The following is a 111,852-nucleotide window of genomic DNA, read 5'->3' on the forward strand; positions in this document are numbered from 1 at the left end:
AGGAGGGGATCGATGCGCCGACGATGAAGGAAGCAGGCATCGATGTCGAGCTGTTCAACTGGCGTGGCGTCTTCGCACCGCCCGGCGTCTCGGACGCCGACAAGGCAGCAATGATCAAGCTGATCGAGACCATGGCCAAGAGCGACGCCTGGGCCACCGAATGCAAGAACCGCAACTGGACGCAGATCCTGCTTACCGGTGACGATTATGCGAAATTCGTCGCAGAAGACACGGCCCGCATCGGGACGATCCTCAAGGACCTCGGTCTAGCGTGATGCTCTCGGCAAGGGGTGGCAGCCTGCGCCAACCCTTGCCGACTTTCGCTAGCCGCATGGACATACGCGGCGCCGGAGGTGAAACTACGCCAAGATCGGCCGGGTGAGACCGGTCCAAGGAGAACCGGCCCCAAGGGACCGACATTGGGAGGACGATGATGAGCACCAGCGACCAGCCGGCGCCGCCGCGCCTTGCAGTGCCCGAACTGCTGATCGGCGTCGGGCTCCTCGCCTGTGCGAGTGCGGTTGCCTGGCAGACGCTGGCAATCCCGGTGTCGCCGCTCTATTCCAAGGTCGGTCCGACCGTCTTTCCCTACATCACCATGACCGGCATGGTGATCCTGTCGCTGCTGCTCATCATTGCCGCCTTGCGGGGCGGCTGGCAGCCGGAGGACGAAAAGGCGACGCCGACCGACTGGAAGGCGATGGGCATCGTCGCCCTCGGACTGATCGCCAACCTCGTGCTGATCCAGCCGCTCGGCTTTACCGCGGCATCTGTCATCATGTTCGTTCTCATCTGCCACGGTTTCGGCAGCCGGCGCCCGCTGCGTGACGTGCTGCTCGGGCTGATCCTGGCGCTTGCCGCCTATTTCGGCTTTGCCAGGGCGCTCGGCGTCAATATCGGCGCCGGCTTCATCGAAAACCAGCTGAACGCGATCGTCGATTCGCTCGTCACCATGCTGAGGGGCTGACGCCATGGAAACGCTCGGCCATCTCGCGCACGGATTTTCGGTCGCCTTCTCGCCGATCAATCTCATATGGTGCCTGGTCGGCACCACGCTTGGGACTGCGATCGGCGTGCTGCCCGGCCTCGGACCGGCACTGACCATAGCGCTGCTGTTGCCGATCACCTATCAAGTGGCGCCGGAGGCGTCCTTCATCCTGTTTGCCGGTATCTATTACGGCGCCATGTATGGCGGCTCGACGACATCGATCCTGCTCAACACGCCTGGCGAAAGCGCCACCATCGTCACCGCGCTCGAGGGCAACAGGATGGCCCGCTCCGGCCGTGGCGGTGCGGCCCTGGCGACCTCGGCGATCGGTTCCTTCGTCGCCGGCACGCTGGGCACGATCGGCGTTGCCTTTCTGGCGCCGATCGTCGTCAAATTTGCGCTGGCCTTCGGCCCGGCCGAATATTTCTCGCTGATGGTGCTGGCCTTCATCACGGTTTCGGCGGTGCTCGGCTCGTCGTCGGTACGCGGCCTGACCAGCCTGTTCGCCGGCTTCGTCGTCGGCATGATAGGCGTCGACCTGCAGACGGGGCAGCCGCGCTTCACCTTCGGCATGAGCGAATTGCTGGATGGCGTCGACGTCATCGTCGTCGCCGTTGGCCTGTTCGCCGTTGGCGAGACGCTTTACATGGCCTCGCGCCGCTATGCCGGCAAGGACGACATCGTGCCGTTGAAAGGGTCGCTCTACATGACCGCGGCCGAATGGTCGCGCTCGTGGAGGCCATGGCTGCGCGGCTCCCTGATCGGCTTCCCGATCGGCGCCATGCCGGCCGGCGGTGCCGAAATCCCGACCTTCCTCTCCTATGCCATCGAGAAGAAACTCTCCAGACACAAGGACGAGTTCGGCACCGTCGGTGCCATCGAGGGCGTTGCCGGACCGGAAGCAGCCAACAATGCATCCGCGGCCGGCGTGCTGGTGCCGATGCTGACGCTCGGCCTGCCGACCTCGGCGACGGCCGCAATCATGCTGTCGGCATTCCAGAGCTACGGTATCAATCCGGGGCCGCTGCTGCTGACGACGCAGGCCGACCTAGTGTGGGGGCTGATCGCCAGCCTGTTCATCGCCAACGTCATCCTCGTCGTCCTTAACCTGCCGCTAATCGGGCTTTGGGTGCGATTGCTGAAGATCCCGGCGCCGCAGCTGTATGCCGGCATCCTGGTGTTCGCAACAGTCGGCACCTACGGCATCTCGCAATCGCCGATCGACCTCGTCATCCTCTATCTGCTCGGTGCCGCCGGTTTCCTGATGCGGCGTTTCGATTTTCCGACCGCGCCGGTTATCATCGGCATGATTCTCGGGCCGCTTGCCGAAACGCAGTTCCGCCGCGCGATGACCATCTCGAACGGCGATTGGACGGTGTTCTACAAGCATCCGCTGTCGCTGACGTTGCTGACGCTGGCCTTCATCGGGCTGGTTGGACCGCATATCTGGGCCTACATCGAGCACAGACGCATGCGGGGACCGGAGCACGTGCCGGGCGATGCCTGAGCTGTTCGTGACGTCATGACAGACCTGCTTTCCGGCATCCGCATCCTTGACCTGACCAATGTGTTGGCCGGCCCCTATTGCGCCTACCAGCTGGCATTGCTCGGGGCCGACGTCATCAAGGTTGAGACGCCGCAAGGCGGCGATCTGGCGCGCCAGCTCGGCGCCTCTCCGGAGCTCAACCGGGCGGGCATGGGCGCTTCGTTCCTGGCGCAGAATGCCGGCAAACGCTCGGTGGCGCTCGATCTCAAGCAGCACGCCGACCGCGAACGCTTCCTCGATCTGGTCGCTTCGGCCGACGCGCTGGTCGAGAATTTCCGTCCCGGCGTAATGGGCCGGCTGGGGCTTGGCCATGCCAGGCTGAAAGAAGTCCGGCCAAGCCTTGTCTATTGTGCGATATCGGGCTTCGGCCAGACCGGGCCGATGCGCGACAATCCAGCCTACGACCAGATCATCCAGGGTCTTTCCGGGATTATGAGCATCACCGGTACACCGGAAACCGCGCCGCTGCGTGTTGGCTATCCGGTCGCCGATACGCTTGGCGGGCTGGTCGGGGCGTTCGCCATTACCGCCGCGCTGGTCAAGCAGAAGACGACAGGCGAGGGCGCGTTCCTCGACGTCTCGATGCTCGAATGCACGCTTTCTGCGCTCGGCTGGCCGGTGTCGAACTATCTGACGGCGGACGTCGAGCCGCAGCCGATGGGCAATGAAAATATGACGGCCGCACCGTCTGGCGCGTTTCGCACCGGCGACGGCTTGCTCAACATCGCAGCCAACAAGCAGGAGCAGTTCGTCACACTGTGCCGGTTGATCGGTCGGCCGGAGTTGGCGTCGGATGTCCGCTTTGCCGAGCGAGAAACGCGCAAGCAGAACCGCATTGCATTGAAAGCGCTGATCGAGGATGCCTTGACGAGCGGCTCGGCCGCCGCCTGGGAGGAGACGTTCAATCGCGCCGGCGTGCCGGCAGGCCGGGTGCTGACAATCCCGCAGATACTGCAGGAGCGACAGGTGATCGAGCGCGGCATGACGGCGCGGTTCCCGGCTGTGTCCGGGATGGACCAGCCGCTGACCGTGGTGCGCTGCGGCTTCATGGTCGATGGCGAGGCACCTTTGCCGAGCAGGCCGCCGCCGGCGCTCGGCGAGCATATGGGCGAGGTTTTTGCCGGCCTGCCGCCGCGTGCCAGGAAAAGAGCGAAGGCATGAGCGGAACGCAAAACAAGACTGGTCGCGCACGCGGCGAGGAATGGTGGCAGACCGGCATCATCGAGATGCGCCCCGGCGTCATCCGGCTGCGCGGCTATGAAATCCAGGATCTGATCGGCCGCGTCAGCTTTCCGGCAATGATCTGGCTGATGCTGCGCGGCGAACTGCCAGGCGAGGAGCAGGCGGCGCTGCTTGGCATCGCGCTGGGTGCTGCCGTCGACCATGGGCCGCAGGCGCCGTCGATCGCCATCGCCCGTATGGCGATCACCTGCGGCGTCGGCATCAACAGCGCCATGGCATCAGCCGTCAACGTGCTTGGCGATGTGCATGGCGGCGCCGGCGAACAGGCGCTTTCCTTCTACGGAGACATCGCTGCCGAACTGGACGCCGGCATGCCGCTTGCGGACGCCGTGTCGGCGCGGCTCGATCGTTTCCTTGCCGGGGAAAACGGCTATGTGCCCGGGCTCGGCCATCGTTTCCATCCGGTCGACCCGCGGGCGCCCCGCCTCATCGAGTTAACCCGCGACTTTGCCGCGCGCGGCATCGTCAGCGGGCGCTTCGCCGACATTGCCGAGGCGATCGAGGCCGAGGTGGCGCGGCGCAAGGGCAAAAAAATCCCGCTCAACATCGACGGCGCCACGGCCGTCATCTACGGCGAGCTCGGCTTCCCGCCGCCGCTGACGCGCGGCCTTTTCGTGCTGTCGCGCTCGGTCGGCATCCTCGCCCATGCATGGGAACAGTCGCAGGAAAGCGACCGCAACAAGGGGCCGCTGCCGCGCGAATGGCTGTGGGCCTATTCCGGCACGCCGGTGCGGTCTTTGCCCGAGGGCGACGGCGGCAAGTGAGATTTCGGTTCAAGTGTGACGGCGGCAGGCGCTGGGGCCAATTCCATCCCGATCCAGTCGGGCTAGCCTCGATCTTTTATTGAGCGTGATCTTTTCCGAAAGCCGGATTCTGTTTTTTGGAATTATACTCCAGCTCGGGAATCCTGATGTTCCTCACCAGCGTCGAGAGATCCGGCTCGTCGATGAGCACCGCCGCGTCGGCCGGCGCCAGCCACGCGCGCTGACGCCTCTTGGATTCTTCCCAGTCGGCAAGTTCCTCGGTTACCTCCAGCAAATAGACGACGACGTCGACACGGACGAAGCGGTTCGCCAGCCGCTTCCAGTAGCAATAGGTGCCGGCCGGCTGTTTCAGTGTCTTGCCGAGAACGCCGGCTTCTTCCTGTGCTTCGATGGTGGCCGCCTTGCGGCTGCTCTTGCCCTTCATCGGCCAGCCCTTCGGTACGATGAAGCGCTTCGTCGTTCGCGATGTGACCAGCATCACCTCGACGTCGCCATGCTCGTTCAGCCGAAACGGAATCGCCGCGACCTGGCGAATCCGGTCGCCCTTCCTTGCCTTGCGTACGACCTTCTTCTTGCTGGCTGCCATTCGATAATCCAGTCGAGGCGGTGCCCAAACGGCAAGGGCAGCGTTGCAAAGTCGGCCGCGTTCAATGGGGCGCAAGCGGAGCGGTTTCCACAATATATAAGTCGGCTAAATAAATGAAAGGGCCGTCGTTAGCGGCAGGTGCTGACAAAGCCGCTCCCCGACGGCAGCAACTGGCAAGTTGGTCTCATCTGCGGCACCTCCTGCCGTTGCGGGGTTGGGATTTGGCGATCCTGGGCACGGTACTGCTGTTGCTGCTGCTGGTATTGCTGGCGCCGCAGCCTGTTCTCCAACATCTGCAACTGGTCCTGCTGGATCAACACGTTGCGGTCGGCGGGACTGACGACCTGTGCCGATGCAGCAGGATTTACGCCCGGCAGCATCGCCGCAGTCAGCATTGCCGACCCTAAAAACGTCAATAGACGAAGCCGTGGCATTCGTTCATTCCCGCACAAAACCGATCTTTCCGTAATATAGGGCTTTTGTCCGGCGACACCATGGCCGCCGCTGGTTTGAAGCGGATTGGAAGAGGCATTCGGCTTCGGATGCTCGTCGCGTCAATCGACTTCGCGCAGCCGGTATCCAACGCCGGTCTCGGTGGTGATATAGCGGGGCTGGTCGGGCGTTTTTTCGATCTTTTGCCTGATCTGCCGGACGTAGACTCTGAGATATTGAACGTCGGTGGAATCGCCCCAGACCTGCTTCAGCAGGAATTGGTGGGTGAGAACCTTACCGGCATGCTGTACGAGGATGCGGAGGATGTCGTATTCCTTCGGCGAGAGCTTTATCTCCTTGTCCTCGACCTTGACGATGCGCTTCACCAGATCGACGGAGAGGTCGCCGGTCTGGAACACCGGTCTCTCACCCTGCTGCTGGAACTTGTGGCGAAGCGCGACGCGGATGCGTGCGACAAGCTCGTTCATACCGAATGGCTTGGTTACATAATCGTCGGCGCCGAGTTCGAGGGCCGAGACGATGCCGGCCTCATCAGTGCGGCTGGAAAGAATAACCACGGGAATGTCCAGGCCATCATCCCGCCATTTGCGGAGCAGCTCATGCCCGCTCATGCCGGGCAGACCGAGATCGAGCAGCACAAGGTCTGGCTTTTCCGTCTCGATGAGTTCAATCGCCGCCCTGGCGTTCGGCGCCTCGCTGATCGCATAGCCTTGGCTGCCAAGCCCGACGCGAAGCAGTTTCCGGATCGGCGGTTCGTCGTCGACCACCAATATCCTGACGTCCAGGCTCGTCATGGCAGATCGTCCATATTTTGATGGCCCGCCTCGGGTTCGCCGAGATTGGGCAGTTCCGCCGGCACCAGCTGCATCTTGATCGTGAAAACCGCCCCCGAGCGGTCGGACCTGTTTGCCGCCGAGAGCGTCCCGCCCATCGCTTCGATGAAGCCGCGGCAAATCGACAGGCCGAGCCCGGTGCCGGCACGCACCTGGTCACCCTTGCGCACACGGTAGAAAGTGTCGAAAACGCGCTCCAGGTCCGCTGGCGGAATGCCTGGTCCCTCGTCCATGATCTGCAGGATGATGAAGCCGTTATCGGCCCAGGCCTGCAGGCGGATCGTCGAACCTGGCGGCGCGTATTTTGCAGCATTATCAAGGAGGTTGAACAGCACCTGTTCGAACAGAACGGGGTCGACCCGCAACATCGGCAGATCCGATGGGATGTCGATCTCGGTCTTATGCTGGCGGACGATTTTGCGGGCCCGATGCAGAGCTGAGCCGACAATGTCGCCGAGATAGTGAAAGGCGTAGTTCGGCTCCATCGTGCCGGATTCGATCTTGGTCATATCGAGCAGATTGGCAATAAAGCGGTTAAGCCTCTCCGCCTCATCGAGCACGGTCGACAGCAGTTCCGTCCGGTCCTGCTCGGGAAGCGCGGCCTCGAAGTCCCTGAGTGTTCCGGCCGCGCCCATGATGGCGGCAAGCGGCGTTTTCAAATCGTGGGAAATGGAGGTGAGCAAGGCCGAGCGCAGACGGTCTGCCTCGGCCGCAAGCTTGGCCCGGTCAACGTCGGCGACGAGCTGGATGCGCTCGATGGCGACCGCCGCCTGGTCGGCGAGCGCATCGAGCAGACGCTGCTGCTCGGGTGTCAGCAGCGGACCTTGCTTATCGTTGTCGAGGCCGACGACGCCCACCGCCGTGCGTCCGGTTCGCAAGGGCAGATAGAGGCGTTTTGCTCCGGGCAGCGTGTCGGCGCCGCGCCCCGCGGCGCGGTTATGCTCCCAGGCCCAGCGGGCTGCTGCAATGTCGGCCTCGGCCAGCGTGTCGTCGGGTGGGTAGCCGGCTTTGACCGCAATTGTACCGTCCTCCGGCAGAAGCAGCACCACGCGCAGCTTCAGCATCGAGGCGATCTGGAAGGCAGTCGCCCAGAGAACGTCGTCGAGCGTGCCAGCACCGGCGAGCTTCTTTGAGAAGAGATAAATATCTTCAGTGGCGCGTGCCCGCGAGCGCGCAGCGACCGCCTGACGCTGCACGCGCGCTGTTAGATTGCTGGCAATGACCGCAACAACTAGGAAGACAGCCAGCGCAACGATGCTCTCCGGATCCTCGATCGTCAGCGTGTAGCGTGGTTCCAGGAAGAAATAGTTGAAGGCAATGGCGCTGATGAGGCAGGCATACAAAGCCGGCCAGAGACCGCCGGTCACAGCCGACGTCAGGACCCCAATGAGAAAGATGACCGCCAGGTTGCGGACGTCGAGAAACTGGTCGAGAAGGACGGCGAAGGCGAGCGAGCCAACAACATAGGCCGTGGCCCTGAGATAGGGCCAGATCTCGAACTGCCACTGCTCGTCCGCCGCCTTGACGGTCCTCGACGTCGCCTCGGCGTTGCGTTCGTTTCCCGAAATGACATGGACGCTGATGTCGCCGGCATTGCGGATGAGATCGTAAGTGAGCGAGCCTTCGATCAATTCCCGCCAGCGCGATCGGGTCGGCCTGCCGATCACGATATGCGTGAAGTTGTTCGCCGTCGCATGCCGAACGATGTCTTGCGCGACGTTCTGACCCGGAATGGTCGTCACCTCGGCACCGAGCTGCTCGGCAAGGCGCAGCTGCGTCGCCAGCCGATCCTTGTCCTCCTCGGGCATGGCAGCTGAACGAGGGGTATCGACATGAAGCGCCGTCCAAGGGGCGCGGAGCCGGTCGGCCAACCTCCGCGCATAACGTACACGGGCCGCCCCGCCCGGACGCGCATCGACGCAGACGAGAACCCTTTCCCCCGCCGCCCAGGGCCCGGGTATCGCGTGGGCCTGCATATGGGTCAGCAACTGCTCGTCGACCCGCTGGGCAGTGCGGCGGAGCGCCAATTCCCGGAGCGCCGTCAGATTGCCCGGCGAGAAATAGTTCTCGATGGCGCGCTGGGCGGTGCTGGGGATGTAGACCTTGCCTTCCTCAAGCCGCTTGATCAGATCGTCGGGGGTGAGGTCGATGATCTCGATGTCGTCGGCCTGGTCGATTATGGAGTCGGGGACAGTTTCCCGCACCCTGACGCGGGTGATCTGCGCCACGACATCGTTCAGGCTCTCGACGTGCTGGATATTCAGGGTCGTATAGACATCGATGCCGTGCGTCAGGATTTCCTGGACGTCGAGGTAGCGCTTGGGGTGACGGCTGCCGGCGACGTTGGTGTGGGCGAGTTCGTCGACCAGAACCAGCGCCGGGTGCCGGGCGAGGATGGCGTCGAGATCCATCTCCTCAAGGATCCGCCCCTTGTAATCGATCTCAAGGCGAGGAATGACCTCGTAGCCTTCGACCAGCGTCTGGGTTTCTTTGCGGCCGTGCGTCTCGACGATGCCGATTACTACGTCGACCCCGTCGGCCAGCCTGGCGCGGCCCGACATCAGCATCTCGTAGGTCTTGCCGACACCGGGGGCGGCGCCGAGAAATATCCTCAGGCGACCGCGCTCCTCTCGCTCGGCATGCTCGAGCAGCGCGTCGGGAGAGGGCCTGGTTTCGGCGGTGCGGCTGTCGTCTGGCATAAGGGTCAATCATGAACGGCGCCGGCTTCGGTGTCGATCCCGGCGCCGGTTCCTTTACCGTTTCATCGCATCGTCCAGCGCAAGGTTGAGGGCCAGCACATTGACTACCGGCTCGCCGATGAATCCCAATTCGCGATCCTCGACATGGCTGTCGACAAGCGATTTGATCCTGGATTCATCGACGCCCCTGGCCTTGGCCACCCTGGCGACCTGAAAATAGGCCGCGTCGGGGCTGATATGCGGATCGAGGCCGCTGCCGGACGTGGTGACCAGATCTATCGGTACCGGCTGGTTCGGGTTTTCCGTCCTCAGCCTTTCGGCGTCAACCTTGATGCGGTCGATCAGCTTGGGATTGGTCGGGCCGAGATTCGAGCCGCCCGAGGCGGCGGCATTGTAGCCGTCGCCGGCAGCCGAGAGACGGCCATGGAAGTAGCGGTCGCTTTCGAAAGCCTGGCCGATCAGCTCGGAACCGACGAGCTTGCCGTCCTTCTCGATCAGGCTGCCATTGGCCTGGCGCGAAAACAGCGCCTGGGCAATGCCGGTCATGCCGATCGGATAGACCAAACCCGTCAGAATGGTGAAGAAGACGATCATGACGATTGCGGGCCTGATTTGATTGAGCATCGACGTGGTTCCTTAGGCGAGACCGAGAGCGGTGATGGCCATGTCGATCACCTTGATGCCGACGAAGGGGACGACGACGCCGCCGAGGCCATAGACAATGAGATTGCGGCTGAGCAGCGCACTGGCGCCGACCGCGCGGTATTTGACACCCCTCAGCGACAGCGGGATCAGCGCGATGATGATCAGCGCGTTGAAGATGATGGCCGAGAGGATAGCGCTCTGCGGCGTCGCCAGATGCATGACGTTGAGCGCTTGCAGCGGCCCGGTAGTTTGGCCCGGGGCGATGTAGAAGACGGCGAATATTGCCGGGATGATGGCAAAATACTTGGCTACGTCGTTGGCGATGGAGAAGGTGGTCAGCGAGCCACGCGTCATCAGCAGCGCCTTGCCGATTTCGACGATCTCGATCAGCTTGGTCGGATCGCTGTCGAGATCGACCATGTTGCCGGCCTCGCGCGCCGCGACCGTGCCGGTGTTCATGGCAACGCCGACATCGGCCTGCGCGAGGGCCGGCGCATCGTTAGTGCCATCGCCGCACATCGCGACAAGTTTGCCTTTGGCCTGCTCGTCGCGGATCAGCTTCAACTTGTCCTCGGGCGTCGCTTGGGCAAGGAAGTCGTCGACGCCGGCTTCCGCCGCGATCGCCGCCGCGGTCATCGGATTATCGCCGGTGATCATCACCGTGCGGATGCCCATGCGGCGCAATTCGGCAAAGCGTTCTGCGATGCCGCCCTTGACGACGTCCTTCAGATGGACGACGCCGAGGAGGCGCCCGTCGCGCTCGACCGCGAGTGGAGTGCCACCCGATTTGGCAATCTCGTCGGCGATCGCCTGAAGGTCGCGGACGGTGTCGTTGCGCGTACGGCCTGTGGCAACCGTCGAGAGGTTGACGTGGGCAAGTACCGCATCGACTGCGCCCTTGCGGACCGAGGAGCCTTCCAGATCGACGCCGCTCATGCGGGTTTGCGCGGTGAAGGGCACGAAAGTCGCGTGCAGGCTTGCCATGTCGCGGGCGCGGATGGCGTATTTTTCCTTCGCCAGGACGACGATCGAGCGGCCTTCCGGCGTTTCGTCGGCAAGCGAGGCAAGCTGGGCCGCGTCGGCCAGTTCCTGTTCGGTGACGCCCTTGACCGGACGGAATGCCGTCGCCTGGCGGTTGCCCAGCGTGATGGTTCCGGTCTTGTCGAGCAGCAGCGTGTCGACATCGCCGGCCGCCTCGACGGCGCGGCCCGACATGGCCAGCACGTTGAAGCGCACCAGGCGGTCCATGCCGGCAATGCCGATCGCCGACAGCAGGGCGCCAATTGTGGTCGGGATCAGGGTAACGAACAGGGCGACCAGCACCGTCACCGAGATATAACCGCCCGAATACGAGGCGAAGCTCGGGATCGTCGCCGTGGCCAGCACGAAGATCAGCGTCATGCCGACGAGCAGGATATTGAGCGCGATCTCGTTGGGTGTCTTCTGGCGCTCGGCGCCCTCGACCAACGAGATCATGCGGTCGAGGAACGTATGGCCGGCAGCCGCGGTGATGCGCACGCGGATCCAGTCGGACAAGACCTGGGTGCCGCCGGTCACCGCCGAACGGTCGCCGCCGGATTCGCGGATGACCGGTGCGGATTCGCCGGTGATGGCCGCCTCGTTGACCGACGCCACGCCTTCGACCACCTCGCCGTCCGAGGGGATGATGTCGCCGGCTTCGACAAGCACGATGTCGCCGACCTTCAGGCTGGTGCCGGGCACCAGTTTGAACTTGCTGCGGTCGCCATCGTTCAACAGCTTGGCCTGCGTCTCGGTTCGCGCCCGGCGCAGCGAGTCTGCCTGCGCCTTGCCGCGACCTTCGGCCACCGCTTCGGCGAAATTGGCGAAGAGCACGGTGAACCACAGCCAAATGATGATCTGCAGCGTGAAGCCAAGATCGCCGCCGCTGGTAGCGAGATCCTTGACGAACAGCACGGTGGTGAGCGCCGAGACGACGGCGACGACAAACATCACCGGGTTTCGCATCAAGGTGCGCGGGTTCAGTTTTCTGAAGGAACCGCCGATAGCGGGCCACAGAATGCGGGTATCCATGATGCTCACGGATTTCGACGGGCTCATTTGGTAGCTCCAGTGTCGATTTTGTTGACCGGTCGATCGTGTGCCGAACGAAGGTGCGGCGGCCCGTAAGCCAGCAGCCAGATCATGATCAAGGCTGCCGCAATAGCGAGGAATGTGGACAGCGTCGGGAAAGGAGGGGGCGTTTTCTCCCCCTCCGGCTCGGGGCGATGCCGGACCTTCCGAGGTATGATCTTGAACCAGGGCATGGCCGTTTCAGAATGTCTGACCGTGAATCATCGCCAGGTGCTCGACGATCGGTCCGACCGCCAGGGCCGGGAAGAAGGTCAGGCCGCCGACGATCAGGATGACACCGGCCAGCAGGCCGACGAACAGCGGACCGTCCGTCGGGAAGGTGCCGGCGGAGGCAGGGACGGTCTTCTTCGCAACTAGCGAGCCAGCAATCGCCAACGCCGGAATAATGACCAGGAACCGGCCCATCAGCATGCCGATGCCGAGCGTTACGTTGTACCAGGGCGTGTTGCCGCTGAGGCCGCCAAAGGCGGAGCCATTGTTCGCCGCGGCCGAGGTGTAGGCATAGAGAACCTCGGAGAAGCCGTGCGGGCCGGCATTGGCGATGGAAGCAACGCCGGTCGGCAGCACCACCGCGATAGCGGTGAAGATCAGCATTGCAAGCGGCAGGCAGAGCACGGCCAGCATAGCCATCTTGACCTCCTTGGCCTCGATCTTCTTGCCGAGATATTCGGGCGTGCGTCCGACCATCAGCCCGGCGACGAAAACGGCAATGACGATGAACATCAGGATACCGTAGAAGCCCGCGCCGACGCCGCCGACAATGACCTCGCCGAGCTGCATATTGATGATGGGGATCATGCCGCCGAGTGCGGTGAAGCTGTCATGCATGGCGTTGACCGCGCCGCAGGACGCGGCGGTGGTGATGACGGCAAACAGCGCCGACAGAGCGATGCCGAAACGGCTCTCCTTGCCCTCCATGTTGCCGCCGTCGACGCCCAGCGCATGGACCAGCGGATTGCCTGCGGCTTCCGCCCAGTAGCAGACGGCAACGCCGGCGATGAACAGCACGCCCATAGCCGACAGAATTGCCCAGCCCTGGCGCTGGTTGCCTACCATGCGGCCGAAGACATTGGTCAACGCCGCGCCGAGGGCGAAGATCGTCACCATCTGGATCAGGTTGGAAATTGCATCGGGATTTTCGAAGGGATGCGCTGCATTGGCGTTGAAGAAGCCGCCGCCATTGGTGCCAAGCATTTTGATAGCGATCTGCGAAGCGACAGGCCCGACTGCGATGGTCTGCTGCGCACCTTCGAGCGTCGTCGCGTTGACGTAGGCAGCGAGCGTCTGCGGCATGCCGAGATAGACATAGACCAGAGTCAGGACGATGCAGAACGGCAAAAGCAGATAGAGCGTGCAGCGGGTCATATCGACCCAGAAATTGCCGATCGATTTGCCTGAGGCCCTGGCAAAGCCGCGGATCAATGCGACCGCAATGGCGATGCCGGTCGCCGCCGACAGAAAATTCTGCACGGTCAAGCCGGCCATCTGCACGAGATAGGACATCGTGCTTTCGCCGCCGTAGTTCTGCCAGTTGGTGTTGGTCATGAAGCTGGCGGCGGTGTTGAAGGCCAGCCCAGGTTCGACGGCGGTCATGCCGGCCGGATTGTAGGGCAGGCCGCCTTGCAGCCGTTGCAGCACATAGAGCACCAGGAAGCCGGCCAGGTTAAAGAACAGCAGGGCCGCCGCATAGGAGGTCCAGTGCTGCTCCTCGCGCTCGCTGGTCCCTGATATGCGGTAGAGTCCGCGCTCGAGCGGGGCCAGAATTGACGACAGGAATATGCGCTCGCCGCTGAAAACGCGATACATGTAGCCGCCGAGCGGCTTGGCCAGCAGAGCGACGATCCCGCAATAGACGAGGATCTGCAGCCATCCGTTGATCGTCATGGGTTGGCTCCTTGCCAGCGGAGATCAGAAGCGTTCCGGGCGAACGAGGGCGTATGTCAGGTAGGCGAGAAGAAACAAGGTCACGGCGCCGCCGAGGATATAGTCGAAAAGCATGTTGCGATCCCCTAAACTTACAGCTTGTCGCAGGCTTTGATGTAGCCAAAGCATAGAGCAAAGAACGTGATTCCAATCGCGACAACAACTATGTCCACCGCGCATTTTCCTTATGTTGTATTTATTGTTTACTTTACCAAACTACCAAAATCGGTCGCCGCATCATATCAGCGGCCGGAAACATCGCTTCGGCGAATATGGATCAAAGTGCCATAAAGGGTCGAGACGGGACGCGGAGCAAAGAAATCAAAATCCCATAAGGATTTCGCCGCCTCGGCGCTGGCCACAGCTCAGGAGGGATGTGCACACCGGCGCGCGAAGCTGCCGGGGCTCAGTCCGCGCGGGTGTAGATCACCGCGTAATCGTCCGCATAGGCCCGCTTCCAGCCCAGTTCGTCGAAGAACGGAATGCGGCTGTCGTCGGCAGTCAACAATGCCCAGCCTATCGTATATTTCTCGAGTTGGGCTTTCAGGATCGGCTTGCCCCGGCTGTGCCCAGTCTGCTCATCCGTTTCCGTAAAGCCATTCAGGAAGAGCTGATCCGCGCGGCCGTCGATAAACGTCCTGATGCCATGGAAGATCAGCGTACCGCCGAAATCGTAGGAGTTCAGCAGATTGCCCGACAGATTATGGGATTGGGCGAAGGCCAGTGCGTCCCTGGCCGAGGTCTTCTGGCTCGGCGCGACCGGATAGGTCGTGAAGGCGGCAGCCGCCAAAACCAGCAAAACGGCAAGTCCAGCGCAAATCCTGGAAAATTGCCGTGCGAAAAATTGTTCAAGTCCGTCGCGCTTTTCCGCCGCCCATTTCTCGGTTGAAAGCGCTGGATATTGTTGCGCGACCTCCACGGCAAGGACCACCGGGACAAGAAGAAAGAACAAGTACATGAACCGTATGTGGGTGAGATAGGCGTGCAGCGTGAAGACAAGGAACAGCGCCTTGGCCCAGCCAATGCGCAATCTCGACACGAGCAGCCCGAAAAACGCCACCAGCAGGGCCACCTCCTGGAGGGTGTGCCGCGAGGCGTCGAAGGGTTGCCACTCCGCAATGTAAGGCACCGCCTCATTGCCATAGGCCACCGTGAACGTGGCGAGTATGGCCTTGACGCCATAGGGATTGAACAGGCTGACCAGCGGGCAAAGCAGCCCGAAAGCGATCCACTTGGCCAGCAGCCGGGGGTTCGACAAGCGCGTGCGCATGACGAGATCGAGGCCGGCGAAGGCGGCGATGACGAAACCGAAGGTGAAGGTGGCATGGAGATTGGTCCACAGGCAAAGCAGCGTCAGCAGCCACAAAGGCGGCGCTTTCTCGTTGCGTGCGGCCTGGAAAAGACCGGCGGTCCAGATGACGATGATGGGCAAGGTAAAGATGTGCGGCCGGGCGACATAGATTGGCCCGATCAAAAGCGCGAGAACCAGCGTCAGTCCTATCGCCAGCGTCGGCTTCAACCACGCGCTGAGATACCACGACGTCAAGAAGATCGTGAGCGCGATTACTGCAGTCGCCAGCAGCACCACGCCGTTCCAGCCGCCGGCTTCAAAGGCAATTGCAAGGAGAAGCTGACTAAGCCATTCCTTAGCGATCCATGGCTGGCCGGCAAAAGTGTAGGAGTAGACGTCGACGGTGGGGAATGTGCGGCTTGCCAGCATATCCATGCCGACCTTGATGTGCCACCAGCTATCAGGATCCTGCAGGAGGGACGTGGCAAAGGCGAGGAGCGCCGCCGCTATCACGACCGCCGCCAGCAGGCAAAATACCAACCTCACATGCCGTATATCGCCTATCGACGGCTTCGCCTCACCAGATATCCCGCGCATATGGCATCCCTGAGCCGCGATAGCGGAAGGGATAGGCCGAATTTGTTAGAAAACCGATAAGCTGCAGGATTGCAGCCACACCCCTGTACCGCCCGTCCGACCGACTCGGCGGCTCAGCCCTCGGCCTTGAAGTTCTTGGCTTCCTTCTCGACCTTCTGGCTGTCCTTGCCGTGCTTGCGCATCAGATCCTTCGCCTGCTTCGGCGAAACGTCGGTGGTTTCGGCCAGGCGCAGCGCTTCCTTTTCATCCGCATCGCGCGTCTTGCGGTCGGCCATTGCGGTTTTCTTGTCAGCCATTACGACGCTCTTATGCTTTCGGCGATTTCGTTCAGCACCTTGCGGTCGGTGCCGTGGCGCTTGATCAGCGTGCGTGCCTGATCCGGGGTGATGCCCGCTTCCTCGGCGAAGTGACGTACCTCGTAGTCTTCGCCGCCCGCCACTCGTGAGCGGTCGCGACTGTCGGTCTTGGTTTTGTCGTCGGCCATGGCAGCTCTCCTCATCTCGACGAGAGCATAACGGGCAAGATTTCAGCGAGTTCCTTCGAGCGTGTCGCTCAATTACCGCCTTCGGGCATGACCCGGCATGAGCAGCGGTTTTGTTCAAAGCAAGGGCTTGGTGCCAGGACGGCCTTCATGCACAAACAGGCTGGCCTCTTTGGCGCTGCCAACCGCCCGCCACTGCTCCTGGCGCAGCCTGATGTTCGTTCCAGATTATTTTATTGGGACCGATGGTCGAACACGACGCCCATGGTCCTACCAACGGCCGTCATGACGATAAGCTCGACCAGATCGTCGTCACTGTTGCCGCAGGCCGGGGCCGTCCTGCGAACGATGTCCAGCATCGCCCTCGTCGATATGGTGTCGCCGGCACCGAACCGTGAAAGCGCAGATGAAACAAGCTCTTGGGCCGTCAAGTCGGCGACAGTCACCCTCTGCACCACGTTCATTGGCTTCCTCCCACCATGAACTCTCTCCGGGGAGAATGATACGCCGAACGTCGCGTTTCGCCAGCAAAATGGTGGTCCTACCAGCGCGTGGGCAGCGACCGAAATCGGCGCTTTGCGTGAGGCAATCCGGGTGCGAGGCGGCAAGCGCTTTTTGTGGCATGCCACCTCGCCAAACACCGATCCTGACGGTCGGGACGGGTCTCAATTTTATTTACCTGGCGGTCTGACGCTTGGCATCGTGGTCTGCTCGGTTGCGGCCGAAGTTGGCGCAGCAAGAACCACGGTGCGGGCAGGACCAGGACGGTTCGTCGTTTCACGGAAACGCCGAGCCGGTCTGTCTTTTTTTGTTTGACGCAATTCCGGACGGAAAACCGTTCACACGTTTTCCTGGAATTGCTTGTCTTGTGACTCTAGGCGGCTAGGTCGCTCGGAAGCTTGCCGCCATTCTCGGCCAGCTTTTTCATCAGTGCGTCGTGCAGCCACAGATTCATCGTTACAGTGTCGTTCATATCGCCGGTGTAGTTCAGCTCGTGGGCCAGCTCCTTGCGCTGCCGGAGCCAGGGTTGCAGCCGGCCGGATCGGGTAGGCGCCGTCGACGCGCAATGGGCGAGGGAACGGTCAGCAGCCAGTTTTGCTGACGCGGACCAGAAAAATCATCTAGATTCGTGTTCGCAATTCGCTGAGAGGAACGAAGCCATGACAGCAGTCTCGCATCCGACAGGCTCGAACGTTCGCCGGTTTGGGCAGAGGACGATCCGTCGGTCAAATGGCCGGCGCTTTCGCGGTTTGCGGCGGGCAGGGCACTACCCAGTCCTCGGTCATTGTCTACGAGATCGAGCCCGGCAAGCGGCTCGGCTGGCAACACCCACGCCACCGAAGAGACGCTTTCTTTGCGGCGGCGATGTTCACGCAGACATTCGATAACGTCATGCTGCCGCCGAAACGAGAATCACCAGGCCTGCGGATTGCGGACTCGGAGCTGAGATGAGCGCGCGCGCGGCCGGCAAGCGGTTTGGCGTCGTTACGCGCTCGCGTCATGGGCGGACCAGCTGATGGCGCCCGTGAAGGTCGACCCCGCCAATGTGCGCGAGTTCAGGGATGCCGAAAGCTTCCATGCCTGGCTTGGCGAGCATCACGACAGCGAGGACGAAGTCTGGATCAAGATCCATAAGCTCGATTCGGGGCTGCCGTCGATCACGCCGAAGCAAGCCATCGACGTGGCGTTGTGCTGGGGCTGGATCGACGCGGTGCGCAAGGCGTTCGACGGCAAAAGCTATCTGCAGCGCTACACCCCCCGCGGCAAGAAGAGCACCTGGAGCCAGATCAATGTCGACAATGTCGCCCGGCTGATCGAGGAGGGCCGGATGACCGAGCACGGGCTGAGGCAGGTCGATGCGGCCAAGGCCGACGGCCGCTGGGCGCGCGCCTACAAGAGCGGCAAGGAGATGAAGATCCCCGACGACCTCCAGGCGGCAATAGACGCCGAGCCCAGGGCGAAAGAGATGCTGGCAAAGCTCAGCGGGCAAAACCGCTTCGCGCTCGCCTTCCGCATCCACAACATGAAGACCGAAGCCGGGCGCAAGAAGAAGATCGCGGCGTTCGTGGCGATGCTGAAGCGCGGCGAGACCATCTATCCGCAACGAAATCGCGATTCTGGATAAACATTTGGCCGCGTTTGTGTGCTGCGTCTTGTGCTTGTCCCTTGCGGCGACTCCCAAAATGCGGCCGGCTCAGGCCCATCTCCGATCCTGGCGATGTCGCAGACGATTGTTTTCGACGAGCGTCGCCCGGCACTTCGACACCATCTCTCATTCGTTTAGTGGATGCAGGAAAAAGTCTCGTCCTCACAGTCGGCATAGTATATTAGCAGGCGCTGTTATGAGGTTTTTGCCCGTTCAGGAGCCGACTGGCACGTGGGCCGTGTTTGATGCGACCGTGGACGTGCCTGCGGATTTCGCTGGCAGTTGCCTTATCGGCTTGCCGCGGCAGCGGGCGGAGTGGCTCGCAGCAAGAGCCAATCGAGATGCTGCAAAAGGCACTTCGATTTGCCGGTTGCCAGTTGCCGGACCGGCACAAGCCGCGGTTCTTAGACTTAGACCGATCGGAGAGATTCGATGATGCACGAAAGGGCAATGGCGGCTGCGTTGGCAGCCAGGAACCAGGAAGCAGACATTCGTGGTGTCTTCGACATCACCAACAAAACCGATGCGCCAATGGGCTCTCGCCGATTGGGCGAGGCTATCCACTTTGTCGCCAATGCACCCATCGTTGGCTATGATGTTCACGCCGCCGTCATCAGATATGGCCCACTCGGAACCCCCGGCCTCAGAGCTACAGATTGCGCACAGCTGTGGGAGAAGTTCGGCGAGGCCTTGCTGGAACACTGACGGGCAGGCCTTTGGCGCGTATGGCACCACGATTGTGCAGGACTTCCTTAGGGAGAACGACATGGAAGCCTGGCGGGTGATATTGCAATTAAATTAGGGTGAGCGCATATTTTTTGCCGGCTGGACTCGCAACCGGCCAGGCCCGGCGGCCGGCTGCCGACGGGCCGTCAAGCCGGCGACAAATGGTGCCGCAGGCCCGACGGTCCCCTTGGCAAGATCGCCGGAACCAGGGCATGATGCGGCGGCAAAACGGGTTTGGGGGAATGATATGCCTAAGGTTTCGGAGCTTTTTTTCAAGACAGCCATCGTCTTTCTTATTCTGGGAATTGCAGCTGGCCTGCAGATGGCAATTTCAGGCGATCACGGCGCGTTTCCGGCTCACGCGCACATCAACCTGCTGGGATGGGTCACCAGTGCAATATTCGGCGGCTATTATGCGCTGAACCCGGCGAAGGCTGCCCGCAGGACGGCGATGATCCACTACGGCGTGTACAATCTCGGCCTGGTCGTGATGCTGCCGGCGCTTTACCTGATGCTGCAGGGAAATCCGGCGCTCGAGCCGATCGTCGCCACCGGCTCAATGATTGTCGCTGCCGCCGTGCTGATCTTTGCCTTCGTGGTTTTCTCCGGCGAAACAGAGCGCTCAGTCTCGGGAATACCAGCGGTCCCGCGGTAGACGGGGCGGCGATAGTGCCGAGCCTATCAATGCCCGTGCTTCTGGTGAAGCGCGGGCCGATTGGTTGTAGGCTGATCTGAGGCAAGAGTGCGGGGAGATGAAAGCCGCTCAGTAGCCTTCGCGCGCCCCTCTGCCTGCCATGCTGCTTATCGCGGCCTTCATTTTGGCGTTGTGCCTGCGTCCCCAGGAAGGTGAAAATATCGACACTTCTTGGATCTTCGCCGAAACGACTGCCTTGTGCTTTTGGGGCGCGACGCCCAGCGAGCGCAGGTGCGACGTTGATGCAGCCTTGTTGTTGGCGACGCAGCATGACGGGGTCATCGTCAAACGACGGTAGAGCGCGCGGACCTACTGTTGCGCGAGCCGGTCCCCGAGCGTGTTTGCTTCGGCCAATCTTGCCAGCGATTGTTCGACTTTCTGCGCCGAGGCGTCTGTGCGCTTGATGTGCCGTATCATTTGCTGCCTCAGCAGCGCGAGCCTTGCGACGCGATATTCGTCGCCGTATCTCGCAGTTTCAAGGTGGAGGGTCGCGAGCATCATGGGTCAATTCTTCCGATCGATCTTCGTCATGCGTTCCCGGGCCTCAATCACGCGTTTTTGCTCAGACCGTATGCGGTCGCACAACGCGAGATTGACGGCGACACAGCCATCGTTCAACAACAGTTCATTCGCACGCTTCAGCGAGCGCTCGGCCCGTTTAACGCGCAGCCTGGCATTGGCCAGTTCGAAGCTAAAAATATCAATCATCATCATACCGCTTCGTTTGCGGTCCCTTCGATTGTTAACCGGCGTCGATCCCATTTGTTCCGACTGCACGCGGCGCAGCGCCAGGAAGGAGCTTGTCTTTCGCCCGTGCTGGGCCGTTCGCGATGGCGGGGCATGCTAGGTGGGCGGGCTGGTGCAAGGCGAAGGTGTGAAGGCCTGGCCCGTAATCACGTTCTGTTCACTCTGGCTAATGTAAGCTGGCCGCCTAGAATTCGCCGCGAAGCTGTTTGACGCGGAGCTTCACGCCAGGCTTGACCCACTGCGCCGCGAGCACAGCCATGTGGTCACCGTGGCTCGAGTGTCAGCAGATGTGGTAAGGGTGAGTGTCGGCGAGTAGCAGAGGTCCAGCAACAATGACTTTGAGGCGAACCAGAGCTTACGGCACATCCGGCTTGGTTCTAGCGGTTTGCACTGTGTTTGCTTGGCAGAACGCCGCTGCCGCTCAAAATTGCGACGCCGCCGCGACGCCTGGCGTCAATTGGCAAGAGTGTGACAAGAAGCTTCTCATCCTAGACGGACAGGACCTGAGCGGGGCGAACCTGTTCGGTGTTGATTTCACTTCGACCGACCTCAGGAACACCAATCTCCGTGCGGCAAATCTTGAGAAGGCAACGCTTGTGCGTGCTTCCCTGGCCGACTCGACCGCCAAAGGCGCCCGGTTCGACAGAATCGAGGGCTACAGGACCGACTTCAGCCGTATGGACGCGCAGGGCGCTGTGTTTGCGAGCGCGGAAATGCAGCGCTCGAATTTCCAGGACGCCAATCTGACCAATGTTGATTTCACAAAGGCAGAACTGGGGCGTGCGCAGTTCCATGACGCCGATATCAGCGGCAGCCGCTTCTCGTTTGCCAATCTCGCACGGGCGGACTTCCGAGGAGCGAGGTTCACCGCGCCGATAGACTTTGACCGCGCCTTTTTCTTTCTGACCCGTATCGAGGGCCTCGACCTTTCCAATTCGGTGGGTCTGTCCCAGTGGCAGCTCAACATGGCTTGCGGAGACGCCCGGACCGAGTTGCCTTCTGGCTTGACGAGGCCTGAAGATTGGCCCTGTCAATTCCAGCAGGAATAGTTGTCGGCAAGCGAACCGCGGCAATGCTGCACCCGACAGGATTCGAACCGGTAACTTTGTGCCGCGGGCATGCCCATTAAGGTCGAAGCCACCACCCGAGACGGCGAACTCCGGATATCCCTGTCTAATGCCGGAGAGCCCATTCCGCACGAGACAATGCAGGGGATCAGCATTAAGGAATATAATCCTCCCGTTGCGGCGAGCCCCTTCAACGGAGAATCGCCATGACTCGAAAGACCCTCGCCGACACTCTGTCCGCCCGCGAACCCATCTAAGTCAATTGTGCGCACCCGATGTGCTGCAAATCGACGAAACTTGACATCCAGGCGCTGATTGACAGGCTCGGCCATGACCACGGCTCGATGCATGACGACTTGGTCGGGCTCTTTGTCTGCTCAAATTGCAAGGCTGCCGGCCGTGACCGACCTTCTTCGCATGCATTCCTGACTACGAAGGCCATCAGCGGGCGCGCAATCGCGACTGGAAGCCAACTTTCGAACGAAGGGGCTGAAAGTGGCCGGCGCCGCTTGGGGGGCGTTGGGGTAGATTGCCTGTAGGCGCCGGCGGGGCGGATTGGGGTCCGCAGACGCGAATCCTGCGGGCTGCCCTGCGGTTTTTTCCGGACACTCCGATTCCCAAGCAAAGTCAACAAAGGGGCGGCGGCATGGTGGCCGAGCTTCATCGTTTGCGGACGTTAGGAACGGAAAGGCCGCAACTCACAAAGCGAAACAATAACAGACGCTTAAGTGGGTATCTGGCGGAGAGAGCGGGATTCGAACCCGCGTTACGGTTTCCCGTAAACACACTTTCCAGGCGTGCGCCTTCAACCACTCGGCCACCTCTCCGTCTTTAGCATTTTCGACGCGGCCGGTTTCGCCGCGCGGGTTGGGGAGATGCATCTCCTTTGGGATTCCGGACCGGAATTCCGGCCGTGGGCGCCGTCGACCAGCGGATACCCTTTCCCCACACCTGAGCCGTCAAAGCAACAGGCGCGGGGCTCATCTAGTCGATCCGGTGCCGAATGCCAAGACATAACGATAGTCTATTCGCTTTGCCGGATACGGATGCTCACCCCATGTTACCGGAGCACCCGTAGGGAGCCTATCGAAAGGGGCGGCCGAGGTGTGCTCGCCGTCCGGCGCGCCGCCGGTTCCAGCGAACCGGCGGTCGCCGGTTCAACTTCGCGTGTCGCGATTGCAGGCGAAGCAAGTAGATCCTATCTAACAGTCCGATACGACATTCTGATAATCTCCTGGGGAGGAAGGGTCTGGATGTTCCGCTTCATCTTTCGTCTCGCTGCAATGGTCGCGCTGTCGGTTTCGGTCATCATGGCCGTGCTCGATGCGACACGGTCGGTGGCGGCTTCGGCGCTGGTGATGACACCGCTTAATTCCAGCTGGCTCGCGGTCTCGCCGGATACGCGCAGCGCCTTCGAAAGCTTCGTCCGCGACAAGGTCAATCCGCTGCTGTGGGATGGCGCCATCGCCTGGGTGCTCAGCCAGCCCGGCTTCGCCGTGTTCGCGGTGCTGGCGTTCATTCTTTACGCCATCGGCTACAGGCGGCCGCGCCCCAGCGGGCGGTTCGCCGCGACCTGACATTTCCAGCCTGACCCGGTGTTCCCGTGCCGGGGAAGGCTCAACCAAGAAGAAAAGGAAACCGCACTATGTTTCTCAGCGACATGCTGAACAAGAAGCTCAACCTGCCGAAGCCCTCCGAGGCGCTGCCCGGCCGCGACCGGCCGATCCCGACTGCATCGAAGCACTTCGTCTCGAACAGGCCGCTCAAGGGTCCTTATCCCGAAGGGCTGGAAACGGCGATGTTCGGGCTGGGTTGCTTCTGGGGCGCCGAGCGCCTGTTCTGGCAGGTCGAGGGCGTCTGGGTCACGGCGGCCGGCTATGCCGGCGGCGTCACGCCCAACCCGACCTATCAGGAAACCTGCACCGGGCTCACAGGCCATGCCGAAGTCGTGCTCGTCGTCTACGATCCCAAGATCGTGTCCTATGCCGAGCTTTTGAAGCTGTTCTGGGAAAGTCACGACCCGACGCAAGGCATGCGCCAGGGCAATGATGTCGGCACCACCTACCGCTCGGCGATCTATACGTTCAACGACGCGCAGTACCAGGCGGCGCTCGCCTCGCGCGATGCCTACGAGGCTTCGCTGCGCGGTGCCGGACGCGGCAAGATCACCACCGAGATCGCACCGGCGCCGGAATTCTACTTCGCCGAGGAAGACCACCAGCAATATCTGGCGAAGAACCCCTACGGCTATTGCGGCCTGCGGGGAACCGGCGTCTCCTGCGCCATTCCGGCCGCCGTCTCCGCCTGATTATGCCCCTGACGCAAGGAATATGCTGTGGCGCCGCGATGCGGCGCCATGCTTTTCCAAAGGGTCAAAATTCCACGTGAATTTTGTTTCGGGCCGTGCCAGATTGACCCGAAGCGGGAGGAAGACACTCCTGCCTGACGCTGCATGCCTGCCGGAGAACCGGGCCGGCATGCGGTGCATAATGGACAAATAACCGACAGGGGTGTGGATCACATGAAACGTATCGTTCTCGGCCTTATGGCCGCAGCTGCAATGGTTCTCCCGGCCTTCGCCGCGGACATTCAACCCGCGATCCTCTATGATCTCGGCGGCAAGTTCGACAAGTCGTTCAACGAAGCGTCCTTCAACGGCGCCGAAAAGTTCAAGACCGAGACCGGCATCCCCTATGTGGAATTCGAGGTCAGCAACGCCACCCAGCGCGAGCAGGCGCTGCGCCGCTTCGCCGAGGACGGCCGCAATCCGATCGTCATGGCTGGCTTCTCCTGGGCCGACGCGCTTGACAAGATCGCCACCGAGTTCCCCGACACCAAATTCGCCATCATCGATATGGTCGTCGACAAGCCCAATGTCCGCTCCCTGGTCTATAAGGAGCAGGAAGGCTCGTACCTCGTCGGCGTGATGGCGGCGATGGCTTCCAAGACCAAGAAGGTCGGCTTCGTCGGCGGCATGGATATTCCGCTGATCCGCAGGTTCGGCTGCGGCTATGTAGGCGGCGCCAAGGCGGCCGGCGCCACCGACGTCATCCAGAACATGACCGGCGATACGCCGGCAGCCTGGAACGATCCGGCCAAGGGCGGCGAGATCGCCAAGACGCAGATCGACCAGGGCGCCGACGTAATCTACGCGGCGGCAGGCGGCACCGGTGTCGGCGTGCTGCAGGCAGCGGCCGACGCCGGCAAGCTCGGCATCGGCGTCGATTCCAACCAGAACGGCCTGCAACCCGGCAAGGTGTTGACCTCCATGGTCAAGCGCGTCGACGTTGCCGTCTACAACACCTTCATGGATGCCAAGAACGGCAAGTTCACGGCCGGCGTCAACGATCTCGGCCTCAAGGAAGGCGGCGTCGACTACGCCATGGACGACAACAACAAGGCGCTTGTCGACGACGCGATGAAGGCAGCGGTCGAAAAGGCCAAGGCCGACATCATCGCCGGCACCATCAAGGTGCACGACTACATGTCGGACAATGCCTGCCCGTATTGATTGATCGACATTGAAGACTGACGAGCCGCCGGGTGAAAGCCCGGCGGTTTTGCATTGTCAGCCGCTCACCAGTGCGGCGGCTTGGTCACCGGCACGTCGGGTGCGGCCTGTTCCTCCAGCGCCAGGAAGCGCTCGGCCAGCGCGTCGAGCTTGCGCTGCATGCGCTCGATCACCTTCCACTGCTCGGCGATCTGGCCTGACAGTTCCTCGATTGTCTTCTCCTGCTCGGCGGCGCGGATTTCCAGCGTCGTCAGCCGGTGGTCGGGCATGTGGGCGGGCATGGTCATCTCAAATCCTCGATCAGGCGATTGTGCAGGCTGCGGCCACGTTGGAAATTGACAAGCATGGCGGGATTTGTCGAGAGTGAACCCTGCTCCGGGCAATTGACATAGACCCAATTGGCATAGACTGGGCGTCATGCTAGGCGTTTGACCAAGCGGTAAAAAAATAACAGTGGGAACAGGCTGCATGGCGCAAGCCGCAATCGAGCTGATCGGCATCGACAAGAGCTTTGGCGCCGTGCGCGCCAACCGCGACATCAATCTGGAGATTATGCGGGGCACCATCCATGGCATCGTCGGTGAGAACGGCGCCGGCAAGTCGACGCTGATGTCGATCCTCTATGGTTTCTACCAGGCCGATTCCGGCGAAATCCGTGTCGGCGGCCAGCCGGCATCGATCAAGACACCGAATGATGCGATCGCGCTCGGCATCGGCATGGTCCATCAGCATTTCATGCTGGTCGACAATTTCTCGGTCCTGGAAAACGTCATTCTCGGCGCCGAAAGCGATGCACTGCTGAAGAAGAGCATCGCCAAGGCGCGTTCCGAGCTGGAGCGGCTCGAGCGCGAATACGGGCTCGAAGTCGATCCCGACGCCATCATCGAGGAGTTGCCGGTCGGCCTGCAACAACGCGTCGAAATCCTCAAGGCGCTCTATCGCGGCGCCGAAATCCTGATCCTCGACGAGCCAACGGGCGTGCTGACGCCGGCCGAGGCCGACCATCTGTTCCGCATCCTCAGGCAGCTGAAGGAGCAGGGCAAGACGATCGTGCTGATCACCCACAAGCTGCGCGAGATCATGGCGATCACCGACACCGTCTCGGTGATGCGCCAGGGCACGATGGTGGCGACACGCGAAACTAGGAAGACCACGGTCGAGGAACTGGCGGAGCTGATGGTCGGCCGGCGCGTGCTGCTGCGCGTCGAGAAGGGCGAGGCGAAGGCCGGCGGCGTCAAGCTCGCGGTCAAGAACCTGACGGTCAAGGATTCCCGCGGCGTCACCATGGTCGACGACGTCTCCTTCGACGTCCATGCCGGCGAGATCGTCGGCATTGCCGGCGTCGCCGGCAACGGGCAGTCCGAATTGCTCGAGGCGATTTCCGGCATCAGGCATGCCGTTTCGGGCTCGGTCATGCTCGACGGCAAGCCGATCGACCTCACCGGCGCCGCCGACCCTGGCGAGCTGCGCGAGCGCGGCCTTGCTCATGTGCCGGAGGACCGCCATCACGTCGGGCTGGTGCTGGCCTTCGAGGAGAACGAGAATTCGATCCTCGGCTACCAGGACGATGAGCGCTATCTGAAGGGGCCGTTTCTCGACATCGACGCCATCCGTGACGATGCCCGGGACAAGATCGTCAAATATGACATCCGCCCGGCGGACTGCCGCCTCAAGACCGCCAATTTCTCCGGCGGCAACCAGCAGAAGATCGTGCTGGCGCGGGAAATGGAACAAGATCCCGGCGTGTTGATCGTCGGCCAGCCGACGCGCGGCGTCGATGTCGGCGCCATCGAATTCATCCACAAGCGCCTCATCGCCATGCGCGACCAGGGCAAGGCGGTGCTGGTGGTTTCGGTCGAACTCGACGAGATCCGCTCGCTGTCCGACCGCATCCTGGTGATGTTTGCCGGCCGCATCGTCGGCGAACGCGGCCCCGACGCGACCGAGGGCGAGCTCGGCCTGCTGATGGCCGGCGTCGAGCAGCGCGAGGCGGCGGAATGAGCACTCCCTATGCCAAGCTCCCGGCCTGGGCCGACTACGTGCTGATCCCGCTGATCAATCTGTTCGTCGCCTTCGTCGTTGCCGGCTTCGTCGTCATATTGGTCGGTGAGAACCCGTTGCGCGCGGCTGTCATCCTGGTCGAGGGCGCCTTCGGTCGCGGCCAAGGCATCGCGTTTACACTTTTCTATGCTACCACCTTCATCTTCAGCGGGCTTTCGGTGGCGGTTGCGGCGCATTGCGGCCTGTTCAACATCGGTGGCGAGGGCCAGGGCTATATCGCCGGTCTCGGTATCGGCATCGTTTGCCTGGCCTTCGACAGCGTGCTGCCCTGGTGGCTGACCTTCCCGATTGCCATTATCGCCGCCGCGGCGATGGGCGCGCTGTGGGCGCTGATCCCGGCCTATCTGCAGGCCAAGCGCGGCTCGCACATCGTCATAACCACCATCATGTTCAACTTCATCGCCGCCAGCGTCATGGTCTATGCGCTGGTGGGGATGCTGAAGCCGCCCGGCTCGATGGCGCCGCAGACGCGCACCTTCCTCGAAGGCGCGCAATTGCCGAAGCTCAACTGGGTCATCGAATTGTTCGGCGCCAAAATCCGTTCGGCGCCATTCAACGTCAGTTCCCTGCTGGCGCTAGCCATGGCCTTTCTGGTGTGGGTGCTGATCTGGCGCACGAAGCTCGGCTACGAGATGCGCACCTATGGCCACAGCCCGAAAGCGGCGCGTTATGCCGGGATTTCGGAGATACGCATCATCATCATTGCGATGATGATCTCGGGCGCGTTGGCCGGCATGATGGCGCTCAACCCGACGATGGGCGACCAGCACAATGTCGCGCTCGAATTCGTTTCGGGCGCCGGTTTCGTCGGCATCGCGGTGGCGCTGATGGGTCGCCTGCACCCGGTCGGCATCGTGCTGGCGGCGATCCTGTTCGGCATGCTCTACCAGGGCGGCGCCGAGCTCGCCTTCGAGATGCCGGCGATCAGCCGCGACATGATCGTCATCATCCAGGGCCTCGTGATCCTGTTCGCCGGCGCGCTCGAGCATATGTTCCGGCCCTATGTCCAGGCGTTGTTCGCCTCGCTCAGCCCGAAATCGGTCGGCATGGAAGCGGTCAAAGGGAAGGGCGCCTGAGATGGATTTCTTCAACGCCATCGTACAGGTCCTGGACTCGACCATCCGCCTTTCGGTCCCCTTGCTGCTCGCCTGCCTCGCCGGCCTCTATTCGGAGCGGGCCGGCGTCTTCGACATCGGGCTCGAGGGCAAGATGCTTGTCGGCGCCTTCGCCGGTGCGGCCGCCGCCTCGGTCTTCCACTCGGCCTATCTCGGCCTCGGCATGGCCATCCTCATCTCGGTTGCCTTCGCGCTGATCCACGGCTTTGCCTCGATCACCCATCGCGGCAACCAGATCGTTTCCGGCGTCGCGATCAATTTCATTGCCGCCGGATCGACGATCATGCTCGGCCAGGCCTGGTTCCAGCAAGGCGGGCGCACGCCGGCGCTGGCTGCCGGCGAGCGCTTCGAAGCAATCATCTGGCCGGGCGCGGATGCGCTCAGGGGCGTTCCGATTCTCGGGCCGATCTATTCGGAACTCATCTCCGGCCACTCCGTGCTGGTCTATCTCGCCTTCCTGGCCGTGCCGTTCACCTGGTGGGTGCTGTTTCGCACCCGCTTTGGGCTCCGCCTGCGCGCTGTCGGCGAGAACCCGGCTGCGGTCGACACCGCCGGCATCTCGGTCGCCTGGCTGCGCTACCGGGCGCTGATTTGCACCGGCGTGCTCACCGGCATTGCCGGCGCCTATCTGTCGATGGTGCAGAATGGCGGCTTCGTGAAGGACATGACCGCCGGCAAGGGCTACATCGCGCTGGCCGCGCTGATCTTCGCCAAATGGAAACCGGTCAACGCCATGTTCGCCTGCCTGCTGTTCGGCTTCCTCGACGCCGCGTCGATCCGCCTGCAAGGCACGCCGCTGCCGCTGATCGGCAAGGTGCCGGTGCAATTCATGCAGGCGCTGCCCTATGTGCTGACCGTCATCCTGCTTGCCGGCTTCATCGGCAAGGCAATCCCGCCGCGCGCCGGCGGCGTGCCTTATGTCAAGGAACGCTGATCTATCATGACTCATGATCTGTTCGAAGCGGCGAAAGCCGCCATGGCCAAGGCCTATGCGCCCTATTCGAAATTTCCGGTCGGCGCGGCGTTGCGCACCGAGGACGGGCGTGTCTTCACCGGCGCCAATGTCGAGATCGCGTCCTATCCTGAGGGCTGGTGCGCCGAAACCACCGCGCTCGGCCACTACGTCATGGGCGGCGGCGGCAAGATCACGGAAATCGCCGTGATCGCCGAACGCGTGGCAAAATGCTCGCCCTGCGGCGGCTGCCGGCAGCGGCTGGCCGAATTCTGCCGGCCGGAAACGAAGTTCTATCTCTGCGATGACAGCGGCGTGGTCGAGACCGTGACCATGGGCGAGTTGTTGCCATACGGGTTTGAAGGCGATGTGCTGAAATGAAGGAAGCGCTCGATCACCTCGTCGAAAGGCTGGATGGGCTGGCGCCGACCACGGCCTTGGTGCTGGGGTCAGGGCTTGGCGGGCTCGTCGACCAGGTCGAGGATGCGGTGCGCATCTCCTACGCCGACTTGCCGGGGTTTCCCCGAAGCGGTGTCAGCGGCCATGCCGGCGAGGTGGTGGCGGGGCTCTTTGCCGGCACGCCGGTGCTGATGCTGTCCGGCCGCGCACACTATTACGAGCACGGCAACGCAGCGGCGATGCGGCCGGCGTTGGAAGTGCTCGCCGGCATCGGCATCTCCCGGCTGATCCTCACCAACGCCGCCGGTTCGGTCGATCCCGGGATGGGGCCGGGCTCGGTAATGCTGATCACCGACCACATCAATTTCTCGGGGTCCAACCCGCTGATCGGCGAACCGAGCGACCGCCGTTTCGTCGGCCTGACCGAAGCCTATGACGCCGATCTCCGCTCCGCCATCGAGCGGGCGGCGAAGGCGACCGGTACCATGCTGCACAAGGGCGTCTATATGTGGTTCTCCGGCCCATGCTTCGAGACGCCCGCCGAGATCCGCATGGCGCGCGTCATGGGCGCCAACGCGGTCGGCATGTCGACGGTGCCGGAGGTCATTCTCGCGCGCTTCCTCGGGCTGCGCGTCGCCGCCTGTTCGGTCGTGACCAACCTTGCCGCTGGCATGACCGGAGCCGAGCTGTCGCACCAGGAGACCAAGGACATGGCGCCGGTCGGCGGTGCGCGGCTGGCGACCATCCTGCAGCGTGTTTTTCAGGACGGGCTTCCGGAGCACAGGGTCGACGCCTGATGCTTCCCCAGGAAATCATCCGCCGCAAGCGCGACGGGCAGAAGCTCTCGGCTGAGGAGATCGCGTTCTTCATCGAGGGCTTGGCCGCCGGCACCGTTACCGACGCACAGGTCGGTGCCCTCGCCATGGCAGTATTCTTCAACGGCATGAGCCGCGACGAGGCGGTGGCGCTGACTATGGCGATGCGCGATTCCGGCGATGTGCTCGACTGGTCGGATCTGCCCGGCCCGGTCACCGACAAGCATTCGACGGGCGGCGTCGGCGACAATGTCTCCTTGATGCTGGCGCCGATCGTCGCTGCCTGCGGCGCCTATGTGCCGATGATTTCCGGCAGGGGTCTGGGCCATACCGGCGGCACGCTGGACAAAATGGATGCCATCCCCGGCTATATCAGCCAGCCGGATGTTGCGCGCTTCCGCAAGACCGTGCTTGAAACCGGCTGCGCCATCATCGGCCAGACCGCAGACCTCGCACCCGCCGACGCCAGGCTCTACGCGATCCGCGATGTGACGGGAACGGTCGAATCCGTGCCGCTGATCACCGCCTCGATCCTGTCGAAGAAGCTGGCGGCCGGCCTTGGTTCGCTGGTGCTCGACGTCAAGGTCGGCAACGGCGCCTTCATGGAGAAATCGCGCGACGCAACCGCGCTGGCCAACAGCCTGGTCGAGGTCGCCAATGGCGCCGGCCTGAAGGCATCGGCGCTGGTCACCGGCATGAACGAGCCGCTGGCCTCCGCCGCCGGCAATGCGGTCGAGATGCGCAACGCCGTCGATTTTCTCACCGGCCGCTTTCGCGACCGGCGGCTGGAGGACTTGACGCTGGCGCTGGCCGCCGAGATGCTGCAATCGGCAGGCCTGGTGTCGTCCAACCAGGACGGCCTGCGCCGCGCCGCCGAGACGCTGGCCGGCGGCCGCGCCGCTTCCATCTTCGCGCGCATGGTGGCGGCACTGGGTGGTCCCGCCGACTTTGTCGACAATCCGGAAAAATATCTGCCGAAAGCGGCAACGGAATTCGCGGTCAAGGCGAGCGCGAACGGCTTTGTCTCCGGCATCGCGACGCGCGAGATCGGGCTTGCCGTGGTCGGGCTTGGCGGCGGGCGGACGCGGCCCGACGACAGGATCGATCACGCCGTCGGCATCACCAGGCTGTTGCCGGTCGGCGCCGAAGTGCGGGCCGGCGAAGCGCTGGCACTAGTCCATGCCCGAAATACCGGGGATGCCGAAGCGGCCGCGGCCGTCGTGCTTTCGGCCTATACGATCGGCCCTTCCAGACCGGCCACGGAGAAAACCGTCATCCGGCGGATCCTGCCGCGCGGATAGAGCCCATTCCGATGGTATCGAATGGGCTCTATCTTTCTTGGACCATGATCTTGTCCGACGACCGGTCCCCTTTTCGCTGGCGTGGACCTGCGGTTCGGGATCACTGCCTACTGAACCAGCAGCAGCGTGCCGTCTTCGACCTGGTATTTTTCGAGCCGCTGCAGAAAGCTCATGCCGATCAGGTTGGTGTGCAGCGCCCTGTCGTCGAGCACGACGGCCTCGACGCCCTCGACGGTGATCCTGCCGATCTGCAGCCGATCAATCGTCACCACGGCGGCCTTGATCGCACCGTTGGCGGTGTTGACCTGATGGCTGAAGTCCGTCGGATTGAGCGAGATGCCGATCCTGCGCGCGGTCGAACTGTTGATGGCGACGAGCGTCGCGCCGGTATCGATCATGCCGTCGATCTGTCGGCCGTTCAACTTGAAGACCGACATGAAATGCCCGCGCGCGTCCGCGGTGACGACGACCTTGCGGCCGAGCGGCTGCGGCGTCGCCGGCCTGTCCCGAACGGCGGCGAGATTCAGGTCGGTTTGGGTGTCGGCCGGCCTGGCCCCGATGGCGGATTTCAACAGCCGCTCGATTACCTGTGAATTGGACTGATATACGATCGGCAGCGATGCCGACGTTCCGGCAAACACGCCAAGGATGAGAAGCTTGCGCAGCATGGACCGGCCTTTGTGGTTGCCGATCCTTAGTCCGACATGGTGTTTGCCGCTTTAACGAATGCGGAAACCAGCCGTTTGCGTAAACAGTCGGTAAACGGATCTATTTGGTGCCGTACATGCGGTCGCCGGCATCGCCAAGGCCGGGCATGATGTAGCCCTTCTCGTTGAGCTGGCGGTCGATGGAAGCGGTGAAGACGGGAACATCGGGATGCGCGTGGGTGAACCGCTCAAGGCCCTCTGGTGCCGCCAACAAGCAGAGGAAGCGGATGTTGGTGGCACCGCGGCCTTTCAGCTTGTCGATCGCCGCGATCGCCGAATTGGCGGTCGCCAGCATCGGGTCGACGACGATCACCAGCCGGTCGGCGAGGTCGCCCGGCGCCTTGAAGAAATACTCGACCGCTTCCAGCGTCTCATGGTCGCGGTAGAGGCCGATATGGGCGACACGCGCCGCCGGCACCAGATCGAGCAGGCCTTCGAGCAAGCCGTTGCCGGCGCGCAACACCGAGGCGAAAACCAGTTTCTTGCCCTCCAGCGTCGGCGCCTCCATCGTCTCGATCGGCGTCTCGATCGTCGTCGTCGTCAGTTCCAGGTTGCGGGTGACCTCGTAGCCGAGCAGCAGCGAGATCTCGCGCAGCAGCCGCCGGAAGCCGGCCGTCGAAGTCTCTTTCTTGCGCATGATGGTCAGCTTGTGCTGGACAAGCGGATGGTCGACGACGGTGACGCCCTTCATGGTGTTCTCCAACTGCGCAAGTGAATGGTGAATGGTGAATAGTGAATAGTGAACTGGTTTGCGAGTCCTTGGTGCGCGGCAAAGCCCGCAGTTGACGGACCGAAGCGCCGGGTGAGCCATTCACCATTCACCTGCCCTTGGCGCCGAGCCTGCCCAGCAGCGCCGCCCTGGTCTTCCTGTCGACGAAGGCTGCCTCGATGGCCGTCCTGGTGACGGCGGTGAGCGCCTTGTCGTCCATCGCAAAATGCTCGGCGGCGATGTCGTATTCGCGTTTCAGCGAGGTCCAGAAATAGGGCGGGTCATCTGAGTTGAGCGTCACCTTGCAGCCCGCCGCCTTCAAGGCGGGAAAGGGATGGTCGGCGAAACTGTCAAAGATTTTCAGCGCGATGTTGGAGCCGGGGCAGCATTCGAGCACGACGCCTTCGTCGGCGATGCGCCGCACGAGATCGGGGTTCTCGATGGCGCGCACGCCATGGCCGATGCGAGACGGGCGGATGTGGTCGAGTGCCGCCTCGACGCTCTCCCAGCCCATCAATTCGCCGGCATGCACGGTGATGCCGAGGCCGGCCTCGCGGGCGATCTCGAAGGCCCTGACATAATCTTCCAGATCACCTATCCGCTCGTCGCCGGCGACGCCGAAACCGGTGACCAGCGGATGCCCACACCGGGCGGCGAAACGTGCCGCCCGTTCGATCGATTCGACACCGAAATTGCGCACGCCGGTGACGATCATGCGGCCTTCGATGCCGGTCTTCGCCTTGGCGCGGGCCATGCCTTCGCCGAGCGCGTCGGTATAGGCCTTCGGCGACAGCCCAGCCTTGCTTGCATGGTCGGGCGAGGTGAAAACCTCGGAATAGATGGCGCCGTCGCGGGCGAGGCTGGTCAGGTAGTGATCGGCCAGCCGCGCATAGTCTTCTTCGGTGCGGAACAGGTCCGACGAGAAGTCGTAGGCGGCGAGGAAAGAGGTGAAGTCGTGCCACACGAAGGAGCCGTCCTGGATGTAGGGCGAGGCATCCTTGCCGTATTTCTCAGCCTGGCGGAGGACGAGTTCAGGCGCCGCTGCCCCTTCGATGTGGCAGTGCAGTTCTGCTTTCAAAGGCATTCAATTATCCCGTCAGGCTTTTTTTCTTATGACGCAAGTTCCTGTCGGAACCGTGTGACACTTTTCCGGAACCTGCTTCGAAGCGCGGCCGAACACCGCGCCTTAAACAATAGCGCCCGCACCATCGATCGGCTATGGTCCCGCCGATTTTATGGCGGATCAAAACGATGTCGGTTGAAAGAACCACTGCTGCGGGCGGCATGGAAACCTCCTATGGTTTCAAGCGGGTAGGACCAGGCGACAAGCAGTCCCTGGTCAATGATGTTTTCCACAAGGTGGCGAACCGCTACGACCTGATGAACGACCTGATGTCGGCGGGGTTGCATCGGTTGTGGAAGGACGCCTTGGTCGCCTGGCTCAATCCACCGAAGCGGCCGGGCTGGAGCGTTCTCGACGTTGCCGGCGGCACCGGCGATGTCGCCTTCCGCATCGTCGAGGCGAGCGGCAGGCACGCTCATGCAACGGTTCTCGACATCAACGGCTCGATGCTCGCGGTCGGCCGCGACCGGGCCGAGAAAAAGGGCCTGTCGGCAAATACCGATTTCGTCGAAGCCAATGCCGAGGAACTGCCTTTTGCCGACGCTACTTTCGACGCCTACACCATCGCTTTCGGCATCCGCAACGTGCCGCGCATCGATGTGGCGCTCGCCGAAGCCTATCGCGTGCTGAAGCCCGGCGGGCGCTTTCTCTGCCTTGAATTCTCCGAGGTCGAGATGCCGCTGCTCGACAAAGTCTACGAAGCATGGTCGTTCAACGCCATCCCGCGGATCGGCAAGATGGTGACCGGCGATGGCGAGCCATATTCCTATCTGGTCGAATCGATCCGCAAATTTCCCAATCAGCAGAATTTCGCGACGATGATTTCGCGCGCGGGCTTCGAGCGCGTCTCATTCCGCAACTACTCCGGCGGCATCGCCGCGCTCCACTCGGGCTGGAAGCTTTGAAGCTGGCCCGTATCCTTCGTACTCAATGTGCTCTTCGCCGGTCTAGGAAATCGGCGGGGCAAAGCCAGCCATGAGCAGCATCGGCGCTGGTTTCAGGCTCGTGCGGGCCGGCTGGGTGCTGGTCCGCGAGGGTGTCATCGCGGCTTTGCCCGGTGACGAGCTCTTCGGCTTGCCGAAATTCGGCTGGCGCATGGCCCGGCTGTTCACCCGCCGTCACGCGCTTGCCTATGAGCGTGGCGACAGGCTGGCCAAGGCGGTCGTGCGGCTCGGCCCGTCTTACGTCAAGCTCGGCCAGTTCCTGGCGACACGGCCGGATGTCGTCGGAAACGATATCGCGCTTGATCTTGCCATGCTGCAGGACAAGATGCAGACGTTTCCGAAGGCCGAGGCTGTCGCCGCGATAGAGGCCTCGCTCGGACGCAGGGTCGACGAGCTCTATGTCAGTTTTGGCGAGGCCGTGGCCGCCGCCTCGATCGCCCAGGTCCATACCGCCGAAATCCTGCAGAACGGCGTCGTTACCCGGGTGGCGGTGAAGGTCATCCGGCCGGGCGTGCGCCGCCGCTTCTTTCGCGATCTCGAGAGCTATTTTCTCGCCGCCCGGCTGCAGGAAAAATACATCCCGTCGTCGCGCCGGCTGCGGCCGGTCGAGGTGACCGAGACACTGGCCCAGACGACCAAAATCGAAATGGACCTGAGGCTGGAGGCGGCGGCTTTTTCGGAGCTTGGCGAGAATACCAAGGACGATCCCGGCTTCCGTGTGCCGTCGGTCGACTGGGAGCGCACCGGTCGTGACGTGCTGACCATGGAATGGGTCGACGGCATCAAGATGAACGACATTGCCGGCCTAGCCGCCGCCGGCCACGACCTGAAGGCGATTGCCGCCAACCTCGTTCAGTCGTTTCTGCGCCATACGCTGCGTGACGGTTTCTTCCACGCCGACATGCACCCGGGCAACCTGTTTATCGAAGCCGACGGCACCATCGTCGCCGTCGATCTCGGCATTGCCGGCCGGCTCGGCAGGAAGGAGCGCCGGTTCCTCGCCGAAATCCTCTACGGCTTCATTACGCGCGATTACCAGCGCGTCGCCGAAGTGCATTTCGAGGCCGGCTACGTGCCGCGCCAGCACAATGTTGCGGCTTTCGCCCAGGCGATCCGGGCGATCGGCGAACCGATCCACGGCCAGCCGGCCGAGACCATCTCGATGGCCAAGCTGTTGACGCTGCTGTTCGAGGTGACCGACCTGTTCGACATGGCGACGCGATCCGAACTGGTGCTGCTGCAGAAGACCATGGTCGTTGTCGAAGGCGTCGCCCGCACCCTCGACCCGGCCTTCAACATGTGGAAGACGTCGGAGCCGGTGGTCAGCGGCTGGATTGCCCGCAATCTCGGCCCGCGCGCGCTGCTGGCCGATGCGCGCGACGGTGCCAGCGCGCTGCTGGCGCTGGCGCGTCAGGCGCCGGACCTCGCTGCCCGTACCGAGCGGCTGTCGCGTGAGATCGACCTGATGGCCGAAAACGGCCTGCGCTTCGACGAGGGGACGGCGGACGCGATCGGCAAAGCCGAGGCGCGCCACACCCGCTCCGGCCGGCTGGCGCTGTGGGTGATCGCGCTGACGCTGGTGTATATCGCCTGGAAGCTGCTCTGATTGCAATGACAGCAGTGCTGTCATTGCAATCACGCCGCTTGTCGCTTATGTAACGGCGAGGAGCTACGCTATGAGCACTATCACAATCCGTAATCTTGATGACGAAGTGAAGCAGGTGCTGCGCGAACGCGCTGCCGCGCGCGGCGTTTCGATGGAGCAGGAAGCGCGGGATGCCTTGCGCAAAGTGACGATCCCCGAGAGCAAGCTCCAGAACGGGGAGTGGCGGCTGAAAGCGTCACGTGACGAGATCTTGGCGCTCGGACGGAAATCAGAACACCCCATTGACCTCAAAGCGCTTACTGATCACATGTGGGATGAGGGACTTCTGTGACCGTTGCAGTTGATACGTCTGCGTTAATCGCAATCATCGGCGCAGAGCCGGATGCGGCTGCATTCGTCGATGTTTTCGGCACCTCATCTGCTGTACTGATAAGCACTGCAACACTTCTGGAGGCACATTGTGTGGCGAACCGGTCCAGCGGTGGCATCAACCCCGCCGAACTTCAGGTGCTCATCGACCGCCTCGAACTGACGGTCGTTCCTTTTGATCTGGCTCAGCTCGAGGTCGCACGACTTGCCTACTCTCGGTACGGTCGCGGATCCCGCCATCGTGCTGACCTCAACATGGGCGACTGTTTCGCCTATGCCCTGGCCAAGACCCGAAACCTGCCGCTACTTTTCAAGGGTGACGATTTCATCCATACCGACATCGAATCGGCGCTGAAGCCGGCATGACATTGGACAAGAACTGGCCTCGGGCATGACCCTCTCCGGCAAGCGCATCCTGCTCATCATCGGCGGAGGCATTGCTGCCTACAAGGCGCTCGACCTGATCCGTCGGCTGCGCGAGCGCGGTGCGGCAGTGCGGGTGGTGATGACCGCCGCGGCGCAGGAATTCGTCACCACGCTGTCGGCCGGGGCGCTGTCCGCCGACCATGTTTTCACCGAACTGTTCGACCGGCAGGACGAGCACGATATCGGCCATATCAGGCTGTCGCGCGAGGCCGACCTTGTGGTCGTGGCGCCGGCCACCGCCGACCTGATGGCAAAGCTCGCCAATGGCCATGCCAACGACCTTGCCTCGACCGTGCTCATCGCCACCGACAAGCGAGTTTTGATGGCGCCGGCGATGAACCCGAAAATGTGGGCGCATCCGGCGGTCCGCCGCAACCGTGCGGCGCTGAGCAAGGACGGCGTCGCATTCGTCGGCCCGGCGAAGGGCGAGATGGCCGAGAGCAACGAGGTGGGCGAGGGCCGCATGGCCGAGCCGCTGGAGATCGTCGCCGCGATCGAGGCGCTGCTCGACGGCCGGCCAAAGCCGCTGGCAGGCAGGAAGATCATTGTCACCTCCGGGCCGACGCATGAGCCGATCGACCCGGTCCGCTACATCGCCAACCGGTCGTCGGGCAAGCAGGGCCACGCCATTGCGGCGGCGCTGGCCAGGCTCGGCGCCGATGTGCGTCTCGTCTCCGGTCCGGTTGGCATCGCCGATCCGGCCGGCGTCGCCACGCTGCATGTCGAAACGGCCGTCGAGATGAAGGACGCTGTCGAGCAGCTGCTGCCGGCCGACGCGGCAGTGTTCGTCGCGGCTGTCGCCGACTGGCGCACTCAAAGTTCGGCCGGGGAAAAGATCAAGAAGGTGGCGGGCGAGGGGCCGCCGGCGCTGCAGATGGTGGAAAATCCCGATATTCTTGCCGGTGTCGGGCATCACAAAAAGCGGCCGATGCTGGTGGTCGGTTTCGCTGCGGAGACGCAGGATCTGGTCAGGAATGCCGAGGCCAAGCTTGCAAAAAAGGGGGCCGATCTTATCGTCGCCAATGATGTCTCGCATGAAGATGGTGCTCCGGGCGTGATGGGCGGCGACCGCAACAAGGTGCGGATCGTCTCAAAGGCCGGCGTCGAGGAATGGCCGGAGATGAGCAAGGATGAGGTGGCGACGCGGCTCGCGGCACTGATCGCCGAGCGGCTGAAGACGGTCGTCGTCTAAAGCGCGTCGCGTTCGACCGGCCTCATGTGACGCGCTTTAGGTTCTTGTTTTGATGCATGTCGTTACCGCAAAACCGCTGCACACCTTTGCGCGACATGCATTGGTCAATCTTCCCTGCGAAGGGGGAGATCGGCAGCTTCGCTGGCGGCGCCCCCGAAATCCGCAAGGCGGCAAGGCATCCCAGGATCCCGAGCGGGATAAACGCCAGGAACAGCCAGGCAGCGACGTTTGCCGCGGCCTCGCGGTTCAGGCCCTCTGAAAAGCCGCTGGCGTTGGCTACGATGCCGGTCAATGCCGCACCCACCGCATAGCCGATGCGCTGCATGGTCGGCACGGCGGCCGAGGCGATCGTCTGCTCGCCTTCCTTGGCCGATACCACGATGACACGCGTGACGAACGGCCAGGCTATGCCGAAGCCGCCGCCTTGCAACAAAGCACAAAACAGGATCAGCGGGATCGAGCCGGCCGGCACCGTATAGGCGAAACCGGCGACGCCCGTGGCGACCATCAGCGCCCCGCCGACGATGATCAGCCGCTCGCGCTCCGGTGGCGCATTGGCGACGAGGATCGACAGGATCGACCAGGCGATCGATTCGGCGGCGATGATGTAGCCGGTGGTCAGGATCGGAATGCCGTGAAGGCTGGTCAGAAGCAGTGGTCCGTAGACCGCGAACGAGCAGGTCGCCACCGAAAACGCCGCGACCATGGTCATGCCCGCGCCGACCGACGAGCGCCATGAGAACAGCCGCGACGGGAACAGGCGCGAGCGCGGCTTCAGTGCGTCGATATAGATAAACAGCGCCAGGCCGATCAGGCCGAGGGTGAGCAGCAGCGACGAGCGCAGCAGGGCGATGTCGACGCCGGCAGTGGCAATCAGCACGACGCTGCCGGCGAGGCAGCCAAGTGCCGCAAAGGGGAAGGGCGGCGCCGAGCCGCCCGTCGCCTGCGGCCTCGTTGCTTCAGGCGTATCGAGCACGAGGAAGCTTGCCAGCGCCATGGCCGTGCCTCCCAGGGTGAAGACGCCGAAGGCCCAGCGCCAGGACGAGAATTCGGTCATGACCGCGCCGAGCACCGGCCCGCTGAAAGCGGCGACACCCCAGATCGCCGACATGACGCCGAAAAGCTGCGGCCAGATCGCGCGGGCAAACAGCCGCTCGACCGAGACGAAGGCCAGCGACACCAGCGCGCCGCCACCGAGCCCTTCGATCAGGCGGCCGCAGAGGAACAGCGGCATCGAAGGCGCGGTGGCGCAGACCAGCGCGCCGGCGGCATAGAGTATTGCGGCGACCATCATGTTGGTACGCAGCGCGACATAGCTCACCAGCCGTCCGGCGGCCGCACCGGCAACGATGGCGCCGAGCTCGTAGATCGCCAGCGACCAGCCGACCAGTTGCACGCCGGCAAGTTCGCCGACCATGGCCGGCATGACCGTTGCTACCATGGTTTCGTTGGTGGCGTGCAGCAGAATGCCGAGGCTGATGAAGCAGAAGCGCGCCAGATCGCCGCTCGCCCACAGCGCGCGCCAATCGACCCCGTTTGTGCTTGTTTTGGTCATCCAGTCCCCCAGGCTTTCTCAGACGCTGGTCTAAAGTATTGGAGCGTTCTTCACGTCCAAATGAGTACATGCCGCAGTATGGGAGGACTTCTAGAACCTCAACCGGAGTTGAGATCAAGCGGTTTTGATCGCCGTTGACGTGGCGGATTTCAAATTGCGCGATGGGGGACGATCACGAGGCGTTGAGATTCTGGTCAGACCGAAGACAAGCAATATTGGATCGCCGCAATCTTCGGTCACGGTAACGGCATGAACACAGTTGCCATGCCGTGATCTTCGAGCGCCGCAACTTTGAACATCAGGGCGGCCCATCCTCTGCGGAGTGGGCCTGCCGGAATCTATGAACCTTCGGCAGCTATTCGCAGGCCGACACCTACGCTCCCCGCCGCTCGGGAGCCATGCCGCGCCGCTATTTGAACGAATGGATCAGGTCCAGCGAGGTGACGGCGACCGCCAGGTTGACGCCCGTCTGTGCCTGGACACTGAGCGGCTGCAGCGAAAAGGCGCTGTCGAGGCCGCCGACCAGGAGATTGGCGCCGCCACCGGTGACCACGCTGGCCTCGGCGTTCACGCCATAGTAGCTGCCGGCAAGGTCGCCTTCATCGTGATTGCGGGTCGCCGCCAGAACCGCCCATACCAGCTGGCCCTGATGCGTCCGGCCGACATCGACGCCGAGCTTGGAAATCACCCCGGTATAGACTTCGGAGGGGCCGCCACGATGTGGACGAAAGACACAGGAAACACCCTTGTTGGAGGTGACGAGATAGGCCGTGCCGCCGTCGATGGTGCAGTCGAGCACGCCGAGCTGGAGCTTGCTGGCGCTGGCGGGAGCGGCAACGACGGTCGTCGCGAAAGCGGCGGCACAAGCGAGTTTCTTGATCATGGCAGGGTCCTTTCGAAATTGCCTTGTACAAACGGCTGAGCACGCCGAGCGTTCCGCCGACAACTTGGCGCCAGCAAGGCAAGGGTAAACGCAGGGTTGTCGGGGCGCGGAAAGGGCCGCCCGATTAACCGGCCGCTCAGCCGGTGCTGGTGCGGGCCAGGCCGTCCTTGGCCGGCTGGTAGGTCGGATTGAGGTGCACGGCCTCGCGGTATGATTTCGCGGCCCTGACCTTGTCGCCGCGCCGCTCGTAGATCAGCGCCTGGTTGGACCACGCCTCGGCGTTCTTACCGTCGAGCTTGATGGCCATATTGAAGTCGGCGAAGGCATTGTCCTCGTCGTTCATGGCCAGGTAGGAGAGGCCGCGTCCATTGTAGGGCTCGGAGGCGTCCGGCGCCAGCGAAATGGCGGTCGAGAAATCCTCGATGGCAAAGGCGTGCTGGCCCTGGCTCTGGTAGATCAGGCCGCGATTGTGATAGGCGCGCGCGTCGGTCGTGTCGAGCTGGATGGCCTTCTGGAAATCGTTGAAGGCTTCCTGCACCCGGCCCGCCCTGCGGTAGAGATTGCCGCGGCCGATATAGGCGGCGTCATAGTTGGGATTGATCTGGATCGAGCGGTTGTAGTCGGCAAGCGCGCTCGCCTGGTCGCCGAGGAAGCGCTGGATGAGCGCGCGGTTCGAATAGGCCTGGTAAAAATTCGGATTGAGCTGGATGGCGGTGTTGAAGTCCTTCAGCGCCGCCTGGTACTGGCCGCCGCGGCCATAGGCCGAGCCGCGCACATTGTAGGCTTCCGGATCCTGGGGGTTGCGCTGGATCACCGCCGACAGCGAGGAGATGTTCTCGCTCGAGGCTTGCGCCTTGTCGATGTTGTTGAACTCGCCGGTCGGAACGCTCTGGCAGCTGGCAAGCGCCATCCCGGAAAGCAGGGCTGCCGTCAGGGCGAGGCCGCGCCACGCGGTTCTGCGCTCTACGGTAATTGCGTCCATGTCTGCCCTGTCCTTACTGCGCCGTCTGGTCCGTTCCCCCTCCGAACCGGCATCTCTCCCAACCGGTCCTTTCGAACCGGGTCTACATCACAACAAAAAGGTGGCGGCGATTCCGCATCGCGCCACCCTGGATATCCTTGGAAAAGGACGAAAAATTGGCGTCAGAACCGCGGCGGACGCGGGGCACCGGCACCGGCAGCACCGGCCGCGACCGGACGCGGCGTCATCGGCAGCAGGCCTTCGCGCTGGGCACGCTTGCGGGCCAGCTTGCGGGCACGGCGCACGGCTTCCGCCTTTTCACGGGCGCGCTTCTCGGAGGGCTTCTCGTAATGTCCGCGCATCTTCATTTCGCGGAAGATGCCTTCGCGCTGCATCTTTTTCTTGAGCGCGCGAAGCGCCTGATCAACATTGTTGTCGCGGACGAGTACCTGCACGGGCAATCCTGTCTTTCGGGTTTGAAATCAATAGGCAAGCGGCCATAGCCACAAGCCTCCGCGGCGCGTTACACCACGAATTGGGGCGGCTGATAGCAGAATCAAGGCGCTCTGTCCACTGCCGATTGAGAGGCGGTGCCGACCTCGAAACGAAAAAACCCGCCTCAGCGGCGGGTCGTTGGTGTGAATCAGCACCATATTGAGATTAGTAGCATAGCTGCCGGCACAAAGCAAGAACAAAATTCGCCGTGGGCCAGATAGGCGTCGCTACACCGTGGCCAGGTGGAGCTGCTCGAAACCTTCGAAGAACTCGCCGTAGTCGCAGGTTATCTCCTCGCCGGCGGCGATGTCGCGGGTCGCAGTGGCCCCGCCATATTGCGAAAAGTCGGTGTTCGGCTTGTCGGCGTGGTTCATGAAACGGCCATTGTCGACCTCATAGACCATGAAGCCCGGCCGGTCCGGACTGGGATAGGCATATCTGTCGAGCAATTCCTTGAGGTGCGGCGGCGCCGTCTCGTATCTTTCCACCGGGATCAGCCGGTCGAAGTCCGGATCGAGCCGCCAGATCTGCGCCCCTTTCCGGATCGGCTCGGCGGCGAACACACCGACGCCTTCGATTGCGCTTGCAGCGATATAGGTCCTGATCAGCAGCATGTTTCCAACCCGTTTTCGAGGAGAAGACGGAATCGTCAAATCGCCGGGAAAAGCAAGACCGGTTTTCAGGCATTGCGGCTTGCGGGCCTAGGCCGACCGCGAAACGCTTCACGTGCGGGTGATCGAGACGCCGCCGTCGGCGAACAACGCCGTGCCGGTGGTGAAGCTCGATGCATCGGAAGCCAGATAGAGCGCCGAGCGGGCGATCTCGTCAGGCTCGGCGACGCGCTTCAAGGCATGCAGGTTTTCGACGAAGGCTCGCGATTCAGGTGTCTTGAACGTTGCCGAGGGCGTGTCGGTGCCGCCCGGCAGCAGCGCGTTGACCCGCACGCCCCTAGCGCCATATTCGGCGGCCAGCACCTGCGTCAATCCGATCAGTCCGGCCTTGCTCGCGGCATAGCTGGTCATGCCGGGCATGCGACCGTGTGGCCGACAAAGGTGGAGGTGAAGATCAGCGATCCGCCGCCGCGGTCGACCATCGCCGGCACCTGATATTTTGCGCCGAGAAAGGCGCTGGTCAGGTTGGTGTCGAGCGTCTCGCGCCAGCCCTCCAGCGACAGCTCCGAAACCGGCCCGGTCTTGCCGACCGAACCGGCATTGTTGAAGGCGATGTCCAGCCCGCCGAATTTCTCGACCGCCAGGTCGACCAGGGCCTTCGCGTAGGCTTCGTCGCGGACATCGCCGGCAAGGGCGATGGCGGTGCCGTCGGCGTCTTCGATTTCGGCAACGAGCGCGTCAAGCTCCGCCTTGCGGCGGGCAGCGACGACCACCTTGGCGCCTTCCTCCGCAAACAGCTTGGCCGTGGCGCGGCCTATGCCGGAACTGGCGCCAGTGACGATGGCGATCTTGTTGGCAAGTGCGAGCATTTTTTTTTGCATCCTTTTTTCGCGCCGGCATTTTGCCGGCAATTGGATGCTTGGTCGCAAATGGGGTTGGTCGGAGCCACCCGATACGTGCAAGGTGCTTCAGATGTGGTTTGATCGCTCCATCACGTCGCATGCCTCTTTTTCATCACGGCGCAAAACGGCAAGCGCCGTCGCAAACAGTGCAAGGCTGGCAGCGCCGTTTCGCTAGTGATACAAGCTCGCGCGCCGGGGTTGGCTGATCTGCCCGGCCGTCATTTGCGAGGCCTGCGACGTTGAAGAAATACTCGGTATTCGCCATCGCCCGCGAGGCCATGCGCGGCCACAAGGGTTGGGAGGAACAGTGGTCCTCGCCGGAGCCGAAGAAGGAGTACGACGTCATCATCGTCGGCGCCGGCGGCCACGGCCTGGCCACCGCCTATTATCTCGCCACCGTGCACGGCATCACCAACGTCGCGGTATTGGAAAAAGGCTGGCTCGGCGGCGGCAATACCGGCCGCAACACCACCATTATCCGCTCGAACTATCTCTACGACGAGAGCGCCGGAATCTACGATCACGCGCTGAAGCTGTGGGACGGGCTCAGCCAGGAGCTCAACTACAACGTCATGTATTCGCCGCGCGGCGTCATGATGCTGGCCCATAACATCCACGACATCCAGGTGCTGCAGCGCCACGTCCATGCCAACCGGCTGAACGGCATCGACAACGAATGGCTGACGCCGGAGCAGGCCAAGGAATTCTGCCCGCCGCTCAACATTTCGCGCAATGCGCGCTATCCGGTGATGGGCGCCTCCCTGCAGCGCCGCGGCGGCACGGCGCGTCACGATGCGGTCGCCTGGGGCTATGCGCGCGGCGCCTCGGCGCGCGGCGTCCACATCATCCAGAATTGCGAGGTCACCGGCGTCAAACGGGCGCCGAACGGCGCGGTCACGGGCGTCGAGACGACGCGCGGCTTCATCGGCGCCAGGAAGATCGGCGTGGTCGCCGCCGGCCACTCCTCGGTGATCATGAACATGGCCGGCGTGCGTATGCCGCTGGAAAGCTATCCGCTGCAGGCGCTGGTGTCGGAGCCGGTCAAGCCGGTGGTGCCCTGCGTAGTCATGTCGAACACGGTGCATGCCTATATCTCGCAGTCCGACAAGGGCGAACTGGTCATCGGCGCCGGCACCGACCAGTATGTCTCCTATTCGCAGACCGGCGGGCTGCACATTTTGCAACATACGCTCGATGCGATCTGCGAGATGTTCCCGATCTTCACCCGTATGAAGATGCTGCGCTCATGGGGCGGCATCGTCGACGTGACGCCGGACCGTTCGCCGATCCTGGCCAAGACGCCAGTGCCCGGCCTCTATGTCAATTGCGGTTGGGGCACGGGCGGTTTCAAGGCGACGCCGGGTTCGGGCCATGTCTTTGCCCATACCATCGCCAGGGACGATCCGCACCCGATCAACGCGCCCTTCACCATCGAGCGCTTCCGCACCGGCCGCCTCATCGACGAGGCGGCGGCGGCAGCGGTGGCGCACTGATGATGACCGAGATGGCCGTCGCCATGCCGCTGATGCTCGCCGGCGAGCAAGGCCTGTTCCATTTTCCGTCGCCGGACGAGGTGCGCACGCAGCCGATCAGCCGCGCCGAAAACGAGACCGAATGGCCGTTTTCCGTCGACGACGGCATTCTGGCCTGCGTCTGGAGCGGCGGACAAAGGGTCGTCTCGTTTCTTGAAGGCCGGCCGGCGGATCTGGACGACGACGAGCCGTTCGAACCGCGCGTCGTCATCGTCACGGTCGATCCGGTCCTGCTGACGATCGGCAACATGGCCAACCGCGACCTCTTCAGCCCTGCGGCAAGCATCGAGGAGCGCATCCGGCTCGTCGCGCCCTTCGTGACCTTGGGCCAGAGGCTTTGCGACCAACCGGCCGGCGCCCGCCTCGGCCACGGCGAATTGTAGGACCAACCATGCTTCTCATCCGCTGCCCCTATTGCGAGGAAGAGCGTCCGGAGCTCGAGTTCCGCAACGCCGGCGAGGCGCATATTGCGCGTTCCCCTAATGTCGCCGGCGAGAGCGACGACGATTTCGAAAAGTTCTTCTTCATCCGCTCAAATACCAAAGGCATCATCTATGAGCGCTGGCGGCACATGCATGGCTGCGCGCGGTTCTTCAACGCCGTGCGCGACACCGTCAGCGACAGGTTCCTGATGACCTACAAGGCCGGCGAGCCGAAGCCCGTAAAGCTGCCGGGAGCCGCAAAATGAGCGCGACATTCCGCATTGCCGGCGCCGGACGGCTCAAACAGGCAAAGATAGCTGGCTTCAGCTTCGATGGCCGTCCCTATACCGGTATCGAGGGCGACACGCTGGCCTCGGCGCTGCTTGCCAATGGCGTCCATCTTGTCGGCCGGTCGTTCAAGTACCACCGGCCGCGCGGCTTTCTGTCGGCCGGCGCCGAAGAGCCGAACGCGCTGGTCGAGATCAAACGCGACGCGGCACGCAAGACGCCGAACGTCCGAGCTACGGTGCAAGAGCTCTATGACGGGCTGACCGCACAGTCACAGAACCGCTGGCCGTCGCTCGCCTTCGACGTCGGCGCCGTCAGCAGTATCGCCTCGCCGATGCTTTCGGCCGGCTTCTACTACAAGACGTTCATGTGGCCGAAGACTGCATGGAAAAACCTCTACGAACCCAAGATTAGGGCCGCCGCCGGCCTTGGCGTCGCTCCCGACCAGCCGGACCCCGACCATTATTCGGCGCGCTTCGCCCACTGCGATGTGCTGGTGCTGGGCGGCGGTGCCGCGGGTATCGCCGCGGCATTGGCCGCGGCTGAAACCGGGGCGCGTGTCATCCTTGCCGACGAGCAGGCGGAATTCGGCGGCAGCCTTCATTTCGAGAGCGGCGCCAGTATCGATGGCCAGGACGGTTTTGCCTGGGCGCAGTCCGCCGTCGCCAAGTTGAAGTCGATGGACAATGTCCGCGTGCTGCCGCGCACCACGGCGTTCGGCTATTACGCGCAGAATTTCGTCGGGCTGGTCGAGCGCGTCAGCGACCATCTACAGAACCCCGGCCGCGACCTGCCGCGCGAGCGGCTGTGGCAGGTTCGTGCCAAACGGGTGGTGCTGGCGACCGGCGCCATCGAGCGGCACATGGTGTTTGCCGAAAACGACCGCCCCGGCATCATGCTGGCGTCGGCGGCGCGCACCTATCTCAACCATTACGGCGTCGCCGTCGGCAGGAATGTCGGCGTCTATACGGCAAACGATTCCGCCTACGCGGCGGCGATCGACCTGAAAAAGGCCGGCATCAACGTGGCGGCGATCATCGATCTGCGCGACAACCCGACCGGGCCGGTGATCGACGAGGCGAGGGCGCTCGGCATCGAGGTCAATTTCGGCCGCGCGGTGATACGCGCCGGCGGCAAATTGCGGGTGTCGTCGATGACCGTGCAGCCGAAGAATGGCGGCGGCGAACGCACCATTCCGGTCGACGCGATCCTGATGTCGGCCGGCTGGACGCCGTCGGTGCACCTGTTCTCGCAATCACGCGGCAAGGTCGCCTTCAACGACGAGACCAAGCGCTTCGTGCCCGGAACCTATGCGCAGGACTGCGTCTCGGTCGGCGCCTGCAACGGCACCGACGGGCTGTCGGCCACCATCGACGAAGCTTACGCCGCCGGCGCCAAGGCGGCCAAAGACGCCGGCAGCAGGCCGGCCAAGGGCACCAAGCCGAAGATCGACGCCGGCGAAAGCTGGTCGCGCGGCATGCTGGGTGCCGCACCCGGTGCCGGCGCCGACACGACGGTGAAGGCGTTCGTCGACTTCCAGAACGACGTCACCGCCAAGGACATCCGCCAGGCAGTGCATGAGGGCATGCGCTCGATCGAGCACGTCAAACGCTTCACCACCAATGGCATGGCGACCGACCAGGGCAAGACCTCCAATATGCACGGCCTGGCGATTGCCGCCGAGACGTTGGGCAAGCCGATCCCGCAGGTCGGGCTGACAACATTCCGCGCGCCCTATACGCCGGTGACATTCGGCTCGATCGTCGGGCATGCGCGGGGTCCCCTGTTCGACCCGACCCGCAAGACGGCGATCCATCCCTGGGCCGAGCGCCAGGGCGCTGTATTCGAGGATGTCGGTCAGTGGAAGCGCGCCTGGTATTTCCCGAAGCCGGGCGAGGACATACATGCCGCCGTCGACCGCGAATGCGTCACGGTGCGCAAGACAGCCGGCCTGTTTGACGCCTCGACGCTGGGCAAGATCGAGGTGGTCGGGCCGGATGCGGCCAAATTCATGGAACTGCTATACACCAATCCATGGGAAAAGCTTGAGCCCGGCCGCTGCCGCTACGGCATCATGCTGCGTGAGGACGGCTTCATCTATGACGACGGTGTCGTCGGCAGGCTTGCCCCCGACCGTTTCCATGTGACGACGACGACCGGCGGTGCGCCGCGGGTCATGAACCATATGGAAGACTATCTCCAGACCGAGTTCCCGCATCTCAACGTCTGGCTGACCTCGATCACCGAGCAATGGGCGGTGATTGCCGTGCAGGGACCGAAGTCTCGCGACATCATTGCGCCGCTGGTCGAGGGCATCGACATGTCGGATGAGGCGCTGCCGCATATGTCGGTGCGCGAAGGCCGGATTTGCGGCGTGCCGACCAGGCTGTTTCGCATGTCGTTCAGCGGTGAGCGCGGCTTCGAGGTCAACGTGCCGGCCGACTACGGCGAAGCGGTCTGGGAAGCGTTGTGGGCCGAGGGCCAGAAGCATGGCGCCTGTGCCTATGGCACAGAGTCTATGCATGTGCTGCGCGCCGAAAAGGGCTACATCATCGTCGGCCAGGATACCGACGGCACGGTGACGCCGAACGACGCCGGGCTCGACTGGGCGGTCGGCAAGAAGAAGACCGACTTCGTCGGCATTCGCGGCATGGCGCGGCCGGATCTGGTCGCCAAGGGCCGCAAGCAGCTTGTCGGCCTGAAGACCAGGGATCCCAAGGTGGTGCTGGAGGAGGGCGCACAGATCGTCGCGAACCCGAAGCAGGCAATCCCGATGAAGATGATTGGCCATGTCACGTCGAGCTATTGGTCGCAAAATTGCGGCCGCTCGATCGCGCTGGGGCTGGTCGCCGGCGGCCGCGATCGCACGGGCGAGACGCTCTATGTGCCGATGCCGAACGGGGTGATCGAGGTGGAGGTCACCGGCATGGTGTCCTTCGACGAGAAGGGGGAGCGCCTCAATGGCTAAGGCCGCCGTGAAAACCAACGCCGCCGGACCCTCAGTCGAACGCCGTCCGGCTCTCGCCGGCCAGTCGCTTTCCGCCGCCGGCGTTACACTTGCCGTGCTGCCGCCGGCCGAGCGCATATCGCTGCGCGCGCCGGAAGCCTCGATTGCGGCACTTTCGAAAGCGCTCGGCGTCGTCCTGCCGCAAAGGCCGAAAACCTCGGCGGCAAAGGCCGGACGCACGGCCTTGTGGCTCGGGCCGGACGAATGGCTGGTCATCGACGAGAACGGAAAAGATCCGCTCGCCGACTGCGCCAGCATTTCCGTACTGCATTCGGCGGTCGGCATCTCGCACCGCAACGTCGCCATATCGGTTACCGGTCCGGCTGCCGCGGCGACGATCAATGCCGGCTGCCCGCAGGATCTGTCGCTCGACGCCTTTCCGGTCGGGTCGGCGTCGCGTAGCATTCTCGGCAAGGTCGAAATCGTGCTGTTGCGCACGGCGGCCGACGCGTTCCGCGTCGAATGCTGGCGTTCCTTTTCCGATTATGTCTTTACTTTTCTGTCGGAGGCAACGCGCGACGCGGCAGCATAGGCATGTTCGCCGCGCCCGACCGTTCTGCGACAGCGAGCCGAGGGAGAATGCAAATGCCGCCGAGCTCCGCGCCGAAGTCGCCGGTCAAGACTCCGGCCGTGCGCTCTTTCGAAGACGAGCAGCGCACTGGGACAGATATCGAAGAGGAACTCGAGGAAGGCCTCGAGGATACATTCCCGGCCAGCGATCCGGTGTCGATCACCGGAACGGCCATTCCCGGCGCACCGGCAAGACCCGGCAAGCGTAAAAACGTGGCGGGACAGAAGCGTAAGAAGTGATCTGCACGCCGCGATAAAGCAGGGCTGAAGCAGACAAGATCGGCGGCCGGAAAGTCCTGTCGCCCTTTCGGTTCATCACCGCGTATTGTCGCCGGGCCGGCTCAGAAGCTGCTTGGCACGATCCACGGATCGATGCCGATGCCGAGTCTCGGGCCCTTGCTGCCGGCCTTGTGTGTCGGGGCATCGGCGTTTTCAAGCGATCCGGTCGGCGCGCAATCGAGCTTAGCACCGGCCTTGGTGTCGATGCAGGCCGCTTCTTGCTTGGCTGGCTGACTGCTGCCGGCAAATGCGGCGCCAGAGAGCGCCAGCAGGGCGGCGAGCGTGAGGACTGCCTTCTTCATCGTCGGTCTCCGGTTCAGTTATTGAATTTCTCGTACGTGTACGGAACTGCGTACAGATACGCCCTGGACTCCCGGTGTTCAAGCAAAATCGCACGCGTACGGAGAATTGCCGAACGCTCGGCGCCGCAGCGCAGAACGTTCGGAGAAGATCCTGCAGATCGGGAGGAGCGCCGCTCTTCAGCAGTTGACCGACGGCGTGAGCGGCGCAATCTCGTGCGCGGCGATGGCTTCGAGCATGATGTCGCCGATCCGTGTGATGAACGTCGTCTGGTCGCCGAACGGGTAGAACGGGAAGGTGATCAGCAGCGAGATGGCGCCGTGGCCGACCGCCCACAGCATGGTAGCGATGGCGCGTGGATCGCCTTTGAGCCTGCCGGCGGCAACGCAGGCTTCGACCCTCGCGATCAGCACTTTCATCGCCGGGTTGCCGCTCTCCATTTCGGCGAAGGTCTTTCCGGCTGGCGGCCCGACTTTTTCGGTCATGAAGACGGTGCGGTATTCGTTGGGATTTTCCAGCCCAAAGGCGGCGTATTCGACAAGCACCGCCTTGAGCGCCTCGATCGGGTCGTCGGCCGTATGATTTGCGATGCGCCTGGCCAAGGTCTCGAAGGCATCCTCGGCCAGCGCGAACAGGATGTCCTGCTTGTCGGCGAAATAGGAATAGACCGACATCGGCGCATAGCCAACGCGCTCTGCGAGCTTGCGGATGGTGAGGCCGTCATAGCCTTCTTCCTGGACAAGCTTGTGCGCGGCGTCGACAAGTTCGGAACGCAGTTCGGCCTTTTGTTTTTCGCGGCGCTCCTGGACGCTCAGCTGCAACTTTCTACTGCCTTATGACTGATGGCTGGATGCAGCATATATACGCTGTACGGCGTCGGGCAAGGGTGGCACGAAGCAGAAGGCTGACTGTCGCAATACCCATGTAACCCGGCAATAAAGCCGGCAACATCGGACTGTTACAGACAAAGACTAATTCGCGGCTCTGCAAGAATTTCGTTTCGGGAGGCCGTTATGACCGGAACTGAGCTTTCGTCCGGCGTGCCGGACGTGGACCCGCTTTCCCATCGCGCCAGGATGGCGCTCAGGCGCGTCGTCATGGTCGCATGGCTGGCGATCGCGCTCGGCTTTGCCATGGAAGCTCTCATTCTGACCGTCAGATTTGCGGCTGGTGCCTACCCGGCGACGACGCAGGTTCTGATCGAACTGGCGCAAGGCGTGACCTGGTCGTTCTTCGTCTGCGCCGGCGTCAGCCTCGGCACGGCGCTCGCCAAGGTGCGAGCCTCGCTCGGCGGCTTGATCAGCGCGATTTCAGCGCCACTGGCGATGGGCATCGCCAAAGGGACGCAAAAGGTCATGGTCAGCGCGCTGGACGCGGCGGCAAAGCCGGCCATCCTGTCGCTCACGACCCTGGGTGTGCTGCGGGCGATCGAATACGGGCTGCTCGGCTGGACACTGGCGTCGCTGGCATCGAAGGAAGAACCGCGTCCGCTCCATTTCGCGCTGGCGGGCGCCCTGATAGGCGCGGTATTCGGCGGCGGGATCACGGTGCTGACCATCGAGACGGCCGCGGCAAACGACGCTGCTCTCGCACTGCCGCAGGCTATCGCAACCGGCCTCAACGAGATCGTGTTTCCAATCGGTTGCTCACTGGTCGTCTACATTGCGCTGCAGGTCAGCCGCCATATGAAGTATGTCGCGGCCGAAGCCAAACAGATTTAGGTCCCCAGGCGTTGGATACCTCAAACCGCTTCCGGTTGGCGTTCGATCAGCGTCAGCGTCAGCCAGCGCGCGGTCAGCGCCGGTTTTTTCGAGCCCTCGATCTCGATCGTCACGTCGTGCGCCGTCTGCACCCAGCCGGACGGCCTGACCTTGACGTCGGCCAGCACGAAACGGGTGCGGATGCGCGAGCCGGTCTTCACCGGCGCCAGGAAGCGCAGCGAATCGAAGCCATGATTGACGCCCATCTTGCTGTTTTCCAGCGGCGGCATGGTTTCGAAGGTCATCGCCGACAACAGCGAAAGCGACAGGAAGCCATGCGCGATGGTGCCGCCGAACGGCGTTTCGCGGCTGGCGCGTTCCGGATCGCAATGGATGAACTGATGATCGTCGGTGGCATCGGCGAACTGGTCGATCATGCGCTGGGTGACGACCCGCCATGGCGACACGCCGACTTCCTTGCCGACGTTGGCCAGAAGCACATCGAGACTGATCGGTTCCACGCTGATGTCCTCCATCTTCACCCCCGGCATTTCACTCGCCGGATGGCGTGCGTCTCATTCCTTGAATAATGTCAGCCCGTGTTGCACCGACTGCCCGCCATCGATCGGCAGGATAGCGCCGGTGACATAGCTGCCGGCACGGCTGCACAAATAGAGCGTTGCGCCGGCAATGTCATCCGGTGCGCCGATGCGGCCGATCGGAACATGGTTGCCGACATGTCTTGCCTGGTCTTCGGTGCCGGTGGCGAAGGCCGTCATCCGGCTCCGGAAAGGGCCAGGCGCAAAGGCGTTGACGGTGATGCGGCGGCCGGCGAATTCGATCGCCAGGATGCGCGTCAGGTGGTGAACCGCGGCCTTCGAGGCCGAGTAGGAGTAGGCATCTTCGGCCAAAGGCTGCGTGCCCATCACCGATCCGAGGTTGATCACCCGGGCCGGGTCGGCATCGCTGGCGGCGGCCTCGAGCAGTGGCAGCAACTCGCGCGTCAGGTGGAAGACCGCGGTCACATTGACGCCGAACACCTTGGCCCAGGCATGGTAGGGAAAGCTTTCCAGCGGCGCCCCCCAGGAGATGCCGGCATTGTTGACCAGGATATGCAGCCGCTCGGTCCGCGCCCTGACCTCGGCCACAAGCGCCGCAATGCCGGCCTCGCTGGAGACGTCGCCGGCAAAACCTTCCGCCCTGCCGGGCGCGCCAAGGCCGTTCAACTCGCCGGCTACCCCGACGCAATCCTCGCCCTTGCGCGAGGCGATCATCACGGTGGCGCCGGCCTTGACCAGAGCGGTCGCCGCCATGCGGCCGATGCCAGTCGCGGCGCCGGTGACCAGCGCCGTCTTGCCGGCGACTGAGAACAGCTCGTCCAGATAGCTCATCGATTTCCTCCGCGCAGTTCACCGCTGTTTGACTGATGGTTCAAGGAGCGGCTTCGCATCGACAAGGCTAGCCGAACTACGATTATCCTTGCCACGCCAAAAGTATCCGGACTGCGGCGATGGCACGGTTTGCGGCTGAAATGGTTAAGCCCGAACGGCAAGGTGGTCATTCGGCCGTGACATGGTTCGGATGAATGATGCAGCCGTCCCTCCAAGCGAGCACCTTGGCCCCAGCGGTTCATTTCGCGCGTGAAGCAAGTCGTCATTACTCCTCCGCCAAGCCGCAGGCGGGTCTTGATGACGTGGGACGGTGGTTGAGCGATAGGGCAGGACTGACATTCGTCGTCGTGGACGGGAGCTATGCTTCCCCGGGGGAGCTGTGGGTAAGAAACAACGCATCGTCCTGCTGGCAGCTGTTTTGGCGTCTGCCTTTGGCGTTTTGTTGCTGATCCTGATCCTGCAGATGGTCAGTTTTTTGGTTGACTAGGCGCGGCCAGGAGCGTGCTTTTCCAAAAGCCTGCGCTACCGCAGGCTTTCCAGCTCGCGGATGCGTTTGGCGCCGTCGGCCTCGAGCTGCCTTGTGACGGCGCCGATCAGCGCTTCGGCAACGACGAAAAGGGCGGCGGATGAGTCCCAGGCCGAAGGCACGGCGGTGCGCCCGGCGATGACATGGCGGGCAAAGCGGGCGATCGGCGACAGCCACTGGTCGGTAAACAGCACGATCTGCACGCCGCGCTGGTTGGCGGTCTCGGCAAAGCGGACGAGGCTGTCCTGATAGCGCCTGATGTCGAAGATCACCAGCACGTCGCGCTTGCCCATGTCGATCAGCCGGTCGCGCCAGACGCTTTCCTGGCCGGCGAGATGGAAGACGTTGGGTTTGATGATAGCAAGGTGGGCCGCCATGTAGCGCGCCAGCGGGTCGGTGAAGCGGCCGCCGATCAGGAATGTCTTGCCGCGCCGGTCGGCAAGCTTGGCGACGATGTCGGCAAGCTGCTTGTCCGAGAGATGCCGGAATGTCTCGCGCATATTGTCGAGCGTCGCCTCCAGCATCGGCGAGACGGCGCTGCCCTGCGATGGCGGATTGAGCGTGCGCGAGGCCGGCGACTGCAATTGCGCCGCCAGTTCGTCTTGCAGCGCCGACTGGAATTCCGGATAGTTCTGGAAGCCGAGCCGGGCGACGAAACGCAGGATCGTCGGCGACGATACGCCGGCGGCAGCCGAGAATTCGGCGACCGTCTTCAGCCCGATCAGCGGATAGCTGGCGATCAGCGTTTGCGCTGCGCGCCGCTCGCCGGCCGGCATGGTGCCGATGCGGTCGGAGATCAGTTCGGCAATGCTGGAAACCATGTTTTTCCCCACCCTGGCCGGGCCGTTACCGCATTATCGAAATCGCGTTTGACAAAGCCGGCCAAACTGTATGAAATCATCCATAGGGACGCAATGAGGCAAAATACGTAACATACGGTACAGCGCTCCCCGGGGACGGCAGACAATGGAGACAGCACGGCCCGCCAGCCTTGCATCGCCTGAAACCGTAAGGGTGACGAACCCCGGCGGATTGAGCCCTTTCGTGCTGACCTGCGACCACGCCTCCAATTTCCTGCCGCCGGAATTCGGAACGCTCGGACTTGCCGCCGAGGAGCTTTCCCGCCACATCGCCTGGGATCCCGGCGCCTTGCCGGTGGCGCGCCGCATGGCCGAGGCACTCGATGCGACGCTGGTCGAGACCTGCATTTCGCGGCTCGTCATCGACTGCAACCGCCCGCTCGATGCACCGGACCTGATAGTGACGGTCAGCGCCAGCGAAAAAACCGTGGTCCCGGCCAATCAGGGGCTTTCGGCCGATCAGCGGGAGGCGCGCATCGCGCTCGCTTGGCGGCCGTTCCACGACCGGATCGCGACGATCATCGACGAGCGCCTGGCGGCCGGACGGGAGACGCGGCTGGTCTCGGTCCATTCTTTCACCCCGGTCTACAAGGGCAGCAGCCGGCCCTGGCATATCGGCGTTATCCACGACGAGGACCGCCGGCTGGCGGCGCCGCTGATCGCGGCGCTGCAGCGGGTCGCCGGCGTCACCGTCGGCGTCAACGAACCCTATTCGCCGGCCGACCGCGTCTATTTCACGCTGGAACGCCATGCCCGCTCGCGCGGGCTGCCCTGCGCAATGATCGAAATCCGCAACGACGAGATCTCCGGCGCAGCCGGGCAGCGGAAATGGGCGGATCTGCTCGCGAGTATTTTTCTCAATCTGGAGCCCGAGGCGGCCAAGGCCTCCAGACCAAGCGCAGTCGGAAAGTCAGTTCAATCGGCCAGCTAAGAAACCAAAAGGGGACTAAAAATGGCAGCATCGGGCTACACTGAAGTTGACAAGGCGGAGGACGTAAAGGTCCTCCACAATATGGGCTATGCCCAGGAACTGGAGCGGCGCCTCAGTCGCTTTTCAAATTTCGCGGTCTCCTTTTCGATCATCTGCATCCTGTCCGGCGGCATCAACTCGCTGGCGCAGGCAACCTCCGGCTCCGGCGGTATCGGCATCGGCATTGGCTGGCTGGTCGGCTGTTTCGTTTCGCTGACCTTCGCTGTAGCGATGTCGCAGATCAGCTCGGCCTATCCGACCGCCGGCGGCCTCTATCATTGGGGCTCGATCCTCGGCAATCGCGGCACCGGCTGGGTGACGGCCTGGCTCAACCTGCTCGGGCTGATCACCGTGCTCGGCGCCATCAATGTCGGCACTTGGACGTTTTTCCTCGGCGCCTTCGGACCGGCGCTCGGCATCGAGGGTACGCTGACCAACCAGATGATCTTCCTGGTCATCATCACGGGCGCCCAGGCACTGATCAACCACCTCGGCATCAAGCTGACGGCCAAGCTGACCGACTTCTCGGGCTATCTGATCTTCTTCGGCTCGATCCTCATCGCGGTCGTCTGCCTGATCTCGGCCGAAACCTGGGATTTCAGCCGGCTGTTCACCTTCCACAATTATTCCGGCGATGCCGGCGCCGGTGTGTGGCCGTCGGTATCCAATGCCTGGGTGTTCGCGCTTGGCCTGCTGCTGCCGATCTATACGATCACCGGCTACGATGCGTCGGCGCATACTTCCGAGGAGACCATCAAGGCGGCGAGCTCCGTGCCGCGCGCCATGGTCATGTCGGTGATCTGGTCGGCCGTCTTCGGTTATCTGTTCCTCGCAGCCTTCGTGCTGATGATCCCGAACATGGACGATGCGGCCAAGCAGGGCTGGAACGTGTTCTTCTGGGCCTTCGACCAGCGCGTCAGCCCGGGCGTCAAGGAGTTCGTCTACCTCGTCGTCTTCCTGGCACAGCTGCTTTGCGGCCTCGCCACCGTCACCTCCGCTTCGCGTATGATCTTTGCCTTCTCGCGGGACGGCGGCCTGCCGGGTTCCTCGGCACTGGCCAAGGTCAGCCCGACCTACCGCACGCCGGTGGCGGCGATCTGGACGGCGTCGATCCTGTCCGTCCTGTTCGTCTGGGGCTCGACGCTGGTTTCAGTCGCAGGCACCTCGGCCTACACCATCGTCGTGTCGTGCACCGTCATCTTCCTGTTCCTCTCCTTCACCGTGCCGATCGTGCTCGGCATGCTGGCCTGGGGAACGCCGAAATGGGACAAGATGGGGCCGTGGAACATGGGGCGCGCCATTTTCATGCTGTTCGGCGTGCTTTCGATCCTGTCGATGCTCCTGATCTTCGTCATCGGCATCCAGCCGCCGAACGACTGGGCGCTCTACATCACCGTCGGCTTCTTCATCCTGACGGCGATCGTCTGGTTTGCCTTCGAGCGCAACCGCTTCCAGGGCCCGCCGCTCGGCGACATCATCGCGGCGCGCCAGGCAGCGATCAAGGCTGCGGAACAGGCCGTCGGCGAAACCGGCCACTGAGGCAAGTCCTCCAACTATGGCCGGCGCTTTGCCGGCCATAGCTTCCCACATCTTCAAAGTGGCCTTTACAGGCCCGAAACGACAAGCGCTGGAGTGCCAAAGGAATGGCCGGAAATTTCTCCTTCGATCAGTTGAAGCAAGCGGTCTCCAGCGGAGAGGTCGACACCGTGCTGGCCTGCATCGTCGACATGCAGGGGCGGCTTGCGGGAAAGCGGTTCCTGGCCCGGTATTTCGTCGATTCCGCGCATGACGAGACGCATGGCTGCAACTACCTGCTGGCCGCCGACATCGATATGGAACCGGTGCCGGGCTACAAGGCGGCGAGCTGGTCGAAGGGCTATGGCGATTTCGTCATGAAGCCGGACCTTGCGACGCTGCGGCGCGTTCCGTGGCTGGAAAAGACGGCGCTGGTGATCTGCGACGTGCTCGACCACCATACCCATGACGACCTGGCGCATTCGCCGCGCGCCATGCTGAAGAAGCAGGTCAAGCGGCTGCAGGATCGCGGCTATATCGGCTATTTCGCTTCCGAGCTCGAATTCTATCTGTTCAGTGAAACCTACGATTCGGCCCGCAAGAAGCACTGGCAGGGCCTCGAGACGGCATCGCCCTATATCGGCGATTACCAGATCGGCATCACCACCAAGGAAGAAGGCGTCATGCGCCGGCTTCGCAACGAGATGGAAGCGGCCGGCATCCCGATCGAGAATTCGAAGGGCGAGTGGGGGCCAGGCCAGGAAGAGATCAATGTCCGCTACGCCGAGGCGCTCGACATGGCCGACCGCCACGTGATCCTGAAGAACGGCGCCAAGGAAATCGCCGAGTCCGAAGGCAAGGCGATCTCGTTCATGGCCAAGTACAATTACGGGCTGGCCGGCAATTCCAGCCACATCCATAATTCGCTGTGGAGCGCCGACGGCAAGACACCATTGTTCTACGACAAAAATGCCGAGTGGACGCTGTCGACACTCGGCCAGCAATGGGCGGCCGGCCAGCTCAAATATGCCAAGGAATTCACCTGGTTCCTGGCGCCCTACATCAACTCGTACAAGCGCTTCCAGGCCGGCACGTTTGCGCCGACCAAGATCATGTGGAGCGAGGACAACCGCACCGCCGGTTTCCGTCTTTGCGGCGAGGGCACCAAGGGCATCCGCATGGAATGCCGCATCGGCGGCGCCGACCTCAATCCTTATCTCGCCTTCGCGGCACTGATCGCAGCGGGCCTTGCCGGCATCGATGAAAAGCTTGAACTGCAGAAGCCCTTCGTCGGCGACGCCTACCAGGCCTCGCAGCTGCCGGAAATTCCAAAGACACTGCGCGACGCCACCGCAACGCTGGCGGAATCGAAGATGCTGAGGCACGCGCTCGGCGACGATGTGCTGGAGCATTACATCCACACGGCACACTGGGAACAGTTCGAGTACGACCGCCGGATTACGGACTGGGAACTGCACAGGGGGTTCGAGCGGTATTGAATGGCTGGCAATGTCGGCGCCGCCCGCCCCTCACCTTTACCCTCTTGTGAAGAACGGGGAGAGGGGGTCGCCAGCGCTGGAGCTTGTCCCTTCTCCGTCACTATAGGCGGAAAGGTGCCGGCAGGCGGATGAGGGCGGCGTGACCAACGATAATTATTGTAGAATGCGAGGACCCAAGGCATGACCGAAACGGTCAAGATAAAATCCCCTGTCGACGGTTCGATCTATGCCGAACGGCCTCTTGCCACCGACCAGGCGATCGGTGCCGCGGTCGAACGTGCCAAGGCGGCGCAAGAGAAGTGGGCTGAGACGCCGGTCGTCGAGCGCGGCAAATACATGCTTGCCATGCTGGAAGCGCTGGTCGCCATGACCGGCGAGATCGTGCCGGAGATCGCCTGGCAGATGGGCAGGCCGGTGCGCTATGGCGGCGAGTTCGGCGGCGTCAGGGAACGTGTCAGCTACATGGTCGAGATCGCCGAGGCGGCCTTGAAGCCGGTCATGGCCTCCAACCCGAAGGACGGCTTTCGCCGTTATGTGAAGAAGGTGCCACTCGGCGTGGTCATGGTGATCGCGCCTTGGAACTATCCCTATCTCACCGCCGTCAACACCATCGTCCCGGCGCTGATGGCCGGAAGCGCCGTCATCCTCAAGCACGCGGCGCAGACGCTGCTGGTCGGCGAACGTTTTCAGCAGGCGTTTGACACAGCAGGCCTGCCCAAGGGCCTGTTCCAGAACCTTGTCATGAACCACGCGCAGACCGAAAGGCTGCTCGGCTCCGGCAAGATCGACCATGTCAACTTCACCGGCTCGGTCGCCGGCGGCCGCGCCATTGAAAAGGCCGCCGCGGGCACCTTCATGACGCTCGGCCTCGAACTCGGCGGCAAGGATCCGGCCTATGTGCTGCCGGACGCCAAGATGGACCATGCGGTTGCCAATCTGGTCGACGGCGCCTTCTACAATTCCGGCCAGTGCTGCTGCGGCATCGAGCGCGTCTATGTCCACGAGAAGGTCTACGATGAATTCGTCGAGGGCTTCATTGCCGAGACCAGGAACTACGTCGTCGGCAATCCGCTCGACCAGGCGACCACCATGGGGCCGATGGCGCAGGCGCGCTTCGCCGACCTGATCCGCGAGCAGAAGGCCGAGGCGTTGCGCAAGGGCGCCAGGGCACACATCAACATGAAGGTGGCCAACGACAGGCAAGGTTCGCCCTATCTGGCGCCGGAAGTGCTGACCCAGGTCGACCACCAGATGAGCGTCATGCGCGAGGAAAGCTTTGGCCCAATCGTCGGCATCATGAAGGTGCGCAACGACGAGGAAGCGATCGCGCTGATGAACGACAGCCCCTATGGGCTGACGGCCTCTATCTGGACGCGCGACATTGAGCATGCGGCGGCGATCGGCGATCGTGTCGAGACCGGCACCGTGTTCATGAACCGCTGCGACTATCTCGACCCGGCGCTGGTCTGGACCGGTGTCAAGGACACCGGCAAGGGCGCGGCACTGTCGGCCATCGGCTACGACAATCTGACCAGGCCGAAATCATACCATCTGCGCGAAGCCATCTGACTTTTCGAAAGACAAAAATGACAAAACTCGTTTCCAAATGGAATTACCCGACGACCGTCCGCTTCGGCGCCGGACGCATCAAGGAGCTGCCGGAGGTGCTGGCGGCGACCGGCATCAAGCGGCCGCTGTTCGTTACCGACCCGGGACTGGCCAAACTGCCGGTGGTGGCTTCGACGCTGAAAATACTGGACGATGCCAAGGTGCCGTATGGCGTGTTTTCCGAGGTCAAGCCGAACCCGGTCGATTCCAACCTGACCGCCGGCATCGCTGTGTTCAAGCAGGGCAAGCATGACGGCGTCATCGCCTTTGGCGGCGGCTCGGCGCTCGACCTCGGCAAGCTCATCGCCTTTCAGGCCGGCCAGACCCGGCCGGTCTGGGATTTCGAGGATGTCGGCGACTGGTGGACGCGCGCCGATGCCGATGCGATCGCGCCGATCATCGCGGTGCCGACCACCGCCGGCACCGGCTCGGAGGTCGGGCGCGCCGGCGTCATCACCAATGAGGCGACCCACACCAAAAAGGTCATCTTCCATCCCAAACTCTTGCCGGCGATCGTCATTGCCGATCCGGAGCTGTCGGTGGGCATGCCCGGTTTCATCACCGCCGGCACCGGCATGGATGCGCTTGCCCATTGCCTCGAAGCCTATTGTGCGCCGGGCTATCACCCGATGGCCGACGGCATCGCGGTGGAAGGCATCAGGCTGGTCTTCGAAAACCTGCCGAAAGCCTATGCCAACGGCAAGGATCTAGTCGCCCGCGCCAACATGATGAGCGCGGCCGCCATGGGGGCCGCCGCCTTCCAGAAAGGGCTTGGCGCGATTCATTCGCTGTCGCATCCGATCGGCGCGCTCTACGACACCCACCACGGCATGACCAACGCCGTGTTCATGCCTTATGTGCTGGCCTTCAACCGCGAGGCGATTGAGCCGCGCATAGCCCGGCTCGCCGCCTATTGCGGCATCAAGGGCGGCTTCGACGGTTTTGCGAAGGCGATCATCAAGCTGCGCAAGGAGCTCAAGGTGCCGCACGCGCTGCCCGGCCTGATCAAGGGGCTCGACATGGACAAGAAGCGCAAGGGCCTGATCGCCGACATGGCGATGGTCGACCCGACCGCCGGCGGCAACCCGGTCAAGCTGACCAAGAAGGCGGCGCTGACGCTGCTGGAAAATGCCATCGCCGGCGCCGTCTGAGACAACTTCCGCATTGGAAATCCACTTTGGAAAAGAGGCGAAGAAAGGGGGAAAGGATGAACGGCAAGGTCGAAACTAGTTAGCCGGAAAAATAGCCGCGTAGCGATTGCTACAGCCGGTTAAAAAGAGTTTACTTTTTCGTACTGCAGGGCATCGCTTTCACAAAGCTTTCATCTGGCTGTCACACGAAAACGATACCGCATCGCAGGCGTCCAACGGCGTCAGTTCAACGGAGAGAACACATGTTCAAATTCACGGGAAAACTGCTTTCCCTTACGGCCGTCGCCCTGATGGCGACCTCTGCCATCTCGTCGGCCCAGTCCATGGATGAACTGGTCGCCGCAGCCAAGGCTGAAGGCCAGCTCACCACCATCGCGCTGCCGCATGACTGGTGCGGCTACGGCGCGGTCATCGACGGCTTCAAGGCAAAATATCCGGGCATCACCGTCAACGAGCTCAATCCCGATGCCGGCTCCGGCGACGAGGTCGAAGCGATCAAGGCCAACAAGGACAACAAGGGCCCGCAGGCGCCTGACGTCATCGACGTCGGCCTGAGCTTCGGCCCGACCGCAAAGAAGGATGGCCTGATCCAGGCTTATAAAGTATCGACCTGGGACTCGATCCCGGACAGCGCCAAGGATGCCGAAGGCTTTTGGACCGGCGACTACTACGGCGTGCTTTCGTTTCTGGTGAACAAGGACCTGGTCAAGGAAGCGCCGGCCGACTGGGCCGACCTGCTGAAGCCGGAATTTGCCAATACCGTGGCGCTCGCCGGTGACCCGCGTGCTTCGAATCAGGCCATCCAGGCCGTCTATGCCGCCGGCCTTTCCAGCGGTGCGGCCGCCGGCGAAGCCGCCGGCACGGCTGGTCTCGACTTCTTCAAGAAGCTCAATGCCGCCGGCAATTTCGTGCCGGTCATTGGCAAGCCCGCGACGCTTGCCCAAGGCCAGACGCCAATCCTGGTGACCTGGGATTATAACGCGCTTGCCGGCCGCGACACGCTGAAGGGCAATCCGCCGGTCGACGTCGTCGTGCCGAAGACCGGTGTCGTCGCCGGCGTCTATGTTCAGGCGATCAGCGCCTACGCGCCGCATCCCAATGCTGCCAAGCTATGGCTGGAATATCTCTATTCCGACGAAGGCCAGATCGGCTGGCTGAAGGGCTATTGTCACCCGATCCGCTTCAACGACCTCGCCAAGAATGGCAAGCTCCCGGCTGACGTGATGGCCAAGCTGCCGCCGGCCGAGTCCTATGCAGCCGCGGTGTTCCCGACGCTCGACGAGCAGGGCAAGGCCAAGGAAGCCATCACCAAGAACTGGGATGCCGTCGTCGGCGCCAACGTCAAGTAAGACTTGAGATCAGCCGGGCGGCTTAGATCGCCGCCCGGCATACCTCCAGGACGGTAGCCGGCGCATGACCGATATCTCGTTGTCCGATCACGCTGTTGCCGGGAAGACCGCGCCTCCTGCCGACGCCCGCAGTATGAGGCTGCCGACACAATGGCTTGGCGTTGCGCCTTTCTTCATCTTCGCCATCATGTTCCTGATCCTGCCCACGCTCTATCTGATGCTGGGCGCATTCCGGAACGATGCCGGCGAATTCACTTTCGAAAACATAGCGGCCTTGGCGCAGCCGTCGATCGTTGCCGCCTACTGGATCTCAATCAAGGTCAGCCTCGCCTCGTCGCTGATCGGTGCTTTCGCGGGGCTTGCCATTGCCATCGCCATCGTGCGCGGCGGACTGCCGGAATGGATACGCTCGGCGACACTGACCTTCTCCGGCGTGGCCTCCAATTTTGCCGGCGTGCCGCTGGCCTTCGCCTTTCTCGCGACGCTCGGCCGGCTCGGGCTCGCCACGGTGCTGCTCAACGTCTTGGTCGGCTTCAACATTTATGCCCATGGTTTCAACATTCTGTCGTTCTGGGGCCTGACACTGACCTATGTCTATTTCCAGATCCCGCTGATGGTGGTGATCATCGTGCCAGCGATCGACGGGCTGAAGAAGGAATGGGGCGAAGCGGCAGCAACGCTTGGCGCGACCCAGGCGCAGTTCTGGCGTATGGTCGTCATTCCGGTGATCTGGCCAAGCTTCCTCGGCACCGTCATCCTCTTGTTCGCCAACGCCTTCGGTGCCATCGCCACCGCTTACGCTCTGACCGGCTCCTCGCTTAACATCGTCCCTATCCTGCTCTACGCGCAGATCCGCGGTGACGTGCTGCACAATGCCCATCTCGGCTATGCCATTGCCTTCGGTATGATCGTCATCACCGGGCTTGCCAATGTCTTCTACATCTGGTTCCGGACGCGCTCGGAAAGGTGGCTTAAATGAAGAGCGGACGTTTCTGGGCCTGGGTCGTCTTCGCGCTGGGCGCTGCCTACTTCTTCATTCCGCTTATCGCGACGGTGGAATTTTCCATGCGCATGCGGCGCGGCGCCTATTCCTTCGATGCGTACAAAGTCGTGTTTGGCGACCCCCGTTTCCAGGCGACCTTCGGCTATTCCGTACTCGCTGCTGTTTTCACCATCATTCTCGGCGTGCTGATCGTGGTGCCTACCGCTTATTGGATCCGCCTGCGGATGCCGCAGCTCAGGCCCGTCGTCGAGTTCATCACGCTGCTGCCGCTGGTCATTCCCGCCATCGTCATCGTCTTCGGCTACATTAGAATGTACGGGTCGAACTCACCGCTGCCGTTCCTGGGCAGCGAGACAGGAGCCAATGCCTTGCTGGTCATCGGTTATGCGACACTAGCACTGCCCTACATGTATCGCGCCGTCGACACCGGACTTCGCACGATCGACGTGCGGACACTGACCGAGGCGGCGCAGATTCTCGGCGCCGGCTGGGGCACGATCATCACCCGGGTCATCCTGCCCAATGTGCTGATCGCGGTGCTGTCGGGCGCCTTCCTGACCTTCGCCATCGTGATAGGCGAATTCACCATGGCTAGCCTGCTCAACCGGCCTGCCTTCGGACCCTATCTGCAGAACGTCGGCGCTAACCGAGCCTACGAGCCGGCGGCGCTTGCCATCATCGCCTTCGCCATCACCTGGGGCTGCATGTCGCTGATCCAGATCCTGTCGCGTTTCGCGCCGCGATCGGCGAACCGTCCGAACTGACCCGAAGGAAAAAGCCATGACCGAGCCCTTCCTCTCAATCCAGCATGTGCGAAAATCCTTCGGCCCCATCATCGTGGTGCAGGATTTCAACCTCGACGTCGAGCCGGGCGAATTCGTCTCTTTCCTTGGGCCATCGGGCTGCGGCAAGACGACGGTGCTGCGCATGGTCGCTGGTTTCGAAGAGCCGTCCGCCGGCAAGATCGTCGTGGCCGGCAAGGACATCACCCGGCTGAAGCCCAATCAGCGCAATGTCGGCATGGTGTTCCAGGCCTATGCGCTGTTTCCGAACCTCACCGTGGCGCAGAATATCGGCTTCGGGCTGAAGGTCGCCGGCATGCCAAAGGCCGATGCCGACAGGCGCATTGCCGAAATGCTCGATATCATCAAGCTGCCGCAGATGGGCGACCGCTATCCCTACCAGCTTTCCGGCGGCCAGCAGCAGCGCATCGCGCTGGCGCGGGCGATTGCGCCGAAGCCGAAGCTGTTGCTGCTCGACGAGCCGCTGTCGGCGCTCGACGCGAAGGTGCGCGTGTCGCTGCGCGAGGAAATCCGTTCGATCCAGAAGAAGCTCGGCATCACCACCATCTTCGTCACCCACGACCAGGAAGAGGCGCTGTCGATCTCCGACCGCATTGCTGTCATGTATGGCGGCAAGGCCGAGCAAGTAGGCACGCCGTTCGAGATCTACAACCGACCGGCAACCAAATTCGTTGCCAATTTCGTCGGCACGCTGAACGTGCTTGAAGGCACGGTCACCGACGCGGCTTCGGGCAAGGTGCGCGTCAATTCGCAAGAGGTTTCGCTCAAGGGCAAGCTCAACGGCTCGAAATCCGGCGACACGCTGTCGTTGGCACTGCGTCCGGAAGCGATTTCGCTGGGGCGCCACCCCGGCCGCGACTCCAGCCTTTCGGGCGAAATCGCCGAAGTGCATTTCCTCGGCTCGGTCATCCGCGTGCGCGTCGGCATCGGCGGCGCCACGGTCTCGCTCGACACGTTCAACAGCCCGGCCACGCCGCCGCCGGCCGTCGGCGAAAAGGCCGAAATTTCGTTCTCGTCGGGCGACATGCTGGTGCTGCATTAGGGGAAGAGGGAATAGTGAATAGTGAGAATGCGCTTTACGCGCCAAATTCCTCTACACGCAGCCATTCACCATTCACCATTCACCACTCACCATTCACCAGCAGCCAAAGGCGCGGCCGTTTTTGCAGTGCCAATCGCCCGGCTTCACCGCTACGATAAGGCATGGCGCTTTTTGAACTCACCCTTGTCCTGCTTCTCATCGCGGTCGCCCTGACCGCGCTGTCGCGGCACCTGCAGATTCCCTATCCTTCATTGTTGGCGCTGGCCGGCGCTGGCATCGCCTTCTTGCCATTTGCACCGACTATCGAGATCGACCCGGAGTTGGCGCTTGCTTTGTTCATCGCACCGGTGCTGCTCGACGCGGCCTACGACACGTCGCTGCGCGATCTCAATCGCTACAAGGTTTCGCTCATCCTGCTGGCGCTTGGCGCCGTCATCTTCACCACGGTGGCGGTCGCTCTGGTCGGCTGGACGATGGCACGCCTGCCCGTCGCCGCCGCCATAGCGCTTGGCGCGATTGTGGCGCCGCCCGATGCGGTGGCAGCGGCGGCCGTGCTCGGGCAGTTCAAGGTACCGCACCGCATCACCGCCATCCTGGAAGGCGAGAGCCTTCTCAATGACGCGACGGCACTGCTGATCTACCGAATGTCGGTTTCCGCAGCCGCCGGCTCTATCCTGTTGAGCAGTGCCATACCAATGATCCTGCTGTCGACGGTCGGCAGCCTTGCCGCAGGCTATGTGCTAGGCCGGTTGTCTCTCGCCATACTCGGCCGTATCGACGACCCGGCGAGCGGCACCGTGGTGCAATTCGCCTCAACCTTTGGCGTCTGGATCCTGGCCGACAGGATAGGGCTGTCCGCCATCATCACGATCGTCGTCTATGCCATGACGATCGCACGTACATCGCCGCGCCGCATGCCGGCAAGGAATCGTGTCAGTTCCTACTCGGTCTGGGAGACGGCGGTGTTCGTGCTCAACGTCCTGGCCTTCGTCCTGATGGGCCTGCAAGCGCGATCGATTGTCGGTCGACTTGCCGAGCAAGGACAAAGCGAGGCGTTCGTCTTTGCCCTGGCGGTGCTGGCCATTGTCATCGTATCGCGGCTCGTCTGGGTGCTGGGCTGCGGCGCGATCCTCAGAGCGCTGGCACGTCTGGGCGACGAGGACAGGCGGAAGGACGCACCGACATTTCGCGGCGGCATGCTTATCGGCTGGTGCGGCATGCGCGGCCTGGTGACGCTTGCGGCAGCCTTCGCCTTGCCGGCCGACTTTCCGGGCCGTGATCCGATCGTGCTCGCCGCTTTCACGGTCGTGCTCGGCACGCTGGTGCTGCAAGGCGTCAGCCTGAAGCCGTTGCTGAGTGTGCTCAATCTCAAGCCCGACCAGACGGTCGACCGGGAGGTGGCGCAGGCGCGCGTCGCCATCATGCAGGCTGCGCTCGACGTGCTCAGCGGCAAGACGTCGAGCGCCGCAGGGGCGGTGCGCGAGCAATATGCCGCCCAGCGCGCCATCGCCGAGAACCCGGAGGATGCCCAGGCGGCGACCGAGTATGACAGGTTGCGTCTTTATGCCATCAAGAGCCAGCGCGATGCACTGGAGCGCCTGCGCATCGACGGAACGATCGGCGACGAGGCCTACCACCGCCTCGAGGAAGAGATCGACTGGTCGGAACTGGCGGCATCCCCGCCCGGGCGGTTCCAGCCACTGACGACTTAGCATCTGGCCCAAGCTCCCTCCGTCCGGCTGCACATTGCAACCAATCCACCGAACGGCTACTGCCAGCAGGAAACTGAGCCGGATAAGCAATGAAGCTGGTCAGCTATAACATCCAGTACGGCTTCGGCGGCGATGGCCGCTACGATCTGGCGCGTTGCGCCAAGGTCGTCGCCGGTGCCGACATCATCGCCTTGCAGGAAGTCGAGCGGCACTGGTTACGCAGCAACGAGGACGACCAGCCGGAACTTCTTTCGCGATTGCTGCCCGACTACCATTGGGTCTACGGCCCGGCATTCGACATGGATGCCAGCCACAGGCGTGACGGCCGCATCGTCAACCGGCGGCGGCAATTCGGCACCATGGTTCTGTCGAAGCTGCCGATCGTCTGGTCGCGGCTGCACACGCTGCCGCTCAGGCGCACGCTGCGTCCGCTCAACACCCGCAACGCCGCACTTGAATGCATGATCCGCACCCCTGCCGGCCCGGTGCGGTTCTTTTCGCTGCATCTGGCGCATATCGCGGCCGAGGAGCGGCTGGAGCAGATCGAGTATTTGCTGGCCGAGCATCGCCGCGCGCCGTCCGAGGGCGGCCCATGGAGCGGCGCCGACGACGAGCCGGCGCGCAACTGGAGCAATGGCGAACAGGAGCCAGAAAACCCCGTAGCGGCGATCTGGTTGGGCGACTTCAACATGGAGCCGGATAGCGCCGAGTACCGCTGCATCGTCGGCAGCGCGCCCTATCATCGCGGTGCCGCCTATCTCGATGGTTTTGTCGACGCCGCCGCCGTCGCCAGCGAACCGACGTCGGACTTTCACACCCATGTGAAGACCATCGACGGCAGGATCGCAAAGCGCCGGCTCGACCATTGCTTCGTCGGCGGTATGTTTGCGGGGCGCGTGCGCTCGGTCAGCGCCGAAATCGGCCAAATCGCCTCCGATCATTTTCCGCTCTGGGTCGATATCGACCTGGAGACGCCTATCGCCATAGGGACGGGCGGCGGATGAACCGCCGATGAGCCTGTTTGTCTTTTTCGCGGTGCTCGCCGCCGCTTCCATGCATGCGATCTGGAATGCGCTGGTCAAGGTCCATCTCGACCGTTTCCTGTCGATAACGCTGATGACGCTCGGCATGGGTGCCGCCGCGCTGGTGACGTTGCCCTTCGTCGAGGTGCCGAAGCCGGAAGTGTGGCCATACATCCTCGCCTCGGTTGTCTTCCACATGGGCTACAGGACGTTCCTGATCGGCGCCTACAAGGCCGGCGATTTCGCCCAGACCTATCCGCTGGCGCGCGGCACCGCGCCCTTGCTGGCCGCTTTGGGGGGCGTTGTGGTGGTTGCCGAGATGCCGGCGCCGCTCGCCATTCTCGGCATTCTCTTGTTGTCGGCGGGCACGCTGGTGCTGTCGTTTCGCGGCGGCGCGCATCTGGAGAAATTGAACTTGCGCGCTGTCGGTTTCGCGTTGGGCACATCGATCTTCATCGCCAGCTATACGCTGTCGGACGGCAGCGGCGCGCGGCTGGCCGCCACCGCATCGAGCTATGCGGCCTGGCTGTTCGTCTGCGATGCGCTGTGGGCGCTGGTGCTTTGCGTCGTCTTTCGCGGCCCACAGGCGCTGCCGGTGCTGGCCCGCGACTGGAAGGCAGGAATCTATACCGGCGTGCTCAGCGGCGGCGCCTACTGGATCGTGATGTGGGCGATGACCAAGGCGCCGATCGCCTCGGTGGCGTCGTTGCGCGAAACATCGATCCTCTTCGCCATGATGATCTCGGTGTTCGCGCTCGGCGAGAAGATGACGGCATGGCGGGGTGCCGCGGTGCTTAGCATCGTTGCCGGTGTGGTTGCGCTGAGAATGGGATAATCACGCGATCTCCAGGTCGAACACCATCAGCCCGTCCGTGCCGCCTTCGAGCGCCGCCACCAGCCGGGCGCCGGCTCGCCGATGCGCTTCATGCTCCAGATAGGCATCGCGTGCGGCGGCATCGCGAAAGTCGATGGTGAAGCCGTGCGTGAAGCCGCGGGCGAAGGGTTCGGGGCTGGTGTTGGCGCTGAATTCGACCTTGCCCATACCGTCGATCATCGACCGCAACGCTTCGAGTTCGGCATGGATCGCCGCCCGCTCGGCGTTAGCGACATCGTTGCGGACTCTGACGAAAACACAGTGCCGGATCATTCCTTGTCCCTCATGCCGCTCGGTTGGTGGAAAACACTGCCGGCGGCAGCGGCTCGCGATCAAGGATCAGATCGGCGCCCTTTTCACCAACCATGACCGTCGGGGCATTGGTGTTGGAGGAGGGGATGCGCGGCATCACCGAGGCGTCGCAGACGCGCAGGCCCTCGATGCCACGTAACCTGAGCTCCGGCGTCACCACGCTCATCGCATCGTAACCCATGCGGCAGGTGCCGACCGGGTGGTGGTCGGTCTTGGAACTGCGGCAGGCGTAGTCGAACAGCTCGTCGCCGCTCTGCAGGTCGGGTCCCGGCAGTACCTCGCGCAGCACATAGGGCTGCAGCGCTTTCTGCCGCATGATCTCGCGCGCCAGCCTCAGCCCTTTGATCGACATGTCGCGGTCATAGGGATCGGACCAATAGTTCGGATCGATCAGCGGGCGGTCTGCCGGGTCGGCACTGTTCAGCCGCACCGTGCCGCGCGAGCGCGGGCGCAGGAAGGCCGAATTCAGTGTCACGCCCGGATTGTTCAACTTCTCGACGCCGGCCTCGATGCCGGAGCCGAGGCCGAGATGCAGCTGGATATCGGGAGAGGCGGCGGTCGGATCGGCGTACCAGAAGCCGCCGGTCTCGAACAGGCTGGAGGCCACCGGGCCTTTCTTCAGGAGCAGGTACTGAAGGCCGGCCCACGCCATCCAGTGCAGCTTGGCGTAGTTGTCGTAAGTGTGATCGCCGGTGCATTCGGCGATGACGAACAGGTCGAGATGATCCTGCAGATTGGAGCCGACGCCTGGCAGGTCGTGCACAGGCGTCACGCCGACCGCCTTCAAATGGTCGGCCGGGCCGATGCCCGACTGCATTAGAAGCTTCGGCGAGCCGATGGCGCCGGACGAGACGATCACCTCGCGTTCGGCGTGCAGGATCGTTGGCTGGCCGCCCGGCTTGTCGACGATCTCGACGCCGACAGCGCGGCCCTTGTCGACGACGATGCGCGTCACCAGAACGCCGGTCCTGATGGTAAGATTCTTGCGCTCGCGGATCGGCCGGAGATAGGCGACCGATGCCGAAGAGCGTTTTGCGTCCTTCTGCGTCAATTGGTAATAGCCGACGCCCTCCTGGCTGGCGCCGTTGAAGTCGGGATTGAAGGGGATGCCCATCTCCTGCCCGGCGCGGAAATAGGCCTCGCAGATCGGCAGCGGCGCGATCGGGTTCGACACGCCGAGCAGGCCCTGGTCCCCGTGAAAATCGTTGGCATAACGTTGATTGTTCTCGGCGCGTTTAAAATAGGGCAGCACGTCGCGATAGCCCCAGCCGGCAAGACCTTCTTCCTTCTCCCAGGCGTCGTAGTCGCGGGCGTTGCCGCGCGTGTAGATCTGGGCGTTGATCGACGAGCCGCCACCGATCACCTTGGCCTGCGTGTATCGGAAGACGCGGTCGTTCATGTGCTTTTGCGGCACAGTCGACCAGCCCCAGGCGGCGATGCCCTTGGTCATCTTGGCAAAACCGGCCGGCATGTGGATCAGCGGATGCCAGTCCTTGCCGCCGGCTTCGAGCAGCAGCACCTGATGCGACGGATCTTCGCTCAGCCGGTTGGCGAGTACGCAGCCGGCCGGGCCGGCGCCGACGATTATGAAGTCAGTCATGGCATCACCTGTTCATAGCCTCGGCACCGACAGCGCGCCGTCGACATTGATGACCGAGCCGGTCGAAAAGCCGAGCTTACCGCCGGCGAGCGCCGCCACGGCGGCACCGATATCCTGGCCCTTGCCCCAGCGCATCGCCGGCACCAGCCCGCTCTCGATCAGCGCGTCATATTTGGCGGTGACACCCGCGGTCATCTCGGTGCGGATGATGCCCGGCCGCACCTCGAACACGGCGATGTTTTCGGTGGCAAGCCGCAGCGCCAGGTTCTTCACCCACATCGAAAGCCCGGCCTTGGAAATGCAGTAGTCGGAACGTTCCGGCGAGGCCATGGCGGCACTGACCGAGGTGACGGTGATGATCGATCTCGCACCATCGCCCGGCAGGCCTAGCATCGCTTTGGCGACGGCCTGGCTGAGGAACACCGTGCCGCGCAGATTGATGCCGAGCACCCGGTCGAAATTTTCCGGCTTGAGCTCGAGCAGATCGCCGCGCAGGACAGTGCCGATGCCAGCATTGTTGACCAGGCAGTCGATGCGGCCGAAGGCGCTTGTCGCGACATCGATCAGCGCTGCATGGCCGTCGAGGTCAGCGATGTCGCTGCTGGCATAGGCAAATTTCGCGCCGCGCCCGGTGATGTCGGCGGCGAGCCCGTCGGCGGCTTCGTCAGCAAGGTCGGCGACGAGGATGTCGAAGCCTGCATCGGCCAGCGCCTCGGCGCAAGCAAGGCCGATGCCGCGCGCGCCGCCGGTGACGATGGCTGCCGGGCGGCTCATGTTGCAAGCTCCGTCTTGCAGATGTGGTCGGCGACGCGCAGCGCCTGTGCGGCGATCGACAGCGCCGGATTGACGGCGGCCGAATTCGGCAGGAAGCCGGCATCGACGACAAACAAATTGCTGTGGTCGAAGGAGCGGCAGAACGGATCCAGCGGCGAGGTCGCTGGATCGTTGCCCATCTTTACCGTGCCGCACTGATGCGAGGGCGTGCGCTTGTCAAACGGCCGCGACAGCACGATCGGATAGCCGCAGGCGCGGAAATTCTCGCGCATCACCTTGGTCAGTCCGTCGAGCGACTGCATGTTGGAGCGCCGCCACTGCATGACGATGTCCTTGCCGTCGACCATGATGCGGCTCTCGGGATCGGGCAGGTCTTCGCACATCAGATACCAGTCGACGGCGTGGCCGGCCATGAAATCGAGCGCGAATTTGGGCGCGCGCCTGACATTGGCCTTGAGGATGTTGCCGTCGATCTTGCCGAGGAGCTGGACATTGCCGAGCGGCTTGCCGCCCCTGCCGTCGGACAGATAATAATCGTTCAGCATCAGCGTCTTCTGGTAGACGGATTTGTTCCGCCGGCGTGGATCGATCGCCAGCATGGCGCTCGAATTGTGGTTCATGAAGTTGCGGCCGACCTGGTCGGAGCGGTTGGCCAGGCCTTTGCCACCGCCTCTGCTCTGAGGGGTGGGCGAGCGCAGCAAGATGGCGGCGGAATTGACTGCGCCGGCCGATAGGATGACCAACTTCGGCGCGACTTTCTTCAGCGTACCGTTCTGTCGATAATGGACGGCAGCGATTGTCCTCGCATCCGGCGATGCCTCGAGATGTTCGACGTGGGCGCCGGTCTCGAGCTTGATGTTCTGGTCGGCAAGGGCGGCGGTCAGCGGCCCCGTTTGGGCGTCGACCTTGCCGGCGCCGGTGTTGGGAAAAGCGTCCCACGGCGTGCTGCCGTCTTTCAGCCAGGCTTCGATGTCGACGCCGAGCGGCAGCGATGCCGGGTGCAGGCCTAGGTTCCTGAGCTCGGCGCGGGCACGCGCGATCGGCGGCTCGTCCGGCACCGGCCCGAAAGGGTAGGGCATCGAGTGGAACGGCTCGGTCGGGTCTTCGCCGAGTGCACCGCGCACGCGGAAAAGCTGCTCGGCCCTGGAATACCAGGGTTCGAATTCCTCGTAGGAAAACGGCCAGGCCGGCGAGATGCCGCCATAGTGCTCCATCTCCGAAAAGTCTTCCCTGCGGTAGCGGATCAGCACCGCGCCGTAGAATTTCGAATTGCCGCCGACATAGTAGTAATTGCCCGGGTTGAAAGGCGCTGCGCCGGCCTCGAGCCACATCTCCTTCGGCCTATAGTGGCCATCGACGAAGATTGCGCGGGTGTCGCGTGCGTGCGGGGTTGCCGGCAGGGCTTCACCGCGCTCCAGCATCAGGATCGAGACGCCACTGCCGGCAAGGCCGGACGCGATCGTGGCGCCGCCGATGCCGGAGCCGATGATGACGATGTCTGGATTTGTCATGGCGGTCAGACGATGCGTTTCTCGGTCGCCGGATCGAAGAACACCGCCTTGGTCAGATTGAAGGCGAGCGGCGTGACCGTGCCGGGCTGGATGTTGGCATCGGCGCGCAGCCGCGCCACCACCGCCTTGCCGCCGAGATTGGTGACCGCGAACGTATCCGAGCCGGCCGGCTCGATGACCTCGATGTGACAGTCGGCGCGGGCGATGTTCGAGGCGTTGCGTTCGGCCCCTTCGGGATCGGTCAGTGCTTCCGGGCGGACGCCGAAGATGATCGGTTTTCCGTGGAATGCCGACAGGCCGGCCGGCGCATTGGCCAGCGGCAGCGAGATCGGCTGGCGCGCCTCGCGCTCCATGACGACCGAGAAGCCGGATCCGTTGCTGCCGATCGTCGCCGGGATCAGGTTCATCGCCGGCGAGCCCATGAAGTCGGCAACAAACAGGTTGACCGGATTGTTATAGATCTCGGCCGGCGTACCGAACTGCTGCACCTCGCCGTCGCGCATCACCGCGATCTTGGTGGCCAGCGTCATAGCCTCGATCTGGTCGTGGGTGACGTAGACGATGGTGGTGCCGGTGGTGGCGTGCAGGCGCTTGATCTCGATGCGCATGTCGACGCGCAGCTTGGCGTCGAGATTGGACAAAGGCTCGTCGAACAGGAACAGCTTTGGATCGCGCACCAGCGCCCGACCCATGGCGACCCGCTGGCGCTGGCCGCCGGAAAGCTGGCTTGGCTTGCGCTTCAGCAAATGGCCGATCTGCAGGACCTTTGCCACCTTGTCGATCGCTTTCTGGCGCTCATCGGCCGGCACGCCGCGCATCTCCATACCGAAGGCAATATTCCCGGCCACCGTCATGTTCGGATAGAGCGCGTAGCTCTGGAACACCATGGCGATGTCGCGCTTGGAGGGGTGAAGATCGTTGATCGTGCGGCCGTCGACGCGGATTTCCCCTTCGGTGATGGTTTCCAGGCCGGCAATGGTGTTGAGCAGCGTGGACTTGCCGCAACCGGAAGGCCCGACCAGCACGAGGAAGCCGCCCTTTTCCAGGTCGAGGTCGATGCCTTTCAGGATCTCGACCGCTCCGAAACGCTTCTTCAGCCCGTCAATTTCCAGAAAAGCCATGCGATTATCCTTTGACGGCGCCGGCCATAAGGCCGCGCACGAAATAGCGGCCGGCGAGCACATAGACGAGGAGCGTCGGCAGCGCGGCGATCATCGCAGCCGCCATGTTGACGTTGTATTCGACGACGCCGGTCGAGGTGTTAACGACGTTGTTCAGCGCCACCGTCATCGGCATCACGTCGCCTGAGCCGGCATAGGCGGAGGCGAAGAGGAAGTCGTTCCAGATGTTGGTGAACTGGTAGATCACCGTCACCACGATGATCGGCAGCGAGTTGGGCAGCATGATGCGCCGGAAGATCTGGAAGAAGCTGGCGCCGTCGATCTGCGCCGCCTTCACCAGCTCGTTCGGAAACGCTTCGTAATAATTGCGGAAGAACAGGGTGGTGAAGCCGATGCCGTAGACGACGTGAACGAACACCAGGTTCACGGTTGGATTGCCGAAGCCGAAGGTGAGGCCAGTCGCGTTCTGCAGCTTGACGCCGAACCGGCCGAGGCTGCCGAGGATCGTTGCCATCGGCAAGAGGACGGACTGGAACGGGATGAAGCAGGCAAACAGCATCAGCCCGAACACCAGCGTCGCCCCGCGAAAGCGCCACTTCGTCAGCACATAGCCGTTGAGCGCGCCGAGCAGGGTCGAGATGATGACGGCCGGAACCACCATCTTGATCGAGTTCCAGAAATAGCCCTTCATGCCGACGCAGGTGAGGCCCGAGCAGACTTCGCTCCACGCCCTTATCCAGGGTGCGAAGGTCGGCGCCTGCGGCAGCGCCAGCATGTTGCCGTTCTGGATCTCGTCCATGGTCTTGAACGAGGTCACCAGCATGACGAACAGCGGCATCAGATAGAATAGCGCAAACAGCGCCAGCAGCCCGTAGATGACGATACGGTTGACCGTCCTGGCGCTGATACCGCCTGTGCTCTGGCGAGCAGGAGTGGCTATGGCGCTCATCGCGGCTTCTCCCGAAGCTCGGAATAGAGATAGGGAACGATGATCGCGGTGATAGTCATCAGCATGATCACGGCGCTGGCCGAGCCGACGGCCATTTCGTTGCGCTTGAAGGTGTACTCATACATGAAATTCGACGGCAGCCAGGCCGAGCCGCCCGGCCCGCCGCTGGTCAGCGCGACGACCAGATCGTAAGACTTGATGGCGAGATGCGCGAGCACGATCAAGGCGGACAGGAAGATCGGCCGCAGCAGCGGGATGACGATGCGGCGGTAAAGCTGGAACGTGGTGGCGCCGTCGATCTGCGCCGCCTTCAGGATCTCGCCGTCGATGCCGCGCAGGCCGGCCAGGAACATCGCCATGATGAAGCCCGACGCCTGCCAGACGCCGGCGATGACCACCGTGTAGATGACGAAATCCTTGTTCTTGATCCAGTCGAAATGGAAGCTCGTCCAGCCCCATTGGTGCAGCGTCTGCTCGAGGCCGAGGCCGGGGTCGAGAAACCATTTCCAGGCAACGCCGGTGACGATGAACGACAAAGCCATCGGGTAGAGGTAGATCGGCCGCAGCAGGCCTTCGCCGCGGATCTTCTGGTCAAGCAGGATCGCCAGGAACAGCCCGAGCGCCAGGCAGATGGAAATATAGAGGAAGCCGAAAATCCCCATATTGGTGATCGAGGTGTACCAGGAGGACGGCGGATCGCTTTCGAAAGTCCAGCGCCACAGCCGCTGATAGGCGCGTGGCCCGGTGATCGCATAGGAGGGAAAGGTCTTGGAATTGGTGAAGGACAGATAGATCGTCCACAGGATGAAGCCGTAGACGAAGACGATGGTGGCGGCGAAGCTCGGCGCCAGCACGAGCTTCGGCAGCGCATCCTGCAGGCGCGAGCGCACCGAAGCGCCCGGACGGGCACCGTGCTCCGGCGTCAGCGTGATACTGGTTTCAGCAACTATGCTCATCGATCCATTCCGTATCGCGGGTCCGGAATTCTGTCCTCGCGGCCTCTGCGGCACGAAGCGTGCCGGTCAGCGCAACCGCAAAACCCCTCCGCAGGGAATCTCCCCGGCTTGCGCCGGGGAGATCGTTCACATGGGCGCGTGCTTACTTGGCGTCTTCGATCGCACTGACCAGTTGGGTCACCGCCTCGTCCGAGGTCTTGATCTGGCCGTGGACGAACTTCGAGACGACATCCTTGTAGGCGTTGGCAACCGCCGGAGGGGCGCCGTAGCCTTGCGCCAGCGAGCCGAACAGCGTGCCGCCTTCATTGGCGGCCTTCAAATCGGCCATGCCCTTCTTGCCGCATGCGTCGAAGTCGGTGTCCGGCACGTCGGTGCGGGCCGGGACCGAGCCCTTGACGACGTTGAAGGCCGACTGGAAGCTCTTCGACAGAGTTGCGGTGGCCAGAGCGATCTGGGCGGCCTTGCGGTCTTCCGGAACCTTGAACATGCCGAACATGTCGGAGTTGTAGATCACGCTGCCGTCGGTGCCCGGGAAGCGATAGCAGAGAAAGTCGGTGCCCGGGACCTTTTTGGCGGCGTTGAATTCGCCCTTGGCCCAGTCACCCATCACCTGCACCAGCGCATCACCCTTGATGACCATGGCGGTGGCGAGGTTCCAGTCGCGGCCCGAGAAGTTCGGGTCGACATAGGTGACGAGCTTGGCGAGGTTGTCGAACGACTTCTTCATCGTGTCGGACTTGAGGGATTCCTCGTCGAGGTCGTTGAAGGCCTTCTTGTAGAACTCAGGCCCGCCGGTCGACAGCACAACCGAGTCGAACATTGTCGCTTCCTGCCAGTTCTGGCCGCCCAGTGCGAGCGGGATGACGCCCGCCGCCTTGGCTTTGTCGAGCAGCGCGATGAAGTCGTCGAAAGTCTTGGGCTCGGTGCCGCCGATCTTGTCCATCACCGCCTTGTTGATCCACAGCCAGTTGACAGAGTGGACGTTGACCGGAGCCGCGACCCACTTGCCGTCATAGACCGAGAATTTCTGCAGGGCGGCGGGAACGGACTTGTCCCAGCCTTCCTTTATCGCGGTCTCGGTCAGGTCGCCCATGACGCCGGCCGCGGCGTAGTCGAGCACGGTATAGCCAAGCATCTGCGAGGCGGTCGGGTAGTTGCCGGCCGCCACCATCGCCTTCAGCGCGGTCATGGCGGCGTCGCCGCCACCGCCGGCCACCGGCACGTCCTTCCAGGCAAAGCCTTCCTTGGCCAGATCCTGCTTGAGCACGTTCAGAGCGGCAGCTTCGCCGCCCGACGTCCACCAATGCAGCATCTGGACTTCCTTGACGTCCTCGGCATGGGCCGCGAACGCAACGCCCGCTGCGAGAGCCGTCCCGATAAGCAGTTGTCGCAACATGTACTTCCTCCCTTGTTGAACTTACAACGACCGGCGGATAGCCACCGGGTTCTTCCCAACTCAGCCGACCCACCATCCGGTGCGCTGGCCGCGATGAAACTGGATTGTCTTTTCCTCGGTATAATCCTCGACGGCGCGCTTGCCGAGTTCGCGTCCCAGACCGGACTGCTTGTAGCCGCCGAAAGGCAGTTCGGGATAACCCTCCATGAACGTGTTAACCCAAACGGTTCCCGAACGCACATTCCGCGCCACCGACATGCAGGTATCGATGCTGGCGCTCCACACGCCCGCCGACAGACCATAGGGCGTGTTGTTGGCGATGCGCAACGCCCTTTCAATCGATTCAAAAGTCAGCACCGAGAGCACCGGCCCGAACACTTCCTCGCGCGCAATGGCCATGTCTTCGGTGACGTCGCGAACGATTGTCGGATCAAGATACTGGCCGGCGCTCGCAGCAAGCTGCTTGCCGCCGCAATAGATCCGGCCGCCGTCGTTTTCCGCTGCCGTCACGTAGCCGGTGACCTTGGCCACATGGTCGGCGGAGATCATCGCGCCCACCATGGTGCGGTCGTCGAGCGGATCGCCGACAACCACCTTGGCGGTGAGTGCTTTGACGGCGCCGAGGAAGTCGTCGGCGATCGCCTCATGGACGATCAGCCGGCTGCCGGCATTGCAGCATTCGCCGGCATTGAAAAAGCCGCCGAATACCGCCGCGTCGGCAGCGGCTTCGAGGTCGGCATCGGGAAAGACGAGCTGGCCGTTCTTGCCGCCGAGTTCCATCGAGACTTTCTTCAGCGAGTTGGCAGCAGAGGCCATGGTCATCTTACCGACCCGGGTAGAGCCGGTGAACGACACCATCTCGACCAGCGGGTGGCTGACCATCGGTGCGCCGACATCGGCGCCCAGACCGGCAAGGATGTTGACGACGCCATCCGGCAGGCCGGCCTGCATCAGGATCTCGCCGAGCACGAAGGTCGAGGCCGAGGTCATCTCGCTCGGCTTGACCACCGCGGTGCAGCCGGCGGCGAGCGCGAAGGGCAGTTTCTGGCCGACGATAAGGAATGGGAAATTCCACGGCGTGATGATCGAGACGACGCCGACCGGTTCGCGCAGCACGACGCCGAGCATGGTGTCGCCGAGATTGGCATAGCTTTCGCCGTGAAGGGTCCGCGCAAGTGCCGCGGCATAGCGCCAGATGTCGACGGCGCCGCCGATCTCGCCGCGCGCCTGGGCAATCGGCTTGCCGGATTCCAGCGCGTCGAGCCGGGCAATCTCGTCCAGCCGCGCCTCGATCAGGTCAGCAGCCTTGAGCAGGATCGCGGCGCGCTCGGCGGCCTTCATGCGCGGCCACGGGCCGGTCTCGAAGGCCCTGTGCGCGGCCTGTACCGCAGCCTCGACGTCCGCCGCGCCGGCCTGTGCATAGCGCGAGACGGTGAAGCCGTGGCCGGGGCTGCTGCGCTCCAGCGTGCGGCCGTCCCGAGCGTCGACGAACTTGCCGTCGATCAGCAGCCGGTAGCTTTTCGGCGCTGCGGCTGCCTCGGCGGGCATGGCGATGTTGAGAGGTGCGTTCATGTGCGTTTCAGGTCCTAAGATCTTGAGAACGCCGGTTTCTGCTTGGCGTTGAAAGCATCGACGCCGGTCCTGAGATCGCTTGTCAGCGCGATGAAGCCGCTGGCCAGCGCTTCGGTCGCGGCAGCACTCTCTTCGCCCTCCGCGATGGCAATCATCAGCTTGGCGGCTTCGGTCGCGAGCGGGCCGCGCTCGGCGATCTTGCCGGCCCAGGCCTTGGCTTCAGCGAACGCCTTACCGGTCTCGACCACCCGGTCGACAATCCCCAGAGCAAGAGCCTCGGTAGCCAGAAACACTTCGCCGCCGAGCGCCATCCGCCGCACTGCCTGTGCGCCGAAGCGGCGCACGGCGCGCTGGGTGCCGGACCAGCCGGGAACGACGCCGATCGAGGTTTCGGGGAACCCCAGCTTCACCTGTGTTTCCGCCACGCGGAAGTCCGCAGCCGCCGCCAGTTCCAGCCCGCCGCCCAGCGCATGGCCGGCAAGCACGGCGATCGTCGGCTGCCGCAGCCGCGCCAGCCGATCAAAGACGCGATGGCCGTAGCGCACCCATTGCACCTGGAAATCGGCGGCGCTCATTTCTGCCCAAGCCTCGACATCGCCGCCGGCGCAAAAGCCCTTGCCTTCGCCGCAGATCAGCACGACGCGGACGGTCTGCGCCGCCTCGGCTTCGTCGAGCGCTGCTTCCAACCCCCGCAGCATCGGAATATCGAGCGCGTTGAATTTCTCCGGCCGGCGCAGCGTGACAATGCATATGGCGCCGTCGGTTTCAAAGGTTACCAGACGCTCAGCCATGTGCGCCTCCAAGCGACGCGCCGCCATTGAGCGACAGGCCGATCGGCCGGTCCCGGTAGAGCGCATCCGGCGTCACTTGCAGCTCGTTGGCGACGGCGAGCGGGATCTCGGCCTGCGCCAGCACATCGCGCTCGAGATCGATGCCCGGCGCCAACTCGGTCACCATCAGCCCCGCCGGCGTCAGCTTCATCACGCAACGCTCGGTGACATAGGTGATATCCTGTCCCTGCGCGACGGCACGCTTGCCCGAGAAGGAGATATGCTCGACCTCGTCGACGACTTTCTTGACCTTGCCCTCCTGGTCGATGCGGATGCCGTCACCGGCAAGCGACAGCTTGGCGCCGGCGTTGAAGAAACCGGAAAAGACGATCTTCTTCGCTCGCGCGGTGATGTCGACGAAGCCGCCGGCGCCGGCGGTGACGTGGGGCCGCGCCGAAAGCTTCGAGACGTTGACAGAGCCATGGCGGTCGATCTGCAGGAAGGACAGCAGCGAGGCGTCGAAGCCGCCGGCCTGGAAATAGATGAACTGGTGCGGAGAGGGCATGAAGGCGTCGGCATTCGACGAGCAGCCGAACTTGAAGTCGAGCAGCGGCACGCCGCCGACCGCACCCTGCTCGATGACCCAGGTGACCTTGCCGTGCTGGCCTTCCTCGATCAGGATGCGCGGCACATTGGCCGAGATGCCGAAGCCGATATTGACCGCCATGCCGTCGGCAAGCTCCATGGCGACGCGGCGGGCGATGACCTTCTGGACGTTCATCTCGGCGTTGCGGAAGCTCGACAGCGGCCGGAAAATCTCGCCGGAGATGGCCGGATCGTAGGGCGTCAGCGTCGTCTGCAACTGGTCGGGCGCCACGACGATATGATCGACCAGCACGCCGGGCACTCGTACATCGTGTGGCTTCAGCGTGCCGTTCTCGACGACGCGCTTGACCTGCGCGATGACGATGCCGCCATTGTTGCGGGCGGCCAGCGCCTGTTCAAGGCCGCCGAGATAAGCACCTTCATGCTCATAGGTGAGGTTGCCGCGCTCATCGGCGGTGGTGGCGCGGATGATCGCCACCTGCGGCACGATCGAGCGGAAATAGAGCCACTCCTCGCCATCGAACTGCTGCACCGAAACGATCGGCTCGCTGGCGGCAGCATTCATGGCGCAGCCCTGGTGGCGCGGGTCGGCGAAGGTGTCGAGCCCGACCTTGGTCAGCACGCCGGGACGCTTGGCGGCGGCTTCGCGATGCATGTCGAACAGGATGCCGGACGGCACGTTGTAAGCAGCGACCGAATTGTCGCCGATCATCTTCCAGATCTGCGGTGGTTCGGAAGATGACGGCCCGGATGGATAGGAGCCGCACAAAGTGCGCTTCAACAGGCCGGGCTTGGCTAAGTGATCGATGCCCTTGATGCCGTACATGTCACCGGCGGCGATCGGGTGCAGTGTCGTGATGTCCTTGGGATGGCCTTCGGCGTCGAAGCGCTCGCCGATCGCGGCAAGCACCGCATCCGGGCAGCCGAGGCCGCTCGACGACGACACGGAAACGACCACGCCATCCCTGATCAGGCCGGCAGCCTCAGCCGCGGAAACGAGCTTGCTCATCCAGCACTCCCGAGCTTCGGGTCGATGGCAACGGCCTTGCCGGACCTGGCCGACTGCAATGCCGCTTCGGCTGATGTCAGCGACCAGACGCCGTCTTCGCCGGTGGCGGAAGGCTGGCCCTCGCCACGGATTGCGGCGTGGAATTGGTGCAGCGAACGGGCATAGAGATCTTCGCGGTCGAAGCTCAATTCCTCCTCGCCCTGTGCCGTGCGCAGCAACACCGAGCCGACCGGCTTCTGCGTCATCACATCCCTGGCGATCAGCGAGCCTTCGCTGCCATGCACCTCGAAGCCGGTGCCGGCGAATCTGGTGGTGAAGCCCTCATGCGACTGGGCGATGACGCCCGATGCGAAACGCCAGAGGCACATGGCGCCGTCTTCCAGCCCGCCGGCGGCCATGCCGGCCGATTGCGTGAACGCCGAGATCTCGACCGGATCGTCGCCGAGCACGAAGCGCAGCGTGTCGGCATCGTGGACGGTGATATCGAGCACCACGCCGCCGCCCGCGTCCGGCCTGGTGATGCGCCAGCCCTGCAGGTTTTCCGGCAGATAGACGGAGTGGAAGACGCGCGCGGCGATCGGCCTGCCGATGCGGCCGGCAGCGATCGCTTCGCGCATCGCCCGGTGCGAGCCCGCATTGCGCAGATGGTGATTGGTGCCGAGCACGACGCCGGCGGCCCTGGCCGCTGTGACCATCTTGCGGGCGTCGGCGCTGGTCAGCGCCAGCGGCTTTTCGCAAAGCACATGCTTTCCCGCCTCGATGGCGGCGAGTGTCTGTTCGAGATGCAATTCGTTGGTGGTCGAGATGTAGACGGCGTCGATGTCAGAGCCGAGCAATTCATCAAGCGTCGAGACCGCCGCCGGAATGCGGTTTTCCCGAGCATAGGTGGTAGCCCGCTCCGGGCTGGAGCTCATCACTGCGGCGATCTCGCCGTCCGGCTGCGCGCGGATGGCGCCGATCATGAACTGTCTTGCGATCGTGCTGGCGCCGATCAGCCCCCAACTGACGGTCATGCCGCGTCTCCCATTCCTGCGCAGCCATGCTCCTTGCGATCGGGGCCGCAGCTTTCCCTGACCACGAGGTTGACGGCGCCGATATGATCCTCGGCGCGCGTGGTGCGCGATTGGATCATCTTCAGCACGACATGGGCGGCGCGCTCGCCGAGGCCGGCGGTGTTCACCGCGACGCTGGTCAGCGCCGGCATGTAGTGCTCGGCCTCGGCGACGTCGTCGAAGCCGACGACGGCAAAGTCCGCGCCGGGTTCAAGGCCGCGCTTGCGCAGCGCCAGCAAGACGCCGAAGGCGACCGCATCGTTGAAGCAAAGGGCCGCGGTCGGCGGTGAGGCCATGGCAAGGGCGGTTTCCAGGCAGGCAATGCCGCCCTTGCGGCTGGTTTCGCCCTCGAAGACCAGCCTGTCGGCTGGTGCGATGCCGAGCGCTTCACAGGCCTCGCGAAAGCCGCCCAGCCGCTCGTGATAGACGACGAGATCGGACGAACCGCCGAAGAAGGCCAGCCGGCGGTGGCCCTTGCCGATCAGATGGGCGGTGGCAAGATAGGCGCCGCGATGATTGTCGGGCGTGATCACCGGGATGCGGCTTTCGGGGAGGCGGCGCATGACGAAGACGACCGGAACGCCTGCGGTCTCAAGGCGGCGGAACGCGCCCGGCGTGGTGCCGCGCGCCGGCGACACGACGAGCCCGGCGACACCCTGCTCCATCAGCGATTTCAGAACCTCTTCCTGGCGCACCGGGCTCTCCGCCGTGTTGGCGATGAAAGGCACGATCCCGGCCGACTGGAAGACGCGCTCCATGCCGACCGCCATCTCGGCGAAAAACGGATTGGTAAGATCGTTGATGACCATGCCGATGACGTTGGAGTGGGCCTTGCGCAGATTGGCGGCGCCGCGGTTGTAGACATACCCGACATCCTCGATCGCCTTGCGCACCTTGAGCGCGGTCTCAGGCCGGATCAGCCGGCTGCCTTGCAACACCAGCGATACCGTCGATTTGGACACGCCCGCCTCACGGGCGATGTCGAGTATCGTTGCCTTGGCCCGGCTGGCCATCCAGATCTGTCCTCCCGGAGGTTTCTTATGCGATTTTATTGGAACGATCTAATCTCTGCGAGGCATTTGAGTCAATCGTGTTTTTGCGAACCCGAGAAAAATGCGGCTCAGTGGGCGCAATCCTCTGGCAGGCATGGCTTTCGCCTGCTGCGATGCAGCAATTTTGAGCTGCACGAGGCAGGCGGTCAAAATATCTTGATTTATTGGAACGTTCCATTTAATAGGCGCGGGCAAGGGAGAGAGCCATGGACATCACCTTGCCCGGGGAAGGCGGCGGCCGTATCCGCTACAGGCTTGTCGGCCAGCCGGTGCAGCCTGTGGCCGGCGCGCGGTTCTCGCGCATCGCCTACGCCGCCGCCCATGTCGTTGCCGATCCCCTCGCCATGACCGATCCGTGGTCGAGGCCCGCGGTCGACTGGGAGAAGACGATGGCGTTTCGCCGTCACCTTTGGCGGCTTGGCTTCCGTGTCGCCGAAGCGATGGACACCTCGCAGCGCAGTATGGGTTTCGATTGGGCAAACGCCAGGGAATTGATCCGCCGCTCGATCGCTGAGGCGCGCAGCGTCGACGGCGCCGATCTTGCGTCGGGCGCCGGCACCGACCATCTGGCGCCGGGGGCCGCCAGCACGCTCGACGATGTCATCGCGGCCTATGAAGAACAGCTCGGCTTCATCGAAGGGCTTGGCGGCAAGGCGATCATGATGGCCAGCCGCACGCTGGCGGCGATCGCCAAAGGCCCCGACGATTATGTCGGCGTCTACGACCGCATCCTGTCCCAGGCGTCCGGCAAGGTCATCCTGCACTGGCTGGGCGACATGTTCGACCCGACGCTGAAAGGCTACTGGGGCAGCAGCGATTTCGAAACCGCGCTGGAGACGGTGATCGCGATCATCGAACGCCATGCCGGCAAGGTCGAGGGCATAAAGATCTCGCTGCTCGATGCCGGCAAGGAGATTGCCCTCAGGGACCGGCTGCCCGAGGGCGTGGTGATGTTCACCGGCGACGACTTCAATTACCCCGAGCTGATCGCCGGCGACGGCGACAGACATTCGCACGCGCTGCTCGGCATCTTCGATGCGATCGCGCCGGTCGCCAATGCAGCGCTGGCAAAGCTGGCCGCCGGCGACCGCGCCGGCTATGACGCGCTGATGGCCCCGACAGTGCCGCTGTCGCGCAAAATCTTCGAGGTGCCGACCGAATATTACAAGGCCGGCATCGTCTTCATGGCATGGCTGAACGGCCACCAGGAGCATTTTTCGATGATCGGCGGCATGCAATCGGCGCGCGGCATCCGCCACTATTCCGATGTCTTTCGCCTTGCCGACCAGGCAGGGTTGCTGGCCGACCCCAAGCTTGCCATTGCCAGAATGACAAGCCTCTGCGCGGTAGCGGGCGTCTGATCGCGAGCGCTACAGCGTCCGATCCAAAGGTTGCTTCGCGTGGCTTTGCGATTTGCCTTGTCTGGGCAAATCTGTATGCGGTATGCGTCCGGCAACAGAGAAGCCGATCCGGCGCTCCGCCGGCCAACTGGCATAGCTGCCGTTCTGCATTGGGGTAAGCTGATGACCTTCGACCTTCAGGGCAAGCGCGTTTTCGTGGCCGGACATCGCGGCATGGTCGGCTCGGCCATCCTGCGCCGATTGGCCGACGAGGATTGCGAGCTCCTGACCGCCTCGCGCGCCGAGCTCGATCTTCTCGACCAGTCCGGCGTGCGGCACTGGATGGCCGACCGCAAGCCGGATGCAGTGGTGATGGCGGCGGCCAAGGTTGGCGGTATCCTGGCCAACAACAGGCTTCCGGTCGATTTTCTGCAGGACAATCTCGTCATGCAGAACAATGTCATCGACAGCGCCTTCCGCAACGAGGTGCAGAAGCTGCTGTTTCTCGGTTCATCCTGCATCTATCCCAAATTCGCGGCGCAGCCGATCTCCGAGGACGCCTTGCTGACCGGGCCGCTCGAGCCCACCAACGAATGGTATGCGATCGCCAAGATCGCCGGGCTGAAACTGTGTCAGGCCTATCGGCGCCAGTACGGCGTCGACTACATCTCGGCGATGCCGACCAATCTCTACGGTCCGGGCGACAATTTCGACCTCAATTCCAGCCATGTCGTGCCCGCTCTGATGCGCAAGGCGCACGAGGCCAGGCGCGCCGGGCGCAAGAGCCTGGAGGTGTGGGGATCAGGCACGCCTATGCGTGAATTCCTGCATGTCGACGACGCCGCTGACGCGCTGGTCTGGCTGCTGAAGAATTATTCGGGCGACAGCCACATCAATGTCGGCTCGGGGGAAGACATCACCATTGCCGACCTTGCCCGCACCATCGTGTCGGTCGCCGGCGCCGATGCCGCAATAACATTCGATGCGACGAAGCCGGACGGCACGCCGCGCAAGCTGATGGACGTATCGCGTCTGTTCGCCACCGGCTGGCGCCCGCGCTACTCGCTGCGCAGCGGATTGGAACAGACCTATTCGTGGTTTCTCCAGCACGTCGAGACCGGCGATCTCCGCCTCGGCGCGGCCTGAAGCTGAATTGGCGAGCTCGGCATCAGGATTGGATGAGGCTGAGAACGACAGCCGATGAAAATACCGACGGCCAATCGAGGGATTGTCTGGATGGTGGGCGTGACAGGGATTGAACCTGTGACCCCTGCAATGTCAATGCAGTGCTCTCCCGCTGAGCTACACGCCCATCCGAAGCCGCGCATACACCATTTTTGGTTCGGCACGTCAATAGCGGGAAAGGGGAAAGAATGGCTGGCTTGCGGCGTCGGTCAAGACGCGACAAAAGCGCGTCAGGCGGCCTGCAGCATCTTTTCGACTTCGTTGACGAGGTCGCGCAGGTGGAACGGCTTCGATAGCACCTTGGCGTCTTTCGGCGCCTTGGAGTCAGGGTTCAGGGCGACGGCGGCGAAGCCGGTGATGAACATCACCTTGAGGTCAGGATCGATCTCGGTGGCGCGACGGGCGAGCTCGATGCCATCCATCTCGGGCATGACGATGTCGGTCAAAAGCAGCGAAAAAGGCTCCTCGCGCAGCCGCTCATAGGCACTGGCGCCATTGTCGAAATCGCTGACCTGATAACCGGCGCGCTCCAGCGCCTTGACGAGGAACCGGCGCATGTCGTCGTCGTCTTCCGCCAGCAGAATGCGTGCCATCTTGTCCCGTCCGAATCACCCAACCGACAATGCCGTGCGGCAAGCCCGTTAACCATGCTGTATATGAGGAGGTGACGGTAAACATCAAGTGAACGTTGGGCGCACAATCCTGATTTGGCTGGCGCTTCGGCGGCTGGACATGCGAGCGGCGAGGTGGCACTTTCCTATCATGATGCATTGGTATTCCCGGGTTCGTTCAAATTGAAAACGGCAGCCGAGGATTTTTCGGTCGTTCCACCCTTCGAAATCCGATCGGGCGCCGAACAGCGCGTTCCCTTCCTCTTCAACTCGCCGCATAGCGGCCGCTACTATCCGGACCGGTTCATGGCGATGGCCAAGCTGGACCGCAACGCGATCCGTCGCTCCGAGGACTGCTATGTCGAGGAATTGTTCGGCGGTGCCGTCGCGCTAGGGGCGCCGATGCTGGCGGCAAACTTCCCGCGTGCCTATCTCGACGTCAACCGGGAGCCGTGGGAACTCGACCCGCGCATGTTCGCCGAACCGGTGCCGTCATTCTGCAACATCCGCTCAGCGCGGGTGGCCGGCGGACTCGGCACCGTGCCCAAGCTTGTAGGCGAGGGGCTCGACATCTATTCCGGCCGCTTGCCGCTGGCGGAAGCCGTGGCGCGCATCGAAGCGGTCTACAAGCCCTATCACGAGACGCTGAAACGGCTCTTGACCAGAACCCATGCGCGCTTCGGCTATGCCGTGCTGATTGACTGCCACTCGATGCCGGCAAGCATAAGGGTCGGCGACAGCGGATTGCGGCCGGATTTCATCGTCGGCGACCGTTTCGGCATCTCGGCCGCGGCGGCGTTGACCGAAACCGCGATCGGCCTGCTCACCGGCATGGGCTACAGCGTCGCCCACAACAAGCCCTATGCCGGAGGCTTCATCACGGAGCACTATGGCCGCCCAGTGCGCCATCTGCATGCGCTGCAGATCGAGGTCAATCGGGGGCTCTACATGAATGAGCGGACGTTCCAGAGATCATCTGGTTTCGACGCCCTGGCGGACGATCTGGCGCGGTTTTCAGCCGAACTGATGGCGATGCCCGATCACAATTTCATGGATCTGCCTCTGGCCGCAGAATAGCGCCGGAATCGCGGCACTCGCCGCTCATGCGGCGGCACAAAAAAAGACCGCATCGTTTGCACGACACGGTCGAAGTCTAGGGAGGAAACGCCCAAGGAGGGCATGGACAGGAACCCTGTCCGAGAACAAACGTATTGTGCGCTGCACAAATGTCAAGGCGCGTTCCGGGTTTTTTAATTCACTGTGAAGTGGAAATTGCATTTCCACGATGATTGCGTTGCATTCGAGCAACAGTTAGCGTCCAGCGAAAGGCTCCGAACGCCCTTGTTTCGGCATAAAACCGAGGGCTAACGGGCATCTCAAACATGCTGGAGCGGGAGAATCAGTTGGACGTCAGCATCGAGTTCATGCGGCGCGTTGCGCATGCCGCCGCAGCCGAGACCTTGCCGCGCTTCCGCAATCAGGGCGCGGTCACCAACAAGGAGCGCGGCAGCTTCGACCCCGTCACCGAGGCCGACCGCGAGGCCGAGCGGGCCATCCGGGCGCTGATCAACGCGCAATACCCCGATCACGGCATCCTCGGCGAGGAGCATGGCAGCGAAAACATCTCCAGCCGGCATGTCTGGGTGATCGATCCGATCGATGGAACACGCGCCTTCATCTCCGGCCTGCCGGTATGGGGAACACTGGTCGGGCTGACGGTCGACGGCGATGCCGTCGCCGGCATGATGTCGCAGCCCTTCACCGGCGAGCTGTTCTACGCCAATGCCTCCGGCTCGCATTATGAAGGTCCGGGTGGCCCGCGAAAACTCGCGACGCGCAAGACGACGAATCTCGCCGAGGCGACGCTGTTCACTACCACGCCGGCGCTGTTCAAGGGAGACGCGCGCCTGCGCTACGACCTGTTCGAGCAACAGGTCCAGCTCGCCCGTTACGGCACCGACTGCTATGCCTTCGCCATGGTGGCGGCGGGCAGCGTCGATATCGTTGCCGATCCCGGATTGAAACCTTACGACATCGTCGCGCTGATCCCGATCATCGAGAAGGCAGGCGGCGTTGTCACCACCTTCGAAGGCGGGCCGGCGGAAAACGGCGGCGACATCCTGGCGGCGGCGACACCGGAACTGCACGCGGCGGCGATGGCGGCGCTGCGCGGCTAGGCATCCGGTGCACCCACGCGTCTGGTTTTGCGCAAATCCGACGGAAACCGCGGTACAGTTCCAAAGTGCGTCGCGTTTGAATGGGGCGCGCTCGCATTTTTGTATGTCGTTATCGCACAACCGCTGCGCACTTTTGCGCGACATGCATTAGCTATCGGCAGGCCAAGCGTCCGAGAGACGCAGGCCCCACAAAATGAGCACGAAAGAGATGAGGCCGGTCGGCGCGGACGAATACGCCACACCTTTGATCACTGCTTCCTGAAGGGCACTTCCGTGGAAGGCTCCGGCCGCTAACGGCATAGTCTCGTTGCCGGCCGCCCAGGCGCTGGCGATCACGTAGGCGGCCAAGATCGCCAAAGCCGAATAGATCAGCAGCCAGAATGCAATCCGCGACGTCGCCGCGCCGAGATTGAGCCTAGACCATGTGAGGCCTAGCGCCAGCAAGAGAACGCCCTCCAGGGCGCTGAGCGTGTGCGCGGACAGTCCGAGCCGCGGTGCGGCGAGATACGGTATTGCAAACCCTTCGAATGACGAAAACAGCAGCAGCGCGACGCCAATCTGCAGTAGCCGATGCCCCTGACGTAACAGCGTGTTCGATGCGTTCATGGTCGTTTTTCTCCCGGCGAATGGCCTCCAACCTCTTTGGCAGCAAGCTAGCGCTCGATGCCTGAACGGGAATGAGGGGGCACGCTGCGCCGGACAAGCGACCCGTGCGGGCCTTGTCGGCGGGCGCCGCGAAGCGGTCAAACAGCGTCGCCGGTTCCGGGGATGAAGGCATCGAATGCCGCAAGCAACTGCTCGCGATAGAGGTCGGCTTCCTGGAGGATCTCATGGCGGGCGCCGTCGATCATCACTAGCGAGCCGACGCGCAGACGTCTCGCATAGGCTTCGACTGCCCTGGTCGAGACGACTTGGTCGGCGCCGGCGGCGATCATCAGCAAGGGCACCTGGATCTTGGCCATGAAATCCGGGTCGCTGACGATCAAGGATGCCTCCGTGGCCGCCTTCAGCCAGCGGATCGTCGGTCCGCCGAGCGCCAGCTGCGGATAGGTTTCGTAGATCAGCGTATTGCGTCGATAGCGCGCCGGGTCGCTGGTCAGCTTGTTCATGGCGAAGGCCACCGATTCCTTCGGCCGCGGCCCCCATGCGGCATAGAGCCGGCCGAGGCCGAGAAGGCAGAACAGCGAACAGATGCGGCGAACGGTTTTTACCGAAACCGGCAGGTCGGGCACTGTGAAGAACGGTGCGATCAGCACCATGCGGCGCACGCGGTTCGCCATTGAGGGCGCGGCAAGCAGCGCAATCACCGCGCCAGCCGAATGGGCCAGTATGTAGTAGGGCCCTCGGCAATCGGGCAGCACGATCTCTTCGAAGAACTGCTCCAGATCACCGGTATAGTCGAAGAAGCTCTGGACGTGGCCGCGCTGTCGGCCGATCATCCGGTCGGAAGCGCCCTGACCGCGCCAGTCGAGGGTTGCCACGCCAAAGCCCCGGTCGGCAAGGTTGCGAATGGTCTCGAAATACTTCTCGATGCACTCGTTGCGGCCGGTCAGGACGACCACGGTGCCCTTCATGGGGCGGGCAACAGCGGCAAACAGCCCATAGCGGATCTTCTTGCCGTCGCGCGTGGTGAAGAAGCCACCGGCTGCGTTTTCCGGCAGCGGATTGTCCGGAGTTTCGTGGAAGACGGGGGTCTGGTGGAAAAGATCGGTCATACGGTGTTTGGCTGGTGTCGGTGCCGACGGGCGCAAGTCAGGCATAAACGCCCATGCGCCAAAAGCAAAGGAATTCGGGATGCCGGGGAGGTCGACAGGCAGCGAAGAAATAAGGCCGGAAGCAGCCTTGGGCGTACTTCCGGCCTCTGTCGACCCGGGAGGAAGGGACGTTGCACCCGGTTCGGCCTCGTCGTGTCGCCTTTTTCGCGACCTGTTCGTTATCTCGAGAACAGTTTTAATGCCGCCTGGCTGAACGCTCGCCGAAGCCACGGTTCATCTGCCGTTCATCGGCATCGGGACGTCGGCCGCGACCGGTCCCGTTTGGACGCGGGAAATCTTGAAATGCCGTCGTCCGCTTCCCAAATTTGTCATGCGGTCGCCAATGTCGGGGCCGCTGGCCCATCCGAAACGCTGCTACGGGTTTCGCACCGGCCATACGCAACCTTGTTGCTCAACAGGAGAACACATCATGCGTCACGTTGATTTTTCCCCGCTCTACCGTTCGACCGTCGGTTTCGACCGGTTGTTCACCATGCTCGATTCGCTTGCGCAGCCAGAAGGCCAGACGTATCCGCCTTACAACATCGAGCGCACGGGCGAGGATGCCTATCGCATCTCGATGGCTGTGGCCGGCTTCTCGGAAGATGAGATTTCGATCGAAGCTCACCGCAATGTGCTGACCGTCAAGGGTGAGCGCAAGGAGGAAGGCAATGGCGAAGGCTCCGAACTGCTCTATCGCGGTATCGCCAGCCGAGCCTTCGAGCGCCGCTTCCAGCTTGCCGATCACGTCGAGGTTGTCGGCGCCGCGCTGAAGAACGGGCTGCTCTCCGTCGACCTCAAGCGCAACATCCCCGAAGAGCTGAAGCCGCGCAAGATCGCGATCACCTCGGCTCCGGCCAAGGCCAAGCAGATCGAGGCCAAGACTGCCGCCTAAGCCAGGCAGCTACGTTCTCCGGGGACGCCAACTCCCCGGGAAGAAAGGGCGGTGCAGCAATGCGCCGCTCTTTTTGCTGGGTAAGGCTTGCTATCCGGCGAGCAGGTAGCGGAAACGGTCGACCTCGTCGGGCGTGGTCGCGAAGCTGGTGACGAAGCGGTAGAGCGCTTCGTCCTCGCCGATGTGGCCGTCGTAGCCGAGCGGCCTGTGCCAGTCATGGAAGGCCGCGCCTGCCGCTTGCATGCTTTCGGCCTCGGCCTTTTTCATGACCGCGAAGACCTCGTTCGCCTGCGGCAGCCAGGCCAGCCGGGCGGAAGGGGAATCTTCTATCGCCGCGGCAAGCCGTGCCGCCATCGCATTGGCGTGCCGTGCCGTATCGAGCCATAGCCCACCCCTGAAATAAGCATCGAATTGCGCGGCGATGAAACGCGATTTCGAGAACAGCTGGGCCGCGCGCTTGCGCAAAAAGGCCAATTCCTTGGCTCGCTCGAGGTCGAACAGCACGATCGCCTCGGCGCACCAACAGCCATTCTTGGTGCCGCCGAAGGAGAGGATGTCGATACCGTGCTTCCAGGTCATTTCGGCCGGCGTCGTTTCCAGCGCGACGAGCGCATTGGCAAAGCGGGCCCCGTCCATGTGCAGCGGCAGTCCATGCTGCTTTGCGATCGCCGAAATCCTGGCGATTTCGTTCAGCGTGTAGACGGTTCCGACCTCGGTCGACTGAGTGATCGAAACGGCAACCGGCCGCCCGGAATGGACGTTTTCGGGTGCGAAACGGTCCACCGCCCGTTCCAGATTGCCGGCATCGATCTTGCCGAGCGCGCCTTCGACTGTATAAAGCCGCGAACCGCCGGTGAAATATTCCGGTGCACCGCATTCGTCCTCGATGACGTGCGATTCGCGATGGCAGAAGGAAATGCCGCCTGGCTTGTTATAGGTAGTCAGCGACAGCGAATTGGCAGCGGTGCCGGTGGCGACGAAAAACACCGCGACTTCGCATTCGAAGATCTCATTGAAGCGCTGGTAAACTGCCTTGTCGAGGACGCCGTCGCCATAAGCGGTGGAGAAGCCCTCGGCATGGGCCGAGAGGCCGGCAGCGATACGGGGATGGGCGCCTGCCCAATTGTCGGAAGCGAAAATCATGCGTCTGCCTATGTTGGGGAAATCGGTGCGAGCTTGGCCGCTTTCGCATGCCGGCCGCAAGGGGCAGATACCGAAAATCCGCTAAAGCCAGCGAAACGCATGAGCGTACATGCAGCGACGGAAGGTTACGCTGGCACCGGGTTTCCGCGCAATTTTCTGTCGCGAAAGCTTCAAGAATTTTGTGAATCGGTCTTGTGTGCATCCAAAATTTCTGTCATAAAAATTTAGGACAGTAGTGCTGTCTTATTTTGTCGCACAAAACTGGCCGCATAGGCATATGATTGCGCCTCTGCGGCCGTTTACCGCGAGCGACAGCTAGACAGCCTGACTCTGGCCTGTACGAATACCATATGCGAGCGATGCGGAAAGCCGCACCGTCGGCAAGAATTTCGCAAGACGTGCCGCAAGATTGAAAGGGGAGCCACGCGCTTCCCGACGGAAACCAGCGCCCGAAGGGGACGGAACGGAGGACAGGACGATGACGGACATGACGCCATCTGCGACGAAGGCCGCGCAGACGAAAGCGGCAGCCGTCAAAAATCCGTCCCTGACCAATATTCGGCGAACCAACACCGGCTATGCCGCGCGCGGCCTCTACGATCCGCGCAACGAGCATGATGCCTGCGGCGTCGGCTTCATCGTCAACATGAAGGGCGTGAAGTCGCACCAGATCGTCGAGGACGGCCTTGCCGTGCTCGAAAACCTGACGCATCGCGGCGCGGTCGGCGCCGATCCGCTGATGGGCGACGGCGCCGGCGTGCTGGTGCAACTGCCGGACCGCTTCTTCCGCGAGGAGATGGCCAAGCAAGGGGTCGAACTGCCGAAGCCCGGCCACTATGCCGTCGGCCAGGTGTTCATGCCGCGCGACCCGGAGCTGCAGGCGCATATCGAAGGCATCATCGCCGAGGTGGCGCAACTCGAGGGCCAGCCGCTGCTCGGCTTTCGCGACGTGCCGGTCGACAATTCGTCGCTGTCCAAGGCGCCCGACATCGCCGCTTCCGAGCCGGTGCACCGGCAGGTGTTCCTGGGCCGCGGCGCCGAGATCGAGAACGACGACGATTACGAGCGGCGGCTCTACATCCTGCGCAAGGTCATTTCCGGACGTATCCACGAGGAGACCAAAGGCGTCGACAACGGCTTCTATGTCGTCTCGATGTCGTCGCGGACCATCGTCTACAAGGGCATGTTCCTGGCCTATCAGGTCGGAGCCTACTACAAGGACCTCACCGACCCGCGTTTCGAGACGGCGCTGATCCTGGTCCACCAGCGCTTCTCGACCAACACGTTCCCGTCGTGGAAGCTGGCGCATCCCTACCGAATGGTCGCCCACAATGGCGAGATCAACACGCTGCGCGGCAACGTCAACTGGATGGCGGCGCGCCAAGCTTCGGTCGATTCCGAACTGTTCGGCAACGACATCTCGAAACTGTGGCCGATCTCCTACGAAGGGCAGTCGGACACCGCCTGCTTCGACAATGCGCTCGAATTCCTGACGCAGGGCGGCTATTCGCTCGCCCACGCCATGATGATGCTGATCCCGGAAGCCTGGGCCGGCAACAAGCTGATGGGTCAGGACCGCAAGGCCTTCTACGAATATCACGCAGCCCTGATGGAGCCGTGGGACGGGCCGGCGGCGGTTGCCTTCACCGACGGCCGCCAGATCGGTGCCACGCTCGACCGCAACGGGCTGCGGCCGGCGCGCTACATCGTCACCGACGACGACCGCGTCATCATGGCCTCGGAAGCCGGCGTGCTGCCGGTGCCGGAGGAAAGGATCGTCAAGAAGTGGCGGCTGCAGCCCGGCCGCATGCTGCTGATCGACCTGGACAAGGGCCGCATCGTTTCCGACGAGGAGATCAAGTCGGAGATCGCGACCAGGCACCCCTACAAGAGCTGGCTCGCCAACACCCAGCTCATCCTCGAAGATTTGAAGCCGGTCGAGCCGCGCGCCCTGCGCAGGGACGTCAGCCTGCTCGACCGCCAGCAGGCGTTCGGCTACACCCAGGAAGATACCAAGCTGCTGATGTCGCCGATGGCGACCACCGGCCAAGAAGCAGTCGGCTCGATGGGCACCGACACGCCGATTTCGGCGATGTCGGACAGATCGAAGCTGCTCTATACCTATTTCAAGCAGAATTTCGCCCAGGTCACCAACCCGCCGATCGATCCGATCCGCGAGGAACTGGTGATGAGCCTGGTGTCCTTTATCGGGCCGCGGCCCAACATCTTCGACCTGGTCGGCAATTCGCGCCGCAAGCGGCTCGAAGTGCGCCAGCCAATCCTGACCAATGGCGATCTCGAAAAGATCCGCTCCATCGGTCACACCGAGGACCGTTTCGACACCAAGACGATCGACATCACCTATGCTTCGAATGAAGGCGCGGCCGGCATGCAGGGCGCTATAGACCGGCTATGCGAGCGCGCCGAGGCGGCGGTCGCCGGCGGCTACAACATCATCATACTGTCGGACCGTCAGCTCGGCCCGGACCGCATCGCCATTCCGGCGCTGCTGGCAACGGCGGCCGTGCATCATCATTTGATCCGCAAGGGATTGCGCACCTCGGTCGGGCTCGTCGTGGAATCCGGCGAGCCGCGCGAGGTGCATCATTTCTGCTGTCTCGCCGGCTACGGCGCCGAGGCGATCAATCCCTATCTCGCTTTCGACACGCTGCTCGACATGCACAAGCGTGGCGAATTGCCGGCGGAGGTCGATGCCTACGAGGTCGTCTCCCGCTACATCAAGTCGATCGGCAAGGGCATCCTGAAGGTGATGTCCAAGATGGGCATCTCGACCTATCAGTCCTATTGCGGCGCGCAGATCTTCGATGCCATCGGGCTGAAGTCGGAGTTCGTGCACAAGTACTTCACCGGTACGGCGACGCTGATCGAAGGCGTCGGGCTGGACGAGATCGCCGCCGAAACGGTCAGCCGCCACACCGACGGCTTCGGCAACGACCCGGTGCTGCGCAACAGCCTCGAGGTCGGCGGCGAATACATGTTCCGCATGCGCGGCGAGGCCCATATCTGGTCGCCCGATGCAGTGGCGACCTTGCAGCACGCTGTGCGCCAGGGCTCGTGGGAGACGTTCAAGGACTATTCCGCCCAGATCGACAGCGAGACGGCGCAGGCGCAGACCATTCGCGGCATGTTCAAGATCAAGCTTGCGCAAGAGACCGGGCGCAAGAAGGTCGAACTCGACGAGGTGATGCCCGCGGCCGATATCGTCAAGCGCTTCTCGACCGGGGCGATGTCCTTCGGCTCGATCTCCAGGGAAGCGCATACGACGCTGGCGCGCGCCATGAACGCCATCGGCGGCAAGTCGAATACCGGCGAGGGCGGCGAAGAGGCCGACCGCTATCTGCCACTGCCGGGCGGCGGCAAGAACCCCGAACGCTCGGCGATCAAGCAGGTCGCTTCGGGACGCTTTGGCGTCACTGCCGAATATCTGGTCAATTCCGACATGATGCAGATCAAGGTCGCGCAAGGGGCAAAGCCCGGCGAGGGCGGCCAGCTGCCGGGCCACAAGGTCGACGCAACCATAGCCAAGGTCAGGCATTCGACGCCGGGCGTCGGCCTGATCTCGCCGCCGCCGCATCATGACATCTATTCGATCGAGGATCTGGCGCAGCTCATCTACGACCTGAAGAACGTCAATCCGGCGGCCGACGTATCGGTCAAGCTGGTCTCGGAAGTCGGCGTCGGCACGGTTGCGGCCGGCGTCGCCAAGGCGCGTGCCGACCACATCACCATATCAGGCTATGACGGCGGCACCGGCGCTTCGCCGCTGACCTCGCTCAAGCATGCCGGCAGCCCGTGGGAGATGGGCCTTGCCGAGACGCACCAGACGCTGGTGCTCAACGGCCTCAGGTCGCGCGTCGCGCTGCAGGTCGATGGCGGCCTGCGCACAGGGCGTGACGTCATCATCGGCGCGCTGCTCGGCGCCGACGAGTTCGGCTTCTCGACCGCGCCACTGATCGCGGCCGGCTGCATCATGATGCGCAAGTGCCATCTCAACACCTGCCCGGTCGGCGTCGCAACGCAGGATCCGGTGCTGCGCAAGCGCTTCAAGGGCACGCCCGAGCACGTCATCAACTTCTTCTTCTATGTGGCGGAAGAGGTGCGGGCGCTGCTTGCCGAGATGGGCTACACCCATCTCGACCAGATCATCGGCGACACCGACCTTCTGGAAAAGCGCGAGCTGATCCAGCACTGGAAGGCGCGCGGACTCGACTTCAGCAAGATGTTCTACAAGCCCGATGCGCCACACGCGGCGGTGCACTGGACCGAGCGGCAGAAGCATCCGATCGACGACGTGCTCGACCGTAAGCTGATAGAACTGGCAAAGCCGGCGCTCGAAGCCAGGCAGCCGGTCAGCGTCGAACTGCCGATCCGCAACGTCGACCGTTCGACGGGCGCCATGCTGTCGGGTGAAGTGGCAAAGCGCTTCAAGCACAAGGGCCTGCGCGAGGACACGATCTCGGTGAAGCTCACCGGCACGGCCGGCCAATCCTTTGGCGCCTTTCTGGCGCGCGGGATTTCGTTCGAACTGGTGGGCGCTGCCAATGACTATGTCGGCAAGGGTCTGTCGGGCGGCCGCATCGTCATCCGCCCGCCGGAGAACACGAAAATCGTTGCTGCCGAGTCCATTATTGTCGGCAATACCGTGCTCTACGGCGCAACCGAGGGCGAGGCCTATTTCTGCGGCGTTGCCGGCGAGCGTTTTGCTGTGCGCAATTCGGGTGTCGCCGCGGTCGTTGAAGGGGTCGGCGACCATGGTTGCGAATACATGACTGGCGGTATCGTCGTCGTCATCGGCCAGACCGGCCGCAACTTCGCCGCCGGCATGTCGGGCGGCGTCGCCTATGTGCTCGACGAGGCGGGCGATTTCGCCGAACGCTGCAACATGGCGATGGTCGAGCTGGAGCCGGTTCCGGAAGAGGACGACCTTATGGAAAAGCTGCTCCACCATGGCGGCGATCTCGACCATAAGGGCCGTGTCGACGTATCGGGCGATATGACCAGCCACGACGAGGAGCGGCTCTATCAGCTGATCTCCAACCACGTCCACTACACGGGCTCGGTACGAGGTCGCGAAATCCTCGACGATTGGGCGACTTTCCGGCCGAAATTCCGGAAGATCATGCCGGTCGAATACCGCCGCGCGCTGATCGAGATGGAGCGGATGCGCATGAACGTGGCGGCGGAATAGATTTGGAAATTGCCGGGAGGCCATGCGTCCTGGCAACCATCTTCATCAACAATCCTGACCTCGGACTGAAGGTTGCCACGGCTGCCTTATGAGGTTAACGGGTGCGTCGCCAGGCGTGCCTTCCGGACAGCAGGGACTGGACTATGGGCAAGGTAACAGGGTTTCTCGAGATCGACCGGCAGGTGCACAAGTACCAGCCGGCTTCCGACCGCATCCGGCATTTCCGTGAGTTCACGCTGCCGATGTCGGACAAGGAGGTCGAGAAACAGGCCGCGCGCTGCATGGATTGCGGCATTCCGTATTGCCATGGACCGACCGGCTGCCCGATCCACAACCAGATCCCGGACTGGAACGACCTCGTCTACAATGGCGACTGGGAAAACGCGATCCGCAACCTGCATTCGACCAACAATTTTCCGGAATTTACCGGCCGCATCTGCCCCGCACCTTGCGAGGAAGCCTGCACGCTGAACCTCGAGGATATTCCGGTCGCCATAAAGACGATCGAGCAGGCGATTGCCGACAAAGCCTATGAAACCGGCCATATTCGGCCCTATCCGCCGGAACGGAAGACCGGCAAGCGCGTCGCGATCATCGGCTCGGGGCCGGCGGGAATGGCGGCTGCCCAGCAACTCGGCCGCGCCGGCCATGACGTTCACGTCTATGAGCGCGAGAGCCGGCCGGGCGGGCTGATGCGCTACGGTATCCCCGACTTCAAGATCGAGAAGCATTATATCGACCGGCGCATCGAGCAGATGCAGGGCGAAGGTGTCAGCTTCCATTGTGGCGTCAATGTCGGCGTCGACAAGCCGGTCGCCGAACTGCTCGCCGAATATGACGCGGTCCTCTATTGCGGCGGTTCCGAAACACCGCGTCCGGCCAACATCCCTGGCGACGATCTCGACGGCGTGCACGACGCGATGCCGTATCTGGTTCAGCAGAACAAGCGTATCGGCGGCGAGCCGATCCAGTCGGTGGCATGGCCGTCGCGCCCGATCGTCGCCGGCGGCCAGCACGTCGTCGTCGTCGGCGGCGGCGACACCGCCTCCGACTGCGTTGGTACCGCCTTCCGCCAGGGCGCGGTGCGCGTCACCCAGCTCGACATCCGGCCGCAGCCGCCGGAAAAGGAGGACAAGCTGTCGGTCTGGCCCTACTGGGCGACCAAGATGCGCACGTCATCCTCGCAGGCCGAAGGCGCCGAGCGCGAATTCCAGGTGGCGACGCTTGAATTCATTGGCGAAGACGGCCAGCTGACCGGGGTAAAATGCTGCGAAGTCGACGAAAAGCGCAAGCCGATCGCGGGCACGGAATTCGTCATCCGCGCCGATCTCGCGTTCATCGCCATCGGCTTTGCCGGGCCAGCCGCTCGCGGGCCGGTCTCGGAACTCGACGGGCAGATGAAGATCGTCACCGACAGCCGCCGCTCGAAGAATGTCGAGGCCAATGACCGGGACTACAGGACCAGCGTCGAAAAGCTCTATGCGGCGGGCGACGTGCGGCGCGGCCAGTCGCTGGTCGTCTGGGCGATCCGCGAGGGCCGCCAGGCGGCGCGTGCCATCGACGAGGCGCTGATGGGATCGAGCGTGCTGCCGCGCTGAGCCCGTTCCGAAACTCTACAGAAACAGGCGCCAGCTTTACTGCCGGATCGCCGTCGTCGTATCGGATGCGGCCGCCGTCGCAGGCTGTGTCTTGGGTGGCCAGGAGAAATCGTCGGCGCGGCCCGGTGAGGCGTCGGGCGCCTTGCCCTCGACGATCAGCCTTTCGCCCGGCGAATTCTTGTCAGCTTTTGCCGGCGGGGCGGCGCCGAGAAGTTCCGAACCGCCGTCCAGCGCCGGATCGCTGAGCAGCATCGGCACTGTGCGATCGACAGCTATCGGCGCGGCAGCAGGTGCCGGCGCCTCGACGGGAGCGCCGGCCGGGGCAGAAGCCGTCACCACGCTTCCCGGCGCGGCCAGCCCCAGGATCTTCATCAGCGGCTTTTCGGTATAGAAGGCGAGCTTGCGCTTGCCGGCCTTCGACATGTTGATGCCGTCGTCGGAGCGCAGGCGCACCGATTGGCCGTTGATGTCCGGTCCGCTGGTGATGAAGGCGCCGTTCTCGTCGACAAACCCGTCCCAGACGTCGACGAATTCGCCGCCGTGGCTTTCGGCGGACGAGCGGAAGATATCGTTGAAGGCCAGCATGTCAGAGGTCATTTTCGAGACCCGGAAGGCCGGCATGCCAACCCACAAATACGGCACCTTGGTTGCGGCGATGGCCTTGCCGAACGCATCGGTCCGGCGCTCGTATTCCTTGGTCCAGTTCTCGGATCGCGGCTGCTCGCGCACATCGCCGACGCGCATCTGCTGCCGGTCGTTGGATCCGAGCATGACGACGACGGCTGCCGGTTTTTCGGCAGCGATCAGGGACTTGATCTGTCCTGGCCAGTTGTAGACATCGTCACGCACGAAGCCGGACGATCCGTTGGCACGGACGACGATCCTGACGCCGGTGTTTTCGGCAAAGGCGGCGTCGAGCCCCTCAGCCAGCCCAGACGCCATGAAATCGCCGACCACCAGAACGACGCGTGCATCCGGCGCCTTCTCGGCCACTGGGCTTGTCGGCTCGGCCGGCGGCGGCCGGCGAACTGACCGGGGCTTTCTCAGCTTGGGCCTAGGCTTTGTTCTCTGGAATTCTCTCTGGAATTCGGGCGGCGGCTGCTCAAACCGCTCGCTTCTGCGCGGAAACAACAGGTCGCGCAGCGACCAGCCACGACTTTCCGGCTCCTGCGCCATGGCCGAGGTATGAAAGGCACTGGCGGCGCCGACTGCCAGAACAGCGATCGCCAGAACCAGAATCGGCACGCGACGAACGATTAACCGGATGCCCGCAGCCGAAACCAATCACCCTCTCCATCCCGTAACTGGCTCTAGTTCTGCCTGAGCCATTTGAGCACTTCCTTGCTCGGATACCCGTCCTGGGTCAAGCCGGCCTTTGCCTGGAAGGCCATGATGGCGGTTTTCGATCCGTCACCGATCTTGCCGTCGAACTTGCCGTCGTAAAAGCCGTGCTCGGAAAGTCGCTTCTGAAGCTCCTGCCTTTCCTCGAAGGAGAGCTTGGTAAACGGTCGCTTCCAGTCCTGCACAAGCCCGCCATAGCCGGCGATTTCGTCGGCAAGAAGGCCCACGGCGAGCGCATATTTGTCGGCATTGTTGTAACGCTTGATGACCGAGAAATTCGTGATCATCAGGAAAGCCGGCCCACCGCGGCCGCCGGGCAGCTTCAACGTCGCCTTGTCGGCACCGTTCTTGAACGGCTTGCCGTTGGCACGGGTGACGCCCAGCGCCTGCCATTGCGACAGCGACTTCGAGCCTCCGGGCAGCTTCTTGCCGTCCGGAAGGCTGACTTCATAGCCCCAGGTCTTGCCTGCCTGCCAGCCGTTCTTCCGCAGCAAATTGGCGGCTGTCGCCAGTGCGTCGGGAATCGAATTCCAGATGTCGCGCTTGCCGTTGCCGTCCATATCGACCGCATAGGACAGGTAGCTGGTAGGGATGAACTGGGTATGGCCCATCGCGCCGGCCCATGAGCCGCTGAGATGGCTTTCGTCGATGTCGCCGGTCTGCAGGATCTTCAGCGCCGCGATCAGCTGGGTGCGGGCAAATTTCGCTCGCTTGGGGTCCGCATAACCAAGCGTCGCCAGCGAGCGCACGACATTGCGCATGATATCATCGCGCTTGAGGGTTTCGCCGTAGTTCGATTCCATCGACCAGATGGCCAGCAGGATGTAGCGGTCGACGCCGTATCTTGCCTCGATCCTGTCCAGCCAAGGCTTCCATTTCCTTGCCATTTGCTGGCCGACGGCGACCGACTGGTCATGGACGCGGTTGTCGAAATAATCCCAGGCGGGTGCGGTGAATTCGGGCTGAGTACGAGCCTTTTCCAGCACCACCGGGTCAGCATCGTTGATGCCCTTGAATGCCTGGTCGTAGACGGAGCCGGAAACGCCGCTCGCCACGGCGGTAGCACGGAAGCTGGCGACCCATTGGCGGAAGCCGGCATCGGCAAAAGCCGGCCCGCTGGGCATGAGCAAAGCAAGCGAGAGGCTGGCGGCCGTCAGGACGCTGGTGAAGCGCCTTGCGGCGTTGCGAACGGACATCTTTTCCTCCTTCTTCATCTCAGGAAGACTATTCATCGCCGAACCCGGTTAGCATTTGGTTTACCATAGGTGCCGTGCGGGGTGAAAAGATGCGTCAATGCTTTATCAGCTGAGATTTATGACCCGCATCAGCTGAGATTTATGACCCGCCGTTCAGTAATCCTCGATTTCGGCATGAAAATGTCTCGAATCGGGATTGCCGAACAGGCATGCAAATGGATAATTGGCACATGAAGAGAGTTCGCAAGGCAGTGTTCCCGGTTGCCGGTCTCGGCACGCGCTTTCTCCCTGCTACCAAGGCCATTCCCAAGGAAATGCTGACGGTCGTCGACAGGCCGGTCATCCAGTATGTGGTCGATGAGGCGCGCGATGCCGGAATCGAGCATTTCATCTTCGTGACCGGCCGCAACAAGGCGGTCATCGAGGATCACTTCGATGTCCAGTTCGAGCTCTACGACACGCTTGCGCAGCGCGGCAAGGACGACCAGCTCGCCCGCCTGCAGCGGCTGCAGCCGGCGCCGGGGCAGACCAGCTTCACCCGCCAGCAGGTACCGCTCGGCCTTGGTCACGCCGTCTGGTGCGCGCGCGAGCTTGTCGGCGACGAGCCCTTTGCGCTGCTGTTACCCGACATGATCATGCAGTCGGAAAAAAGCTGCATGAAGGATATGGTCGAGCTTTACGCCGAGACCGGCAACAACATCGTCGCCGTGCAGGAATGCGATCCGGCCGAGGCGCACAAATACGGCATTGTCGGCCGCGGCGATGACGCACATCACGGTTTCCGCATCACCGGCATGGTGGAAAAGCCGAAGACCGGCACGGCGCCGTCGAACCTCTACATCAACGGACGCTACATCCTGCAGCCTGAGATATTCAAGATACTCGAAGGCCAGGAAAAAGGCGCCGGCAACGAGATCCAGCTCACTGATGCAATGCTGAAACTGCAGAAACAACAGCCCTTCTACGGCTATCATTATCGCGGGCGCACGTTCGACTGCGGCTCGCCCGAAGGCTTCGTCGAGGCCAACGTTGCCTTCGCGCTGTGGCGCAGCGACATGAATGGAAGCATGGCAGGTGTCATTCGCACACTTCTCGACGAACTCGCGCCGTCAGAGCGCCGCGGCCTAGCCTTATAGTGTCAGCACCGGTTGCCGCGCTGGTCGGCGAAAGCGCGCCGCGTTCGACGGGCCTCATGCGACGCACCTAGGTTCTTGTTTTTATGCAAGTCGTTATCGCAAAACCGCTGCACACTTTTGCGCGATATGCATTTAGCGCTGCAACTTCAAGCCAACGAAGATACTGTTGGCCGTGTAGTCGCGCCCAACCAGGTTGCTGGTCAGTTTTTCAGTCCTGGCGCGGGTGGTGAGCCCGGTGTAGCGGTTCAGCCACCACGTCAGCCCAGCCTCGGCGCTCAGCGTCAAATCATGATCGTCGGAGCCGGTATAGTCGCGCCATTCAAGGCCGAGCGCGGCATTTCCGGTCAGGTTGGCGCGGATCTGCCGCTCGCCCGTGAGGCTGCCGGAATAGAGCATGGAGCCGCTTTCGCCCGCATTCGTCGTGTTCTCGGCGGTCGTCTGTGCGGTGAGCCCGATCGTGGTGCCGCGTTCCGGCGACCATTTGAGATCGGCATTGACCGTCGCGCCCGAAATAGCCGGCAGGGCGTCGTCGTCGATAGCTTCGCGCAGCCAGCCGACCGAGAACTCGCCGGTAAGCTTCTCGCGGAGATCGAGCTCGACGCCGGCCCGTGCGCCAAGCCTGGTCGAGGAGCGCTGGAAGCCGTTTGGATCGACGCGCAAATCATAAGCGCGCCGGCCGATCTCGATTTCGGTGAACGGCGTGATGGCAGGCGAGATCTCGTAACCGGTGCGCAAAATGGCCGTGTAGAGCGTCGAGTCGCGGCCCTTCTGCGACAGTGATCCGCCCGACGAAAGCTTAGCGTCGCCAAAGATGTCGTGCTCGACCGCGCCGGTCAGCGCGAAGCGCATCTTGCCGGCATCCTTCTCGACGGCGAGACTGCCGTTCACTGTCTGGCGCACCGGCTGGCCAACGGCGCCGACGACTGCGTCCGGCGCCGAGGCCGATTCGGGCACGGCCTCATAGCCCAGCTTGGCGATGGCGCGCAGATCATTGTCGAGATCGATGTTGAGTGTGCCGTCGACGTGGCCTTGCGCCTCGTGAATGTCATAGCCGGACAAGGTTTCGCGGAAGATGCCATAGCCCTCAACCGTCGCCGAATTCTCCCGCCAATCGGAGACGGCGTTGAAGCGCAGCGTCGTTTCCGACAGCAGGGCCGGCTTGCCGAGGCTGCTCGAATCGGCGTTTGTCGAAGACGTCAGGCCTTGCTCGAGCGTCGGCCGGATCACGAACGAGCCGAGCTTGATGCCGGTGGCGGCGAACGGGTCGTCCTCGTTCTTTTTGTTCTGGCCTTCGATGGCTTCGGTGCGCTCGGCGCCGGGGTCGAGCCTGAGCCTTTCGGCGGAATCGATGGTCACCGCACGGCGGTTGGCCGTATCCTGCTCGTCTATGGCGGCGGTATCGGTGTCCTTGGTCGTCGCTGCAGTCGCTGTTCTCTTGCTCGTATGGCTGTCCGCGGTCTCGGCTTCGACGTTGGCCGCATTGGCGGCGCGCGTTGCGCTTGGCCGCCGTCGCGGCGGCGGAGCGGGGTTGTCGGGAAATGGGTCGCCGCTGGCCGCCGGCGGATCGAAAGTGCCGCCGGTTGCGGCCGCTTCGCCCGTGCCGTCGTCAGGCAACGCCCCCTGGCTGGCCGGGCGATAGGTAGGCAGCGGCGTATTGTCGTTGGGGGTTGCAGCAGCCTGGGCGGCTTGGGTTCCAGCCATGCTCGTTTGCCTGATCTTGTACTGCTGGTCGTCCAGGATTGTCGATTCCGAAACCTCGCCGCGCAGCTCGGTTTCCTGGGCGCAAAGCAGTGTCGGGCGCGACAACGCAAAGACATTGGTTGCCAGCAGCAATGCGCAGACCGCCTTGCCCTTTCGTCCCATTTTGTTTTGAGGCTGAAACCCGGACATCGGCACCACTGCTTGCGCGGCGCACGCGCGCCATACTTACGAAACCGTAAATGGGGATGGTTAACGGAGCGTTGAGGGATGGCCCGTCAGGGTGTTCGGAGCGGCAATTCCGTTGGACAGGCGCGTGCCGAAGCGCTAATCGCATCGTCCATGGACGTGAAATCCCCAGACAGGAAGCGGCACGACGGGCAGGCCGCGATTGCCTCGGCGCTGAGAACGGTGGCGACAGAGCAGGCCGGCGTCGCGGCATTGGCCGACGCGCTCGAAAACGGGCTGGCCGAGCCGTTCGCACGGGCCGTCGACATGGTGTCGCAGATCGATGGCCGCGTCATCGTCACCGGGGTCGGCAAAAGCGGCCATATCGGCTCGAAGATTGCCGCAACGCTCGCCTCGACCGGCACGCCGGCCTTCTTCGTTCACCCTGCCGAAGCCAATCACGGCGACCTCGGCATGATCGCCAGGAACGACGCCATCATCGCCCTGTCGTGGTCGGGGGAAAGCCTCGAGCTCAAGGGCATCATCGCCTATTCGAGGCGCTTCTCGATCCCGCTGGTCGCGGTCACCGCGGGCGAAAAATCGGCGCTGGCGCGTGCGGCCGACGTGGTGCTTCTGCTGCCGCGAGCACCGGAAGCCTGCCCGCACGGCCTTGCGCCGACGACCTCGACGCTGCTGCAAATGGTGATGGGCGATGCGCTGGCCATCGCGCTGCTCGAGGCACGCGGCTTCACCCCGGACCATTTCCGCACGTTCCATCCCGGCGGCCAGCTCGGAGCCAACCTGACTCAGATCCGCGAGATCATGCATGTCGGTGACAGGCTGCCGCTGGTGTCGTCCGGCACCGGCATGCGCGAGGCAATCCTCGAATTGTCGCGCAAGGGGTTTGGCTGCGTGGCGGTGACTGCGGCGGACGGCAAGCTGATCGGCATCATCACCGATGGCGACATCAGGCGCCATATCGGCAGCGATCTCTTGGCCATGAGCGTCGATCAGGTGATGACCAGAGAGCCAAAAATGGCCGCGCCCGACACGCTGGTGGCGACGGCGCTGCAGACGATCAACGACTCGGCCATTACCAGCCTGATGGTGGTCGAAGGCAGGCGGCCGATCGGGCTCGTCCATCTGCACGACCTGCTGCGTATCGGTGCTGCCTAGTCTGGCGAGTTTTCTAGACCGCCTCGACCGTCAGTTCCAGATCGGTATCAGCGGCACCCGTCACGCGCACCTGCGTGCCGGCCGGGAGGTCGGGGCCGGAGACACGCCACAACGTGTCGCCCAGCTTGATGCGGCCGCGCCCATTCTTGATCGGCTCGGCAAGGGTCGCCGTCCGGCCGACCATCTGTGCGCCGCGGCGGTTGAGCAGAGGCTGGTCGGTCTCATCGTGGCGTCCGCCCACCAGCCGCTTGCCGACATAAGCCGAGACCAGCGACAGCACGAGGAAGGCGACGACCTGGACCTGCCAGGTCCAGAAACCGGCGTCCCAGATGAGCAGCGAGACGACGCCGATCAACAGCGCGGCAATGCCGATCCACAGCATGAAAATGCCGGGCGCGATGACCTCCATCACCAGCAGGATGAGGCCGAGGACCATCCAGCTCCACGGGCCGAGTTCGGAAACAATGCGGTCGAACATGGCCTCAGGTCTCGCTGGGACGAACCACGGGCGGGCGGGCCTGTCGTGCTGGACCGGCGGTGCCTTCGCCCTTGAAAACTTCCCTGGCGATTTCGCCAATGCCGCCAAGCGTGCCGATCAGTGAGGAAGCCTCTATCGGCATCAGCACGAGTTTACTGTTTGTCGCGGAGCCGATCCTGGTCAGCGCTTCCGTGTATTTCAGCGCGACGAAGTAGTTGAGCGCCTGCACGTCACCCTTGGAAATCGCCTCCGACACCACCTGCGTGGCGCGTGCTTCAGCCTCGGCCGATCGCTCGCGCGCCTCGGCGTCGCGGAAGGCGGCTTCCTTGCGCCCCTCGGCCTCCAGAATCTGCGACTGCTTGAGGCCCTCGGCGGCGAGGATCTGGGCGCGCTTATTGCGCTCGGCCATCATCTGGCGGCCCATCGATTCGACGAGATTGGCCGGCGGGTTGATGTCCTTGATCTCGACACGGGTGATCTTGATGCCCCAGGGATGCGCGGCCTCGTCGACGACGCGCAGCAGGCGCTCGTTGATGGCGTCCCGGTTCGACAACAGCTCGTCGAGGTCCATCGAGCCCATGACGGTGCGGATGTTGGTCATCGTCAAATTGAGGATAGCGTTCTGCAGGCCGGCGACCTGGTAGGCGGCCTGCGCCGCGTTGAGCACCTGATAAAAGGCGACGCCGTCGACGGCAACGGTGGCGTTGTCGCGCGTGATGATCTCCTGCGTCGGGACGTCGAGCACCTGCTCCATCATGTTCATCTTGGCGCCGATACGATCGACGAAGGGCACGATGAGGTTGAGGCCCGGGCTCAATGTCTTGGTGTAACGGCCGAAGCGTTCGACGGTATAATTATAGCCTTGCGGAATTGTCCGGATGCCTTTGAAAAGCACCAGCACGACAAGGGCGACAAGAACAAGAAGCGCGATATCGAAACCACTGAAACCCATTTGGCTCTCCCCTCAAAGGCCGGCCATGCCGGACAGTTCCACGCGGCCGGCTTGATCAAACACTTAAGTGTGTTTCAGCAACGTTACAATCAGGTGATTATGGATTGCCGGTGAATAGACGGGTGATCTGTTCAGGCCCAGCCGGACAGCTCGCGCCGTACCATTGCCTCGATCACCGCCATGCCCTCGGCACTGTCGTTGAGGCAAGGGATGTGTGTGAACTTTTCACCGCCGGCATGGTGGAAGGTCTCGGCCGCTTCCCTGCCGATCTCGTCCAGCGTCTCGATGCAGTCGACGGAAAAGCCCGGGTTGACGATGGCGATCGATTTCACGCCTTCGCGCCCTAGTCTTTCGACCGTCTTGTCGGTGTAGGGCTGCAGCCATTCCTGCGCGCCGAAGCGCGACTGAAAGGTGGTGATCAGCTTGTTTTCATCCCAGCCGAGCTTTTCGCGCAGCAGCCGCGTCGTCTCGAGGCAATGGGCTTGGTAGGGATCGCCCTTGTCGGAATAGGGTTTCGGAATGCCGTGATAGGAAGCGATGACAATTTCCGGTTCGAAGTCGAGGTTCGCCAGATGCTTTTCGATCGAACGGGCGAGCGCCTCGATATAGGCCGGCTCGTTGTAATAGGGCGGCACGCAGCGAATGGCTGGAGCGCGGCGCATCTTCATCAGCGCGCGAAACAACTGGTCGTTGGCAGTCGCAGTCGTCGTCGCCGAATATTGCGGATAGAGCGGGAAAGACAGGATGCGGTCGCAGCCTTGCTCGACCAGTCTCTCGGCCACGCTCGCGGTCGAAGGGTTGCCGTAGCGCATCGCCCAGTCGACAACGACATTGGGGAGGTCGCCGAGCGCGAGCCCGAGCTTCTCGGCCTGGGCGCGGGTGTAGGTGCGCAGCGGCGACTCGTTGCGCTCCCGGTTCCATATCCTGGCATAGTTGGCGCCCGACTTCCTCGGCCGGGTGGTGAGGACCAGGCCGTAGAGGATCGGATACCAGATCGCCTTGTTTAGCTCGATGACGCGTGGATCGGACAGGAACTCCCGGAGGTAGCGCCACATCGGCTTGAAGCCGGTGCCGTCGGGGGTGCCGAGATTGATCAGCATGACACCGACCTTGCCGGTCCTGACCGGAGGGCGCCCTGCCGACGGCGAGGCGGCGGTCTTCTCGGCTTTGATTTCAGCAGGGTTGGCAAGCGTCATGAGGTTCTCCAACACCGCGAACCAACGGTGCCGCGGCGAAATTAGCGATGCCGCGCCGGTTTTCAAATGCTGCGTCTGGCCGCACCTTATCCCAGAAATGCAACACCCGCCCGGTCTGCCGGGCGGGTGCATTGCGTTCCTGCGGCCGGATTACTTCGACGCCGCCGGGATCGTCAAAGTTGCGCCGACCGGCAGCCGGCGTGGCTCGTAGGCTTTGTTGGCATCGGAAATCATTTTCCATTTGGTGCCGTCGCCATAGGCCTTCACCGCGAGATCCCAGTAGGTATCACCGGCGACGATTACATGGCTGCCTTCGGCCGGTGCCGGCTCAGCCGGCTTGGCGGGCTCGGCAGGTTTTGCCGGCTCGGTTGGCGCCGGTTCACTTGGGGCCGGCTGACTCGGGGCCGGCGCTGTCTCGGCGGGCTCGGCCGGAGCAGGGGTCGCCGGAGCCGGTGTGACCGGAGCCGCAGGTGCCGCCGGCTGGGCCGGCTCGGCGGGTGCGGGTGCCGCCGGCGCGGTTTCCGCCGGGACGGCCGGCGGTGTCTTGGAAATGTCGCCTGAGCCGGCCGGCATTTCGGGCATTGCCGGTTCAGCAGGCTTTACCGGCGCAGCCTCAGCAGGTTTTGGCGGTTCGGCAGGCTTGGCCGGTTCCGCGGCCGGAGCCACGGTCGCGGCGATCTCGGTGATGCGGCCGTCGAGCTTGGGCGTATAGGGCCGGTGCGCGCCGAGGTAGTCGGCGACGACCTGTTCCAGCCCGGGGCCGTAATCATAGGCGTTCTTGGCCTTCTCGGCGAACACCTTATAGCCGTCGCCGCCCTGGCGGACATAGTTGTTGGTGGCGACAAGGTAATCCTTGTCCGGCTTGATCGGCGTCCAGACGCCGCCTTCCATGACCTCGACCGATTTGACGCGTCCGTTAGGCGGTGCCGATCTGTCGAACGCATATTTCAGGCCGGCAACCTGCGGGAAGCGCCCGGCGCCGTCCTCGACCTGGCTGAGGCCGCTTTCGAGGCCGGCAACCAGATCCTTGCCGGAGATATGGAAGGTCGCCAGCGTGTTCTGAAACGGCAGAACGGTGAGAATCTCACCCATAGTGACGGTGCCCTGGTCGATCGAGGCGCGCAAGCCGCCGCCATTCGAGATGACGATCTCGACACCCTGGCCCCTGACCCGGTCGAGGACGGCGTCGGAGACCAGATTGCCCATCTCGCATTCGCGGGCGCGGCAGTTTTCCCGACTGCCGTCGATCGCCTTGGTGGTCTCGGCGACTTCCTTGTTCTTCAAAGCCTCGATCGGCGCGCCGAGTTCCTTGATGCGGGCAAGCACGGCGGGGTCGGGCGTGATCGATTTGTCGAGATGGATGGGATCGCCGCTCGCCTCTTTGACAACGCCGTTGTCGTCGAACACGACCTTGAGCTCGCCGAGATATTTCGAATAGGACGCCGCCTGGACGACCGGCACTTTGTAGCCGTCCGGATTGTCGACCATCGTCGGATAAGGGCCTTCCGCCTTGGGGTCGGTGTTGGAGAGCAGCGAATGGCTGTGGCCGCCGACCACCACGTCGACGCCCGGGATCTTGGCGATCACGTCGCGCTCGCGCTTGTAGCCGATGTGGGTGACCGCGATGATTTTGTTGACGCCCTCTCCCTTCAGTTTCTCGACCTCGGCGGTGATCGACTTGACGTCGTCTTCGATGGCGATGTTCGGGCCAGGCGAGGCAAGCTCCGGCGTGTCGTTGGTGACCGCACCGACGATGCCGATCTTCTGGCCGCCGACCTCGACCACGATCGATGGCTTGACGCGGTCGCCGAGCTTGGATTGCGCATTGGCCTTCACGTTGGCGCCGAGCACCGGAAACTGGATCATGTCGAGAAACGGCGCCAGCGCCGACTCGCCATCGTCGAACTCATGGTTGCCGAGAGCCTCGGCATCGAACTTCATCTGGTTGAGGAATTCGCCTTCTGTCTTGCCCTTGTAGGTCGTGTAGAAGAGTGAGCCCTGGAAATTGTCGCCGGCGCTGAGCAGCAGCACGTTCTGGCCTTCCAGCTTCTTGCGCTCCTGCGCGATCGCTGTGACGAGGCGGGCGGCGCCGCCGACGCATTCACCCTTGGTCTCCTCCTCGGCCGAGCAGGTCGATTCGTACTTGTTGTTGCTCTCGATGCGGCTGTGCCAGTCGTTGATGTGCAGGATGTTCAGCGTGTAGTCGGCAAAGGATGCCCCTGCCGACAGGCCAAGCGCCGATGCCGACAGCGCGGCGATGGCAGCGATCTTCTTCATTCTCGTCTCCCGGATGACTCGAGTACAGCGCCGCGCGTCATT

At 63.1% G+C, this 111,852-nt stretch carries 104 protein-coding genes, 2 tRNA genes and 2 pseudogenes (1 of these 108 running past the window's edge); 52 read left to right on the forward strand and 56 right to left on the reverse strand.

Annotation, left to right across the window (positions count from 1 at the left end):
• From NKJ13_RS00570 to NKJ13_RS00590, 5 genes are all read left to right on the forward strand, one after another.
• Window positions 1-275, forward strand: partial view of a Bug family tripartite tricarboxylate transporter substrate binding protein gene (locus NKJ13_RS00570; protein ID WP_352776970.1) — the 3' end only. The gene continues 703 nt to the left of window position 1, outside the view; 275 of the gene's 978 nt are visible here — the last part of the coding sequence; the start codon falls outside the window, past its left edge; it ends in the stop codon at window positions 273-275.
• 158 nt (window positions 276-433) lie between these two features.
• A complete protein-coding gene (locus tag NKJ13_RS00575) occupies window positions 434-967 on the forward strand; it encodes a tripartite tricarboxylate transporter TctB family protein (RefSeq protein WP_352687971.1) in 534 nt (177 codons plus the stop codon).
• A gap of 4 nt (window positions 968-971) precedes the next feature.
• On the forward strand, window positions 972-2,495 hold the full coding sequence (locus NKJ13_RS00580; RefSeq protein ID WP_254816834.1) for a tripartite tricarboxylate transporter permease: 1,524 nt from the start codon (window positions 972-974) through the stop codon (window positions 2,493-2,495).
• A 15-nt stretch (window positions 2,496-2,510) separates the two neighbouring features.
• Window positions 2,511-3,695 (forward strand): CaiB/BaiF CoA transferase family protein, encoded by a 1,185-nt coding sequence (locus tag NKJ13_RS00585; protein ID WP_352702683.1) that lies wholly within the window; start codon window positions 2,511-2,513, stop codon window positions 3,693-3,695.
• Entirely contained in the window at window positions 3,692-4,540 is an 849-nt protein-coding gene (locus NKJ13_RS00590; RefSeq protein ID WP_352702685.1) for a citryl-CoA lyase, read from the forward strand. The genes NKJ13_RS00585 and NKJ13_RS00590 overlap by 4 nt, the downstream gene beginning before the upstream one ends.
• 76 nt (window positions 4,541-4,616) lie before the next feature.
• Here NKJ13_RS00590 and NKJ13_RS00595 read toward each other — a convergent pair whose 3' ends face one another.
• From NKJ13_RS00595 to NKJ13_RS00655, 13 genes and pseudogenes are all read right to left on the reverse strand, one after another.
• Window positions 4,617-5,126, reverse strand: a complete 510-nt coding sequence (locus tag NKJ13_RS00595) for an NUDIX hydrolase (protein WP_352737500.1) — start codon at window positions 5,124-5,126, stop codon at window positions 4,617-4,619.
• Window positions 5,127-5,254: 128 nt separating this feature from the next.
• A complete protein-coding gene (locus NKJ13_RS00600) occupies window positions 5,255-5,521 on the reverse strand; it encodes a hypothetical protein (RefSeq protein WP_352702688.1) in 267 nt (88 codons plus the stop codon).
• 159 nt (window positions 5,522-5,680) lie between these two features.
• A complete protein-coding gene (locus NKJ13_RS00605; protein WP_254816839.1) occupies window positions 5,681-6,373 on the reverse strand; it encodes a response regulator transcription factor in 693 nt (230 codons plus the stop codon).
• On the reverse strand, window positions 6,370-9,111 hold the full coding sequence (locus NKJ13_RS00610) for a DUF4118 domain-containing protein (RefSeq protein WP_352702690.1): 2,742 nt from the start codon (window positions 9,109-9,111) through the stop codon (window positions 6,370-6,372). The genes NKJ13_RS00605 and NKJ13_RS00610 overlap by 4 nt, the downstream gene beginning before the upstream one ends.
• A gap of 54 nt (window positions 9,112-9,165) precedes the next feature.
• Window positions 9,166-9,735 carry a potassium-transporting ATPase subunit KdpC gene (kdpC, locus tag NKJ13_RS00615; RefSeq protein ID WP_352506581.1) on the reverse strand — a complete coding sequence of 190 codons (570 nt, stop codon included), beginning with the start codon at window positions 9,733-9,735 and terminating at the stop codon, window positions 9,166-9,168.
• 12 nt (window positions 9,736-9,747) lie between these two features.
• The gene (gene kdpB, locus NKJ13_RS00620; protein WP_352737498.1) at window positions 9,748-11,835 is read right to left on the reverse strand and encodes a potassium-transporting ATPase subunit KdpB; all 2,088 of its coding nucleotides are present in this window, start codon (window positions 11,833-11,835) and stop codon (window positions 9,748-9,750) included.
• Window positions 11,836-12,048: 213 nt separating this feature from the next.
• Entirely contained in the window at window positions 12,049-13,752 is a 1,704-nt protein-coding gene (gene kdpA / locus NKJ13_RS00625) for a potassium-transporting ATPase subunit KdpA (RefSeq protein WP_352506579.1), read from the reverse strand.
• 24 nt (window positions 13,753-13,776) lie between these two features.
• On the reverse strand, window positions 13,777-13,866 hold the full coding sequence (locus tag NKJ13_RS00630; protein WP_023675300.1) for a K(+)-transporting ATPase subunit F: 90 nt from the start codon (window positions 13,864-13,866) through the stop codon (window positions 13,777-13,779).
• Between the two features lie 331 nt (window positions 13,867-14,197).
• Window positions 14,198-15,679 (reverse strand): hypothetical protein, encoded by a 1,482-nt coding sequence (locus NKJ13_RS00635; RefSeq protein WP_352506578.1) that lies wholly within the window; start codon window positions 15,677-15,679, stop codon window positions 14,198-14,200.
• A gap of 113 nt (window positions 15,680-15,792) precedes the next feature.
• Window positions 15,793-15,975, reverse strand: a complete 183-nt coding sequence (locus NKJ13_RS00640; RefSeq protein ID WP_352506577.1) for a hypothetical protein — start codon at window positions 15,973-15,975, stop codon at window positions 15,793-15,795.
• The gene (locus tag NKJ13_RS00645) at window positions 15,975-16,163 is read right to left on the reverse strand and encodes a DUF3606 domain-containing protein (RefSeq protein WP_292657372.1); all 189 of its coding nucleotides are present in this window, start codon (window positions 16,161-16,163) and stop codon (window positions 15,975-15,977) included. The genes NKJ13_RS00640 and NKJ13_RS00645 overlap by 1 nt, the downstream gene beginning before the upstream one ends.
• 230 nt (window positions 16,164-16,393) lie before the next feature.
• Window positions 16,394-16,624 (reverse strand): hypothetical protein, encoded by a 231-nt coding sequence (locus NKJ13_RS00650; protein WP_254816847.1) that lies wholly within the window; start codon window positions 16,622-16,624, stop codon window positions 16,394-16,396.
• Between the two features lie 410 nt (window positions 16,625-17,034).
• A pseudogene (locus tag NKJ13_RS00655) lies at window positions 17,035-17,181 on the reverse strand (DUF3597 family protein); the annotation flags it as partial.
• Between the two features lie 209 nt (window positions 17,182-17,390).
• Between NKJ13_RS00655 and NKJ13_RS00660 the strand changes: the two are divergent.
• The 4 genes from NKJ13_RS00660 (at window position 17,391) to NKJ13_RS00675 (ending at window position 19,687) form a co-directional block, all read left to right on the forward strand.
• A complete protein-coding gene (locus tag NKJ13_RS00660; RefSeq protein WP_352737497.1) occupies window positions 17,391-17,612 on the forward strand; it encodes a cupin domain-containing protein in 222 nt (73 codons plus the stop codon).
• A gap of 64 nt (window positions 17,613-17,676) precedes the next feature.
• Window positions 17,677-18,285: a YdeI/OmpD-associated family protein gene (locus NKJ13_RS00665; RefSeq protein WP_352506575.1), complete on the forward strand. Its 609-nt coding sequence runs from the start codon at window positions 17,677-17,679 to the stop codon at window positions 18,283-18,285.
• Window positions 18,286-18,738: 453 nt separating this feature from the next.
• Entirely contained in the window at window positions 18,739-19,011 is a 273-nt protein-coding gene (locus tag NKJ13_RS00670) for a hypothetical protein (protein ID WP_352687981.1), read from the forward strand.
• Window positions 19,012-19,279: 268 nt separating this feature from the next.
• Complete coding sequence (locus NKJ13_RS00675; protein ID WP_352506573.1) at window positions 19,280-19,687, forward strand: hypothetical protein; 408 nt, start codon at window positions 19,280-19,282, stop codon at window positions 19,685-19,687.
• A 348-nt stretch (window positions 19,688-20,035) separates the two neighbouring features.
• On the opposite strand, the gene NKJ13_RS00680 is transcribed toward NKJ13_RS00675, so the two are convergent.
• Together NKJ13_RS00680 and NKJ13_RS00685 are read right to left on the reverse strand one after the other, a co-directional pair.
• Window positions 20,036-20,227, reverse strand: a complete 192-nt coding sequence (locus tag NKJ13_RS00680; RefSeq protein WP_254816854.1) for a hypothetical protein — start codon at window positions 20,225-20,227, stop codon at window positions 20,036-20,038.
• Between the two features lie 3 nt (window positions 20,228-20,230).
• Entirely contained in the window at window positions 20,231-20,440 is a 210-nt protein-coding gene (locus tag NKJ13_RS00685; RefSeq protein ID WP_254816855.1) for a hypothetical protein, read from the reverse strand.
• Window positions 20,441-20,805: 365 nt separating this feature from the next.
• Between NKJ13_RS00685 and NKJ13_RS00690 the strand changes: the two genes are divergently transcribed.
• Window positions 20,806-21,522 (forward strand): pentapeptide repeat-containing protein, encoded by a 717-nt coding sequence (locus NKJ13_RS00690; protein WP_352688090.1) that lies wholly within the window; start codon window positions 20,806-20,808, stop codon window positions 21,520-21,522.
• A 755-nt stretch (window positions 21,523-22,277) separates the two neighbouring features.
• On the opposite strand, the gene NKJ13_RS00695 is transcribed toward NKJ13_RS00690, so the two are convergent.
• Window positions 22,278-22,367: transfer RNA gene (locus NKJ13_RS00695), tRNA-Ser, on the reverse strand.
• Window positions 22,368-22,793: 426 nt separating this feature from the next.
• On the opposite strand from NKJ13_RS00695, the gene NKJ13_RS00700 reads away from it, so the two are divergent.
• The 3 genes from NKJ13_RS00700 to NKJ13_RS00710 all read left to right on the forward strand — a co-directional run bounded on the left by NKJ13_RS00700 (window position 22,794) and on the right by NKJ13_RS00710 (window position 25,051).
• Window positions 22,794-23,117: a hypothetical protein gene (locus NKJ13_RS00700; protein WP_352509895.1), complete on the forward strand. Its 324-nt coding sequence runs from the start codon at window positions 22,794-22,796 to the stop codon at window positions 23,115-23,117.
• Between the two features lie 68 nt (window positions 23,118-23,185).
• Entirely contained in the window at window positions 23,186-23,848 is a 663-nt protein-coding gene (gene msrA, locus NKJ13_RS00705; RefSeq protein WP_352509893.1) for a peptide-methionine (S)-S-oxide reductase MsrA, read from the forward strand.
• Window positions 23,849-24,061: 213 nt separating this feature from the next.
• Window positions 24,062-25,051 carry a BMP family lipoprotein gene (locus NKJ13_RS00710; protein WP_254816859.1) on the forward strand — a complete coding sequence of 330 codons (990 nt, stop codon included), beginning with the start codon at window positions 24,062-24,064 and terminating at the stop codon, window positions 25,049-25,051.
• A gap of 65 nt (window positions 25,052-25,116) precedes the next feature.
• On the opposite strand, the gene NKJ13_RS00715 is transcribed toward NKJ13_RS00710, so the two are convergent.
• A complete protein-coding gene (locus NKJ13_RS00715; protein WP_352509891.1) occupies window positions 25,117-25,338 on the reverse strand; it encodes a SlyX family protein in 222 nt (73 codons plus the stop codon).
• 181 nt (window positions 25,339-25,519) lie between these two features.
• Here NKJ13_RS00715 and NKJ13_RS00720 point away from each other — a divergent pair, with 181 nt between their 5' ends.
• The 6 genes from NKJ13_RS00720 to deoA are packed head-to-tail and all read left to right on the forward strand — an operon-like array spanning window position 25,520 to window position 31,694.
• Window positions 25,520-27,052 carry an ABC transporter ATP-binding protein gene (locus NKJ13_RS00720; protein WP_352478115.1) on the forward strand — a complete coding sequence of 511 codons (1,533 nt, stop codon included), beginning with the start codon at window positions 25,520-25,522 and terminating at the stop codon, window positions 27,050-27,052.
• Complete coding sequence (locus NKJ13_RS00725; protein ID WP_352509890.1) at window positions 27,049-28,188, forward strand: ABC transporter permease; 1,140 nt, start codon at window positions 27,049-27,051, stop codon at window positions 28,186-28,188. The genes NKJ13_RS00720 and NKJ13_RS00725 overlap by 4 nt, the downstream gene beginning before the upstream one ends.
• Window position 28,189: 1 nt before the next feature.
• Window positions 28,190-29,161 (forward strand): ABC transporter permease, encoded by a 972-nt coding sequence (locus NKJ13_RS00730; RefSeq protein WP_352509889.1) that lies wholly within the window; start codon window positions 28,190-28,192, stop codon window positions 29,159-29,161.
• Window positions 29,162-29,167: 6 nt separating this feature from the next.
• On the forward strand, window positions 29,168-29,560 hold the full coding sequence (cdd, locus tag NKJ13_RS00735; RefSeq protein WP_352509888.1) for a cytidine deaminase: 393 nt from the start codon (window positions 29,168-29,170) through the stop codon (window positions 29,558-29,560).
• The gene (locus tag NKJ13_RS00740) at window positions 29,557-30,375 is read left to right on the forward strand and encodes a purine-nucleoside phosphorylase (protein WP_352509887.1); all 819 of its coding nucleotides are present in this window, start codon (window positions 29,557-29,559) and stop codon (window positions 30,373-30,375) included. Before cdd ends, NKJ13_RS00740 begins: the two co-directional genes overlap by 4 nt.
• Window positions 30,375-31,694 (forward strand): thymidine phosphorylase, encoded by a 1,320-nt coding sequence (gene deoA / locus NKJ13_RS00745; RefSeq protein WP_352687985.1) that lies wholly within the window; start codon window positions 30,375-30,377, stop codon window positions 31,692-31,694. The genes NKJ13_RS00740 and deoA overlap by 1 nt, the downstream gene beginning before the upstream one ends.
• Window positions 31,695-31,801: 107 nt before the next feature.
• Here deoA and NKJ13_RS00750 read toward each other — a convergent pair whose 3' ends face one another.
• From NKJ13_RS00750 to NKJ13_RS00760, 3 genes are all read right to left on the reverse strand, one after another.
• Complete coding sequence (locus tag NKJ13_RS00750) at window positions 31,802-32,362, reverse strand: TIGR02281 family clan AA aspartic protease (protein ID WP_352506393.1); 561 nt, start codon at window positions 32,360-32,362, stop codon at window positions 31,802-31,804.
• Between the two features lie 100 nt (window positions 32,363-32,462).
• Window positions 32,463-33,092 (reverse strand): uracil phosphoribosyltransferase, encoded by a 630-nt coding sequence (gene upp / locus NKJ13_RS00755; RefSeq protein WP_254816867.1) that lies wholly within the window; start codon window positions 33,090-33,092, stop codon window positions 32,463-32,465.
• 127 nt (window positions 33,093-33,219) lie between these two features.
• A complete protein-coding gene (locus tag NKJ13_RS00760) occupies window positions 33,220-34,194 on the reverse strand; it encodes an adenosine deaminase (RefSeq protein ID WP_254816868.1) in 975 nt (324 codons plus the stop codon).
• A gap of 167 nt (window positions 34,195-34,361) precedes the next feature.
• Between NKJ13_RS00760 and ubiE the strand changes: the two genes are divergently transcribed.
• The 5 genes from ubiE to coaBC all read left to right on the forward strand — a co-directional run bounded on the left by ubiE (window position 34,362) and on the right by coaBC (window position 38,770).
• The gene (gene ubiE, locus NKJ13_RS00765; protein WP_352506392.1) at window positions 34,362-35,138 is read left to right on the forward strand and encodes a bifunctional demethylmenaquinone methyltransferase/2-methoxy-6-polyprenyl-1,4-benzoquinol methylase UbiE; all 777 of its coding nucleotides are present in this window, start codon (window positions 34,362-34,364) and stop codon (window positions 35,136-35,138) included.
• A gap of 70 nt (window positions 35,139-35,208) precedes the next feature.
• Window positions 35,209-36,783 carry a 2-polyprenylphenol 6-hydroxylase gene (ubiB, locus tag NKJ13_RS00770; protein ID WP_352506391.1) on the forward strand — a complete coding sequence of 525 codons (1,575 nt, stop codon included), beginning with the start codon at window positions 35,209-35,211 and terminating at the stop codon, window positions 36,781-36,783.
• 70 nt (window positions 36,784-36,853) lie between these two features.
• Window positions 36,854-37,114, forward strand: coding sequence for a FitA-like ribbon-helix-helix domain-containing protein (locus NKJ13_RS00775; protein WP_254816871.1), 261 nt, complete (start codon window positions 36,854-36,856; stop codon window positions 37,112-37,114).
• The gene (locus NKJ13_RS00780; RefSeq protein WP_352506389.1) at window positions 37,111-37,518 is read left to right on the forward strand and encodes a type II toxin-antitoxin system VapC family toxin; all 408 of its coding nucleotides are present in this window, start codon (window positions 37,111-37,113) and stop codon (window positions 37,516-37,518) included. The genes NKJ13_RS00775 and NKJ13_RS00780 overlap by 4 nt, the downstream gene beginning before the upstream one ends.
• A gap of 25 nt (window positions 37,519-37,543) precedes the next feature.
• Entirely contained in the window at window positions 37,544-38,770 is a 1,227-nt protein-coding gene (gene coaBC, locus NKJ13_RS00785; RefSeq protein WP_254816873.1) for a bifunctional phosphopantothenoylcysteine decarboxylase/phosphopantothenate--cysteine ligase CoaBC, read from the forward strand.
• A gap of 22 nt (window positions 38,771-38,792) precedes the next feature.
• Here the strand turns inward: coaBC and NKJ13_RS00790 are convergent, their stop codons facing one another.
• From NKJ13_RS00790 to NKJ13_RS00815, 6 genes and pseudogenes are all read right to left on the reverse strand, one after another.
• Entirely contained in the window at window positions 38,793-40,325 is a 1,533-nt protein-coding gene (locus NKJ13_RS00790) for an MFS transporter (protein WP_352776971.1), read from the reverse strand.
• A gap of 409 nt (window positions 40,326-40,734) precedes the next feature.
• Window positions 40,735-41,208, reverse strand: coding sequence for a DUF992 domain-containing protein (locus NKJ13_RS00795; RefSeq protein WP_352506387.1), 474 nt, complete (start codon window positions 41,206-41,208; stop codon window positions 40,735-40,737).
• A 136-nt stretch (window positions 41,209-41,344) separates the two neighbouring features.
• Window positions 41,345-42,190 (reverse strand): tetratricopeptide repeat protein, encoded by an 846-nt coding sequence (locus tag NKJ13_RS00800; RefSeq protein ID WP_352478138.1) that lies wholly within the window; start codon window positions 42,188-42,190, stop codon window positions 41,345-41,347.
• A 161-nt stretch (window positions 42,191-42,351) separates the two neighbouring features.
• On the reverse strand, window positions 42,352-42,624 hold the full coding sequence (gene rpsU, locus NKJ13_RS00805) for a 30S ribosomal protein S21 (RefSeq protein WP_023675331.1): 273 nt from the start codon (window positions 42,622-42,624) through the stop codon (window positions 42,352-42,354).
• Window positions 42,625-42,891: 267 nt separating this feature from the next.
• The gene (locus NKJ13_RS00810) at window positions 42,892-43,278 is read right to left on the reverse strand and encodes an SET domain-containing protein (RefSeq protein ID WP_352506386.1); all 387 of its coding nucleotides are present in this window, start codon (window positions 43,276-43,278) and stop codon (window positions 42,892-42,894) included.
• 108 nt (window positions 43,279-43,386) lie between these two features.
• Window positions 43,387-44,144: pseudogene (locus tag NKJ13_RS00815) on the reverse strand (SDR family oxidoreductase).
• 272 nt (window positions 44,145-44,416) lie between these two features.
• On the opposite strand from NKJ13_RS00815, the gene NKJ13_RS00820 reads away from it, so the two are divergent.
• From NKJ13_RS00820 to NKJ13_RS00845, 6 genes are read left to right on the forward strand one after another with little or no spacing between them, the layout of a single operon-like run.
• On the forward strand, window positions 44,417-45,670 hold the full coding sequence (locus tag NKJ13_RS00820; RefSeq protein ID WP_352506384.1) for a sarcosine oxidase subunit beta: 1,254 nt from the start codon (window positions 44,417-44,419) through the stop codon (window positions 45,668-45,670).
• On the forward strand, window positions 45,670-46,092 hold the full coding sequence (locus NKJ13_RS00825) for a hypothetical protein (protein WP_352506383.1): 423 nt from the start codon (window positions 45,670-45,672) through the stop codon (window positions 46,090-46,092). Before NKJ13_RS00820 ends, NKJ13_RS00825 begins: the two co-directional genes overlap by 1 nt.
• A gap of 8 nt (window positions 46,093-46,100) precedes the next feature.
• The gene (locus NKJ13_RS00830; RefSeq protein WP_352776972.1) at window positions 46,101-46,397 is read left to right on the forward strand and encodes a sarcosine oxidase subunit delta; all 297 of its coding nucleotides are present in this window, start codon (window positions 46,101-46,103) and stop codon (window positions 46,395-46,397) included.
• On the forward strand, window positions 46,394-49,387 hold the full coding sequence (locus NKJ13_RS00835) for a sarcosine oxidase subunit alpha (protein WP_352737019.1): 2,994 nt from the start codon (window positions 46,394-46,396) through the stop codon (window positions 49,385-49,387). The genes NKJ13_RS00830 and NKJ13_RS00835 overlap by 4 nt, the downstream gene beginning before the upstream one ends.
• Window positions 49,380-49,958 carry a sarcosine oxidase subunit gamma gene (locus NKJ13_RS00840; protein WP_352737018.1) on the forward strand — a complete coding sequence of 193 codons (579 nt, stop codon included), beginning with the start codon at window positions 49,380-49,382 and terminating at the stop codon, window positions 49,956-49,958. The genes NKJ13_RS00835 and NKJ13_RS00840 overlap by 8 nt, the downstream gene beginning before the upstream one ends.
• Before the next feature lie 53 nt (window positions 49,959-50,011).
• Window positions 50,012-50,236, forward strand: a complete 225-nt coding sequence (locus NKJ13_RS00845; protein WP_352737017.1) for a hypothetical protein — start codon at window positions 50,012-50,014, stop codon at window positions 50,234-50,236.
• 101 nt (window positions 50,237-50,337) lie between these two features.
• Here NKJ13_RS00845 and NKJ13_RS00850 read toward each other — a convergent pair whose 3' ends face one another.
• Together NKJ13_RS00850 and NKJ13_RS00855 are read right to left on the reverse strand one after the other, a co-directional pair.
• Window positions 50,338-50,577, reverse strand: coding sequence for a DUF680 domain-containing protein (locus tag NKJ13_RS00850; RefSeq protein ID WP_352737016.1), 240 nt, complete (start codon window positions 50,575-50,577; stop codon window positions 50,338-50,340).
• Window positions 50,578-50,754: 177 nt separating this feature from the next.
• Entirely contained in the window at window positions 50,755-51,396 is a 642-nt protein-coding gene (locus NKJ13_RS00855) for a TetR/AcrR family transcriptional regulator (protein WP_352737015.1), read from the reverse strand.
• 192 nt (window positions 51,397-51,588) lie between these two features.
• On the opposite strand from NKJ13_RS00855, the gene NKJ13_RS00860 reads away from it, so the two are divergent.
• Complete coding sequence (locus NKJ13_RS00860; protein WP_352737014.1) at window positions 51,589-52,296, forward strand: hypothetical protein; 708 nt, start codon at window positions 51,589-51,591, stop codon at window positions 52,294-52,296.
• Window positions 52,297-52,316: 20 nt separating this feature from the next.
• On the opposite strand, the gene NKJ13_RS00865 is transcribed toward NKJ13_RS00860, so the two are convergent.
• From NKJ13_RS00865 to NKJ13_RS00875, 3 genes are all read right to left on the reverse strand, one after another.
• Window positions 52,317-52,811 carry a MaoC family dehydratase gene (locus tag NKJ13_RS00865; protein WP_031211357.1) on the reverse strand — a complete coding sequence of 165 codons (495 nt, stop codon included), beginning with the start codon at window positions 52,809-52,811 and terminating at the stop codon, window positions 52,317-52,319.
• 39 nt (window positions 52,812-52,850) lie between these two features.
• Window positions 52,851-53,666, reverse strand: coding sequence for an SDR family oxidoreductase (locus NKJ13_RS00870; protein WP_352737013.1), 816 nt, complete (start codon window positions 53,664-53,666; stop codon window positions 52,851-52,853).
• Window positions 53,667-54,188: 522 nt separating this feature from the next.
• Window positions 54,189-55,013 carry a MurR/RpiR family transcriptional regulator gene (locus tag NKJ13_RS00875; protein WP_352687995.1) on the reverse strand — a complete coding sequence of 275 codons (825 nt, stop codon included), beginning with the start codon at window positions 55,011-55,013 and terminating at the stop codon, window positions 54,189-54,191.
• 145 nt (window positions 55,014-55,158) lie between these two features.
• Between NKJ13_RS00875 and NKJ13_RS00880 the strand changes: the two genes are divergently transcribed.
• The 12 genes from NKJ13_RS00880 to NKJ13_RS00935 all read left to right on the forward strand — a co-directional run bounded on the left by NKJ13_RS00880 (window position 55,159) and on the right by NKJ13_RS00935 (window position 69,561).
• Window positions 55,159-55,983 (forward strand): N-formylglutamate amidohydrolase, encoded by an 825-nt coding sequence (locus tag NKJ13_RS00880; RefSeq protein ID WP_352687997.1) that lies wholly within the window; start codon window positions 55,159-55,161, stop codon window positions 55,981-55,983.
• A 21-nt stretch (window positions 55,984-56,004) separates the two neighbouring features.
• A complete protein-coding gene (locus tag NKJ13_RS00885; RefSeq protein WP_254816891.1) occupies window positions 56,005-57,561 on the forward strand; it encodes an amino acid permease in 1,557 nt (518 codons plus the stop codon).
• Between the two features lie 104 nt (window positions 57,562-57,665).
• Window positions 57,666-59,036: a glutamine synthetase family protein gene (locus NKJ13_RS00890; protein ID WP_352687999.1), complete on the forward strand. Its 1,371-nt coding sequence runs from the start codon at window positions 57,666-57,668 to the stop codon at window positions 59,034-59,036.
• A 180-nt stretch (window positions 59,037-59,216) separates the two neighbouring features.
• Window positions 59,217-60,605 (forward strand): aldehyde dehydrogenase family protein, encoded by a 1,389-nt coding sequence (locus NKJ13_RS00895; protein ID WP_352688001.1) that lies wholly within the window; start codon window positions 59,217-59,219, stop codon window positions 60,603-60,605.
• 17 nt (window positions 60,606-60,622) lie between these two features.
• Window positions 60,623-61,795: an iron-containing alcohol dehydrogenase gene (locus tag NKJ13_RS00900; protein ID WP_352688003.1), complete on the forward strand. Its 1,173-nt coding sequence runs from the start codon at window positions 60,623-60,625 to the stop codon at window positions 61,793-61,795.
• A gap of 242 nt (window positions 61,796-62,037) precedes the next feature.
• Window positions 62,038-63,144: an ABC transporter substrate-binding protein gene (locus tag NKJ13_RS00905; RefSeq protein WP_352647657.1), complete on the forward strand. Its 1,107-nt coding sequence runs from the start codon at window positions 62,038-62,040 to the stop codon at window positions 63,142-63,144.
• A 64-nt stretch (window positions 63,145-63,208) separates the two neighbouring features.
• Window positions 63,209-64,123 carry an ABC transporter permease gene (locus tag NKJ13_RS00910; protein ID WP_023675356.1) on the forward strand — a complete coding sequence of 305 codons (915 nt, stop codon included), beginning with the start codon at window positions 63,209-63,211 and terminating at the stop codon, window positions 64,121-64,123.
• A complete protein-coding gene (locus NKJ13_RS00915; protein WP_352478173.1) occupies window positions 64,120-64,911 on the forward strand; it encodes an ABC transporter permease in 792 nt (263 codons plus the stop codon). Before NKJ13_RS00910 ends, NKJ13_RS00915 begins: the two co-directional genes overlap by 4 nt.
• 16 nt (window positions 64,912-64,927) lie before the next feature.
• Window positions 64,928-65,992 carry an ABC transporter ATP-binding protein gene (locus NKJ13_RS00920; RefSeq protein WP_352737011.1) on the forward strand — a complete coding sequence of 355 codons (1,065 nt, stop codon included), beginning with the start codon at window positions 64,928-64,930 and terminating at the stop codon, window positions 65,990-65,992.
• A gap of 161 nt (window positions 65,993-66,153) precedes the next feature.
• Entirely contained in the window at window positions 66,154-67,704 is a 1,551-nt protein-coding gene (locus NKJ13_RS00925) for a cation:proton antiporter (protein ID WP_352737010.1), read from the forward strand.
• 89 nt (window positions 67,705-67,793) lie between these two features.
• The gene (locus NKJ13_RS00930; RefSeq protein ID WP_352737009.1) at window positions 67,794-68,708 is read left to right on the forward strand and encodes an endonuclease/exonuclease/phosphatase family protein; all 915 of its coding nucleotides are present in this window, start codon (window positions 67,794-67,796) and stop codon (window positions 68,706-68,708) included.
• Window positions 68,709-68,715: 7 nt separating this feature from the next.
• Window positions 68,716-69,561, forward strand: a complete 846-nt coding sequence (locus NKJ13_RS00935; protein ID WP_023675361.1) for an EamA family transporter — start codon at window positions 68,716-68,718, stop codon at window positions 69,559-69,561.
• On the opposite strand, the gene NKJ13_RS00940 is transcribed toward NKJ13_RS00935, so the two are convergent.
• The 13 genes from NKJ13_RS00940 to NKJ13_RS01000 all read right to left on the reverse strand — a co-directional run bounded on the left by NKJ13_RS00940 (window position 69,562) and on the right by NKJ13_RS01000 (window position 84,241).
• The gene (locus tag NKJ13_RS00940; protein ID WP_352737008.1) at window positions 69,562-69,873 is read right to left on the reverse strand and encodes a Dabb family protein; all 312 of its coding nucleotides are present in this window, start codon (window positions 69,871-69,873) and stop codon (window positions 69,562-69,564) included. It abuts the gene before it with no gap.
• Between the two features lie 10 nt (window positions 69,874-69,883).
• A complete protein-coding gene (locus NKJ13_RS00945; RefSeq protein WP_352737007.1) occupies window positions 69,884-71,512 on the reverse strand; it encodes a GMC family oxidoreductase in 1,629 nt (542 codons plus the stop codon).
• Between the two features lie 12 nt (window positions 71,513-71,524).
• Complete coding sequence (locus tag NKJ13_RS00950) at window positions 71,525-72,286, reverse strand: 3-ketoacyl-ACP reductase (protein ID WP_352737006.1); 762 nt, start codon at window positions 72,284-72,286, stop codon at window positions 71,525-71,527.
• Window positions 72,283-73,797 (reverse strand): GMC oxidoreductase, encoded by a 1,515-nt coding sequence (locus NKJ13_RS00955; RefSeq protein ID WP_352737005.1) that lies wholly within the window; start codon window positions 73,795-73,797, stop codon window positions 72,283-72,285. The genes NKJ13_RS00950 and NKJ13_RS00955 overlap by 4 nt, the downstream gene beginning before the upstream one ends.
• Window positions 73,798-73,802: 5 nt before the next feature.
• Entirely contained in the window at window positions 73,803-74,918 is a 1,116-nt protein-coding gene (locus NKJ13_RS00960; RefSeq protein ID WP_352478183.1) for an ABC transporter ATP-binding protein, read from the reverse strand.
• Window positions 74,919-74,922: 4 nt separating this feature from the next.
• Window positions 74,923-75,867, reverse strand: a complete 945-nt coding sequence (locus tag NKJ13_RS00965) for a carbohydrate ABC transporter permease (protein WP_352737004.1) — start codon at window positions 75,865-75,867, stop codon at window positions 74,923-74,925.
• Window positions 75,864-76,823, reverse strand: coding sequence for a carbohydrate ABC transporter permease (locus NKJ13_RS00970; protein ID WP_352702759.1), 960 nt, complete (start codon window positions 76,821-76,823; stop codon window positions 75,864-75,866). Before NKJ13_RS00970 ends, NKJ13_RS00965 begins: the two co-directional genes overlap by 4 nt.
• Before the next feature lie 142 nt (window positions 76,824-76,965).
• A complete protein-coding gene (locus tag NKJ13_RS00975) occupies window positions 76,966-78,219 on the reverse strand; it encodes an ABC transporter substrate-binding protein (RefSeq protein ID WP_352647637.1) in 1,254 nt (417 codons plus the stop codon).
• A 60-nt stretch (window positions 78,220-78,279) separates the two neighbouring features.
• Complete coding sequence (locus tag NKJ13_RS00980) at window positions 78,280-79,791, reverse strand: aldehyde dehydrogenase family protein (protein ID WP_352737003.1); 1,512 nt, start codon at window positions 79,789-79,791, stop codon at window positions 78,280-78,282.
• A gap of 14 nt (window positions 79,792-79,805) precedes the next feature.
• Window positions 79,806-80,582 (reverse strand): enoyl-CoA hydratase/isomerase family protein, encoded by a 777-nt coding sequence (locus tag NKJ13_RS00985; RefSeq protein WP_352737002.1) that lies wholly within the window; start codon window positions 80,580-80,582, stop codon window positions 79,806-79,808.
• A complete protein-coding gene (locus tag NKJ13_RS00990) occupies window positions 80,575-82,176 on the reverse strand; it encodes an acyl CoA:acetate/3-ketoacid CoA transferase (protein WP_352506353.1) in 1,602 nt (533 codons plus the stop codon). The genes NKJ13_RS00985 and NKJ13_RS00990 overlap by 8 nt, the downstream gene beginning before the upstream one ends.
• The gene (locus NKJ13_RS00995) at window positions 82,173-83,189 is read right to left on the reverse strand and encodes a Gfo/Idh/MocA family protein (protein ID WP_352506352.1); all 1,017 of its coding nucleotides are present in this window, start codon (window positions 83,187-83,189) and stop codon (window positions 82,173-82,175) included. Before NKJ13_RS00995 ends, NKJ13_RS00990 begins: the two co-directional genes overlap by 4 nt.
• On the reverse strand, window positions 83,186-84,241 hold the full coding sequence (locus NKJ13_RS01000) for a LacI family DNA-binding transcriptional regulator (protein ID WP_352647626.1): 1,056 nt from the start codon (window positions 84,239-84,241) through the stop codon (window positions 83,186-83,188). The genes NKJ13_RS00995 and NKJ13_RS01000 overlap by 4 nt, the downstream gene beginning before the upstream one ends.
• Before the next feature lie 245 nt (window positions 84,242-84,486).
• Here NKJ13_RS01000 and NKJ13_RS01005 point away from each other — a divergent pair, with 245 nt between their 5' ends.
• Window positions 84,487-85,641: a dihydrodipicolinate synthase family protein gene (locus NKJ13_RS01005; RefSeq protein ID WP_352688018.1), complete on the forward strand. Its 1,155-nt coding sequence runs from the start codon at window positions 84,487-84,489 to the stop codon at window positions 85,639-85,641.
• 162 nt (window positions 85,642-85,803) lie between these two features.
• On the forward strand, window positions 85,804-86,766 hold the full coding sequence (gene fcl, locus NKJ13_RS01010; RefSeq protein WP_352737001.1) for a GDP-L-fucose synthase: 963 nt from the start codon (window positions 85,804-85,806) through the stop codon (window positions 86,764-86,766).
• Between the two features lie 91 nt (window positions 86,767-86,857).
• Here fcl and NKJ13_RS01015 read toward each other — a convergent pair.
• A tRNA-Val gene (locus NKJ13_RS01015) sits at window positions 86,858-86,932 on the reverse strand.
• Between the two features lie 103 nt (window positions 86,933-87,035).
• The gene (cpdR, locus tag NKJ13_RS01020; protein ID WP_006199474.1) at window positions 87,036-87,398 is read right to left on the reverse strand and encodes a cell cycle two-component system response regulator CpdR; all 363 of its coding nucleotides are present in this window, start codon (window positions 87,396-87,398) and stop codon (window positions 87,036-87,038) included.
• Between the two features lie 153 nt (window positions 87,399-87,551).
• Here cpdR and NKJ13_RS01025 point away from each other — a divergent pair, with 153 nt between their 5' ends.
• Both NKJ13_RS01025 and hisN read left to right on the forward strand, forming a co-directional pair.
• Window positions 87,552-88,493, forward strand: coding sequence for an N-formylglutamate amidohydrolase (locus NKJ13_RS01025; RefSeq protein WP_254816915.1), 942 nt, complete (start codon window positions 87,552-87,554; stop codon window positions 88,491-88,493).
• Between the two features lie 326 nt (window positions 88,494-88,819).
• Window positions 88,820-89,593 (forward strand): histidinol-phosphatase, encoded by a 774-nt coding sequence (gene hisN / locus NKJ13_RS01030; RefSeq protein ID WP_254816916.1) that lies wholly within the window; start codon window positions 88,820-88,822, stop codon window positions 89,591-89,593.
• Between the two features lie 147 nt (window positions 89,594-89,740).
• Here the strand turns inward: hisN and NKJ13_RS01035 are convergent, their stop codons facing one another.
• A complete protein-coding gene (locus NKJ13_RS01035) occupies window positions 89,741-90,199 on the reverse strand; it encodes a styrene oxide isomerase (RefSeq protein ID WP_352506347.1) in 459 nt (152 codons plus the stop codon).
• 137 nt (window positions 90,200-90,336) lie between these two features.
• On the reverse strand, window positions 90,337-91,308 hold the full coding sequence (locus NKJ13_RS01040) for an alpha/beta fold hydrolase (protein WP_352776974.1): 972 nt from the start codon (window positions 91,306-91,308) through the stop codon (window positions 90,337-90,339).
• Window positions 91,309-91,777: 469 nt separating this feature from the next.
• Between NKJ13_RS01040 and NKJ13_RS01045 the strand changes: the two genes are divergently transcribed.
• Entirely contained in the window at window positions 91,778-92,242 is a 465-nt protein-coding gene (locus NKJ13_RS01045; RefSeq protein ID WP_352478207.1) for an Hsp20 family protein, read from the forward strand.
• Window positions 92,243-92,332: 90 nt separating this feature from the next.
• Here NKJ13_RS01045 and NKJ13_RS01050 read toward each other — a convergent pair whose 3' ends face one another.
• Window positions 92,333-93,385, reverse strand: coding sequence for a threonine aldolase family protein (locus tag NKJ13_RS01050; protein WP_352737000.1), 1,053 nt, complete (start codon window positions 93,383-93,385; stop codon window positions 92,333-92,335).
• A gap of 478 nt (window positions 93,386-93,863) precedes the next feature.
• On the opposite strand from NKJ13_RS01050, the gene gltB reads away from it, so the two are divergent.
• Together gltB and NKJ13_RS01060 are read left to right on the forward strand one after the other, a co-directional pair.
• The gene (gene gltB / locus NKJ13_RS01055) at window positions 93,864-98,594 is read left to right on the forward strand and encodes a glutamate synthase large subunit (protein WP_352776975.1); all 4,731 of its coding nucleotides are present in this window, start codon (window positions 93,864-93,866) and stop codon (window positions 98,592-98,594) included.
• A 143-nt stretch (window positions 98,595-98,737) separates the two neighbouring features.
• The gene (locus NKJ13_RS01060; RefSeq protein ID WP_254816922.1) at window positions 98,738-100,192 is read left to right on the forward strand and encodes a glutamate synthase subunit beta; all 1,455 of its coding nucleotides are present in this window, start codon (window positions 98,738-98,740) and stop codon (window positions 100,190-100,192) included.
• Between the two features lie 36 nt (window positions 100,193-100,228).
• Here NKJ13_RS01060 and NKJ13_RS01065 read toward each other — a convergent pair whose 3' ends face one another.
• Entirely contained in the window at window positions 100,229-101,476 is a 1,248-nt protein-coding gene (locus NKJ13_RS01065; protein WP_352736998.1) for an SGNH/GDSL hydrolase family protein, read from the reverse strand.
• Window positions 101,477-101,502: 26 nt separating this feature from the next.
• Window positions 101,503-102,729, reverse strand: a complete 1,227-nt coding sequence (locus tag NKJ13_RS01070) for a lytic murein transglycosylase (RefSeq protein WP_254816924.1) — start codon at window positions 102,727-102,729, stop codon at window positions 101,503-101,505.
• Window positions 102,730-102,959: 230 nt separating this feature from the next.
• Here NKJ13_RS01070 and galU point away from each other — a divergent pair, with 230 nt between their 5' ends.
• Window positions 102,960-103,865: a UTP--glucose-1-phosphate uridylyltransferase GalU gene (gene galU, locus NKJ13_RS01075; RefSeq protein ID WP_352736997.1), complete on the forward strand. Its 906-nt coding sequence runs from the start codon at window positions 102,960-102,962 to the stop codon at window positions 103,863-103,865.
• Window positions 103,866-103,997: 132 nt separating this feature from the next.
• Here galU and NKJ13_RS01080 read toward each other — a convergent pair whose 3' ends face one another.
• Complete coding sequence (locus NKJ13_RS01080) at window positions 103,998-105,755, reverse strand: outer membrane beta-barrel protein (protein ID WP_352736996.1); 1,758 nt, start codon at window positions 105,753-105,755, stop codon at window positions 103,998-104,000.
• 150 nt (window positions 105,756-105,905) lie between these two features.
• Here NKJ13_RS01080 and NKJ13_RS01085 point away from each other — a divergent pair, with 150 nt between their 5' ends.
• Complete coding sequence (locus NKJ13_RS01085; RefSeq protein WP_254817072.1) at window positions 105,906-106,907, forward strand: KpsF/GutQ family sugar-phosphate isomerase; 1,002 nt, start codon at window positions 105,906-105,908, stop codon at window positions 106,905-106,907.
• Window positions 106,908-106,920: 13 nt separating this feature from the next.
• Here NKJ13_RS01085 and NKJ13_RS01090 read toward each other — a convergent pair whose 3' ends face one another.
• The 4 genes from NKJ13_RS01090 to NKJ13_RS01105 form a co-directional block, all read right to left on the reverse strand.
• Entirely contained in the window at window positions 106,921-107,385 is a 465-nt protein-coding gene (locus NKJ13_RS01090; protein ID WP_352506338.1) for an NfeD family protein, read from the reverse strand.
• Window positions 107,386-107,389: 4 nt separating this feature from the next.
• Window positions 107,390-108,337: an SPFH domain-containing protein gene (locus NKJ13_RS01095; RefSeq protein ID WP_352688032.1), complete on the reverse strand. Its 948-nt coding sequence runs from the start codon at window positions 108,335-108,337 to the stop codon at window positions 107,390-107,392.
• Between the two features lie 131 nt (window positions 108,338-108,468).
• Window positions 108,469-109,533, reverse strand: coding sequence for a ferrochelatase (hemH, locus tag NKJ13_RS01100; protein ID WP_352736995.1), 1,065 nt, complete (start codon window positions 109,531-109,533; stop codon window positions 108,469-108,471).
• A gap of 150 nt (window positions 109,534-109,683) precedes the next feature.
• Window positions 109,684-111,810 carry a 5'-nucleotidase C-terminal domain-containing protein gene (locus NKJ13_RS01105; RefSeq protein ID WP_352736994.1) on the reverse strand — a complete coding sequence of 709 codons (2,127 nt, stop codon included), beginning with the start codon at window positions 111,808-111,810 and terminating at the stop codon, window positions 109,684-109,686.
• Window positions 111,811-111,852: the final 42 nt, after the last annotated feature.

This window comes from Mesorhizobium sp. M0174 (assembly GCF_040322275.1).
Classification (GTDB): Bacteria; Pseudomonadota; Alphaproteobacteria; order Rhizobiales; family Rhizobiaceae; genus Mesorhizobium.

What these genes read in the sequence shown, in the direction of transcription:
- NKJ13_RS00875 (WP_352687995.1), bottom strand. Translation starts at nt 55,013, where the DNA reads ATGGTTTCCAGCATTGCCGAACTGATCTCCGACCGCATCGGCACCATG.
- NKJ13_RS01005 (WP_352688018.1), top strand. Translation starts at nt 84,487, where the DNA reads ATGGACATCACCTTGCCCGGGGAAGGCGGCGGCCGTATCCGCTACAGG.
- gltB (WP_352776975.1), top strand. Translation starts at nt 93,864, where the DNA reads ATGACGGACATGACGCCATCTGCGACGAAGGCCGCGCAGACGAAAGCG.
- NKJ13_RS00945 (WP_352737007.1), bottom strand. Translation starts at nt 71,512, where the DNA reads ATGACTGACTTCATAATCGTCGGCGCCGGCCCGGCCGGCTGCGTACTC.
- NKJ13_RS00915 (WP_352478173.1), top strand. Translation starts at nt 64,120, where the DNA reads ATGAAGAGCGGACGTTTCTGGGCCTGGGTCGTCTTCGCGCTGGGCGCT.
- NKJ13_RS01035 (WP_352506347.1), bottom strand. Translation starts at nt 90,199, where the DNA reads ATGAACGCATCGAACACGCTGTTACGTCAGGGGCATCGGCTACTGCAG.
- NKJ13_RS01050 (WP_352737000.1), bottom strand. Translation starts at nt 93,385, where the DNA reads ATGATTTTCGCTTCCGACAATTGGGCAGGCGCCCATCCCCGTATCGCT.
- NKJ13_RS00600 (WP_352702688.1), bottom strand. Translation starts at nt 5,521, where the DNA reads ATGCTGACTGCGGCGATGCTGCCGGGCGTAAATCCTGCTGCATCGGCA.
- NKJ13_RS00850 (WP_352737016.1), bottom strand. Translation starts at nt 50,577, where the DNA reads ATGAAGAAGGCAGTCCTCACGCTCGCCGCCCTGCTGGCGCTCTCTGGC.
- NKJ13_RS01095 (WP_352688032.1), bottom strand. Translation starts at nt 108,337, where the DNA reads ATGGGTTTCAGTGGTTTCGATATCGCGCTTCTTGTTCTTGTCGCCCTT.
- NKJ13_RS00950 (WP_352737006.1), bottom strand. Translation starts at nt 72,286, where the DNA reads ATGAGCCGCCCGGCAGCCATCGTCACCGGCGGCGCGCGCGGCATCGGC.
- NKJ13_RS01060 (WP_254816922.1), top strand. Translation starts at nt 98,738, where the DNA reads ATGGGCAAGGTAACAGGGTTTCTCGAGATCGACCGGCAGGTGCACAAG.
- NKJ13_RS00905 (WP_352647657.1), top strand. Translation starts at nt 62,038, where the DNA reads ATGTTCAAATTCACGGGAAAACTGCTTTCCCTTACGGCCGTCGCCCTG.
- NKJ13_RS00790 (WP_352776971.1), bottom strand. Translation starts at nt 40,325, where the DNA reads ATGACCAAAACAAGCACAAACGGGGTCGATTGGCGCGCGCTGTGGGCG.
- ubiE (WP_352506392.1), top strand. Translation starts at nt 34,362, where the DNA reads ATGTCGGTTGAAAGAACCACTGCTGCGGGCGGCATGGAAACCTCCTAT.
- NKJ13_RS01040 (WP_352776974.1), bottom strand. Translation starts at nt 91,308, where the DNA reads ATGACCGATCTTTTCCACCAGACCCCCGTCTTCCACGAAACTCCGGAC.
- NKJ13_RS00895 (WP_352688001.1), top strand. Translation starts at nt 59,217, where the DNA reads ATGACCGAAACGGTCAAGATAAAATCCCCTGTCGACGGTTCGATCTAT.
- NKJ13_RS01045 (WP_352478207.1), top strand. Translation starts at nt 91,778, where the DNA reads ATGCGTCACGTTGATTTTTCCCCGCTCTACCGTTCGACCGTCGGTTTC.
- NKJ13_RS00605 (WP_254816839.1), bottom strand. Translation starts at nt 6,373, where the DNA reads ATGACGAGCCTGGACGTCAGGATATTGGTGGTCGACGACGAACCGCCG.
- NKJ13_RS00635 (WP_352506578.1), bottom strand. Translation starts at nt 15,679, where the DNA reads ATGCGCGGGATATCTGGTGAGGCGAAGCCGTCGATAGGCGATATACGG.
- NKJ13_RS00610 (WP_352702690.1), bottom strand. Translation starts at nt 9,111, where the DNA reads ATGCCAGACGACAGCCGCACCGCCGAAACCAGGCCCTCTCCCGACGCG.
- NKJ13_RS00800 (WP_352478138.1), bottom strand. Translation starts at nt 42,190, where the DNA reads ATGGACGCAATTACCGTAGAGCGCAGAACCGCGTGGCGCGGCCTCGCC.
- NKJ13_RS00870 (WP_352737013.1), bottom strand. Translation starts at nt 53,666, where the DNA reads ATGAGCTATCTGGACGAGCTGTTCTCAGTCGCCGGCAAGACGGCGCTG.
- NKJ13_RS00720 (WP_352478115.1), top strand. Translation starts at nt 25,520, where the DNA reads ATGGCGCAAGCCGCAATCGAGCTGATCGGCATCGACAAGAGCTTTGGC.
- cdd (WP_352509888.1), top strand. Translation starts at nt 29,168, where the DNA reads ATGACTCATGATCTGTTCGAAGCGGCGAAAGCCGCCATGGCCAAGGCC.
- NKJ13_RS00660 (WP_352737497.1), top strand. Translation starts at nt 17,391, where the DNA reads ATGGCCGGCGCTTTCGCGGTTTGCGGCGGGCAGGGCACTACCCAGTCC.
- NKJ13_RS00690 (WP_352688090.1), top strand. Translation starts at nt 20,806, where the DNA reads ATGACTTTGAGGCGAACCAGAGCTTACGGCACATCCGGCTTGGTTCTA.
- NKJ13_RS01000 (WP_352647626.1), bottom strand. Translation starts at nt 84,241, where the DNA reads ATGGCCAGCCGGGCCAAGGCAACGATACTCGACATCGCCCGTGAGGCG.
- deoA (WP_352687985.1), top strand. Translation starts at nt 30,375, where the DNA reads ATGCTTCCCCAGGAAATCATCCGCCGCAAGCGCGACGGGCAGAAGCTC.
- NKJ13_RS00955 (WP_352737005.1), bottom strand. Translation starts at nt 73,797, where the DNA reads ATGACAAATCCAGACATCGTCATCATCGGCTCCGGCATCGGCGGCGCC.
- NKJ13_RS00675 (WP_352506573.1), top strand. Translation starts at nt 19,280, where the DNA reads ATGCCTAAGGTTTCGGAGCTTTTTTTCAAGACAGCCATCGTCTTTCTT.
- NKJ13_RS00715 (WP_352509891.1), bottom strand. Translation starts at nt 25,338, where the DNA reads ATGACCATGCCCGCCCACATGCCCGACCACCGGCTGACGACGCTGGAA.
- NKJ13_RS00935 (WP_023675361.1), top strand. Translation starts at nt 68,716, where the DNA reads ATGAGCCTGTTTGTCTTTTTCGCGGTGCTCGCCGCCGCTTCCATGCAT.
- NKJ13_RS00750 (WP_352506393.1), bottom strand. Translation starts at nt 32,362, where the DNA reads ATGCTGCGCAAGCTTCTCATCCTTGGCGTGTTTGCCGGAACGTCGGCA.
- kdpA (WP_352506579.1), bottom strand. Translation starts at nt 13,752, where the DNA reads ATGACGATCAACGGATGGCTGCAGATCCTCGTCTATTGCGGGATCGTC.
- NKJ13_RS00900 (WP_352688003.1), top strand. Translation starts at nt 60,623, where the DNA reads ATGACAAAACTCGTTTCCAAATGGAATTACCCGACGACCGTCCGCTTC.
- NKJ13_RS00590 (WP_352702685.1), top strand. Translation starts at nt 3,692, where the DNA reads ATGAGCGGAACGCAAAACAAGACTGGTCGCGCACGCGGCGAGGAATGG.
- NKJ13_RS00840 (WP_352737018.1), top strand. Translation starts at nt 49,380, where the DNA reads ATGGCTAAGGCCGCCGTGAAAACCAACGCCGCCGGACCCTCAGTCGAA.
- NKJ13_RS01090 (WP_352506338.1), bottom strand. Translation starts at nt 107,385, where the DNA reads ATGTTCGACCGCATTGTTTCCGAACTCGGCCCGTGGAGCTGGATGGTC.
- NKJ13_RS00810 (WP_352506386.1), bottom strand. Translation starts at nt 43,278, where the DNA reads ATGCTGCTGATCAGGACCTATATCGCTGCAAGCGCAATCGAAGGCGTC.
- NKJ13_RS00835 (WP_352737019.1), top strand. Translation starts at nt 46,394, where the DNA reads ATGAGCGCGACATTCCGCATTGCCGGCGCCGGACGGCTCAAACAGGCA.
- NKJ13_RS00645 (WP_292657372.1), bottom strand. Translation starts at nt 16,163, where the DNA reads ATGGCCGACGACAAAACCAAGACCGACAGTCGCGACCGCTCACGAGTG.
- NKJ13_RS00665 (WP_352506575.1), top strand. Translation starts at nt 17,677, where the DNA reads ATGGCGCCCGTGAAGGTCGACCCCGCCAATGTGCGCGAGTTCAGGGAT.
- NKJ13_RS00985 (WP_352737002.1), bottom strand. Translation starts at nt 80,582, where the DNA reads ATGGCTGAGCGTCTGGTAACCTTTGAAACCGACGGCGCCATATGCATT.
- NKJ13_RS00740 (WP_352509887.1), top strand. Translation starts at nt 29,557, where the DNA reads ATGAAGGAAGCGCTCGATCACCTCGTCGAAAGGCTGGATGGGCTGGCG.
- NKJ13_RS00965 (WP_352737004.1), bottom strand. Translation starts at nt 75,867, where the DNA reads ATGAGCGCCATAGCCACTCCTGCTCGCCAGAGCACAGGCGGTATCAGC.
- NKJ13_RS00580 (WP_254816834.1), top strand. Translation starts at nt 972, where the DNA reads ATGGAAACGCTCGGCCATCTCGCGCACGGATTTTCGGTCGCCTTCTCG.
- NKJ13_RS00995 (WP_352506352.1), bottom strand. Translation starts at nt 83,189, where the DNA reads ATGACCGTCAGTTGGGGGCTGATCGGCGCCAGCACGATCGCAAGACAG.
- NKJ13_RS00730 (WP_352509889.1), top strand. Translation starts at nt 28,190, where the DNA reads ATGGATTTCTTCAACGCCATCGTACAGGTCCTGGACTCGACCATCCGC.
- NKJ13_RS00885 (WP_254816891.1), top strand. Translation starts at nt 56,005, where the DNA reads ATGGCAGCATCGGGCTACACTGAAGTTGACAAGGCGGAGGACGTAAAG.
- NKJ13_RS00975 (WP_352647637.1), bottom strand. Translation starts at nt 78,219, where the DNA reads ATGTTGCGACAACTGCTTATCGGGACGGCTCTCGCAGCGGGCGTTGCG.
- NKJ13_RS00930 (WP_352737009.1), top strand. Translation starts at nt 67,794, where the DNA reads ATGAAGCTGGTCAGCTATAACATCCAGTACGGCTTCGGCGGCGATGGC.
- NKJ13_RS00865 (WP_031211357.1), bottom strand. Translation starts at nt 52,811, where the DNA reads ATGGAGGACATCAGCGTGGAACCGATCAGTCTCGATGTGCTTCTGGCC.
- NKJ13_RS00585 (WP_352702683.1), top strand. Translation starts at nt 2,511, where the DNA reads ATGACAGACCTGCTTTCCGGCATCCGCATCCTTGACCTGACCAATGTG.
- NKJ13_RS00860 (WP_352737014.1), top strand. Translation starts at nt 51,589, where the DNA reads ATGACCGGAACTGAGCTTTCGTCCGGCGTGCCGGACGTGGACCCGCTT.
- NKJ13_RS01085 (WP_254817072.1), top strand. Translation starts at nt 105,906, where the DNA reads ATGGACGTGAAATCCCCAGACAGGAAGCGGCACGACGGGCAGGCCGCG.
- NKJ13_RS00795 (WP_352506387.1), bottom strand. Translation starts at nt 41,208, where the DNA reads ATGATCAAGAAACTCGCTTGTGCCGCCGCTTTCGCGACGACCGTCGTT.
- NKJ13_RS00575 (WP_352687971.1), top strand. Translation starts at nt 434, where the DNA reads ATGAGCACCAGCGACCAGCCGGCGCCGCCGCGCCTTGCAGTGCCCGAA.
- NKJ13_RS00775 (WP_254816871.1), top strand. Translation starts at nt 36,854, where the DNA reads ATGAGCACTATCACAATCCGTAATCTTGATGACGAAGTGAAGCAGGTG.
- NKJ13_RS00845 (WP_352737017.1), top strand. Translation starts at nt 50,012, where the DNA reads ATGCCGCCGAGCTCCGCGCCGAAGTCGCCGGTCAAGACTCCGGCCGTG.
- NKJ13_RS00650 (WP_254816847.1), bottom strand. Translation starts at nt 16,624, where the DNA reads ATGAACGTGGTGCAGAGGGTGACTGTCGCCGACTTGACGGCCCAAGAG.
- NKJ13_RS00725 (WP_352509890.1), top strand. Translation starts at nt 27,049, where the DNA reads ATGAGCACTCCCTATGCCAAGCTCCCGGCCTGGGCCGACTACGTGCTG.
- NKJ13_RS00960 (WP_352478183.1), bottom strand. Translation starts at nt 74,918, where the DNA reads ATGGCTTTTCTGGAAATTGACGGGCTGAAGAAGCGTTTCGGAGCGGTC.
- NKJ13_RS00940 (WP_352737008.1), bottom strand. Translation starts at nt 69,873, where the DNA reads ATGATCCGGCACTGTGTTTTCGTCAGAGTCCGCAACGATGTCGCTAAC.
- NKJ13_RS00980 (WP_352737003.1), bottom strand. Translation starts at nt 79,791, where the DNA reads ATGAACGCACCTCTCAACATCGCCATGCCCGCCGAGGCAGCCGCAGCG.
- NKJ13_RS00910 (WP_023675356.1), top strand. Translation starts at nt 63,209, where the DNA reads ATGACCGATATCTCGTTGTCCGATCACGCTGTTGCCGGGAAGACCGCG.
- kdpC (WP_352506581.1), bottom strand. Translation starts at nt 9,735, where the DNA reads ATGCTCAATCAAATCAGGCCCGCAATCGTCATGATCGTCTTCTTCACC.
- kdpB (WP_352737498.1), bottom strand. Translation starts at nt 11,835, where the DNA reads ATGAGCCCGTCGAAATCCGTGAGCATCATGGATACCCGCATTCTGTGG.
- fcl (WP_352737001.1), top strand. Translation starts at nt 85,804, where the DNA reads ATGACCTTCGACCTTCAGGGCAAGCGCGTTTTCGTGGCCGGACATCGC.
- NKJ13_RS00925 (WP_352737010.1), top strand. Translation starts at nt 66,154, where the DNA reads ATGGCGCTTTTTGAACTCACCCTTGTCCTGCTTCTCATCGCGGTCGCC.
- msrA (WP_352509893.1), top strand. Translation starts at nt 23,186, where the DNA reads ATGTTTCTCAGCGACATGCTGAACAAGAAGCTCAACCTGCCGAAGCCC.
- NKJ13_RS01105 (WP_352736994.1), bottom strand. Translation starts at nt 111,810, where the DNA reads ATGAAGAAGATCGCTGCCATCGCCGCGCTGTCGGCATCGGCGCTTGGC.
- NKJ13_RS00670 (WP_352687981.1), top strand. Translation starts at nt 18,739, where the DNA reads ATGATGCACGAAAGGGCAATGGCGGCTGCGTTGGCAGCCAGGAACCAG.
- NKJ13_RS00990 (WP_352506353.1), bottom strand. Translation starts at nt 82,176, where the DNA reads ATGAGCAAGCTCGTTTCCGCGGCTGAGGCTGCCGGCCTGATCAGGGAT.
- NKJ13_RS00700 (WP_352509895.1), top strand. Translation starts at nt 22,794, where the DNA reads ATGTTCCGCTTCATCTTTCGTCTCGCTGCAATGGTCGCGCTGTCGGTT.
- NKJ13_RS00685 (WP_254816855.1), bottom strand. Translation starts at nt 20,440, where the DNA reads ATGATGATGATTGATATTTTTAGCTTCGAACTGGCCAATGCCAGGCTG.
- ubiB (WP_352506391.1), top strand. Translation starts at nt 35,209, where the DNA reads ATGAGCAGCATCGGCGCTGGTTTCAGGCTCGTGCGGGCCGGCTGGGTG.
- NKJ13_RS00880 (WP_352687997.1), top strand. Translation starts at nt 55,159, where the DNA reads ATGGAGACAGCACGGCCCGCCAGCCTTGCATCGCCTGAAACCGTAAGG.
- NKJ13_RS01080 (WP_352736996.1), bottom strand. Translation starts at nt 105,755, where the DNA reads ATGTCCGGGTTTCAGCCTCAAAACAAAATGGGACGAAAGGGCAAGGCG.
- NKJ13_RS00680 (WP_254816854.1), bottom strand. Translation starts at nt 20,227, where the DNA reads ATGATGCTCGCGACCCTCCACCTTGAAACTGCGAGATACGGCGACGAA.
- NKJ13_RS00830 (WP_352776972.1), top strand. Translation starts at nt 46,101, where the DNA reads ATGCTTCTCATCCGCTGCCCCTATTGCGAGGAAGAGCGTCCGGAGCTC.
- NKJ13_RS00640 (WP_352506577.1), bottom strand. Translation starts at nt 15,975, where the DNA reads ATGGCTGACAAGAAAACCGCAATGGCCGACCGCAAGACGCGCGATGCG.
- NKJ13_RS00630 (WP_023675300.1), bottom strand. Translation starts at nt 13,866, where the DNA reads ATGCTTTTCGACTATATCCTCGGCGGCGCCGTGACCTTGTTTCTTCTC.
- NKJ13_RS00710 (WP_254816859.1), top strand. Translation starts at nt 24,062, where the DNA reads ATGAAACGTATCGTTCTCGGCCTTATGGCCGCAGCTGCAATGGTTCTC.
- hemH (WP_352736995.1), bottom strand. Translation starts at nt 109,533, where the DNA reads ATGACGCTTGCCAACCCTGCTGAAATCAAAGCCGAGAAGACCGCCGCC.
- NKJ13_RS00920 (WP_352737011.1), top strand. Translation starts at nt 64,928, where the DNA reads ATGACCGAGCCCTTCCTCTCAATCCAGCATGTGCGAAAATCCTTCGGC.
- NKJ13_RS00890 (WP_352687999.1), top strand. Translation starts at nt 57,666, where the DNA reads ATGGCCGGAAATTTCTCCTTCGATCAGTTGAAGCAAGCGGTCTCCAGC.
- upp (WP_254816867.1), bottom strand. Translation starts at nt 33,092, where the DNA reads ATGAAGGGCGTCACCGTCGTCGACCATCCGCTTGTCCAGCACAAGCTG.
- galU (WP_352736997.1), top strand. Translation starts at nt 102,960, where the DNA reads ATGAAGAGAGTTCGCAAGGCAGTGTTCCCGGTTGCCGGTCTCGGCACG.
- NKJ13_RS00760 (WP_254816868.1), bottom strand. Translation starts at nt 34,194, where the DNA reads ATGCCTTTGAAAGCAGAACTGCACTGCCACATCGAAGGGGCAGCGGCG.
- NKJ13_RS01070 (WP_254816924.1), bottom strand. Translation starts at nt 102,729, where the DNA reads ATGTCCGTTCGCAACGCCGCAAGGCGCTTCACCAGCGTCCTGACGGCC.
- coaBC (WP_254816873.1), top strand. Translation starts at nt 37,544, where the DNA reads ATGACCCTCTCCGGCAAGCGCATCCTGCTCATCATCGGCGGAGGCATT.
- cpdR (WP_006199474.1), bottom strand. Translation starts at nt 87,398, where the DNA reads ATGGCACGCATTCTGCTGGCGGAAGACGACGACGACATGCGCCGGTTC.
- NKJ13_RS00595 (WP_352737500.1), bottom strand. Translation starts at nt 5,126, where the DNA reads ATGGCAGCCAGCAAGAAGAAGGTCGTACGCAAGGCAAGGAAGGGCGAC.
- NKJ13_RS00825 (WP_352506383.1), top strand. Translation starts at nt 45,670, where the DNA reads ATGATGACCGAGATGGCCGTCGCCATGCCGCTGATGCTCGCCGGCGAG.
- NKJ13_RS00970 (WP_352702759.1), bottom strand. Translation starts at nt 76,823, where the DNA reads ATGAGCATAGTTGCTGAAACCAGTATCACGCTGACGCCGGAGCACGGT.